The sequence below is a fragment of the Nonomuraea sp. NPDC050643 genome, from assembly GCF_040654715.1.
Classification (GTDB): Bacteria; Actinomycetota; Actinomycetes; order Streptosporangiales; family Streptosporangiaceae; genus Nonomuraea.
The window spans coordinates 2,140-116,672 of the sequence record NZ_JBFAIM010000039.1 but is presented as its reverse complement, the minus strand read 5'-3'; the positions used below and the strand labels follow the sequence as shown (position 1 = coordinate 116,672).

Below are 114,533 nucleotides of genomic sequence, written 5' to 3'. Positions count from 1 at the left end.
GCCGACGTCGTGGCTGATGATCACCAAGCCACCTTGATGAGAGCGCAAAAAATCGCGAAGCCACCCGATTGAGTCCGCATCTAGGTGGTTTGTCGGCTCGTCGAGAAGGAGAGTTTCCGCACCGCTGAAAAGAATTCGCGCCAATTCCACGCGTCTCCGCTGACCGCCGGAAAGCGTTTGCAACGGCTGTCCCAGCACTCTGTCCGGCAGACCGAGACTGGAGGCGATGGAGGCGGCCTCGGACTCGGCCGCGTATCCCCCGAGCACATGCATTTGATCTTCGAGGCGGCCGTACCGCCTGACGGCCTTCTCCCGGGTGCGGTCGTCGGCCGAGGACATGGCGAGCTCCGACTCGCGGAGCTTGCGGATCACCTCGTCGAGCCCGCGCGCGGACAGGATGCGGTCGCGCGCCAGCACCTGCAGGTCGCCGGTGCGCGGGTCCTGCGGCAGGTAGCCGACGTTGCCCGTGGTGGAGACGGTGCCCGCGGCGGGGATGCCCTCACCGGCCAGCACCTTGGTGAGCGTGGTCTTGCCGGCGCCGTTGCGGCCGACCAGGCCGATCTTGTCGCCGGGGTTGACACGGAAGGAGGCTTTCTCGATGAGCAGGCGCGCGCCCGCGCGCAGCTCGATATCATTGGCAATGATCATGGTGACCGGAACACTCCCGAGCTAGGAAACAGGATTGGGGCGTGCGACGCCGGTCAATCGGGAGTATGCATACCGATCAGTGTAGGGGCCCCCGCAGGGGCCCCACCTCTGGTTAACGCTGCCCCAGGTGCTTGCCGATCAGCGCCAGGTTGTGGATCGCGGCCAGGCCGTACTGCGCGGCGCCGTTGGTGCTGACGAACGGCGCCTCGTGCACGGGGTGCAGCACCCCCGGGCCGTCCACCACGGTCAGGTGCCAGTCCCGCTGCCGCTGCATCGGGTTCATGTTGAGCTGGTCGCCCTCGTCGTAGGTGAACTTGCGCCAGGCCCACGCGGCCAGCTCGGCGTCGCCGGCGCGGGCCGCCGCGTACGCCGTCAGCCGGCTGTGCGCCTGGATCAGCGAGATACCGCTCAGCCGCTGCCCCACCTCGGCCTCCTGCTGCTCGGGAGTGGCCAGGTAGAGCCGGCAGTAGTCCAGCCAGGCCCGCTCGAAGCCGGGCACGCCGAGGTCGAGCGCGATCAGCTCCGCGCACATCTCCGGCAGCCCGAACAGCGACGACAGGTGCGAGACCGAGATCTTGTCGCGCGAGGTGTCGAAGCGCCCGGTCGCCAGGTCCAGCCGGCCCTCGCCGGTCAGGAAGCCACGCGGCATGGCGCCGATGTCGGCCATCGTGCCCAGCAACCGGTCTCTGGCCCGCTCGTCCCCGTGCCGCTCCCACCGGGTCAGCCAGGCCGCGGCCAGCGAGCCCCAGTCGGTGCCGAGGCCGACCGACAGGGCCGAGGGGTCCGGGGTGTAGACGTCCTCGCGCACCTTGCGCGTGGGGTCGATCACCACGAACGTCTCCTCGGGCGTGCTGAGCTCGTCCATGAGGTCGCCGGTGCGCTCGTCGGCCGTGAGGTAGTAGTAGAAGCGCCGGTAGGCCGCGTTGGAGATGCGCAACTGCTTGCAGCTGCAGCCCCAGTGCTGCACGTTGTGCCGGCTGCCCAGGCCCTTCCACGTGCCGAGGTGGTAGACGTCGACCTCGCCGGTGTGACGGGTCATGGCCTCGGCGAAGCGGAAGACGTCGGCCCGGCCCGTGCGCAGATACTGCAGCCACAGCCACAGGTCCGGCGACAGCTCCGAGTTGTCCCAGGCGTAGCCGCCGATGTCGTAGCGCCAGGTGTGCCGGTCCCGGTCGTAGGTGTGCATGACGTCGCCGTAGTCCCAGAACCCGTACCAGCGGCGTTGCTCGCGCTCGCGGACGTACAGGTCGAACAGGAAGTCCAGGCGGTCCTCGATGGCGGCGTGGGCGGGCGTGGAGCGGTCGGGCAGCTCCCAGACACCGAACACGCCCGCCTCGCGCACCCGCTCGGGGGAGGCGGCCAGCAGGGCCGGCTCGTTCATGGCGGCGGCGTGGGCGGCCAGGTCGGCCGCGGAGGGCGTGGTGTCGCAGGCGCGCAGGGTCAGCTCGTGCGTACGGGCCACGCCGTGGGCGTCGCCGAAGCCGGGCTCGTAGTCCTCGTAGGTGATCTCGAGGCCCTCGAGCTGCTCGGCGAAGGTGTCCTGGCCCATGCCGTCGTGGTAGAAGCGCAGGTCCATGGCGGGAGCCGACGGTGACCAGAGCCAGATGGTGGCGGTGGCCAGGTCGCTCGCCGCGTTCCTGACGTCGAGGCGGGTGGGGTGCAGGCGCCAGAAGTCGCGCAGGCCGAAGCCGAGGCCGCCGCCGACGCCGCCGACGTAGCCGTAGCCGTCGGAGCGGGTGCCGGCGGGGATCGTCACCCAGGCGTGGCCGTCGGCGGTGCGCTTGCGCAGCGTGAAGCCGTCGGCGGAGCCCTGGTCGAGGGTGTAGTCGTTCCAGGCGGGGATGAGGTGCAGCCGGGTGGCCACCGCCGGGTCGAGCTCACCGGCCGGACGGCCCTCGACCTGGGCGCGGCGCGCGGACTCGCCGGGGTCGAGGCGCAGGCCGGTCAGGCCGCGTACGGCCTCGGTGAGGAAACCGCCGTCGCCGGCCAGGCGCACGTGCCGGTCGTGGAGCTCGTCGCGCATGACCACGTCGGCCCGCAGGCCGAGCCCGGCCAGGAAGTCGCGCTCGGGGTCGCCGTCCCAGACGAACGTGTGCATGATCCGCACGTTCTCGGCGCCGGCGTAGAAGTACAGCCGCACGGTGAACGGCAGCCAGTCGCCGTAGCGGCCCTCCAGGCGGACCACGGCGCGCAGGGGCCCGTCCTGCTCGACCGTGACGCTCTCGACGACGCCGGAGGTCTGCTCGCGGGGCACGCCGCCGCCCTCGTCGGGGGTGGGCTCGCTCTGGCGCAGGCCGACCAGGCGCACGTCCCTGGCGATCTCGCGGCTCCCGCGCGAGATCGACCGTGCCAGCGTGGCGCCCTGCTCCTCGATGGTCCACGTGACGACGCCGGTGCCGACGCGCAGCACGCCGTCCGCGCGCGCGACCGTGACGGCGCCGCCGGCCGCCGCCGGCTCACGCCCGGCCTCCAGCCGGTACGCCGTCGCCGCCGGCCCGGCCCCGATGGCGTGCGCCGACCACTTGACCGAGCCGTCGGGCCAGGTGGCGTTCACCCAGCTCTGCACGGGCACCTCGTGCCCGTCGTCGTCGGCCAGCGCGAACGGCGCGTCCCGCCCGACCGCGCCGCGCGGCCACGGGACCCCCCAGGTCACCCCCTGCTCGCCCGGTCCGTCCAGCCAGCGAAGTACGGTCATGCGATCTCCTTGAGTCGCTCGGCGACGATCGCGGCCACCTCGTCGGCGCCGCGGAAGCAGAAGTGGGTGTCGTCGGCCACGCCGTCGGGGTAGAGCGGGTGGACCCCGGGCGGGAAGTGCGTGAACAGGGCCTTCGACCCCTCGGGGCCGAGCCGCTCGTACAGCTCGGTGGTGGCCGAGGTCAGGTCGATCAGCGGGACGTCTTCGGCGGCGGCCAGGTCGCGCACGCGCTCGGGATAGTCGCCGTGGGTCGGCACCAGCCGCCCGTCCTCGAACCGGCGCCGCTGCACGGGCGTGCACAGCACCGCCGGCGCGCCCGCCCCGCGCGCCTCCTCGACGAAGGCGCGCAGGTTGTCGCGGTACGGCAGGCCGGGCTCCTTCTGGTCGTTGTGCCCGAACTGGATCACCACGACGTCGCCCGGCGTGATCTCGCGCAGCAGCGCCGCCCACAGCCCCTCGGCCCGGTGGCTCGCCGTGGTGGCGCCGCCCTTGGCGAAGTTGCGCACCGGGCCGCCGACGTACGGCCCGAGTTGCGCTCCCCACCCCGACATCGGCGCCTCGAAGGCCGGGCAGGACGCGACCGTCGAGTCCCCGGCCAGCAGCACGGTGCGGGTCACTCCTTGACGCCCCCGATCAGCACGCCCTTGGCGAAGTGCTTCTGCAGGAACGGGTAGAAGAGCAGGATCGGCAGCGTCGCGATGACGATGACCGCGAACTTCAGCCCCTGCTCCGGCGGCACCCAGGTCCGGTCCATCTGGGACAGGGCGGCCGCGGCGTCGGTGCTGGTGAGCTGGCGGACGAGGATCTGCAGCGTCCACTTGTCCGGCTCGGTGAGATACAGCAGCGGCGACATGTAGTCGTTCCAGATCGCCACCGCGTAGAACAGCGAGAACGTCGCGATGATCGGCTTGGACAGCGGCAGAACGATCTTGAAGAAGACGCCCATCTCGTTGCAGCCGTCGATCCGCGCCGCCTCCTCCAGGGCCTGCGGCAGCTCCTGGAAGAAGCTCTTCACGATGATCAGGTAGAACGGGTTGATCGCCAGCGGCAGGATCAGCGCCCAGTAGCTGTTGAGCAGCCCCAGGTCGCGCACCACCAGGAAGGTGGGGATCATGCCGCCGGTGAAGACCATCGTGAAGATGACCAGGTTCAGGATCAGGGTGCGGCCCGGCAGGTACCGCTTCGCCAGCGGATAGGCCATCGTGAAGGTCAGCGTCACCTGCACCACCATGCCGACCGCGGTCACGACGATGGTCGTGAGCAGGGAGCGGATGAAGGTGGGGGTGGCGAAGATGTACTCGTACGCCTCGGTGACGATCTTCTCGGGCCACAGGAAGAACGGCCGGGAGGCGATCTCCGGCTCGCTGGCGAACGACGCGGCCAGCACGTACAGCAGCGGCAGGATCGTGACCAGCCCCAGGCCGACGAGCGCGACGATGTTGAACGTGTCGAACGCGCGGCTGCCGACCGAGCTGTTGTTGTTGACCGCGAGCTTCTTGGGCTTGGTCTCTGTCATGGTGGTCATGGCGGGGCTCCCTAGAACAGTCCCCGCTGGCCGAGGCGCTTGGCCAGCCAGTTGGAGCCGAAGATCAGGATGACGCCGACCACGCCCTTGAACAGGCCGACGGCGGTGGAGTAGCTGTAGTTGCTGTTCTGGATGCCGGCGTAATAGACGTAGGTGTCGAACACCTCCGCCACTTCGCGGTTCAGCGAGGTGGTCATCAGCCAGATCTGCTCGAAACCGGTGTCCAGCAGGTTGCCGGAGGCGAGGATCGCCATGACCACGACCGTCGGGCGGATCGCGGGCAGCGTGACGTGCCAGAGCTGGCGGAAGCGGCCGGCGCCGTCCATGCGGGCGGCCTCGTACAGGTTGGGGTCCACGCCGGCCAGCGCGGCCAGGTAGATGATCGTGCCCCAGCCCGTCATCTTCCAGAGCTGCTGCAGGATGATGAGCTGCCGGAACCACTGCTCCTGCGCCATGTAGTCGATCTTCGCGGTGTCGCCCAGGAGGTCGCGCATCCAACTGGCGAGCACGCCGAAGTCGGCCGCGAACAACACGTAGGTCAGCGAGAAGACGATCGTCCACGACAGGAAGTGCGGGATGTAGATCAGCGACTGGATCGACCGCTTGAGGATGTTGATCCGCAGCTCGTTCAGCATCAGCGCGACGACGACCGGCGCGGTGAAGACGAAGACGATGTGCAGCACCGCCAGGATCAGCGTGTTGGCCATCAGCCGGCCGAAGTCGGGGCCGGAGAAGAGGGCCTCGAAGTGCTTGAGCCCGACCCAGGGGCTGCCCGAGTAGCCGAGGAACGGCAGGAAGTCCTGGAACGCGATCGTCACGCCGTACATCGGGACGTACTTGAAGATCACGAAGTAGGCGAGGCCCGGGAGGACCATCAGGTAGAGCCAGCGGTAGCGCAGCAGCGCGGTGCCCAGCGGCACCTTGTCGCGCCTGCGCCTCCTGGCCTTGGGCGCCGCCTTCGCGGGAGGCGTCGCCAGGTCGGTGGCCACAGCGGCCTCCTTTCCTATGAGGGGCCCGGAACGTGCCCGGGCCCCTCAGGCGGGGGGTCGTCGAGCTACTTGGGCAGCTTCGCGAGCAGGTCGTTGATCTCGGTGACGATCTGGGTGCCGCCGCCGTCGTGCCACTTCTGGATCTCGGCCTTGAAGCCCGCCTCGTCGATCGCGCCCGACAGGAACTTCACCCGGGCGTCAGAGACGATCTTGTCGATCTGCGGGCCCTTCTCGATCTGCGTGGGGGCGACCACGGGCAGCGCCACGTTGTGCACGGCCGTCTTGAGGTCCTCCTCCACCAGCTTCTTCTGCAGGTCGAGAATGTCCCGGTACGGCTGACCGGACGGGACGCGCTGGTAGGCGATGCCGCCGATGTCCATCGTTCCCTTGGTGCTGAGCTGCGTGAACGCGTCGTCCACGTTGTCCTGGACCGGCCGCACCGCGGCGTCCTCCTCGTTGATCAGCGCGGCGGTGTCGCCGTTCTCGACCTTGAAGTTGCGGCCCTCGATGCCGTTCTGCAGCAGGACCTGGCCTTCCTTGGTGGCCAGCTTGTCCAGCGTCTTCAGCACGTTGTCCAGGTCGGCGTCGGTCCGCACGCTCTGCTTGGAGATGGCCAGGGAGTCGGCGTAGCCGGTGAACGGGTAGGAGAACTTCTTGCCGTCCGACCGCGCCAGGTTGCCGACCATGGTGACCTTGTCACCGTAGTTCTGGTCGCCGTCCTCCCTGAACAGGTCGAGGACCTGGCGGGAGCGGATGTTGACGTCGATGATCATGCCGCCGCGGCCGTGGAAGAACGGCTCGTTCCACTTGGCGGAGTCGAGCGTAGCGAAGTCGGGGTTGACCAGGCCCTCGTCGACCATCTTCTTGAGCCACTTGTTGGCCTCGATGAACTCCGGCGTGTCGAACCCGGGCACGACCTTGCCGTCGCGCTCGCCGTAGCCGTTCGGGGCGCCGAACCAGGTCTCGATCACGTCGTACGGGCTGGCGCTGGCGTAGTTGCCCGGCCACTTCGGGATGATGAGGCCGTAGGTGTCCTTCTTGCCGTTGCCGTCGGGGTCCTTCTCCGTGAACGCCTTGGCGACCTCGTAGAACTCGTCGATCGTCTTCGGCTCCTCGAGACCGACCTTCTTCAGCCAGTCCTTGCGGATGACGACCGCCGAGCGGAGCAGGGGGCGCATCCGGTAGAGGCCGTAGATCTTGCCGTTGATGGAGGAGTTGAGCGAGGTCTGCGCGTCCGCCGGCTTCAGGTTCGGGTACTTGTCCAGCTTGTCGGTCAGATCCCAGAACGCCCCTGCCTGGGCGGCCTTCACGAACGCCGGCAGTTTCGGGTCCACGACCACGACCTGGGGAATGCTGTCCGAGGCCAGCGTGACGTTCATCTTCTCGGTGTACTCGGCGTTGGGGACCCAGGTGACCTTGAGCTTCTTGCCGAGGAACTTCTCGATGGCCTGCTGCAGTTCCCCGGTCGGCTCGGGCGCCGTGCCGAACAGCTTCGACATGAAGGTGATCGTGTTGGCGTCCGCCTGGGGCGCGCTGCCACCACCGGAGCAGGCCGAGGCGGTGAGAGCGGCCGTTAGCGTTAACACACCGGCAAGGAGCCGCCGGCGACGGGGTGCGCTCATGAGTTCCCTTTCGAATGCAGGCGCGCCTCGTTCTCCTGGAAGAAGCGCAGGCAGAGCCACGTGTTGAGATAGATCCAGGCGCCGAAGCTGATCATCGGCGCCAGGATGGGCGCCACCGAGGTCGCGAAGGCGATGGCTGAGAGCGCTAGCAACAGCACCACGGACGAGGCCGGGCGCAGGAACGCTAGCTGGGCTGCTTTGGGCCAGTACGCCCAGAGCGGCAGATCGTAGTGCGCGTAGAGCGGCCCTACGTTCGCCCCCACGCCCGCCAGTGCGATGAGGGCCACGAAAGTCGCGATCCGCAACGCTCCCATGCTGGGCCCGAGAGCGGAGAAATACAGGTAGTTGCCGATCAGCACGGTGGCGAGCAACGCCGCCGGCAGGACCAGCAACGAGGCCCGGACGAACTCCCGTCGGTAGACGGTCCAGAATTCGCTCCAAGCCTGAAACGTTTCATTCCGGGCATGCCGCCGAGCCAGGGTGTAGGCGGCGACGGTGGCGGGCCCGAGCCCGAGGATCACGCCTCCGGCAAGGGTGAACACGATCCACATCAGGTTCAGGCGGACCGCCCAGATGAGCTCTGAGCAGGCAGCTTGAATCCTGATCGACATGGCGGGATGGTTCATCCGGCACCACCTTCTCGTGGCATGTGCACGGATACGGGGGTGGAGTATTGCACCGTGGTTCCTGCCCAGTTACAAGCGAGTGAACGGCGGTTGGTGCGAAATTAGTGTTGAATCGACTCAAAGTCAATGACGAGATACCCGGAGATTTCCGTACTCTCCGATGAGCGGCGCCATCTGCCGAAAGCCGATCTTGCCTCCTGCCAGGGCCGGACCGCCGATCGAGCCGTCGTCCTCCCAGCGGAACGAGACCAAATCGTTGATTGAGAAGACGACCTCCCCGCCCCTGACGTCGAGCCGGACCGCGTAGGGCCCGTCGGCGTCCAGCACCGCCGGCAAGGGGTCCGCCCCCTGCGCGACCAGGTGGAAGCCGTGGCTCTTGCGCAGGTTGCAGGTGTGCAGGGCCCGCTCGGAGGCCCACATGCGGCGGAAGTAGGAGACGTGGTAGGCGTCGATGTCGCCGTGGTGATATTGCTCATAAGGGCCGTCACGCCGGGCCAGCGCCGGGTCGAACAGGTCCTCGCCGTTCCTGCCGCCGGCGTGGAAGAACATGATGGCCAGCCCCGGCTCCCTGATGGGCCAGAAGTCCCACTCGATGCGCACGTCGGCGGGGAATTCCTCCGGACACCAGAGCACCAGATTGGCCGCCTGCCCGTCAGCGGCCGGCCTGAGACTCTCCAACCGCATCCGCCCTTGGGGAAACGACATGGCCCCATCCCCCTCCATACGGAATCCGGCCAGGTCATCGGGGGTGGCCAGGGGGTTGCGATAAACCTCGCTCAACAAGACTCCTCCAGAATGCAGCGGAATGGACCCGAGCCGGCACGCCACCCCCGGACGCGAGGCTGGACATGGGGCTGGACACGGGGCTGGACACGGGGCTGGACGCCGCGCGGGCCCTCTGTGGGACACGCAATCACCCACCAGGCACCGACGCCGGGACACGGGTTCCTGGCCCACCACGCAGGCGCGCCGCGACATGACCATGCCCGGTGAGCGCGGGGCTGACGTGCACCGGGCCCCACCATGCCGTCAAGCGCCCGGCGCAATGGAGGTTCGGCGCCCAGCATGGGTCACGGCAGGTGGTCAGTGGGTTCTGCGGGGGGCGCTCGACTCGCGTATCACCAGGTCGGGCTGGAAGATGACCTGGCGGTGCCGATGTTGTTCAGGCTCGGCCACCTCCTCCAGCAGCAGGTCGATGGCCGTACGCCCCAGCAGTTCGCGAGGCTGCCGTATGGACGACAACGGCACGGCCGCCGCCGCCGCGAAGTCGATGTCGTCGTAGCCGATGATGGCCAGGTCGTCCGGCACCCGCAGCCCGTGCGACGCCATCGCCTGTAAGAATCCGAGCGCCATCATGTCGTTGGCGCAGAAGGCCGCCGTCGGGCGTTCGTCGGCGGGCAGGGCCGCCACCCGTTCCCCGATCGCGCGCCCTTCGGCCACGGTCAGCGTGGGAGCGGTGGAGGTGAGCAGTTCGACGGCGCCGTCGGCCGCCGCGACGGCGCTGGCGATGCCCGTGTGCCGGTCGGCCACCTGTTTGATGGACTGCGGCCCGCCGACGAACATGATCCGCCGGTGCCCCCGTTCAATGAGATGGGCGCCCGCGATCTGCCCGCCGAGCCGGTCGTCCACGGCCACCGAGCACTGCAGGCCGGTGGCCGGGCTGTCGACCAGCACCACCGGCGTGCCCCGGGCGGCGAGTTCCTCCAGCCAGGGGCTCTCCATCTCGACCGGGGTGATCAGTATTCCCATCACCCGCTGCTGTTCGAGCTGGTCGAGGTGGCGGCGCTCACGGCCGGCGTCACCGGCGCTGTTGCAGAGCACCACCATCGAGTCGTGGTCGTCGGCCACCGATTCGGCGCCCTGGGCCACGTCCACGAAGAACGGGTTGGACACGTCGAGCACGACGAGCCCGACCGTCCTGCTGCGCCCCATCCGCAGGTGGCGGGCCACCTCGTTGCGGACGAAGCCCAGCTTCTTGATCGCTTCGAAGACGCGTTCGCGTGTGGCGGGGGACACGATCTCCGGGCGGTTGAGCACATTGCTCACCGTGCCCACTGAGACGCGCGCCAGCTGCGCGACCTCCTTGATGTTCCTGGTCGCCATCGATCCTCACGAGGCCGTGCTCTGGACTGCGGTGAAGGTGGAACCCGCAACTTGAACGTGGAGCGCTGAACGCGGTTCCACTGAGAACTCGGCTCATCATAGCGGCATTCAAGATTCTTTTGAATCGTCTCAACGACGTGACGTGGTCACGCTCCGGCATCGGGTGGCGGCGTGGCGGCGCCGGCCTTCATGCCGTCCAGCATCAGCCGCAGGTATCGGCCCGGGTCCGCGGCCACCGGGGCGGGCAGGTCGTCGGGGTGGCAGGTGAAGACGTTCAGCAGGTGGATCAGATCCTCGACGCCGACGTCGGCCCGCATCGAGCCTTCGGCCTGCGCCCGGCGTACGAGCGCGTCGAACCGCTCCACCCACCCGGCCCGCATCCGCGCGAACTCCTCCCGGTCCACGATCGCCTCCTCCGGCACCACGGCCAGGGCGGTGGCCAGCGCGGCGCGGCCCGGCGCGGCGACCCAGGAGACGAAGTCCCAGATCGCGCTCCAGGCGTCGGCCCGGTCGCGGGCGGCGGTGTCCAGGGCGTTCGCCATGGTGTGGATGTACAGGTCGCCGACGGCGGCGATGAGGGCGTCGCGGTCGGGGAAGCGGCGGTAGAGCGTCCCGACCCCGACGCCGGCGCGCTTGGCGATGGCCTCCATGGGCGCGTTGACCCCGCGCTCGGAGACGACCTCGGCGGCCGCCTCGACGATCTTGTCCAGATTGCGCCTGGCATCCGCGCGCACGTACGACTCCCAAGTGGACGACGAGATTCCGCTTAGTGTACCGTCACGCTAACCGGAATCCGAGATTCCACTTACGGAGGTCACGATGATCGTGGTAACCGGTGCCACCGGCTCCATCGGCCGCGCGCTCGTCCGGCGACTGCAAGGACACGACGTCCTCGCCGTCGTACGGAGACAGCCCCCCGACGACCTCGGCGCCCCGTACGCCCTGGCCGACTTCGACCAGCCCGGGACGATCGGGCGGCTCCTGTCCCCCGGCGACCGCCTGTTCCTCAACAGCTCGCTCTGGCCCGGCTACATCGAGGCCCACCGCGCCGTCATCGACCTGGCCGCGAAGGCGGGGGTCGCGCAGATCGTCGCGGTGTCGGTACGCGGCGCCGCACCGGGCGCCAAACTCGGCATGGGCATGCACGGCGAGGTCGACGCCCACCTGCGGGCGTCGGGGGTGCCCTGGTCGATCCTCCAGCCGAGCGGCTTCATGCAGAACCTGCCACGCGACTTCCAGGACGGCGCCATGTACGGCGCGTACGGCTCCACCGAGGTCAACTACATCGACACCAGGGACATCGCCGACGTGGCCGCCGCCCTGCTCACCGGCCCGGTCGGCGGGGACCGCGACCACGTGCTCACCGGCCCCGAGTCCCTGTCGCACGAGCGGATCGCCGAGGAGATCGGCAAGGCCCTCGGCCGTCCGGCCCGCTACGTCGACCTGCCCGTCCCGGAGATGACCGCGCACCTCGAACGCCAGGGCATCCCTCAGCCGCACGCCGGGGACCTGGCCGCCCTCATGGCCGAGATGGGCGACGGCCGCTGGGCGGCGACCACCACGGCCGTACACGACCTCACCGGCCGCCCACCCCGCCCCCTGTCCACCTTCCTCACCGACCACAAACACACCTTCGCCTGAAGCCAAGGACCTCGGGAGCGCGGAGCAGGCGAAGCGCGGGCCGGGGCAGGCCGGGGGCGCGGGATGCGCGGGGGCGCAGGCCGGATGCTCAGACGGGAGACTCGGGCCGGAGACTCAGACCGGAGTGCAAGGCCGGAGGGACCGGTCGGAGCGCAAGGCCGGAGGGACGGGTGAATGGCGCGGGCGCGGGTGAAAGGCGGGGCTCAAAGGGCTCTGGTGCGGGGTCCTGGGGTCAGTCCGGGTCGAGGATGCGGACGCGTACCGCGCGGAACAGGGCGGGCGTGTCCCGCAGCACCGCCAGCCTCGGGTCGGGCACCACCAGGAACGGGTCCGTCTCCAGCGCCAGCAGCGGCGCCAGCCGCCGGTCCGGCCGCAGGGCGTCCACCGCCCTGCGGTCCCCGCCGAGCAGCACCCCGTCCAGCTCCTCCAGGTGCGGCCCCAGCACCCGCACCGCCGTCTCCACCGCGTCGTCGAACGCCCGCTCCGCCTGGTTGCGCCGCCGTCTGGCGAAGCGCTGCTGCGACCACCCGCCCGCCGCCGTACGCCCCTGCACCAGCCGCGACCCCACCTTGGACGCCACCAGCACCGACCCGTGGAAGACCCCCGCCGCGTATCCGCCGAGCCGCACCAGGAACACCCCCACCCGCCGCTCGGCCCCGGCGTGCGCGACGAGCCGGGTCACGTGCGGCGGCCCCGGCGGCGTCATGGGCGCGAAGGGCACGTGCAGTTCGGCCAGCGCCCCGTCGGCGGCGCGCAGCCGCACCACCCGCTCGTCGCCCGACGCGGAGAACGGCCCGTGACGGCCGGCGAAGCCGTCGATCCACGGATGCAGGCGCTCCGGCGGCACCGTGACCCACCGGCCGCCGCCCCTGGCCGGACGCGCGCTCATGCCCGAAGGCTAGCGGACCGCCGTGCCCGTCACGTGCGGCGGCGAACCCACGTCGGCGGGGAACCTAAGCGGAAATGTCGGTAAATTCTGTTTCGAGGCACTTCTGCTCCGCCGGTAGCTGGAGCACCATCTGTACGTGTCCTCCCTGCTCACCAGTCCCATGGTGGACCTCGACACGGGGTCCGTCATCGCGCACCCCGCCGTCGTGGACGCCACCGGCGCCCTGCGGGCCGCGCCGCTGCCCATGGCGCTGGAGCTGCCCGTCCGGGTGGTGCTGGCGGGCGCGGGCGCGCTGGCACCCTTGCACGAGGCGCTGCGGCGGGCGGGCCGGCATCCCCGCGAGGCGATCCTGCTGCTCACGGGCTCGTGCCAGGAGCAGGACCGGCCGCTGCTCAAGGTGGGGCTCGACGGGCTGCGCACCATCGGCTACCTGCTCGGCTTCGCCGGCGTGGGCGGCTCCGGCGCGGCGCTGGACCTGGTCACGGACGGGTCCCCGTACCTGCTGGCGCTGGACCCGGACGTGGTGGCGCGCATTCCGGGCGACCACCGGGCGGCCGCGGTGGCGCGGGCGGTGGTGACGCTGGCGCGCGGCATCGGCGCGCACGTCATGGCGCCCGGCGTGGAGCGCGAGGCGCAGGTGGCGGTGGCGCGCGGCCTCGGCGTACGCCTCGCGAACGGCCCGCTCCTCGCTCCGGGCCCCGACGGCAAGGTACGCGTCCCGCTCCCCGTCACCGACGAGTCCCCCACCTCGATCCTGCTCGGCCCCCGCGTGCAGGAGCTGCTGCTCCCGGCCGTGACGCTGCCCGCGGAGGCGAAGGCGGAGGAGGTCGTGGCGGCGTTCGGGCACGAGCCGACGATCACCAGCGTGATCCTGGTGGACGAGTTCCAGCGCCCCAAGGGCAGCCTGGACCGCAGCAGGTTCCTGCTGTCGTTCGCGGCCCGCTACGGACACGCCCTGCACGGCTCGAAACCGGCCCAGCGCCTGGCCGACCCGCCGCGCACGGTGCCCAGGACGACCCCCGCGATCGCGGCCATGCAGGCGGCGGGCAGGGACGCGGCCCGCGTCTACGACGACCTGGTGGTCACCGACGAGATGAACCGCTGCCTGGGAATCGTCCGGGTCTCGGACCTGATCAGGCAGGTAACCGCCCTCAGAAGCTGACAGCGCCCGCCCGCGAGGATAGGAAGGGAGCATGCTGAACAGACGGGCCCTGCTCGGCGCGGGCATGCTGGCCGGGGTGAGCGCCTGCACCGCCACCAGTCCCGCACCGCCAGAGGCCGCACGAGAAGCCGCCTTCGATCCCTCCGACTGGGCGTCGGTGCGGGCCCAGTTCGCGCTGGACCCCGCGTACGCGCAGTTCGCGGCGTTCGTGCTGGCGCCCGCGCCAGCCCCGGTCCGCGAGACGATCAGGGCGCACCGCGACGCGCTCGACGCCGACCCCGAGTACACCCCGCCGGGCACCCGCTCCCCCGACCAGACCATACGCGAGGCCGCCGCCCGCTACCTGGGCGGCGAGGCGTCCGGGATCGCGCTGACCGACAGCACCACGATGGGCCTGGGCCTGCTCTACTCCGGCATCGCCCTGCGCCCCGGCCAGGACGTGCTGACCTCCGAGCACGACTTCCTGGCCACCCACGAGGGGCTGCGCCTGCTGGCCGGGCGCACGGGCGCGAAGGTACGCCGGGTCCGCCTCTACGACGACCCGGCCACGGCCTCGGTCGACCGCATGGTGGCGGCCGTCAAGGAGGGGCTCGGCCCGCGCACCAGGGTGGTGGCGCTCACCTGGGTGCATTCGAGCACGGGCGTCCGCGTGCCGATCCGGGCCGTGGCCGACATGCTGGCCGAGGCGAACAAGGGCCGCGACGAGCGGGACCGGGCGCTGCTGTGCGTGGACGGGGTGCACGGGTTCGGCGCGATGGCCGACGGCGTGGCGGACCTGGGCTGCGACTTCCTGGCCAGCGGCACGCACAAGTGGCTGTTCGGGCCGCGCGGCACCGGCATCGTCTGGGGCCGCGCCTGGGACGCGGTCGTCCCGATCATCCCCAGCTTCAGCCAGGCCGCGTTCGACGCCTGGCAGTCGAACGCGGGCCCCGAAAGAAGCCCCAGGAAGAGCACGGCCGAACTGGTCACGCCGGGCGGTTACAAGGCGTTCGAGCACCGGTGGGCGATGACCCAGGCGTTCGGCTTCATGACGGCGATCGGCAAGGACCGCGTGCAGCAGCGCACGCAGGAGCTGGCCACCCGGCTCAAGGCGGGCCTGGCCGGGCTCCCGCACGTCACCCTGGCCACCCCGCGGGCGCCGGAGCTGTCGGCGGGGCTGGTGTGCTGCTCGGTGGCGGGCCTGCAGCCGTTCGAGGCGGTGCGGCGGCTGCACGGGCAGAAGGTGATCGCGAGCGTGACGCCGTACAACCCGTCGCTGCTGCGCTTCGGCACGAGCATCGTGACCGGCCCCGAGCAGGTGGACCTGGTGATCAAGGCGATGGAGGGGCTGCGCTGAGCCTAGACCCAGCCCTGTGTCCTGGACCGCTGCACGGCGCGGCCCGGCGCGGCCCGGCGCGGCGACGTCGAGCAAGCGGTCAGCTACGGTCGCCGGTCGCTGAAGGCATGTCGCAGTCCAAAGTTTCCAAGATCGAGCGGGGGTTCTTGCTGCCGTCCGTGAACGATGTTGATGCCCTCGGCACGGTCTACGGTCTTCCTCCTGAGGAGGTGAGCACCCTGAAATCTCTGGTGGCCGAGCTTCGTGATGAGTCACGAAGTCGGGTCGTCCTCGCCCGCGGGATGTCCGAGATGCAGCGCAAGATCGGCCAACTGGAGGCGTCGTCCGCCCTGCTCCGCAGTTTCCAGCCGACTTTGGTAATCGGGCTACTGCAAACTCCTGCGTACATGAGATGCGTGTTCAACCTGCCACAGGACGTCCCGCCCGATGAGGTAGGCGACGCTGTGAAAGCCCGAGAAGCCCGGCAAGCCGTCCTCGCTGACCAGCACAAGCAGTTCGTGCTCATCATGATCGAGGGAGCGCTCCGCTGGCAGGCAGCAAGCGCGAGCATCATGGCCCAGCAGATCGAGGCGCTCATCGAAGCGGCGATGCTGCCGAACGTCCGCGTCGGGATCATCCCGTGGACCACGCCGGTCAACGTGTTCCCGCGCCACGGATTCCACCTTTATGACACCGACGCCGTGATCGTTGCAACAGAGACCGCCACGGCCACACTCGCTGGCCCCGCGGACGTCGCGACGTACGTGGACATGTTCGAAGCACTTGAAAACCTTGCTGCGTTTGGCGATGACGCACGAAAGCACCTCGTGCGCATCGCCAACGATTACAGAAATCTTGACCCTGTGAGGTGCCCAGCAGATTCCGGACAGTTGGCTACATAAGCTGACGGAAGTCTGGAAGAGGTAGGTACGTGACGAGGCGTCGCAGGCAGTTCTCGCCGGAGTTCAAGGAAGAAGCCATCCGCATGGTGTTGGAGGGCGAGCGGACGGTCGCGTCGGTGGCGCGCGAATTCGACATCAACGCCGGCACCCTGGGCAGCTGGGCGAACCGGCATCGGATCGCGAGCGCCCAGGAGGAGCGGCAGCCGGTCTCTGCGCCGGACCGGGCCCGGATCCGGGAGCTGGAGCGGGAGAACGCCGAGCTGCGCAAGAAGTTGATCTTCCTGAAAAAAGCGGCCTTAGATTCAGACGATCAACACAACACTGCAAGTGGATGGGTGGATCGTGGCTCGGATGGGTCGGCCGGGAATGTCGGACGCGCTCCGTACCAGTGCATCGGGGTGTAGGGATTGATGTCGTTGGGGTGGGGGCTGCGCTGACCGCGCTGCTTGGCCTCACGCCGGGCGGCCGCGTAGGTGTCCTTGGCGTCCTGCCAGGCTGAGCGGCTGGTCTCCAGCATGGCCAGGGCCCGCAGCAGGGCGGTCTCATTTGTGCGGAACGGCCCGGCTTTGGCGTGCAGGTAACTCAGGGTCGCCTCGAAGCCGATCGGCCGGTAGAGCTGTACGCAGGAGCGAAGCGCAGATACCCGCCGCTGGTGGGGCAGGGCAGGGTCGCGCACCTGGCGGGCGAAGTTGCCGAAGCTCATCTGGTCGTGCTCCGCGTCCGCTCGAGCACTCGGTAGACGGTGGCGCGACCGACGGAGAAGACCTCCATGAGCTCGGCAATGGTGTACTCGCCGGTGCCGTGCATCCGGACGAGTTCGGCCTGTTGCCGGTGGGTGAGCTTGGGCTGGCGGCCCTTGAGCTTGCCGCGGGAGCGGGCGATGGCCATGCCCTCGCGGGTGCGCATCTTGAGCAGGTCGGCTTCGAACTCGGCGAACACCGCCAGCATGTTGAAGAACATCTTGGACATGGGGTCGCTGGGATCGTAGATGCTGCCGCCGAGGGAGAGACGGACGCCGCGGGTGACCAGCGTGTCGCCGATGTCTCGGGCATCGGGCACCGACCGGGCGAGCCGGTCGAGTTTCGGCACCACCAGGGTGTCGCCGGCGCGGACGGCCGCGAGGGCTTGGTCGAGGCGGGGCCGGGCCCGGTGGGTGCCGGTCAGGCCGCCCTTGTCGAGGTAGATCCGCTCGTCGGCGACGCCGAGGGAGACGAGGATTTCGCGCTGGGCGGTGAGATCTTGGGCGACGGTCGAGCATCTGGCGTAGCCGATGAGTTCTCCCACCCGACCACCGTACCGAATGGCCTCCCCTCACCGGACAGTTTAGCGGACCACCTATCTGAGACAGCGCTACGGGCGCTGGAACCGCGGGCCGGTGATCGCCGCGCGCAGCTGAATAGGTGTCCGGTTAGGGTTCCCTTAACGGACACCGGCCCCACCCCGCCACGTCACACGGGATGCCCCGCGACGCCGGGGGTGGGGCGCTGCTGGGGGGGACGCGTCGGTACGAATCACTTCATATGGCCCATACGGGCAGCATTCTGCAGATCATCTCCGCTACTGAAGCCTGCGGCGCCGGTCTTCGCGGTGCGACCAGCGAAGGCCCTCACCTTGGGAAGGGTACGTTCAGCCACACGCGCTTCATCCCGGCCGGGGCAACGGCCTACGTAGCCGTGCGGCCGTCGGTGAGGTGGAGGATGTCGGTCAGAAGCTCCGAGGCGCTCATCGCATCGAGGTCGGCGAAGGTCGCGGAATGCCAGACGCCGGGCCGCCGGGACGGGTCGTGGCCGGGGACGATATGGACCTCTTCGATCTGCTGCTCCGGCCAGTCTCCCGGAGCGACGACCGAAATGCCGGGGTCGAGGTCCAGCACGACCGTCCGGGCGCAGGGGAAGCGCCGAGAGATCCAGAAGATGATGCCGTTGTCCTGCGGGACGCCACGGTCCCAGCCACGCCGCTCCATGCCCTGCACCGCACCAGTCGTGACGGTCAGGCCACGGAACCGGTCGAGCGCGGCCCCGGCACGCTCGCCCTCGGTCAGCGCGTGGACCGGGCGGCCGATCTGGGGGAACGGCTGGATGAGCTCGTGGTCGGCGAAGACGTTGGACCACGCCGCCAACTCGTCCGCGGGCACGTGCAGGGGGTGGGCGAGCCCGACCTCGTCGGTGCCGGCCACGTCGAGCCGGGCGTCGTCGATGCCGGCGAGCGAGCGGTCCTCGGCGATCCGGAACGTACGGCCCCCGGCCGTCCACAGCAGCCGGCGGGCGATGTGCCAGATCAAGGGATGCCCGACGATGAGCTCGCGGAACTCGTCCGCGCTCCAGAGCCGCCCGGCGACCATCGCCCGCTCCAGCCGCTCCAGCTGTGCGGCCGCGGCGGCGCGCGCCTCCTTCTTCAATGCGGTGAACCGCTTGTGCGCCGCCGGGGCCAGCTCGGCGTCATCGCGCGCGCCAGGCTTGGGGAGGCTCGTCCGCCTTATGCCGTCCTCGTCGAGCACGAACGGCTTGAGCCGCTCGTCGAACCCGACTGTGAACCGGCGCGGGCCGTAGTCGAGGACGAGCGTGCCCGCCGCGTCCAGGCCCAGGTCGGGGACGAGCCGGTCGGCGAGCCGCTCGGCGGTCAGCCCGCGGTCGGTGGCGAGCTCGGCGATCCGGTCCCGCGCCTGGACCTGCAGGCCCTTGTACTTGATCCGTTCGGCGATGCCGTTGAGCTCGCTGAGCGCGGTGTCGGTGCCGATCGCGACGAGCGCGTCGAGCCCTGCGACGGCCATGCGGTTCCCGTTCATGCCCGGCCACTTGCGGATCAGCGGCGTCAGGTCGTGGGCCGTGGCGTCGTCCCCGAACAGGCCCAGCGCGGTCATGACCCAGCCCTCCTGTTCGAGGCCGCGGCCGCCGCCGCGCTCGCGCAGGCCGGACAGCTCGAAGATCTTCCAGGCGAACGCGGCGAGGGAGGCGGGGTCGCACGCCTCCCGCACCGCCTCCACGCCGGGGTGGACGTCGTCGAACCCGGACACGGTGAGGAGTGTGACCAGGTGGCCGGCCGCCGCGCCGGACAGTGCCCGCCCGTCCCGCAGCAGCACCTGGGGGATCAGGTGCGGGTCCAGCCAGTTGGGGGCATCGGGGATCTGCGCCGGGAGGGCGGCCGCCATCGGATCGAGCGTGACCAGCGCCTCGATCTCGGCGGCGGCCTTGGCGCCATGGTCTCGGCCGGCCGCTCGGACGTCGTCGCAGTGCCCATGCGAGGCGAGGTGGACCAGCGCCGTCTCCGCCTCGCGCCGCGCCCGCTGGTCGGCGGCCCTCTTCGCGGCGGCGAGCGCGGCGGGGACCAGCGCGCGTGCCGCAGCCGCCGCGTGCCGGGCGAACCAGCGTTCCGCGACGGCGCGCAGCGCCGGGCGCCGCAGCCGCCACTCCGCCATGTGCGCGGCGATCCCGGCGTCGCAGAACGGGAGCAGGAGCTCCGCGGTGGCGGCGGGCCGCACCTCGGCCATGTCCAGCGCCGCCGGGGCGGCGTCCGCGGCGAAGCGCGCCAGGATCGGCTCCAGCCGTTCGGGGGCGGCCCCGGTCAGGCTGGGCCTCCAGCGGGCGACCAGGGGGCGAACGTCCTCCTCCGGGCCGGACAGGAACAGGTCCCACTGCCGCTCGGCGGGTAGTCGGCCGTCGCGGAAGAGCTCGATCTCCTTCTCCCAGTCGACCTCTAAGCCGGTAAGGGGAGCGGCCCACCGCTCGCGTTCACCAAGCTCCCACACGGCCGTCCGCTCGGCCGGGGGTTCGAGGCCCTTGACAATGGCTCGCTTCCGGTCTGGCAGGCCCCTGGCCCAGGGCGGGTCGGCCAGCACGGACGGTAGGTCCTCCGGCGCGGCCTCGTCGGCCCACCCCGCCTCCCGCACGGCCGGGCCGCCCAGCAGGCGTGCGGCGTACCGGGCGATCTCTTCGGCGCCGGCGTCCACGGCGTCGCGGAAAGTCCGGCGCGCGCGTTCTGGGAAGCGCTTCGCGGCCTCGACGACGGCCGCGTGCACGCCCGGCCGGTCGAGGCGTTCCACCAGGGCCTTCAGCGCATCGTCGGACGGCAGAATGCCCATGACCTCCACCGCCAGAGGATCGGCCGTGCGATCGATGAGGTCGGCCAGGAGAGGGGTCAGTGCGGGACCGAGCCCGTCGGCCGCGGTGTACAGGACGTGGTCCTGGACCAGCCACTCCCACGGCTGCGGCGTCCTGCGGAACTTCGCGACCTGGTCCGTCGTGCCGAGCGAGCACATGACCCGCTGCGCCAGGCGGAACGGCAGATGGTCGGGCAGCTCGGCGCACAGGTCGTCCACCCAGCCGGTCTGCGACGGCGCCAGGAACGACGTGGCGATCCGCGTGATCAGGTCCTGGCGGCATTGTGCCAGGGCCGTGACGACGTCCCGGTACTCCTCGTCACCGGCCGCCGCGATGAGCGCGCGCACGCGGGGAGCGACTTCGTCGCCGCGGTCCCACAAGAGCGCGGGGTCGTCGTGGCGCACCAGCTGAAGACGCCAGCCTCCGCCTCCTCCGTCGCGCTCGACCCGGACGCGGGCGAGACCGGCCGTCGCCGCCGCCGCGAACGCCAGACCGTGCTCGACGACCCACGCGTCCGCGAGGTCCCGCGTCTCGATGGGCCCTTTCCTGGCGGCGGCCGCGAGGACGGCCGCGCCGGTGGGGTTCGCGGGGCCCTCCAGGTGGGCGCGGGCGGGTCCGACCAGTTCGGGGGCGCTCTCCCCGTGGCTGAGCAGCCGTGCGGCCTTCTCCTGCGACTCCGTCAGGGCCTGGCGCAGCCGTTCGGCGGCACCGAGGTCGATCGCGCCCGGCGCCGCGGGCGTGCCGCCGCCACGCCGGGGGTGGAGGCGCTTTCGCTGATGCTCGGGAATCACGAGCGCGTTCTCGGACATGGACGAGCACGCTAGCGCCCTCGACCGACAATACCCGCGCGGATCGTCACGGGGGGAGGAGGATCCGGTGCCCTCAACTCAAAAACTGTTGCTTAGAGGTCCTAACAGAAAGATCAGCGGACGAGGCGTCGCCAGCAGATGATCGCCGCAGCAAGCGTCATGAACGCTTCGTGGATGTCGTCGCGGACCAACCAGCGGATGCGCAGGCGGCGGAACCAGTGCGGAAGCGCGATCGTCCTCTCGACCACCCAGCGGTGGATGCCCAGGCCGGAGCCGTGCGGGGTGCCGCGCCGGGCGATGATGGGTTTGATGCCGGTGCGCCAGACCAGGCGGCGGTACTTGTCGTGGTCATAGCCGCGGTCGGCGTACAGGCAGTCCGGCCGCTTGCGCGGTCGGCCGACGCGGCCGCGGACCGGTGGGATGGCCTTGATGAGGGGCATGAGCCGGGTGACGTCGTTGCGGTGGCCGCCGGTCAGGGAGACGGCGAGGGGGATGCCTCCGCCTTCGGTGATGACGTGGTGTTTCGAGCCCGGCTTGACACGGTCGACCAGGCTCGGACCGGTTCTGGGCCGCCCTTGAGCGCCCGGACGTGCGAGCTGTCGACCACCGCCTTGGACCAGTCGAGCTGACCGGCGGCGTGCAACTCGGCGAGCAGGAGCTGGTGCAGCCGGTCCCACACCCCGGCCTGGTGCCAGTCACGCAGCCGCCGCCGGCAGGTCATTCCCGAGCCGAAGCCCAGCTCCTGAGGCAGGAACTCCCACGGGATCGCGGTGTAGAGCACGAACAAGATGCCCTGCAACGCCAGCCGGTCATCCAACCGCTTACGCCCCTCGTTTTTTCACGAAATGATCGACGGAGTCGCTCACTTCGGCGTTCACCGCGATCTCCTCGCCCTGCATGTTGAACCCGCGCAGACGGCGATCGCCACCTGGATCGCGATCCAACGCCCCGGTGGTCTGGAGGAACTAGTCGAGGAGGAAGCGACCGATGAAGCACTGGCCCAGTTCATCGCCGCTAACGAGCCGGTGTCCATGGCGGAGTTTCGCCGGCTCTGCCTGCGGGGCCGGCTGGCGGACCTGGGCGAGGTCATCGATGACGCGCTGAGCAAGTTCGGCATCGGGCTCCGCAGCCTGTCCGAGCGCTGGCCAACGGTGTACTCGGTGTCCTTCCTCCAGTTGTACAACCACCTGGTGGCGAAGGCCGAGTTCCGCAGCCGGGATGAGGGCGCCGTGCTGGAGCATGGCGCCCATCTCGCCGTCGCGGACCGCCTCGGCCGGGTGCGGCCGCGCACGGCGATCGTCCCCCGGGCGGGGGTGAGCAGGCCGAGGAGCAGGTTGATGGAGGTCGACTTGCCGGCGCCGTTGGCGCCGAGCAGGGCCACGGTCGTGCCGGGCTCGATGGTGAGCGAGAGGTCGTCCACGGCGAGCACGTCCCCATAGTGCTTGCTGACGTGGTCGAACACGATGCGGTTCATGTCAGGAACGCTATGACCGGTCCTGGGGCCGGGGTCAGTGTGTTCCCTCCGCCGTTGGCGGTGACATTTGTCAGGTCACGCGGCTCACCAGCCCCGTGTCGAGGCTGTAGTAGGCGCCGATCACGGTGGCGGAGCCGTACAGGAGGGGGTCGGCTCTCAGGCGGGAGACGGTACGCCGGATGTGGGCGTGGACCATGGGCTCGACGCGGCCGTCGGAGGTGGCGTAGGCGGGTTCGAGGGCGGCGACGAGGTGGGGCAGTTCGCCGGGCAGGGTGACCCGGCGGCGTAAGGCCCGGGCGGCGGCGGTGACCGCGCCGCAGCGCTGGTGACCCAGGACGACGACGAGGCAGGCGCGCAGGTCCTGCGGGCCGTACTGGACGGCGGCGGTGACCAGGGAGTCGAGGGTGTGCGCCGCGGTGCGGACGACCAGCAGGTCGCCGAGCCCGACGTCGAAGACCACTTCGGGCGGCACCCGGGAGTCGATGCACGACAGCACCACCGCGTGCGGCGCCTGGCCGGTGGCGAGCTGTTTCCTGCGGCGGGGATCCTGGTGCGGGCGGCGGGACTTGCCCGCCGCCCAGCGCCGGTTGCCTTGTTCGAGTAAGGACCACATCTGCCTGGCAGTGCCACGCCAGGCGACCGCTTCGTTACGCACGGTTCCGATATGCCCGCCCGGCTGATGGCCTAGCGGGCACATCTCACAAGCGGCAGGCGTAGATGTCGGTGACCAGGATGGCCCTTGCGCCGATGTCCCAGAGCTGGTCCATCACGTGCTGGTGGCCCTGCCGCCGGACCATGGCGCGCACGGCGACCCAGCCCTCGCGGTGCAGCGGGGAGACCGTGGGGCCCTCCATGCCGGGCGTGAGGGCGATGGCCTCCTCGATGCGCTCGGCGCGGATGTCGTAGTCCATCATGACGAAGTCGCGGGCGTGCACGACGCCCTGGATGCGGCGGACGAGCTGCTCGACGTTCGCCGTGTCGGCGGAGCTGTGCTGCTTGATCAGCACGGCCTCCGACCGCATGATCGGGTCGCCGAACACCTCCAGGCCCACGTTGCGCAGCGTGGTGCCGGTCTCCACGACGTCGGCCACGGCGTCGGCCACGCCGAGCCGGATGGCGGTCTCGACGGCGCCGTCGAGCTTGATGACGCGGGCGTCGACGCCCTGGTCGGAGAGGTATTTGTCGAGCAAGCCGGCGTAGGAGGTGGCGATGCGCCGGCCGTTGAGGTCTTCGACGCGGGTCATCGTGCCCGCCGCGGCGGCCAGGCGGAAGGTGGAGCCGCCGAAGCCGAGCGGCATGATCTCCTCGACGGGCGCGCCGGAGTCGACCAGCATGTCTCTTCCGGTGATGCCGACGTCGAGCGTGCCTTCGCCGACGTAGACCGCGATGTCGCGGGGGCGCAGGAAGAACAGCTCGCAGCCGCTGGCCTCGTCGACGACGACGAGCTCCTTGCTGTCTCTGCGCGGCCGGTAGCCGGCCTCTTTGAGCATGCTCTGGGCGGCTTCGCTGAGCGCGCCCTTGTTCGGTACTGCCAGACGCAGCATGTCAGGTCCTCGTTTTGTCTCGCTGTTGCTTCTCCAGGGCTTGCGGGTGGCGGGCGCGCGGCGCCCTAGAGATGCTTGTAGACCTGGTCGAGGCCGATGCCCTTGGCGATCATGAGCACCTGCACGTGGTAGAGGAGCTGCGAGATCTCCTCGGCTGCCCTGTCGTCTGACTCGTGCTCGGCCGCCATCCAGCTTTCGGCGGCCTCCTCGACGACCTTCTTGCCGATGGCATGGACGCCGGCGTCGAGCGCTGCCACGGTGCCCGAGCCCGCGGGCCGGGTCCTGGCCTTCTCTGACAGCTCGGCGAACAGCTCTTCGAAGGTCTTCATGGTCTCTCTCGTCGGTTGGCTGACGTGCCTGATAAGCCTAGTCTGCGTCAGAGGGTGGCGCCGCCCCGCGTCCGCCACGCGAGACGGCTCCTTTCCTCACCCCAGCGCCTCACGAGCTCGGGCGATCTTCTCCATGACGTGGGCGGACTCGCCGCCCTCATGCCCGTTGTACGGATAGACCCTGATGTCCTTCTCCCCCGCGTAGTGGTTGTAGGCGGCGAACACCGTGGACGGCGGCGTGATCCCGTCCTGCAGCCCCACCGAGAACAGCGCGGGCGTGGCGGCGCGGGCGGCGAAGTTGACCCCGTCGAAGTAGGCCAGCGTCTCGAAGACCCGCTCCACCTGGTCCTTGAACGCCCGGCAGTAGGCGGCCAGCTCGGCGTAGGGGTGCTCGGGCGTGATCTGGGTGGCGTGCCTGATGTGGCACATGAACGGCACGTCGAGGAAGGCGCAGGCCAGGCCGGGCACCAGGGCCGAGACGGCCAGGGCGATGGCCCCGCCCTGGCTGGCGCCCCCGACCGCGACCGTGCCGATCCCGGGGTGGGCCCTGGCGGCCTCGACCGCGCGTACGGCGTCGGTGTAGAGCCGCCGGTAGTAGTAGGCGTCGGGGTCGTGGACGCCGCTGGTCATGACGCCGGGCGTCTGCGGCCCAGTGCCGGGGAAGGGGTCGGCGGTGTCGCCGCGCCGCCAGCCGGCGGCGCCCTGGCCCCTGCTGTCCATGACGAACACCGCGTAGCCGACGCCGGGCCACAGCAGCCAGTCGATCGGCAGCCCGCGCCCGCCGCCGTAGCCCTGGTACTCGACCACGCACGGCACCGGACCGGCGGTGTGGCGCGGGAGCAGCAGCCAGCCCTTGATCGGATGGCCGCCGAACCCGGCGAAGGTGACGTCGAACACCTCGGCGACGGTCAGCTCGGAGGCCACGGCGGTGAACTCGGCGGCCAGGTCGTGGGCGCGCGCCTCGGCGAGCGTACGCCGCCAGAAGGCGTCGAAGTCGTCCGGCTCGGCCCGTTCGGGGCGGTATTCGCGCAGTTGCGGAAGTGGCATGTCGACGAACACGGGCGCTCCTGGGGTCGATGGAACACATCTGATGGATGCTCCCATATCGCCCTCCTGATGAACCGGGAAAGCATCTCGTCACGGCACTCCCCGAGGAGCCGGGCACGGGATCGTTCCAAGACGCCATTTCCGCAGTTCAAGGCCCTTATCTGACTGAAGGCATGAAACTTACATGACCTTCTATTGTCACTTACCCGTTTAAGTGATGAGATCCCTACACACGAGCGGCGACAGATCGGACGGCCTCCATGCGATCAACGATGGCAGCGTGCAGCACGGTCCTGCTCGCGGTCCTGAGCGCGGCCTGCGCCACGAGCGGCCAGACGCAGACCCGGCAGGCGGACAGGAACGCCCCCGCGACCCTGTCCTTCTGGTCCACGGGCGGAGACGACGAGACCGCGATCTTCCAGAAGGCGGCGGACCTCTACCACCAGAAACATCCCGCCGTCACGGTCAAGGTGCAGACCCTGTCCTGGGACGACGCCTACGCCAAGCTCCTGGCGGCGGCCACCAGCCGCAGCGGGCCCGACGTCATCTCCGGCGGCATGACGTGGACCATCCAGTTCGGCGCCCGGGGCGCCATGGTGGACCTGCGCGAACACGGCCTCGACGCGCTCAAGGCCCAGGCCCAGCCCGCCCAGTGGGAGTCGGCGACCTCCCCCGACGGCTCGGTGTACGGCGTGCCGCTCGACATGTCCACCCTCGCCCTCTACTACCGCACCGACCTGCTGAAGGAGGCCGGGCTCGACGCCCCGCCCAAGACGTGGGAGGAACTGGTCGGGCACATCGCCAAGCTGAAGGCCGCCGGGATCAAGAAGCCCTACAGCCAGGACTGGGGCAACCTCGACTGGATCGGCTACTTCAACTACCTCTACCAGGCGGGCGGCACGTTCTACACGCCCGACTGCAAGCCCTCGCTCAACACCCCGCAGGCCGAGCAGGCGCTGACGTACTGGGTGGACCTCTACCGCGAGCACGGCGCGCCGACCGCCAGCGTGGAGGCCTCCGACGCGCTGGACACCGGCACCGCGCTGGTGGTGGGCGGCAACTGGATCGCCAAGGGCATCGACGTCAACAAGCCGAAGCTGAAGGGCAGGTGGGCGATGGCCCCGCTGCCCGCCGGGCCGGCCGGGCCGACCACGTTCATCGGTGGGCGCGCGATCGGCGTGACCTCCTTCAGCAAGCACGCCCGGACCGGCGCCGACTTCGTCAAGTTCATGTACGGCGACGAGGCCATCGCCGCGATCGTGGAGGAGGCCAGAAAGCGGAACCTGCCCTACATCCCGCCGCGCCCCGACAAAGTGGTCAGCGCCTCGTCGTTCGCGCCGGAGCAGGCCCAGGTGTTCGAGGCGTCGATCAGGACGGGCAAGGCCGCCCCCGGCTGCCCCGGCTGGGACGAGAGCGCGCCGGACGTGTCCAAGCAGCTCCAGTCGGCCATCCTCGGCAAGGCGGACGTCAGGACGGCGTTAACGGAGGCCGCCAAGGTCATGGAGCGCAACGCCGGATAGCCGGGAGCCCGACATGGCGAGTCCCGTCCCCCTGCGCAGCAGGCTGCGCCGCTACGGCACCTCGTACGCGATGCTGCTGCCCTTCCTCGCGCTGTTCGCGGGGTTCCTGCTCTGGCCGCTGGCCAATTCGCTCTACCTGAGCTTCACCACGTTCGACGGGATCAACCCGGCCGCGTTCACGGGCCTGGAGAACTTCCGGCTGCTGCTCGACGACCGCCGCTTCCTGCACTCGCTGAGCAACACGGCCCTGTACGTGGTCGTGTCGGTCGTCCTCGGCACGCTGCTGTCGCTCGGGCTGGCGCTGGCCTTCAACGGCACCGGCTGGGCGCACCGGATCATGCGCACGCTGTTCTTCCTGCCCTCGGTGACCTCCTCCATCGCGCTCATGCTGATGTGGAAGTGGGTGCTGTTCCCCAGCGACGTGGGCCTGGCCAACACCATCGTGAGCTGGTTCGGCGGCCAGGCCGTCGCCTGGCTGGCCACGCCGGGCCTCACCATCCCGATCCTGGTGCTGATGGCGGTGTGGGGCGGCATGGGCTACGGCATGGTGCTGTACGTCGCCGGGCTCGGCTCCATCCCCGAGGAGTACCACGAGGCCGCCAAGATCGACGGCGCCTCGACCTGGCGGCGGTTCCGCCACATCACGCTGCCGCTGCTGCGGCCCGTCACCACGTACGTGGTCGTCACCGGCCTGATCGGCGCGTTCCAGGTGTTCGAGGCGGTCTACATCGTCTTCCGGGCCACCAACAACATCGGCGGCGTGCTCGACTCCGGCCTGATGATCGTGCCCTACCTCTACGACCAGGGATTCACCCACTTCAAGCTGGGCTACGCCTCGGCCATCGCCTGGGTGCTGTTCCTGATCATCTTCGTGCTCAGCCTCGCCAACCTGCGCCTGGGCCGCGCGATGAAGGAGCTGTGATGGCCGTCGCCCCGACGGAGACGATCGCCCCGTCGCCGCCGTCCCGGCCCAAGGGCGGCGACTCCCGCGGCGGGCGGTCCCGGCTCAACGGGCATCTGCTGCGCCTGCCGTTCTACCTGCTGTCGCTGACGATGATCGGGCCGTTCTACTGGCTGGTCATCACGGTGTTCAAGCCGCCGTCCGAGCTGGCCAGGACGCCTCCGTCGTTCGTGCCGCAGTCGCCCACCGTGGCCAACTTCTACGACGCGGAGTGGTCGCCGGAGCGGATCAACCCGGGGCATCTGCAGGGCATCTTCCAGCGCTTCCAGGTGGACTTCGGGTTCTGGCGGTTCCTGTTCAACAGCCTGTTCATCACGACCGCCATCACCGTGGGGTCGCTGCTGATCTGCTCGCTGGCCGCGTACGTGATAGCCAAGCACGACATCAAGGGCCGCCGGACGATCTTCCTGATGATCATCGCCTCGATGATGGTGCCCTGGCAGACCACGCTGATCCCGAACTATGTGATCATGCGGAACCTGGGCTGGCTGGACGGCTACGCCGCCTACGTCGTGCCGGCGCTGGCGAAGGCGTTCGTGCTGTTCTTCCTGGTGCAGTTCCTGCAGTCGGTGCCGAACGAGCTGATCCAGGCGGCCCGGGTGGACGGGGCCGGGGAGTGGCGGATCTGGTGGCGGATCGTGCTGCCGCTGCTGCGGCCGGCGCTCGCGGCGATGTCGATCTTCATCGTCCTCGCGGAGTGGAACAACTTCCTGTGGCCGCTCATCATCGTGCAGAGCGACGAGATGGCCAACCTGCCCGTCGCCCTGGCCAGGCTGAACTCGTACTATGCCGGGCCCGACCACCAGGGCGCGATCATGGCGGGCGGCCTGCTGGCGTCGATCCCGACGATCGTCTTCTTCCTGGTCTTCCAGCGGTACTTCACCCGCGGCATCGCCCTCAGCGGCCTGAAGGGCTGAGAAAACGGCGCTGCCCGCCGCGCCTCCCTAGGGGGAGGCACGGCGGGCAGTGCGGTTCGTGCAGGGGTCAGCGCTCGAAGCGGCGACCCGAGGAGTTGCGGCGGAAGCCGCCGTTGCCCCGCTCGTCGGTACGGCCGCCGCCGGAGCGCAGGCCCTCACCCGAGCGGTAGCCGTCACGCGGCGCGCGGTCGCGGTCGGCCGAGACGGGCCGGCCACGGTCGGCGGCGCCGACGCGCGGACCCCGGTCGTCGGAACGGAACCCACCGGCGCGCGGGGCGCGGTCGTCCTGACGCAGCGGGCGGTCGTCGGAGCGGTAGCCGCCGCGCGGCCCGCCGTCACGGCGGCGGTCGTCGCCGAACGTGCGCGGCTCCTGCGAACGCCCGGCCGGGCGCTCACCCTCATGACGGCGCGGGCGGCGGTCGTCACCGGCCGCGAACGGACGGTCGCCGTCCTCGTGACGACGCGGGCGACGGTCGTCGCCGGCCGCGGCCGGGCGGTCACCGTCCTCGTGACGCCTCGGACGACGGTCGCCGTCGAAGTCACGACGGCCGCCACGACGGCCACCACCGCGACGCTCCGACATGCCGCCACCGTCACGGCGCTGGCGCAGCGGCTTGCGGACGTCCGGCTCCCACACGGGGACGGCCTCGCCGCTCGGCGTGCGGGCGCCCGTCACCTCGGCCAGCCTGGAGTTGCCCGGGGTGGCCTTGAGACGGAACGGGTGGATCCCGGCGCGGCGGGTGAGCGCGTCGGTCGAGCGGCGCTCGTTGGGCAGCACCAGCGTGACGACGGTGCCCTTCTCGCCGGCGCGGGCGGTGCGGCCGCCCCGGTGCAGGTAGCTCTTGTGGTCCTGGGGCGGGTCGACGTGCAGCACCAGGCTGATGTTGTCCACGTGGATGCCGCGCGCCGCGACGTCGGTGCAGACGAGCACGTTGACCGCGCCCTCGCGGAACTCCGCCAGGATGCGGGTGCGCTGGTTCTGGCGCTTGCCGCCGTGCAGGCCGCCCGACTTCACGCCGACCCGGGCGAGCTGCTTGCACAGCCGGTCGACACCGTGCTGGGTGCGGACGAAGATGATCGTACGGCCCTCGCGGTTGGCGATCTCGGCCGTGACGTCGAACTTGTCGTCGCGCGTCACCTGCAGCACGTGGTGCTCCATGGTGTCGACCGGGGAGGTCGCCGGGGCCACGGAGTGCGTGATCGGGTCGTGCAGGAAGCGCCGCACCAGCTTGTCGACGTCGCCGTCGAGCGTGGCCGAGAACAGCAGCCGCTGGCCGTCGGCCGGGGTCTGCGCGAGCAGTTCGGTGACGACGGGGAAGAAGCCGAGGTCGCACATGTGGTCGGCCTCGTCGAGGACGCTCACCTGGACGTCGGACAGTGAGCACTCGCCCTGACGGATCAGGTCCCCGAGGCGGCCGGGGGTGGCGATGACGACGTCCACGCCGCGGCGCAGGGCCTCGATCTGCTTGCCCATGGACATGCCGCCGACGATGACCTTCATGCGCAGGCCGAGGCCGCGTCCGAGGGGCTCGAGGGCGTCGTGGACCTGGAGGGCGAGCTCGCGGGTGGGGACCAGGATCATGGCGCGGGGGCGGCCCGGGGAGGGCCTCACGCCGGCGATGCGGGCCATGGTGGGCAGGCCGAAGGCGAGCGTCTTGCCGGAGCCGGTCTGGCCGCGGCCGAGCACGTCATGGCCGGCGAGCACGTCGGGGATCGTCGCGCTCTGGATGGGGAACGGGCTGTCGAACCCCAGCTTGGCCAGTCCGTTGACGAGCGGCTTCGGCAGGCCGAGGAGCTCGAACTCGGACGGGCCCTGCTGCTCGGTGGAGGTTTCGCCGAGCGAGGGCATGACAGCGTCAAGCATGGTCACGAAAGTCGTGCCTTTCCGTCTGAAGTGGCGCGTCACTTCTGCGAAAGGACGAGCCGGGACGTACGGCTTCAGTGCCGTACACGTTCAGGGCACCCGCCGTCATGGGGGCGGGCTGAAGATTGAGGGGGATACACCGGGTGCACCGGCCGCAGGCGATGCGAAACGCGCGATGAGACGTCAGGTGTATTTAGTGCCAACGCCGGGATGTTATCGGATATTCCCCGGCCTTGGGTCCGGACCTTCCGAAATCCCGCTAGGGCACACTGAAACGGCCGACGATTTACGTCAGCCGTGACAGCGAAAAAGGTCAGACGTTAAAGCCTAGCATACGGAGCTGTTCGCGCCCCTCGTCGGTGATTTTGTCAGGACCCCACGGCGGCAGCCAGACCCAGTTGATCTTCACGTCGGAGACCATGCCCTCCAGCGCGGAGTGGGCCTGATCCTCGATGACGTCGGTCAGCGGGCAGGCCGCGCTGGTCAGCGTCATGTCGATGGTGGCCACTGGCCGCCCGCCGTCGGACGGGTCGAGGTTGAGCCCGTAGATGAGGCCGAGGTCCACGACGTTGATGCCGAGTTCGGGGTCGACGACGTCTTTGAGCGCCTCCATGACCTCGTCGACGGTCGCGTCGCCGTCGAAATCGGTCGGCGTTTCCGTGGGCTTACTCACTGACCAGCACTCCTCACAACAGCGTCCTTGTAGGCCATCCAAGAAAGCAACGCGCATTTAACGCGCGCCGGGAACTTGGCAACGCCCGCGAACGCGACCGCGTCGCCGAGGACCTCCTCATCGGCCTCCACCTGTCCCCTGCCCTGCATCAACCGGGTGAATTCGTCCACCACGGAGAGCGTCTCCTGGACCGTGGAGCCGGTGGTCAGCTCGTGCAGCACGGAGGCGGCGGCCTGGCTGATCGAACAACCCTGCCCGTCGTAGGAGACGTCGAGGATCTTGCCGGCGTCGCCCACCTTGACCCTGAGCGTGATCTCGTCGCCGCACGTCGGGTTCACGTGGTGAACCTCGGCGTCGTACGGCTCACGAAGCCCCCGCCCCTGCGGATGCTTGTAGTGCTCCAGGATCAGCTCCTGGTACATCGACTCGCCGATCATGGCTATGCGAACACCTTCTGAACGTGATGGAGGCCGCGCACCAGGGCATCGATCTCGGCCGTGGTGTTGTACAGGTAGAACGACGCCCGCGTGGTCGCCGGTATTCCGAACCGCAGGTGCAGCGGGCGTGCGCAGTGGTGCCCGACGCGTACGGCGACCCCGAACTGGTCGTCCAGGATCTGCCCCACGTCGTGCGGATGGATGCCCTCGAGCACGAACGACACCGTGCCCCCGCGCCGCTCGAGCGTCTCGGGCCCGATGACGCGCAGGGTGGGCACGTCGCGCAGGGCCTGCAGGGCGTAGGCCGTCAGCGTGCGCTCGTGCGCCTCGATGGCCTCCATGCCGACGTCGGTGAGGTAGTCGACCGCCGCGCCGAGCCCGATGGCCTCGACGATCGGCGGCGTGCCCGCCTCGAACTTGTGCGGGACCGGCGCGTAGGTCGAGTGGTCCATCCAGACCGCCTCGATCATCTCGCCGCCGCCCAGGAACGGAGGCATGGCCTCGAGCAGCTCCGCCCGCCCCCACAGCACGCCGATGCCCGAAGGGCCGACCATCTTGTGGCCGGTGAAGGCCACGAAGTCGGCGCCCAGCTCGGTGACGTCGACCGGGTGGTGCGGCACGGACTGGGACGCGTCCAGCATGATCAGCGCGCCGACCTCGTGCGCCCGCCTGGCGACCTCGGCGACCGGGTTGACGGTGCCGAGGACGTTGGACTGGTGGGCGATCGAGACGATCTTCGTGCGCTCGGTGATCAGGTCGGGCGTGTAGTCGAGCCGGCCGTCGTCGGTGACGCCGAACCACTTCAGCGTCGCCCCGGTGCGCTGCACGAGCAGTTGCCACGGCACGATGTTGGAGTGGTGCTCCATCTCGGAGATGACGATCTCGTCACCCGGGCCGAGCGTGAAGCGCGGGTCGGTGTTGATCGGGTTGCCGAAGGAGTAGGCGACCAGGTTGAGCGCCTCGGAGGCGTTCTTGGTGAAGATCACCTCGTCGCGCGACGGCGCCCCGACGAAGCGCGCGATCTTGTCGCGGGCGCCCTCGTAGGCGTCGGTCGACTCGGCGCCGAGCACGTGCATGGCGCGCCCGACGTTGCTGTAGTGCAGCGCCAGGTGCTCCCGCATGGTCTCGATGACCTGGTTGGGCTTCTGGGAGGAGTTGCCCGAGTCGAGATAGACGAGCGGTCGCCCGTCGGGCAGCTCGCGGGAGAAGACCGGGAAATCCTTCCTGATCTTCTCCACATCGAAGCTGTTCGAAGTCATGCAGACGCCTTCGTGTACTGCTCGTAGCCCTCGGCCTCGAGCTTGTCGGCCAGTTCGGGGCCGCCCTCCTCGACGATGCGGCCGGCCGCGAAGACGTGCACGAAGTCCGGCTTCACGTAACGCAGGATGCGGGTGTAGTGCGTGATCAGCAGCACGCCGGTCTCACCGGAGGCGCGGAAGCGGTTGATGCCCTCCGACACCACGCGCAGCGCGTCGACGTCGAGGCCGGAGTCGGTCTCGTCGAGCACCGCGATCTTCGGCTTGAGCAGCTCCATCTGGAGGATCTCGTGGCGCTTCTTCTCGCCGCCGGAGAAGCCCTCGTTCAGGTTGCGCTGGGCGAAGGCGGGGTCGATGGACAGCGCGTCCATGCCGCCCTTCAGGTCTTTGGCGAACTCGCGCAGCTTGGGCGCCTCGCCGCGGACGGCGGTGACGGCCGAGCGCAGGAAGTTGGACACCGACACGCCGGGGACCTCGACCGGGTACTGCATGGCCAGGAACAGGCCGGCGCGGGCCCGCTCGTCGACGGACAGCTCCAGCAGGTCCACGCCGTCGAGCAGCACCTGGCCGCCGGTGATCGTGTATTTGGGGTGACCGGCGATCGCGTAGGCGAGCGTCGACTTTCCCGAGCCGTTCGGGCCCATGATGGCGTGGGTCTGCCCGGCCTTCACGGTCAGGTTGACGCCGCGCAGGATCTCTTTGTCCTCGACGGCGACCTGCAGGTCACGGATCTCAAGGGTGGACATGTGCTTAGGACTCCTTCGAGAGCGAGACGAGGACGTCATCGCCGTCGATCTTCACTGTGTAGACGTTGACGGGCTTGATCGCGGGAGGTCCGGTGGGCTTACCCGAGCGGATGTCGAAGCACGAGCCGTGCAGCCAGCACTCCAGCGTGCCGTCGTAGACCTCGCCCTCGCTGAGCTTGACCTCGGCGTGGGAACAGATGTCGTGCAGGGCGTAGACGTCATCGCCCTTGCGCACGAGCGCGACCGGGGTCTCCCCCACCTCGACGCCGATGACCCCCTCGTCGGGGATGTCGTCGAGCTTGCAGACCTTCTCGAAACTCATCGGGCGAGCTCCGCCTCCACCGCGGAGAGCACGCGCTCGCGGATCTCCTCGATCTGGATCTTCTCGATGAGCTGGCCGAGGAAGCCCCTGATGACCAGGCGGCGGGCCTCGTCGTAGGGAATGCCGCGGGCCTGAAGGTAGAACAGGTGCTCGTCGTCGAGGCGGCCGGAGGCGGAGGCGTGCCCCGCTCCCGCGACCTCGCCGGTGAGGATCTCCAGGTTGGGCACCGAGTCGGCGCGGGCGCCGTCGGTGAGGATCAGGTTGCGGTTGAGCTCATAGGTGTCGGTGCCCTCGGCCTCGACCCTGATGATCACGTCGCCGATCCAGACGGCGTGCGCGTCCTGGCCCTGCAGGGCGCCGCGGTAGTCGACGTTGCTCTTGCAGTTGGGCTGCGAGTGGTCGACCAGCAGGCGGTGTTCCAGGTGCTGCCCGGCGTCCGCGAAGTAGACGCCCGACATGTCGGCGTCGCCGCCCGGGGCGGTGTAGGACACGCTGGGCGACAGGCGTACGACGTCACCGCCGAGCGTCACCACGAAGCTGCGGAACGTCGCGTCCTTGGCCAGCGAGGCGTGGTGGTGCGAGACGTGGACCGCGTCGTGGTCCCAGTCCTGGAGGCTGACGACCCTGAGGCTGGCGCCCTCGCCGACGACGAACTCGATGTTGTCGGCGTAGACGGCGCTGCCCTTGTGGTCGAGCACGAGCACGGCCTCGGCCAGCGGCTCCACCTTGACCACGATGTGGCCGTAGGCGGCGCCGTCGTTGCTGGCCGGCTCGCCGTGGAGCGTCAGCACGGTGTGCTTGGACGTGACGACCTCGCGCGGCACCGTGATCACGGTGGCCTTCTCGAAGCTGTTCCACGCCTGCGCGCTGACCCGGTCGGTGGGCACGAACGACTTGCCCACGCGGGCGTCGTCGCGGCCGACCGTCTCGACGATGACCTCGGGGGCCGCGTCCACCTCGACGCGGACGTGGCCCACGGCGTCGGCCTTGCCGTTGTGCAGGCCCTTCAGGCGCGAGAGCGGCGTGAAGCGCCACGCCTCCTCGCGCCCGTTCGGGACCTCGAAGTCGCCCAGGTCGTAGGACGCCTTCTCGTGCAGGGTCGACAGGGGCTTCTCGTTCAGGCCCATCAGCCGACGGCTCCTTCCATCTGCAGCTCGATCAGCCGGTTCAGCTCGAGCGCGTATTCCATGGGCAGCTCACGCGCGATCGGCTCCACGAAGCCGCGCACGATCATCGCCATCGCCTCGTCCTCGCCCAGCCCGCGGCTCATGAGGTAGAAGAGCTGGTCCTCGCTGACCTTGGAGACCGTGGCCTCGTGCCCCATCGAGACGTCGTCCTCGCGGACGTCGACGTAGGGGTAGGTGTCGGAGCGGCTGATCTGGTCGACCAGCAGGGCGTCGCACTTGACGGTGCTGGCGCTGCCGTGGGCGCCCTCCTCGATCTGCACGAGACCGCGGTAGGAGGTGCGGCCACCGCCGCGCGCCACCGACTTGGAGATGACGCTGGAGCTGGTGTTGGGCGCCAGGTGCACCATCTTCGAGCCGGCGTCCTGGTGCTGGCCCTCGCCCGCGAAGGCGACGCTCAGCGTCTCGCCCTTGGCGTGCTCGCCCATGAGGTAGACGGCCGGGTATTTCATCGTGACCTTGGAGCCGATGTTGCCGTCGATCCACTCCATGGTCGCGCCCTCGTAGGCGACGGCGCGCTTGGTGACCAGGTTGTAGACGTTGTTCGACCAGTTCTGGATGGTCGTGTAACGGCAGCGGGCGTTCTTCTTCACGATGATCTCGACGACGGCGCTGTGCAGCGAGTCGGACGAGTAGATCGGCGCGGTGCAGCCCTCGACGTAGTGGACGTAGCTGTTCTCGTCGACGATGATCAGCGTCCGCTCGAACTGACCCATGTTCTCGGTGTTGATCCGGAAGTAGGCCTGCAGCGGGATCTCGACCTGGACGTTCGGCGGCACGTAGATGAACGAGCCACCGGACCACACGGAGGTGTTGAGCGCGGCGAACTTGTTGTCGCCCACCGGGATCACCGAGCCGAAGTACTCCTTGAAGAGCTCCTCGTGCTCCTTGAGGCCCGTGTCGGTGTCGACGAAGATGACACCCTTCTCCTCGAGGTCCTCACGGATCTTGTGATAGACGACCTCGGATTCGTACTGGGCCGCGACACCGGCGATGAGGCGCTGCTTCTCCGCCTCGGGGATGCCGAGCTTGTCGTAGGTGTTCTTGATGTCCTCGGGCAGCTCGTCCCAGGAAGCGGCCTGCTTCTCGGTGGAGCGGACGAAGTATTTGATGTTGTCGAAGTCGATGCCCGTGAGGTCGGAGCCCCAGGTGGGCATGGGCTTCTTGCCGAACAGCCGGAGGCCCTTCAGGCGAAGGTCCAGCATCCATTCAGGCTCGTTCTTGAGCCCGGAGATGTTGCGTACGACCTCCTCGGACAGGCCGCGCTTCGCCGCCGACCCGGCGGCATCCGAGTCGGCCCAGCCGAACTTGTAATTCCCGAGGCCTTCCAGCTCCGGGCGGTCGGTGACAGTCACCTTCCGGTCTCCTTGCTCTTGTCTCTATGTGCGGAATCGCCCAGCGTCTGCGGGCTCACATGCGTCGTGCAGACCCCGTCGCCGTGCGCGATCGTGGCCAGGCGCTGCACCGGGGTGCCGAGCAGTTGCGCGAACGCCTCCGTCTCGGCCTCGCACAGCTGCGGGAACTCCGCGGCCGCGTGTGCCACCGGGCAGTGATGCTGGCAGAGCTGGTCGCCGCCCGACTTGGCCTTGCTGGCCGAGGCGGCGTATCCCTCCACCGACAGCGCCTGCGCCAGCACTTCTACGCGCTGGTCCGCCGGCACCGTCCGCATGACCGGCTCCAGCCGCCTGCGCAGGCTCGAGACCTGCGAGCGGGCGAAGTCGGCCACTGCATCCTGGCCCATGCGCTCGGCGATGTATCGCAGAGCGCTTTCGGCCAGGTCGTCATAGGCATGCTCGAAAGCACTGCGCCCCGCGTCGGTGATCGCGAACAGCTTGGCGGGCCGTCCGCGTCCGCGCTGTCCGCGTGGGCGGACCGTGCGAGGCTCGATCATCCCGTCGTCCACCAGCGCGTCGAGGTGACGCCGCACGGCGGCGGGCGTGAGCCCGAGCCGCTCGCCCAGGGCTGCGGCCGCGACGGGACCATGCTCAAGAATCAGCCTGGCGACACGCGCGCGGGTGCCGCGCTCGCTGCCTGGCTCCATCGTGGGCATGTTTTTCACAACATCAGTGTGCCGTAATTCCTTCCCGGTTCACAAATGGATCCGACCAGGGCCGGGAATGGAATTTGTCACGCAGGGTAGCCTTACCTAACTTTTGCTCGCCCTAGAATCAGGAAGGTCAAGGCCGAGCAGAAGATGAGCCCGAGCATGACACAGGCCATGGGTACGGCGGTCCCGGATCCGGCAAGTCCGACCAGCGGAGCCGAGGCGGCGCCCAGCGCGAACTGCAGCACGCCCGTCAGGGCCGAGGCGCTGCCGGCGATCTGGGCGGGCTGCGAGCCCAGGGCCAGCGCCCCGGTGCCGGGCAGGACCAGGCCCTGGCCGAGCATGATGACGACCAGGCCGCTCACGATGCCCCACAGGCCGAGCCCGGTGAGCGCGGCGGTCATCAGCAGCGCCCCGCCGACCAGGCCGATGACGAGCCCGACGCGGACCAGCAGGACGGGCGGCACGCGTCCCGACAGCCGGCCGCCGAGCTGGGCGGTGGCGGTCAGGGCGAGGGCGTTGAGGGCGAAGATGAGCGAGTACTGCTGGGGCGTGGCGCCGTAGACCTCCTGGAGGACGAACGGCGAGCCGGAGATGTAGCCGAACATGGCGCCGAACGCCAGGCCGCCGGTCAGCGCGAAGCCCATGAAGGTGCGGTTGCGCAGGAGCTGCCAGAACGTGCGCACGGTGTGCTTGAGACCGCCGCTCTCCCGCGCGCCGGCGGGCAGCGTCTCGCGCACGCCCGCCAGCACGGCCAGCAGCAGCACCAGGCCGGCGAGGCTGAGCGCCACGAACACGCCGCGCCACGACGTGAACGCCAGGAGCTGGGCCCCGGCGATGGGCGCCAGGATCGGCGCCAGGCCGCTGACGAGCATCAGCGTGGCGAAGATGCGGGCGATGGCGGCGCCGTCGTACAGGTCGCGGACGACGGCGCGCACGATGACCAGGGCAGCGCCGCCCAGGATGCCCTGCAGCAGGCGGAAGGCGATGAGCATCGGCACCGAGGGGGCGAACGCGCACAGCAGCGAGGCCAGCATGAACCCGGCCACGCCCACCATCAGCGGCACGCGCCGGCCGCGCACGTCGCTCACCGGGCCGGCGATGATCTGGCCGACGGAGACGCCGATGAGACAGGCCGTCAGCGTGAGCTGGACCTGGGCGGGGGCGCTCAGCATTTCGGAGGTGATGGCCGGCAACGCGGGGAGGTACATGTCGATGGAGAGCGGCCCGATCGCCGACAACGCGCCCAGGATCACCAGGAGTGTCCCGCGGCGGCTCTTCTGTTTCGGTTGGACGGCGTTCGTTCGGGCGGCTGCGGACGTGGCTTGTGCCACGGACATGCGTGATCCCCTTTCCCTCGCAGGCCGATGGCCCACGAGGGCCGAGAGATCAAACCAGGATCCGGTCCTCCTAATTCCCGGTTATCAGACTTTTCACGAAGTTTCGTGAAGCTGGATGATCGAGAGGGGCGCGCCGTGCGGGTCGATGAGCATCGTGAACGGACCGGGAGGCGCCTGCATCGTGCGGACGAGGATCTGGGCGCCCGCCTGCTCGGCCGTGTCCGTGGCGGCCTCGAGGTCGGCGACGGCGAAGTACGGCATCCAGAACGACGGCGTGCCCGCCGGGTAGTCGGAGGCCATCTCCATCATCCCCGCGACGCCCAGGCCCCCCGCCTGCCACTCGGTGTACTTCATGCCCTGCAGGTCCTGCAGGAGCGGCGTCCAGCCGAAGACCTCGGAGTAGAAGCGCTCGGCGGCCGGCACGTCGGTGCTGAGCAGCTCGTTCCAGCAGAACGAGCCGGGCTCGTTGACCAGCTCGGCGCCGCGGTGGCCGCGGGCCTGCCAGGCGGCGGCGTACGAGCCGTCGGGCGCGGTGAAGGCGGTCATGACGCCGTCCTCGAAGATCGGCATGGCCTCCATGAGCACGGTGCCGCCCGCGTTCGCGACACGCCCGGCGAGGGCGGCGGCGTCGTGTGTGGCGACGTAGGTGTTCCAGGACGAGGTGCGCCGCCCGTCCATGACCGGCCCCAGCCCGGCGACCCGCCGGCCGTCGAGGACGAACATGCCGTAGCCGCCGGCGGCGGGGTCGTCGCTCATGTCCGCCCGCCAGCCGAAGATCTCCCCGTAGAAGCGGGCCGAGGCCTCGACGTCGGTGCTGGAGATGTCCACCCAGCACGGGACCCCGGGGTCGTATCCACTGCGTTGCGACATTGCACCCTCCTGTCACGTGCTCACCGGACTCATCGGGCTCACCTTCGGTGAGCTCACCGCCAGGGTTTCACCGGACGGAGGTGCTTTCAGCCAAACTCCGGCGTCAAATGTGTCCTGATGCGGTCATACTTACCTGCGGCCCGGACCGCCTGGCGGAGTCCCTAAACTCGTGGCCATGGATTCTCCAGCCGTCGAGATCGTCGACCTGGTCAAACGTTACGGCGGCAGCACCGCCCTCGACGGCCTCACCCTGCGCGCCGAGCGCGGCGCGGTCACCGCGGTCCTCGGTCCCAACGGCGCGGGCAAGACGTCCACGGTGGAGATCTGCGAGGGGTTCCGCACGGCCGACGCGGGCACCGTGCGGGTGCTCGGGCTGGCGCCCACGCTGCCCGAGCTGCGACCCCGGGTGGGCGTCATGCTGCAGGCGGGCGGCGTGCCGCCGGCGATGCGCTGCGCCGAGTGGCTGCGGCTGGTCTCGCGCTTCCACGCCCGGCCCCTCGACCCGCCGGCGTTGCTGGCGCGGCTGGGGCTGACGGAGCACGCGCGCACCCCCTACCGGCGGCTGTCGGGCGGGCAGCAGCAGCGGCTGTCGCTGGCCGCGGCCGTCGTCGGGCGGCCCGAGCTGGTCTTCCTCGACGAGCCGACGGCCGGGCTCGACCCGCAGGCCAGGCACGCCTGCTGGGAGCTGGTGGGCGAGCTGCGCTCGGCGGGCGTGTCGGTGGTGCTGACCACGCACCACATGGACGAGGCCGAGCGGCTGGCCGACCACGTCGTCATCATCGACAGGGGCCGCGTGGTGGCCGAGGGCAGCCCGGCCTCGCTGACGGGGGCAGAGCGGCAGCTCAGGTTCAGGGCGCGCCCGGGGCTGGAGCTGGAGGAGCTGCTCAACGCGCTGCCGACGGGCAGCGCGGCCAAGGAGTCGCCCGCCGGGCACTACATCATCGAGGGCCAGGTGGGGCCCGAGCTGCTGGCCACGGTGACGGCCTGGTGCGCGGCCGAGGGCGTCACGGCCGACGACCTGCGGATCGAGCGCCGCACCCTCGAAGACGTCTTCCTCGAGCTGACCGGCAGGGAGCTGCGATGACCGCGCCCGTTCTCGACTTCACCCCCGCGCCCGGGGCGGCGCCGTTCCCGCGCATGGTGCTCGCGCAGGCGGGGGCGGAGATCCGCGCGATGCTGCGCAACGGCGAGCAACTGCTGCTCACCCTGATCATCCCGGTGCTGCTGCTGACCGGATTCTCGCTGGCGCCGCTGATCGACGTCGGCGGCGGCAGCCGGGTCGACTTCCTGGCGCCCGGCGTGCTGGCGCTGGCGGTCATGTCCACGGCCTTCACCGGCCAGGCCATCGCGACGGGGTTCGAGCGGCGCTACGGCGTGCTCAAGCGGCTGGGCGCGACGCCGCTGTCCAGGGCCGGCCTCATGCTCGCCAAGACGACGGCGGTCGTGGGCGTGGAGGCCATCCAGGCCGTGATCATCGTGGTCGTGGGCCTGGCGCTGGGGTGGCGGCCGCAGGGGTCGTTCCTGAGCGCGGCGCTGCTGGTGGTGCTGGGCACCGCGGCCTTCAGCGGGCTCGGGCTGCTCATGGCGGGCACCCTGCGCGCCGAGGCCACGCTGGCCGGGGCCAACCTGGTCTATCTGGTGCTGCTGGGGGCGGGCGGGGTGGTGTTCCCGCTGTCGAAATACCCCCAAGGGGCGCAGCCGGTCCTGGAGGCACTGCCGATCTCGGCGCTGAGCAGCGGGTTGCGCTCGGTGCTCGCCCAGGGGGCGGGGCTGCCCCTGGTGCCGGTGGTCGTGCTGACGCTGTGGGCGGTGGTGTCGCTGGGGCTGGTGTCACGGACGTTCCGCTGGGAATAGCCCGTCACTCCGGTTGGGGCTGTGGGTCAGGACGTTCGGCGTGCAGGGCGGCGTAGCGGCGTCTCGCGACGACGGCCACCACGGTCAGCGGGAGCACGGCGCCGGCGGCCAGGCCGAACAGCAGCCCGTAGCGGCCCTGGTCGGCCAGCGGGCCCGCCGCCCAGGAGGCGACCGCGCTGCCCACGAACAGGGCGCAGGCGAAGAAGGCGATCGTGGTGCCCCGCGCCTCGGGCACGACCGAGGTGGCCCAGGTCTGCAGCGAGGAGTGCAGGAACGACCAGCCGCCGCCGAGCAGCAGCGCCGTGACGGCCACGGTGGGCACGCCGACGTGCACGGCCACGATGGCGAACCCGGCGCAGAGCTGCGCGCCGCCCACCGCCATCAGCAGGGGCGGGGGCCAGGTCCCCGACAGCCGCTTGACGAGCTTGGCGACCGCCCACAAGCCCAGCCCGTACGCGGTGACGGCCAGACCGGCGACGGCGGCGGCCACCCCGGCGTGCTGCAGCGCGGTCGGCAGGAAGGGCAGGGCGCCGAGCATGATCGCCCCCTCCGTGAACGCCAGCGCGAACACCAGCAGCGCCCACCGCTGCCCGAGCACCGCCCGCAGATACCGGCCCGCGCCGTGCCCCGCGCCGCCGGGGCGGGGCGGCTCCGGCAGCGAGCGCAGCGACAGCGCGCAGGCCAGGGCGCAGACCGCGGGCACGGTGAAGGCCACCCGCCAGTCGAACCGGCCCGCGACCACCCCGCCCAGCCCGGTGGCCAGCGCCGTGCCGAGGGCGGCGGCGGCCATGAGGTCCGTGAGGGCGCGCTGGCGTACGGACTGCTCGACGGTGTCGCCCACGTACGTCAGGCTGGTCGGGATGATCGCGCCGAAGCAGGCCCCCGTCACCACCCTGGCCAGCACGAGCGCCCCCAGGACCGGCATCAGCGCGGACACCAGCCCCGCCAGCGCCGCGCCGAGCAGCGCCCCGCGCATCACCCGGACGCGCCCGAACCGGTCGGACAGCAGTCCCCACAGCGGCTGGGTCAGCCCGTACGCCAGGTAGTAGCCGCTGGCGGCGGCGACCGAGGCCGACAGCGAGACGTTCAGGTCGGTCGCGATCAGCACGAGCATGGGGCTCACCGCGAAGCGGTCGAAGCTGCTGACGAAACCGGCCACGGACAGGGCCAGCGGCGGCCGGGCAAGACTTACGGGGGATTTCATACGTCCATGGCTCTTTTATCCGAATTAATGATCCAGTCAGCAGTAGTACCACCTTAAAGGCGGAGATGTCGGCCGAGGTGAGTAGGCTCTGACGGTTGCCCTCGTCACCTCAGAGGAGTCCCGTGACCGCCTTCGCCCTCGACGAACCGCTCGACCGCGGCCCCGGCCTGCCCAGGCCGGGCAACCTGCTGCGCACCGCGGCCGACTCGATCCCGCCCTCCGGGCTGGTGCTGCTGGCGATCTTCTCGGTGCAGCTCGGCGCGGGGTTCGCCAAGGAGTTGTTCGCGACGCTGCCGCCGAGCGCGGTGGTGTTCCTGCGCATCGCGGCCGGGGCGCTGATCATGGGGGCGTTCGTCCGGCCCAGGCTGAAGGGGCTGACCTGGCGCGACTGGGCGGTGGCGGTCGGCTTCGGCGCGACGCTCGCCGTCATGAACCTGGTCTTCTACGAGGCCCTGGCGCGGTTGCCGATGGGAATCGCGGTCGCCATCGAGTTCCTCGGGCCGCTGGGCGTGGCGGTGGCGGCCTCGCGGCGCCGGCTCGACCTGCTGTGGGTGGGGCTGGCGGCGGCGGGCGTGGTGCTGCTGGCGCCCTGGGGCGACTCGGCGTCGGTGAGCTGGGCGGGCATCGGGTTCGCGATGCTGGCCGCGGCGGGGTGGGCGGCGTACATCCTGCTGTCGGCCGCGGCCGGGCGGCGGTTTCCGGGGACGACGGGGTTGTCGATCGCGATGATCGTGTCGGCCGTGGTGATCGCGCCCATCGGGGTGACGACCGGCGGGGCCGACCTGCTGCAGCCGGAGTTGCTGCTGATCGGGCTGGGGGTCGGGCTGCTGTCGTCGGTGATCCCGTACTCGCTGGAGCTGAAGGCGCTGCGGCGGATGCCCAAGCACGTGTTCGGGATCCTGATGAGCCTGGAGCCGGCGGCGGCGGCGATGGTCGGGCTGGTGGTGCTGAGCGAGTTCCTGCAGGTGCAGCAGTGGGCGGCGATCATCTGCATCGTGGCCGCCAGCCTGGGCTCGACCAGGGCGGCCCGGCGCCGCTCGTGACCCGGGCGGGCTTGAGGAGGTCGCGGCGTGGAGGGCCGCCGCGCGCCCGTGGGATGGGGTCTCGGGCGCGCGGCGGGGGCTCGGCCTCGGTGGGCGGGGTGTGCCGAGCCCGTGAAGGTCAGCGGAGTGCGGGTGTCCGCGTGACCTGGCGGGTGTGGCCACCCGCCTCGAACGGGGGTGGCCGATCCACTGGGGATCAGGAGGGTGGGTCCGCCGGCGCTCGCGTGAGGCGTCGCTCGGGTGGCCCACATCGAGATTACCGCCATCGAGGCGGGCACGATCCCCGAATGTCAGAACTTGTGCCGTATGTTCGGCTGCCAGGTGCTCAGTGCTCGGCCCAGATGCCGCGGACGTGGCCGATGTGCTCTTCCATGATCTGCCCGACCGTCGCGGCGTCGCCGCTCTTGAGCGCGTCGAGCAGCGCCAGGTGCTCCCTGGCCGAGTCGCCCAGCGTGCCGCGCTCGGAGAGCTGGGACAGCCCGTAGAGCCTGGCCCTGTTGCGCAGGTCGCGGACGACGGAGACCAGGTGGGCGTTGCCGCACAGGGTCAGCAGCTCGACGTGGAAGCGCAGGTCGGCGTCCACGTACGCCAGCAGGTCGCCCCGCTCGCTGGCCGCGACGATCTCCTGGGCGATGGGCCGCAGCCGCTCGAACTCCTCCGCCCGCGAGCTGTCGGCCAGCCGGGACACGGTCGGCACCTCGATGAGCTGGCGGATCTCGGTGAGCTCGTCGAGGTCGCGGTCGGACAGCTCGGTCACCCGGAAGCCCTTGTTGCGCACCGCCTCGACCAGGCCCTCCTTGGCCAGGTCGAGCATGGCCTCGCGGACGGGTGTGGCCGAGACGCCGAACTGGGCGGCCAGCACCGGCGCGGAGTAGACCACCCCCGGCCGCATCTCCCCGGTGATCAGCGCGGCGCGCAGCGCGTGCGCGACCTGCTCGCGCAGGCTCTGCCGCTCCCCCACCATCGGCAGGTCGAGCCGGTCATCGGCAGTCATCCCGCCATCCTCTCTATGTCCACGCCTCGTACGCGGCGGCCGCGACCACGAGGTCCTCCCACGCCATGCCCGTGCTCTTGAACACGCGCGGCCCCGGACCGGCGACCACCCTCCCGGCGACGAGGTCGGCGAGGTTACCGGCGAGATGACCAGTGGTGATCGTACCTTGGCTGATCGGGACGATGATGTCTCCGGCCTCCTCCAGGGCGGCCGCCCTGGCCTCGACGACCACGGTGGCGCGGGCGACGAGGTCGCCGTCGAGCTCACGGGCGCCGGGTTCGTGCGACCCGACCGCGACGACGGTGACGCCGTCGCGGGCGAGCTTACCGGGGAACAGGGGCTCCCTGGCGGTGGTGCAGCAGGCGATGAGATCCGCCGCCCCCACGGCCCGCGCGACCGCCTCCGCCTGGTCGGGGCCAGGCGAGGACGGGGTCGGGGGTGGGGTCAGGGCGCGGGCGGTCAGGCCGAGGTCGCGGCAGCGGGCGGCGAGGGACTCGGCGCGGCCGGCGTCGCGGGCGACGACGGTGACGTCCTCGACGGGGCGCACCTCCCGCAGCGCCAGCACGTGCCCCCAGGCCTGGGGGCCGCTCCCGTACACGACGAGCCGCCGGGCCCCCGTATCGGCCAGGTGGCGGACGGCGAGGGCGGAGACGGCGGGGGTGCGCAGCGAGGTGAGCGCGATCCCGTCCATGGCCGCCAGCGGGGTGAGGGTGTCGCCGTCCAGCAGCAGGTACGTCCCCTGGATCCGGGGCAGCCCGCGCCCGGGGTTGCCGGGGGCGATGCTGACCGCCTTCACGCCCACGTAACGGCCGGTCGAGGCGGGCATGAGCAGGAGCTGCCCGGCGGGCACGTCGACGACCGGGCGCTGCGGCGTGGCCTCCGGGTCGAGGCCGGCCCGGAGCGCGTCCTCCAGGACCGTCACCGCCCGGCCCATCGGCACCAGCCGCTCCAGCGTGGCGGCGTCCAGGTACGGGAGCCCGCTCATCGGAGCGTGAACCCGGTCGGGAAGGGATCGTCCGGATCGAGCTCGAAGACGTGCCTGCCGGTCCGGTACGCCTTGCCGTCGATCTCCACGATCACGCCCTCGGGGGTCTCGTCCATCACGGTGGCGGCGAAGAAGCTGCCCACGATGCTCTGGTGGATGAGGCGCCGGGTCCTGTCCCGGTCGTGCAGGAGCGCCATCCTGGCCGCGGTGCCGGAGCCGCACGGTGAGCGGTCCACCTCGCCGTCGGCGAACACCGTGACGTTGCGCTGCCGCGTGATGCCCTCCACGTCGGGCAGCTCGTCGTGGAAGATCACGCCGTAGATCCCCGACAGCCGCTCGTCCGCCGGATGCCTGGAGGCCGGATGGTCGGCCAGCTCGGCCTTGATCCGGCGGCTGTGCGCGACGAGGGCGTCCAGGTGCCGGGGCTCGACCGACAGCCCGAAGGCCGCGGCCGGCACCGACGCGTAGATCGCTCCCCCGTAGGCGACGTCCACGCTCACGCCGGCCACGCGCAGGTCGCGGGCGATGACGAAGGAGGGGACGTTGACGAAGGTCAGGGACTGCACCCGCCTCTCGGACGCGCGTACCTGGGCCGTGACGCGCCCCGACGGCACGTCCACCACCACGTTCGCGAGCCCGTCCGGGCCCGGCTCGACCAGCCCTTCGTGCACCGCGTACGCGCCCAGCGCCAGGGTGCCGTGCCCGCAGGCGGTGGAGAAGCCGTCCTTGTGCCAGAACAGCGCTCCCAGGTGCGCGCCGGGGTCGTTCGGCGGGACCAGGAAGCAGCCGTACATGTCGGCGTGGCCGCGCGGCTCGTGGCACAGCAGCCGCCGGACGTCGTCGAGCTCGGCCATGGCGGTGGTGCGGCGGGCGAGCACGTCCTCGCCCGCGATCTCCGGCACGCCGCCGGTCACGATCCGGAACGGCTCGCCGGCCGTGTGGTAGTCGACGGTGGTGATCACAGCTCGAACCCCGCGGGGAACGGGTCGCGCGGGTCGAGGAAGTACTGGGCGGTGCCGGTGATCCAGGCCCGGCCGGTGATCGACGGCACGATCGCCGGCTCCCCGCCCACGGTCGTCTCCTCGGTGATCCGGCCGATGAACCGGGTGCCGATGAACGACTCGTTGACGAAGTCCCGGCCGGCCGGCAGTTCGCCGCGGGCGTGCAGTTGCGCCATCCGGGCGCTGGTGCCGGTGCCGCAGGGCGAACGGTCGAACCAGCCGGGGTGGATGGCCATGGCGTGCCGCGAGTGGTGGGCGTCGGAGCCGGGGGCGGCGAAGTAGACGTGGTGACAGCCGCGGATGCGGTCGTCCTCGCGGTGCACGGGCTCGCCGGCGGCGTTGATGGCCTCCATGGTGGCCAGACCGGCCGCGATGATCTCGTCCTTGGCCTTGCGGTCGAAGGGCAGGCCGTAGTGGTCGAGGTCGACGATGGCGTAGAAGTTGCCGCCGTACGCCAGGTCGTACGGGATCCTCCCGAAGCCGGGCACGGTCACCGCGGCGTCGAGCCGGTCGCTGTAGGAGGGCACGTTGCGCAGCGTCACCGACATGGCCATGCCGTCCTCCACGGCCACGTCCACCTCGACGAGCCCGGCGGGCACCTCCAGGCGCACGGTCGTGACCGGCTCGACGACCTCCACCATGCCGGTCTCCACCAGCACGGTCGCCACGCCGATGGTGCCGTGCCCGCACATCGGCAGCAGCCCGGACACCTCGATGAACAGCACGCCGAAGTCCGCGTCGGGCCTGGTCGGCGGCTGGAGGATGGCGCCGCTCATGGCCGAGTGGCCGCGCGGCTCGGTCATCAGCAGCGTGCGGACGTGGTCGAGGTTGTCGCGGAAGTAGACGCGCCGCTCGGCCATGCTCGCGCCCGGGATCACGCCGATGCCGCCCGTGATGACGCGGGTCGGCATGCCCTCGGTGTGGGAGTCGACGGCGTGGAAAACGCGTTTGGTCCTCATCGCAGCCCTTCTGCCAGTGCCTTCTCGGTCGCCGCCCGCACGATAGCGGCCTGCTCCCCGGTCAGCGGCTGCCGGGGCTGCCTGCACGGGCCCCCGTGGCGGCCCGCGAGGTCCATGGACAGCTTGATGGCCTGGACGAACTCGGTCTTGGAGTCCCAGCGCAGCAGCGGGTGCAGCGTCTTGTAAAGGGGCAGCGCGGTGTCCAGGTCACCGGCCACGGCCGCCCGGTAGAGCGCGACATTGGAGGCGGGCAGCGCGTTGGGGTAGCCGGCGATCCAGCCGACCGCCCCGGCGACGGCCAGTTCGAGCAGCACGTCGTCGGAGCCGACCAGCAGGTCCAGCTCGGGCGCCAGCTCGGCGATCTCGTACGCCCTGCGCACGTCCCCGCTGAACTCCTTGATCGCCACGATCAGCCCCTCCTCGTGCAGCCTGGCCAGCAGCGCGGGGGTCAAGTCCACCTTGGTGTCGTAGGGGTTGTTGTAGGCCACGATCGGCACGCCCGCCTTGGCGACCTCGCGGTAGTGCTCGACGACGGCCCGCTCGTCGGCCCGGTAGGCGTTCGGGGGCAGCAGGAGCACCGAGCCGCAGCCCGCCTCGCCCGCCTGCTCGGCCCAGCGCCGCGACTCGGCGGCGCCGTACGCGCCCACCCCGGCCATCACGTTGCCGCCGCCGGCGGCCTCGACGGCGGTCTCGATCACCTGGGCCCGCTCCTGCGGGGTGAGGGTCTGGTACTCGCCCAGCGATCCGTTCGGCACGACGCCGTCACAGCCGTTGGCGAGCAGCCAGCGGCAGTGCTCGGCGAAACCGTCGTAGTCGACCGCCAGGTCGTCGCGCAGGGGCAGCGCGGTGGCGACCATGACGCCCTGCCAGGGCTTGCTGCGGTGGTCCATCGGGAGGTCCTCCATGTCGGGGTCATCGAGCGGGGTGGTCGTCGGGGCCGGGCGTGTCGTCGGTCTCGGCCAGGGCGCCCAGGGTGACGGGCTGGGCGATGGGGCGGCGCGGCGGCGTGTGCGGCCCTCCGGCCAGGCAGGAGATCGCGTAGCCGCAGATGCGGCCCTGGCACCAGCCCATGCCGGGGCGGGCCAGGAGCTTGATGGAGCGCGCGTCGGTGGCGCCCAGCTCCTGCGCCTCGCGTACGCGGGCCAGCGGCACCTCCTCGCACCGGCACACCAGCGTGTCCGCCCGCAGCCATCCCTGCCATCCCGGTTCGACCAGGTAGGCCCGCTGCAGCGCCGTACCGAACGCCCGCCACCGCTCCCGCCGCCGCAGGAGCACCCCGGCGACCCCTTCGAGCAGTCCCTGCGCGCCCGCGACCGGCGCGGGCCTGGCGGAAGGGGCGCCGCGAACGCCGTCGCGGGCGTCGGCGGCGATGGTCTGGCCCGCGATGCGGCCCTCCAGCTCGGCCAGGCGCCAGCCGCCCACGCCGGTGGGCTCGCCCGCCGCCCACACGCCGGGCACGGTGGTGCGCTGGGCGGCGTCGACGCTCAGCACCGGGCCGCCGTCGGCGTCGGGGCGGGTCTGGCACCCGAGCTGCGTCCCCAGCTCGATCTGCGGCACGAATCCGTAGCCGGTGGCCAGGGTGTCGCACGCGACGACGCGGGTGGCCAGAACGTTCCACTCCTTGTCGAGGCGGGCCACGGTCACGGCCTCCACCTCGCGGTCCCCGTGGGCCGCCACCACCGCCTGGCGCGTGTGGTACGGCACCCGGTGCCGGGCCAGCGTGGCCGCGTACCCCGCCGCCTCCCCGGCCTTGCCCAGGGCCAGCAGCGGATGCCTGGCCAGCCCGAGCCCGCCGCCGGCCTCGAACACTCCCAGCACCCGCGCCCCCGCCCCGGCCAGCCCCGTGGCCACCGGCAGCAGGAACGGCCCGGTGCCCGAGACGACGATCCGCCGGCCCGCCACGACGCCGTTGCCCTTGAGCAGCGCCTGCGCGCCACCGGCGGTGAGCACGCCGGGCAGGTCCCACCCGGGGAAGGGCAGCGGCCGGTCATAGGCGCCGGTGGCGATCAGCAGCCGCCGCGCCCGCACGGCCACCGGCCGCTCACCAAGCGAACCACGCGAACCGGTCGAGCCGGTCGAGCCGGTCGAAGCGGTCGTGTCCGCCGGGCCGGGAGCCGGGTCGCGGGTCAGGCAGTGGACGGTCAGTTCGCCGCCGTCCGGATCGCGGGACACGTTCCACACCTGATGCCGCAGCAGCAGGTCGGCCCGCTCGCCGAGCGCCCGCGCCTGCCGCAGGAACCGGTCGAGGCCGGGCGCAGAACCCGGGACGGCGGGATGGCGGAAGTACTGGCCGCCGAGCCGCGCGCCCGTGTCCACGAGCGCCACCCGCAGCCCCGCCCGTGCCGCCGTGAGCGCGCCCGCCACCCCCGCGGGCCCGCCACCGATCACCACCAGGTCGTACGTCACGACGCCGTCACCTCGTCACCGGGCGCCGCCTCCAGCAGGCAGGCCCGCTCGGGCGCCCGCCCGTTGACGGACACCAGGCAGTCGAAGCAGACCCCGATCCCGCAGAACAGCCCGCGAGGCCGCCCGCCGAACCGGGTGGCCCGCCACGACCGCACGCCCGCCGCGTGCAGGGCCGCGCCGATCGTCTGTCCCGGCACGACCGGCACCGGCCGGCCGTCGAAGGTGATGTGGAACGTCACAGAGCCTCCTGGGCGAAGCGGTCGGGGCGGAAGGGGCTCAGGTCCAGGTCGGGCCGCTCGCCGGACAGGACCTGCGCGAGCAGGTGGCCGGTCGCCGGGGCCAGCCCGATGCCGGCGCCCTCGTGCCCGCACGCGTGGTGGAGCCCCGGCGCGCGCGGGTCGGCGCCGATGACGGGCAGGTGGTCGGGGCAGTACGGCCGGAACCCGCAGTAGGACCGGATGGCCCGGACCTCGCGCAGCGCGGGGAAGAGCGCGACGGCCTGGGCGGCCAGGCGGGCGAGGACCGGCACCGACGTCGTCCGGTCGAACCCGACCCGCTCCCTGCTGGCCCCGATGAGCACGGTCCCCGCGGGCGTGCCCTCCACCACGGCCGAGGTCTCCAGGCCGGCGGAGTCGCTGGCCACGTTCGTCACGTAGGCGGCGGTGTAGACCTTGTGCCTGACGAGCGGCTCGCGCAGCGGCTCGGTGACGAGGATGAACCCGCGCCGGGGCAGGACCGGCAGGTCCACGCCCGCCAGCGCGGCCACCTCGCCGCCCCAGGTGCCCGCCGCGTTGACGACCGCCCCGCCGAGCACGTCGCCCTGTGAGGTGCGTACGCCCGTCACCCGCTCGCCCGACCGGAGGAACCCGGTCACCGTGGCGCCCAGCCGCAGCCGCAGCGTGCCGTGGCCGAAGCGCTCGGCGCCGTGCTTGAGCAGGGCGGCGGCGGCCAGCATGGGCTGCACCTGCGCGTCCTGCGGATAGAACACGCCTCCGGCGAGCCCCTCGGCGAGGTGCGGCTCGTAGTCGCGCAGCTCGCCGGCCGGGACGAGGGCGTGCTCCACGCCCTGTTTGGCGGCCAGCTCGCCGAGCCGCCGCCGCACGTCGTCGGTCTCGGCGACGACCAGGCCGCCCTTGGGCTCGAACTCGAACCCGCCGTGCGGGGCCAGCGAGCGCCACAGCCGGTTCGACAGCACGGCCAGGTCCAGCTCGGGTCCCGGCTCCTTGTCGGACACCAGCACGTTGCCCTCACCGGAGCCCGTCGTGCCGCCCGCCACGGGTCCCCGGTCGATCACGGTCACGTCGAGCCCGGCGCGCGCGCAGTAGTAGGCGCAGGCCGCCCCCACCACTCCGGCGCCGACGACGATGACGTCGGACATAACCACCTCCCCCAGTAATATGTCACATACCTTGGTGGCTTGAGAAGCCCGTTCCCGGTGGCGGGACCGACCGACCAGGCCCTTACCATCGATGACGTGAAGCTACCCACGGACCATCCCCACCCCTACGTGCGCCGGCTGTTCTCCTTCTGGGCCCCGACCCGGTCGGCGATGCGCGGCTGGGCGATGGCGTCGGTGGTGGTCAACGCGGGCATCACGGTGACCGGCGCGGGGGTGCGCGTGACGGCTTCCGGGCTCGGCTGCCCGACCTGGCCGCAGTGCACGCCCGACAGCTTCATCCCGGTCGCGCATCCCGAGGTCGACCCGCTCAACATGGCCGTCGAGTTCGGCAACCGGCTGCTGACGTTCCTGGTGCTGGCGGTCGGGGTGGCGTGCGTGCTGGCGGCCTGGCGGATGGCGCCGCGCCGCCGTTCGCTGACGCGCCTGGCCCTGCTCCAGCCGGTCGGGATCGTCGCCCAGGCCCTGTGGGGCGGGCTGGTGGTCAACACCATGCTCAACCCGATGACGGTGGGCGTGCACTACCTGATCTCCAGCGGCCTGATCGCCGCCTGCTGGCTGCTCTACGCCCGCGCGGGCGAGGGCGACGCCCCCGCGCGGCGGGTGGCCCACCGCGACGTCCGCCGGCTCGGCTACGTGCTGCTCGCGGCGGTGTTCGCGCTGCTGGTGGCCGGCGTCGTGGTCAGCGGCACGGGACCGCACTCGGGCGACGCGATGGCCTCCCGCTTCGACCTCGACATCGAGGCCGTGGCACGGCTGCACGCCGACCTCGCCTACGTCGTGGTGGGGCTGACGTTCGCGCTGCTGTTCGCCCTGCACGTGAGCAACGCGCCGCGGCCCGCCCGGCGGGCGGCGCTGGGGTTGTTCGGGGTGGAGCTGCTCCAGGGCGTGATCGGCTACACGCAGTGGTTCCTGGCCGTGCCGGCCACGCTGGTCCTGCTGCACGTGCTCGGCTCGACGCTGGTCTGGATCGCCGCCCTCAGGGTGGTCACCTCGCTGCGCACCCGCGACCCCGAACCCCTCTCCGCCGACCGCTCCCCCACCGAAGCCACCGCCGCCGTCTGAGGTGGTATGCCAGGCTATGGAGTGTTAAGTCCGCCACTCCCCCGGCCTGGAAGCGGTGCGATTTGCTGGGAAAAGTCCGCCCCACTCGCCAGACGCTCCGACGGGCGTACCAGGCTCTGGTCCTGGTCAGCGTGCTCGCGCTGGCGCCCATGACGTGGGCCTGGCTCGGCAGCTCCCCCCACCGGGTGGCGGCCGAGGGCGACGGCTGGCTGGGGCACGTACCCGAGACGCAGGCCGCGCTGGTGCTCGGAGCGGGCCTGTACAGCGGTCGGCCCACCCCCATGCTGGCCCGGCGGCTCGACATCGCCGCCGAGCTCTACCACGCGGGCAAGATACGGGCGCTGCTGCTGTCGGGCGACAACAGCCGCAAGGAGTACGACGAGCCGACGGCCATGCGCGACTACCTGCGCGCCAAGGGCGTGCCGGGTGAGGTGATGGTGCTCGACTACGCCGGGTTCGACACGTGGGACTCGTGCGTGCGGGCGCGCAAGGTGTTCGGGGCCGAGCGGGTGACGGTGGTCACCCAGGAGTTCCACCTGCCCAGGGCCGTGACGCTGTGCAGGACGGCGGGGCTGGAGGCGTTCGGGGTGGGCGACGACTCCTCCCGGCGCTGGGCCTCCACCACCTACGTCTACGCCGCCCGCGAGCTCTTCGCCACCGCCAAGGCCTTCGCCGACGCCATGGTCCTGCACTCCGACCCCGTCTACCCCGGGCCGCGCGAGGTCTCGCTCACCCGGATCCTGGATCAGGTCGGGGCGCCGGGGGCGTAGCCGGGCGGCGGAGAGCCCCTCGCCACCGACCTGGCGTGCATCTCCGGCACGGGGAAGTCGGCGCGGGCGGTGCTCATGCACTCCAGCAGGGCCCGCTGCTCCTCGTGGAAGGTGTGCTCGTCGACCATGTGGCGGGCCGCCCGCTCGTGCAGCAGCCCCAGCTCGGTGGCGGCGAGCTGGTAGTCGCGCATCGCGCGCAGCCCTCGTTTGCCGCCGTGCACCCTGGCCCACTGCCGGGCCTGCCGCCGCCGGGAGAAGGCCGACAGCATGTAGACGTCGGCCTGGCTGACCAGCTTGGTCGGCTCGTAGGGCGGCAGGTAACGCTGGATGAGCGCCACGATGCGCCGCCGGTCGCCGAACACCACGCCGATGAGCACCACCAGCACGACCAACAGCGCCAGGTAGGCCACCACGAGCCCGGGGAACCCGCCGTAGGAGGCCAGCCCGTTCCACAATCCGTGCAGGATCATCGCCCCGGCCCACCCGGCCAGCACGTAGCTCACCCGCTCGGGCCCGCGGCGCTGGGCCGCGTACGCGACGCCGATTCCGATCATCGAGGTGAACAGCGGGTGCGCCATCGGCGACAGGATGCCGCGCAGCACCACCGTGACCGCCAGCCCCTTGACGCCCGAGGTGGACAGCGCGGCCAGGTAGTAGCTGACGTTCTCGCTCATGGCGAAGCCGAGGCCGACCATGCTGGCGTAGATGATGCCGTCGGTCGGCCCGTCGAGCTCGGCCCTGCGGAACTTGAGCAGGCCCAGCAGCACCAGGCCCTTCATCGTCTCCTCCACCACGGGCGCCCCGAAGGTGGCCGCGAGGCTGCGGGCCGTCGCCTCCGACAGCTTGGCGGTGTCGATGATGTAGTGCAGGTTGAGCGAGTTGATCAGCCCGGCGACCAGCACCGCGACGCCGGCGCCCCAGGCGAAGGCGAAGATCAGGTTGCTGCGCGGCTCCGGCTCCATCCGGTCGAGCGCCAGCACCGCCGCCAGCAGCAGCGGCACGGGCGCCAGGGCGAGCATGAGAGCGATGAAGAACTGCACCGGCGCGCCGTTGAGCACGTCGAAGGAGAAGGAGACGAGGGCGCAGATGCCGGTGACGACCAGCCCGATGATCAACGCGAACGACGGGCGGTCCTTCAACACCCAGCGTGGATCACGGGTCGCCATAGGGTGACTTTAACGGATCAGAGTGTCGGGGTCCGTGTGGGTCCGCGCCGTGCGGTTCGAGGCCCGGCACGCCATGATCGACCTGGAGCGTCGTGTCGCCGATCTCGAACCTCTCGTGCAGCAGGTCGGCGAGGCGCGTGCGCGCACGGTGACAATCCGGCCCCCGCGCCACGACCACATGGGCCGACAGCGTGGGGTACCCACTCGTCACCGTCCAGACATGAAGGTCGTGCACCTTCTCGGGCGTCACGAGCCGGTCCCGGTCGGCGACCTTGGCCGTGTCCGGCTCCCGCCCCACGCATCCGTCCAGCCCCGCGACAACACCTGAAGAGCTATTCATATGTGCATCAAAAGAACAGGAAAAGCCCGGCGCGACGGCCGGGCGGAGGACCTCAAGCCAGCAGCGGATCGATCGCCACGGCCAGGAACAGCAGTGCCAGATAGGCGTTGGACCAGTGGAAGAAGCGCATCGGCCGCAGGTCGACACCGGTCTTGCCCGAGTTGAGGCGGGCCAGCAGGCGGTGCACCTCCCACAGGCACATCACGCCGAGCACGGCCGCGACGACCGGGTAGAACAGCGTGGTGCCGGCCACCGGCCACAGGGCCAGCGAGCAGATCACGGTCGCCCAGGTGTAGGCGATGGACTCCATGATGACCCGCCGTTCGGTGGCCACCACGGGCAGCATCGGCACCTTGGCCGCCGCGTAGTCCTCCTTGTAGCGCATGGCCAGCGTCCAGGTGTGCGGCGGAGTCCAGAAGAACACCACCCCGAACAGCACCAGCGGCGCCCAGTCGAGCCGCTCGGTGATGCCCGCCCAGCCGATCATCACCGGCATGCAGCCCGCGATGCCACCCCAGACGATGTTCTGGGCCGTGCGCCGCTTGAGGATCATCGAGTAGACCAGCACGTAGAACAGGATCGCCGCCAGGGACAGCACCGCGGCGAGCCAGTTGGTGGTGGCCCACAGACCAATGGTGGACAAAATCCCGAGCACGATTCCGAAGATGAGCGCGCCGCGCGGCGACACCTGGTGCCTGGCCAGGGGCCTGCGGCGGGTGCGGCGCATCTTCTGGTCGATGTCGCGATCCACATAGCAGTTGAGCGCGTTGGCGCTGCCCGCCGATAGGGTGCCGAACACCATGACCCAGATGGACGTCCACAGCGGCGGCAGGCCGCCGGCCGCGAGGAACATCACCGGCAGTGTCGTGATCAGCAGCAGCTCGATGATCCGCGGCTTGGTGAGCGCGATGTAGGCCTTCACGACCGTACGGATCGAGCGCGGCGCCTCCACCTGCGGGGATGGGGCCGTCGCCTGCCTGTTGGTCAGCACCGTCAAGGCGCTTCCAGCCTGTGCGGAGTCAACGCGTAACCTCTGATTAGAGCGGATCCATGGGTGGGCGCCGTGGCGCCCCTGCGAACAAACAAACTGTAGTCGCAGGGTCGGCCGGTCCGGCCAATGGGGGGCTTGCGCCGTACATGGACACGCGAGGGCGGAATGGGAATCGATCGCCAGCCGCCCTCGGTTAGGGTCCCGTATGGGCGGGATAGCCAACCACCGATGACAACTAGATTCCGGAGATCGAGCACTTGAGCACCGAACTCGTGCCAGCCCTTGAATGGACCGACCGCGACAAGCAGGCGGTCGACGTCGTTCGAGCCCTGGCGATGGACGCAGTGGAGAAGGCGGGCTCGGGTCACCCCGGCACCGCCATGAGCCTGGCCCCCGCCGCCTACCTGCTGTTCCAGCGCGTGATGCGCCACGACCCGACCGACCCGAACTGGGCCGGGCGTGACCGGTTCGTCCTGTCGTGCGGCCACTCGAGCCTGACGCTCTACATCCAGCTCTACCTTTCCGGCTACGGCCTGACGCTCGACGACCTCAGGCGGCTGCGCCAGTGGGACAGCCTCACCCCCGGCCATCCCGAGCACGGCCACACCGCGGGCGTGGAGACCACGACGGGCCCGCTGGGCCAGGGCCTGGGCAACGCGGTCGGCATGGCGGTGGCGGCCCGCCGCGAGCGCGGCCTGTTCGACCCCGACGCCGAGCGCGGCGCCTCGCCGTTCGACCACCACATCTGGTGCTTCGTCAGCGACGGCGACATCGAGGAGGGCATCAGCCACGAGGCCAGCGCGATCGGCGGCCACCAGAAGCTGGGCAACCTCATCGTCGTGTGGGACGACAACCACATCTCCATCGAGGACGACACGCTGATCGCGAAGTCCGAGGACGTCCTCAAGCGCTACGAGGCCTACGGCTGGCACACCGAGAGCGTCGACTGGACCGCCTCCGGCGACTACGTCGAAGACGTCCAGGCGCTCTACGAGGCGCTGATGGCGGCCAAGGCGGAGACCGACCGGCCGTCGTTCATCCGGCTGCGCACGATCATCGGCTGGCCGGCCCCGAACAAGCAGAACACCGGCAAGATCCACGGCTCGGCCCTGGGCGAGGCCGAGGTCGCCGCCACCAAGCAGGTCCTCGGCATGGACCCGGCCAAGACCTTCGACGTGCCGGCCGAGCTGCTCCAGCACGCCCGCGAGATCGCCCAGCGCGGCCGCGCCGAGCACGCCGAGTGGGAGAAGGGCTACGCCGAATGGCGCCTGGCCAACCCCGAGCGCGCCGCCGAGTTCGACCGCATCTCCCACCGCGAGCTGCCCGCGGGCTGGGCGTCGGCGCTGCCGTCGTTCGAGAAGGGCGCCTCGATGGCCACCCGCAAGGCCTCCGGCGAGGTCCTCAACGCCCTCGCGCCGGTGCTGCCCGAGCTGTGGGGCGGCTCGGCCGACCTGGCCGAGTCCAACAACACCACGATGAAGGGTGAGCCGTCCTTCATCCCGGAGGAGTTCCAGACCAAGGAGTTCCCCGGCAACCGCTACGGCCGCACGCTGCACTTCGGCATCCGCGAGCACGCCATGGGCGCGATACTCAACGGCATCGCGCTGCACGGCGGCACCCGCCCCTACGGCGGCACGTTCCTGGTCTTCTCCGACTACATGCGGCCGGCCGTGCGCCTGGCGGCGCTGATGAAGCTGCCGGTCACCTACGTGTGGACGCACGACTCCATCGGCCTGGGCGAGGACGGCCCGACCCACCAGCCGATCGAGCACCTGTGGGCGCTGCGCGCGATCCCGGGCCTCGACGTGGTGCGGCCGGCCGACGCCAACGAGACCGCCTACGCCTGGAAGACCGTGCTCGAGCACACCGACAGGCCCGCCGCCCTGGCGCTGACCCGGCAGAACCTGCCGGTCTACGAGGGCACCAGCGCCGACGGCGTGGCCCGCGGCGGCTACGTGCTGCGCGATGCGTCCGACGGCCAGCCCAGGGTGATCCTCATCGCCACGGGCAGCGAGGTGCAGATCGCGGTGGACGGCCGCGAGCTGCTCGAGGCGCAGGGCATCCCCACACGGGTGGTGTCCATGCCGTGTGTCGAGTGGTTCAACGGGCAGGACTCCGCATACAGGCAGACGGTGCTGCCGTCCTCGATCCGGGCTCGCGTCGCGGTCGAGGCGGGCATCGCGCTCGGCTGGCACCAGTACGTCGGCGAGTGCGGCGAAGTGGTCAGCCTCGAACACTTCGGTGCGTCTGCCCCGTACAAGACTTTGTACGAGCAGTTCGGGCTGACGGCCGAGCGGGTGGCGGCGGCGGCCAAGGCGAGCCTGGCCAAGCTGGGTCAGGACAAGGGCGAGACGACGGGAAACTGAAGAAGAGATGAGCGAGAACCTCAAGAAGCTGTCCGAGCAGGGCGTTGCCATCTGGCTCGACGACATCAGTCGTGAGCGTCTGCGCAGCGGCAACCTGGAGCAGCTGATCCGCGAGAAGCACGTCGTCGGCGTCACCTCCAACCCGACGATCTTCGCCGGCGCGCTCAGCAAGGGCGACGCCTACGACGCCCAGCTCCACGACCTCGCCGTCCGCGGCGTGGACGTGGGCGAGGCCGTACGCTCGATCACCACCTACGACATCCGCTGGGCCGCCGACGTGCTGCGCCCGGTCTACGACGCCACGGGCGGCGTGGACGGCCGCGTGTCGCTCGAGGTGGACCCGCGGCTGGCCCGCGAGAGCGAGAAGACGGTCGCCGAGGCCAGGGCGCTGTGGTGGCTGGTCGACCGGCCCAACCTGTTCATCAAGATCCCGGCGACGGTCGAGGGCCTGCCCGCGATCACGCAGGCGCTGTCGGAGGGCATCAGCGTCAACGTCACGCTGATCTTCTCGCTCGAGCGCTACCGCGCGGTCATGGACGCCTGGCTGGCCGGCCTGGAGGCCGCGCAGGCCAAGGGCCTCGACCTCGCGACGATCGAGTCGGTGGCCTCGTTCTTCGTCAGTCGCGTCGACAGCGAGATCGACAAGCGGCTCGACAAGCTCGGCAAGCCGGAGCTGAAGGGCAAGGCGGGCATCGCCAACGCGCGCCTGGCGTACGCGGCGTTCGAGGACGTCATGAACTCCGAGCGCTGGCAGCGCCTGCGCGCCGCGGGCGCCCGCCCGCAGCGGCCGCTGTGGGCCTCGACCGGCGTGAAGAACCCGGAATACTCCGACACGATGTACGTCGACCAGCTCGTCGCCCCCGGCACCGTCAACACGATGCCGGAGAAGACGCTCGACGCGGTCGCCGACCACGCCAACGTCACCGGCGACACCGTCCGCCCCTTCTACGAGCAGGCCTGGAACACCATGGCCGCCCTCAAGGAGGCCGGCGTCGACTACGACGACGTGGTGAAGGTGCTGGAGGACGAGGGCGTGCAGAAGTTCGAGGCGTCCTGGAACGAGCTGCTCGAGAGCGTCAAGAAGAACCTGGTTCCGTGATGGAGGTGTCCTACCGCGAGGAGGGGGTGGCCGCGGCCGCCTCCTCCGCCGCGGGGCGCCTCGTCGCCGACGGCGTGCCCGCGCGGCTCGCCGGCGGCGACCCCACGCTGTGGGGTGAGGACGCCGAGGCGGAGGCGGCGGTCAGGCTCGGCTGGCTGACGCTGCCCCGCTCCTCTCGCGAGCTGCTGCCCGAGCTGGGCAAGCTCGCCGAGCGGGCCCGCGCGGAGGGCCTGACGAACGTGGTGCTGGCCGGCATGGGCGGCTCGTCGCTGGCGGCGGAGGTCATCTGCAACACCGCCGACGTGCCGCTCACCGTGCTCGACACCACCGACCCCGGGCAGGTCCGCCGCGCACTGACGGACCGGCTCGAGGCCACGATCGTGGTCGTGGCCAGCAAGAGCGGCTCCACCGTGGAGCCCGACTGCCATCTGCGGATCTACGAGCGGCTGTTCGCCGACGCGGGCCTCGCGCCCGCGGGCCGCGTCGTGGTCGTCACCGATCCGGGCTCGCCGCTGGAGCAGCGCGCCCTCGACGGCGGCCACCACGTGGTCCTGGCCCCTCCCGACGTGGGCGGGCGCTACTCGGCGCTGTCGGCGTTCGGGCTGGTGCCGGCCGCGCTGGCGGGGGCCGACGTCGGGCGGCTGCTCGACGAGGCCGACGAGGTGCTGCCGCTGCTGTCGCGCGACACCGGCAACCCCGGGCTCGACCTGGGGGCCGCGATCGGCGGCGCGGCGCTGGCCGGGCGCGACAAGCTGCTGCTGGAGGACCAGCTCTCGCCGATCAACGGGCTGCCCGACTGGATCGAGCAGCTCGTCGCCGAGTCCACCGGCAAGCAGGGCAGGGGGATCCTGCCGGTCGTGGGCGCCGACCTCAACCGGACGAGCGACGAGCTGGTCATCGCGATCGAGTCGGACGTCGGCGACGTACGCGTCGACGGGCCCCTGGGCGCGCAGTTCCTGGTCTGGGAATACGCCACCGCGATCGCCGGCATGCTGCTCGGGATCGACCCCTTCGACCAGCCGAACGTGGCCGAGTCGAAGGAGAACACCGCGACCCTGCTGGCGCTGCCCGACCTGCCGACCGGCGCGCCCGCGTTCGTCGACGGCCCCGTCGAGGTCTACGGGTCGGCGACGGCCAAGAACCTGCCCGGGCTGTTCAGCGAGCTGTTGCACGCGATCCCGGGCGACGGTTACCTGGCGATCATGGCCTACCTCGACCGGTTGTCGGCGTTCGACGCCCCGATGCCCGAGAGGGCCGACTTCGAGCAGATGACCGACGCGTGGCTGATGGCCGATCCGGCGACGCTGCGGGCGCTGCTCGCCCTGCGTACCGACCGGCCCGTGACGTTCGGGTGGGGGCCTCGGTTCCTGCACTCGACCGGGCAATATCACAAGGGCGGGCCGCAGAACGGGGTGTTCCTGCAGATCACCGGGGTGGTGTCCGAGGACGTGGCGGTCCCCGGCAGGCCGTACACGCTGGGCCGGCTTCAGCTCGCCCAGGCGCTCGGCGACCTGGGGGCGCTGGAGACCCGCGGGCGGCCCGCCGTACGCCTGCATTTGACCGACCGCGCGGCCGGAGTCGCGCGCTTGCTCGCAGCCGCACAGGAGGCTTGAGATGACAGACCCGGCAGCACCCGCGGAGGAGGCCGCCACCGTGGCGGCCGCCGTCGCGGGCACCTCCACCACAGAGGAGGTGGCAGCCGCGAACCCGCTGCGCGACCCGCGCGACAAACGGCTGCCCAGGGTGGCGGGACCGTGCGTGATGGTGTTGTTCGGCGTGACGGGTGACCTGGCCAAGCGCAAGCTGTTGCCGGCGATTTACGACCTGGGGAACCGAGGGCTGCTACCGCCCGGCTTCTCACTGGTCGGTTTCGCCCGGCGCGATTGGAAAGACCAGGATTTCGCCCAGTTGACGCACGACGCCGTCAAGGCGCACGCCCGGACCCCTTTCCGTGAGGAGGTCTGGAAGCAGCTCCGTGAGGGCATTCATTTCGTCCCGGGTGAGTTCAACGACGACGGGGCGTTCGACGCGCTGGCCATGGCCCTGGCGGAGATCGACGAGACGCGCGGCACGGGCGGAAACTACGCGTTCTACCTGTCGGTGCCGCCGAAGTTCTTCCCGACGGTGGTGGAGCAGCTCAAGCGGACGGGCCTGTCCGACGCGCCCGAGGGCTCGTGGCGGCGGGTGGTCATCGAGAAGCCGTTCGGGCACGACCTCAAGTCGGCGCACGAGCTCAACGAGATCACCAACTCGGCCTTCCCGGAGAGCTCGATCTTCCGGATCGACCACTACCTGGGCAAGGAGACCGTCCAGAACATCATGGCGCTGAGGTTCGCCAACAACCTCTACGAGCCGATCTGGAACCGCAGCTTCGTCGACCACGTGCAGATCACGATGGCCGAGGACATCGGCATCGGTGGCCGCGCGGGCTACTACGACGGCATCGGCGCGGCCCGCGACGTGATCCAGAACCACCTGCTCCAGCTTCTCGCGCTGGTCGCGATGGAGGATCCGACCTCCTTCGACGCCTCCGCGCTGCGGCGGGAGAAGGAGAAGGTGCTCAAGGCGGTGCAGCTCCCGTCCGACCTGGCGGTCTACACCGCGCGCGGACAGTACGCGGCGGGCTGGCAGGGCGGCGAGAAGGTGGTCGGCTACCTGGAGGAGGAGGGCATCTCGCCCGAGTCCACGACCGAGACCTACGCCGCCATCAAGCTCGAGATCGCCAACCGGCGCTGGGCCGGGGTTCCGTTCTACCTGCGCACCGGCAAGCGCCTGGGCCGCCGCGTCACCGAGGTGGCCGTGGTGTTCCAGCGGGCGCCGCACCTGCCCTTCAGCAAGGACGACGTCGAGATCCTCGGCCAGAACGCTCTGGTGGTCAGGGTCCAGCCGGACGAGGGCATCACCGTGCGCTTCGGGTCCAAGGTGCCGGGGACGCAGATGGAGGTGCGTGACGTCTCCATGGACTTCGCCTACGGGGAGTCGTTCCTGGAGTCGTCGCCGGAGGCGTACGAACGGCTGCTGCTGGACGTCATGATCGGCGACCCGCCCCTCTTCCCGCACCAGCGGGAGGTGGAGGTGTCGTGGAAGATCCTCGACCCGATCGAGGAGTTCTGGACCACGCAGGGGCAGCCCGAGCCGTACGAGTCGGGCTCCTGGGGCCCGCCGTCGGCCGACGCGATGATGGCCCGCGACGGCCGCGTGTGGAGGAGACTGTGAGCGAGCCGACCATCAGACGTGGCTTGACCGTCGCGAGGCCGGCGAAGGAGGGCTCGTGACGACCTTCATGTTGTCGGACACCACGGCCGGGAAGATCTCGGCCCAGTTCACCCATCTGCGCCACCAGATGGGCGCCCCGGCCATCGGCATGGTGCTGACGCTGGTCGTGGTGTGCGAGGAGGCCCACCAGTACGACGCGCTGCGCGCCGCCGCCGAGGCGGCCCGCGAGCACCCCTCGCGCATCATCGTGGTGATCAACCGTGAGGTGGACGAGCCCATCAGGCTCGACGCCGAGCTGCGCATCGGCGAGTCGACGCCCGGCGAGGTCGTGGTGCTGCGCCTGTACGGCGAGCTGACCGAGCACGCCGACTCCGTGGTCAGCCCGCTGCTGCTGCCCGACACGCCGGTCGTGGCGTGGTGGCCGGGCGAGGCCCCCGACGTGCCCTCGAAGGACGCGATCGGGAAGCTGGCCCAGCGGCGCATCACCGACGCCAAGGGCTTCAACGGCGGCGGCGCCAAGTCGCTGGTGCTCCGGGCCAAGGGCTACGCCAAGGGCGACACCGACCTGTCCTGGGCCCGGCTGACGCCGTGGCGCAGCCTGCTGGCCGCCGCCTTCGACCAGCCGGTGGGCAAGGTCCGCAAGGGCGTGGTGGAGGCCGCTCCCGGCCACCCGAGCGCACCGCTGCTGGCCGCCTGGCTGTCCGAGCGGCTCGGGGCGCCGATCAAGGTGTCCGACTCCACCGGTCCCGGCCTGACGACCGTGCAACTGCAGCTCGCCGACGGCGGCACGCTGTCGGTGTCGAGGAGCGACGCCCGCCTGGCCAAGCTGTCGCGGCCGGGCCAGCCCGACCGGAACGTGGCCCTGGCCCGGCGGCACACCTCGGAGCTGATGGCCGAGGAGCTGCGCAGGCTCGACAGCGACGAGATCTACGAGGCCGCGGTCAAGCGGTTCGCGAGGACGTACAAGGGATGACCGTGAGCGTTCCCACCATCGTCGTACACCGCGACGGCGACGTCCTGGCCAAGGCCGTCGCCGCGCGGATCATCACCCGGCTGGTCGACGTGCAGTCGGCCAAGGGGTCGGCGTCGATCGTGCTGACGGGCGGCACGGTCGGCATCGCCACGCTGGCGGCCATCGCCGCCACGCCCGCGCGGGACGCCGTCGACTGGCGGCGCCTCGACGTCTGGTGGGGCGACGAGCGGTTCCTGTCCAGCGGCGACAAGGAGCGCAACGAGACCGGCGCCCGCGAGGCCCTGCTGGACCACGTGGAGGTGAACCCGTCGCGGGTGCACGTCATGAAGGGGCCGGACTCGGGGATGACGGCGGAGGAGTCGGCGGAGTCGTACGCCGCCGCGCTCAAGGCCGCCTCCCGGCCCGAGGACCACGGCCCGGTGCCCAGCTTCGACGTGATGCTGCTGGGCATGGGCCCGGACGCGCACGTGGCGTCGCTGTTCCCGGGCATGCCCGCGTTGTACGACACCCGCCCGGTGGTCGCCGTCCACGGCGCCCCGAAGCCGCCGCCCACGCGCATCTCGCTGACCCTGCCGGCCATCCGGGCCTCGCGTGAGGTCTGGGTGGTGGCGGCCGGGGAGGAGAAGTCGGGCGCGGTCCGGCTGGCCCTGTCGGACTCCGGTCCCGTACAGGTGCCGTCCGCCGGGGCCCGGGGGCGGGGGCGGACGTTGTTCCTGCTGGACCGGGCCGCCGCGAGCAAGATCCCGCCGGGGCTCGGCCGCCTGGCCTCTCCCTGATCGCGGGCGAATCGGGCGGCGTCCGTGAAAGGGCGCCGCCCTGCGCCGGGCCCCTACGACCTGGCCGGGCTCAACCGGCGCCGACCAGCGCGTCGATCTCCGCCTCCAGCTCCCGCTTGCGCCCCTCCCCCAGGTACGAGGCCCGCACCCCGTTCCGCGCGAACCGCGCCAGCTCCGCCTTCCCGAATCCGAACGCCCGGGCCGCCACCCGATACTCCTCGGCCAGCGTCGTGGCGAACATGGGCGGATCGTCGCTGTTCAGCGTGACGTACAGCCCTTCCTCCAGCATTCGGGGCAACGGATGCTCCTCGATGCGGCCGACCTGACCCGTGCACACGTTGGAGGTCGGGCACACGTCCAGCGGAAGCTGCGTCTCGCGCAGATGGGCCACCAGCCGGGGGTCGGACAGGCAGTTGATGCCGTGGCCGATGCGTTCGGCGCCGTAGCCCTCGATGACCTCCCACACCGTCTCCGGCCCGGACATCTCCCCGCCGTGCGGGACGCTGTGCAGGCCGGCCGCGCGGGCGGCGGAGAACGCGGAGCGGTAGGCGTCCCGATATTTGGGGCGTTCCTGTTCAATACCGCCGATGCCGAAACCTACCAGCGCGGCGGGAGGTTCCTGGAGGGCGTGCTCCAGGGTCACCTTGGCGGCCTCCTCGCCGAACTCGCCGGGGATGTCGAAGATGTAGGCCATCTCCACCCCGTGCTCCTCCAGCGAGCGGCGGGCGGCCAGGTCCAGGGCCTCGGTGACCTCGCGCATCGGCATGCCGACCAGGCGGTGGGCGTACGGGGTGACCTGCAGCTCCACGTAGCGGGCGCCCTGCGGGGCGAGGTCGCGGGCCAGGCCGAGCACGAGGGTGGCCACGTCCTCGGGCTCGCGTACGAGGTCGTTGACGGCCCGGTACACCTGCGCGAAATGGGGGAAGTCGCGGAAGGTGTAGAAGCGTCGCACCTCCTCCTCGACGGTGGGCACGCCGCTGCCGGGGTGACGGCGCGACAGTTCCAGCACGGTGGTGATCGAGGCCGAGCCGATCAGGTGGACGTGCAGCTCGACCTTGGGGAGGGCCTGGATGAAGGCGTCGATGCTCGTGGTCATGGCGACGACCTTAAGGGCCACATTTCACGAAAAAATAGGGTTTTTGGTGAAATCTCACACTAGAATGTTAGGTTATCCCGTTGGGTTAAGGTTAAGTCCGTGACCAACGCCGAAGCGTACGATCGCGGCTTCGCCCACCTCAGCTCCCACACCGTCGCCCCCCTCCTCGCCGTGGCCCGTGACAACCTCGCCCCACGCCTGCTGGACGTCGGCTGCGGCACCGGCGTGGTGACGGCGGCGGCGCTGGCGCTGGGCGCCGAGGTCACCGCCGTCGACGCCGACCCCGTCATGCTGGAACTGACCGCCCGCCGCCATCCGTACGCGACCATCCGGCAGGCCACGCTCCCCGAGCTGCCGTTCGACACCGGGCACTTCGACGCCATAGCCGGAAATTTCGTCATCAACCACGTCCCCGACACCGCCGCCGCGCTGGCGGAGCTGCACCGCGTGCTGCGCCCTGGCGGCACGCTCGCCCTGACCTGGTGGAAGTCCGACGAGATGACCGCCACGAGCGTCTTCACCGAGGCCATCGCCGCCGCCGAGATCCCCTACGAGCCGCCGCCCCGCCCGTTCACCGCCCACGACACGCCGCAGCGCTTCACCGAGCTGCTCACGCGGGCGGGGTTCAGCGACGCGGCCGTCGACACCGTCAGGTGGCGCCACCAGGTGGACCTGGAGAGCTGGTGGACGAACATCGTGCAGTCGGGCGGCGCCCGGTTCGGGATGATCGGCTGCCTGCCGCCGGAGACCGCCGCGCGCGTCAGGGCCCACTACCTCCGCCTGGCCACACCGTACGCGCGGGAGGGCTTCCCCGTCTGCGCGTATCTGGCGCGGGCGACCCGTTGACCCGTCGGCTCCCGGCCCGTCATGTCAACTGCCCGCCACGTCAACCGCCCGTCGCGTCGTCGGCCGTCACGTCATCGGCCCGTCGCGTCATCGAGCATCGGCCCGTCCTGCTGCCCGGCACAGGCCCGTCAGGGCGCCGACGACCAGGCCGGCAGCACCGGCAGCAGCACCCCGTCCACCGACTCCTCGACGAACGCCTCCTCGAACGGCGGCCCGGCGAAGATCATGCGGTGCCACACGAGCGCCTCGGCGAGCCCGTAGAGCCGCGCCGCGTCCACCGGCCCGGCCAGCTCGCCCCGCGCGACGGCCCGCTCCAGCAGCGCGCTCACGTCGCCGAGGTCCTTGACCGGCATGTGCTCCCGCAGCGTGCGCGCCAGCTCCTCGTTGGACACCAGCGTCGAGGACAGCCCGATGACGAGCGTGTACTTGCGCTCCACCGACCGGCACAGGCCGCGGAAGATGCCCGCCAGATCGCCCCGCAGGGAGCCGGTGTCCTCCCCCCGTGGCGCGTCCATGTCGAACCGCCGGCAGATGACGTCCACCACCAGCTCGGGCTTGCCCGCCCAGCGCCGGTAGATGGTGGCCTTGCTGGCCCTGGCCCGTTTGGCGATCTGGTCGACCGACATCCTGTCGTAGCCGACCTCCGACAGCAGCTCCAATGTGGCGTCGAGGATGGCCCTGTCACGCTCAGGGTCGAGTGGGGCCACGTGGACGTCCTTCGGTTCAGCTATGGGCCAGCGCCTCGAATCGTACGCCCGTCAGCTCGGCGGACACCTCCCAAAGCCGTTCGGCGACCTCCTCCGAGCGGACGCTCCGCGAGGAGGGGGTGATCAGTTTGAGCTTGGGGCCGACGAACTCGCCGCCGCGCAGGGCGGGTGAGGTGGCGGCGTACAGGGAGGACAGGGCGCCACGCGCCGGGCTCTTCAGGACCAGCCGGACGAGGGGCTGCAGCGGCCCGAGCTTGACGATGCCGGTGGCGGTCATGCCGGGATGGGTGGCGACGCCGATCAGGTCGGCACCGGCCCGCTGGGCGCGCCGCTGCAGCTCCAGCGTGAAGAGCAGGTTGGCGAGCTTGGAGCGCCCGTACGCGGCCATCGCGCCGTACCCGCGTTCCATGCCGAGGTCGTCGAAGTCGATCCGGCCCGCGGCGTACGCGTCGCTGGAGACGTTCACCACGCGCGCCCCGGGCGCGGCCAGCAGCAGTGGCAGCAGCAGCCCTGTCAGCGCGAAGTGTCCCAGGTGGTTGGTGCCGAACTGCAGCTCGAAGCCGTCCTTGGTCTCCTGCCGGGAGACCATGGCGATGCCGGCGTTGTTGATCAGCAGGTCCACCCTGTCGACGTCCTCGGCGAACCGCCTGACGGAGGCCAGGTCCGCCAGGTCCAGCCGCCCGTACGCGACGTGCGCGCCGGGCACCTCCCGCCGGATCAGCTCCACCGCGGCGCCGCCCTTGGCGGCGTCACGGGCCGCGACGACGACGCGGGCGCCGTGCCTGGCCAGCTCGAGCGCGGTCGCCAGGCCGATGCCGCCACTGGCGCCGGTCACGATGGCCGCCCTGCCCGTGAGGTCGGGCATGGACGCGGGGCTCCAGTTCGTCATCGCCGCTCCCTGGCTGAACTGACCGGTGTACGAAACCGTTTCGTACACCACGGTAGCTCACCGATCCAGCCGCTGCCGCGCGTGCCGCTCCTCGCGCCGCGTCACCTCCAGCCGCTGCTGACTGTCGGCGAGCCTCTTGCGCGCCTTGGCCAGCTTCGTCTCCAGCCGCGCCACCTTCTCGGCGCGCTCACCGTGCTCCCTTTCGGCCACCTCCAGCGCCTCGCGCCACTCCCGGTGCGCGGCCTCGGCCTCCTGGCGCTCCCTGGCCTTCCTGGCCGCGGTCTCCTCCCGCTTCGCGGCCTCGGCGGCGGCGGCGGCCGCCCCGGTCTCGGTGTCAGCCTCGGTGTCGGCGCTCTTGCGCCTTCTCGTCGCGGGGCGCCCGCGCGGGATGGGGGCCGGGGCGAAGCCGCTGTAGTGCAGCGGCTTGGCGAGGTGGCCGCGGCGTACCTGGTCGGCCGCGTCGGCGTCCACGACGGCGGCGTCCAGGGTCTGGTCCACCTCGGTCCCGGCCGCGGCCGACAGGCCGCCCGCCCGCCTGGCCAGCCGGCCCACCTTGCCGGTCACGTCGCCGCGTCGCTGGGTCAGCTCGGCCAGCGCGTCGGCGTCCTGCTCCTGCCAGGCCGCGCGCAGCCGCTCTCCGACGTCGAGGAGTTCGGCCAGCGCGTCTGGATGCTCGCGGGCGAGCCGGTTCACCGCGTAGGCGGACACCGTCGGCCTGCGGAGTTTCGCGATGTCACGCGACAGGCGTACGTCGCCCGCGTCCTTGGCCGCGCGCGCCTCGGCCTCGCGCGCGGCGGTGAACTCGGACGGCGGCAGCGCGTACAGGCGGTCCGCCACCTCGTCAAGATCCACACAGGTCAAATACCCCACATCGCCGAGTTTCTAGCGCATAGTGGAGGCAGCCCCAGTCGAACGGAGGCCCCCGGTGTTCGAACGCTTCACCGACCGTGCGCGCAGGGTCGTCGTCCTCGCTCAGGAGGAGGCGCGGATGATGGACCACAACTACATCGGCACGGAGCACATATTGCTCGGCCTCATCCACGAGGGTGAGGGACTGGCCTCTCAGGTGCTCGACGGCTGTGGCGTCGAGCTGGAGCGTGTACGTGTGTTCGTCGAGCAGGAGGTGGGCCGCGGCGCCAAGTCCCCGGGCGGGCACATCCCGTTCACGCCGAGGGCCAAGAAGGTCCTGGAGCTGTCGCTGCGCGAGGCGCTGCAACTGCGCCACAACTACATCGGCACCGAGCACATCCTGCTCGGGCTGATCAGGGAGGGAGAGGGGCTGGCCGCCCAGGCGCTCACCCACGCGGGAGCGGACCTGGGGGACGTACGCCAGCAGTTGCTCGACCGGGTGCGCCGCGAGTCCAAGGAGCCGCGTCCCAGCGAGATGTTCTTCGCCGGCGGCTCCATGCTGAGCGACCGGATCACGCAGATCCAGGAGAGCCTCGAGCGCATCGAACGCCACCTGGGCATCCAGCGGCCGTCCGAGGCCCCCAGAGATGAGCCCAGAGATGAGCCCAGAAATGAGCCCAGGAACGAGCCCCGAAATGAGCCTCGCAACGAGCCGAGGGACGAGGAGGGCCTAGGCTGACACCATCGCGCCGACCGGCAGCCGGGCCTCCATCACGCCGGGGTCCTCGGTGTAGCCGAGCGTGGCGCCCAGGGAGATCAGCAGGCTGCGCATCCTGGCGTTGTCGGACAGCAGGGTCGCCCTGACCTCGGCGTACCCGAGATCGCGGGCCGCCCGTACGAGCGTCCTGGCCATCGCCGTGCCCAGACCGCGCCCCTGCCAGCGGTCCTCGACCAGGAAGGCCATCTCCGCGATGCCCGGGTCGGGGGTGAACAGGAGGTTCGCCATCGCGACGACCTGCCCGTCGTGCCCGGCGACCAGCGAGTAGCCCCGGCTCCTGTCGCACAGCCGGTCGAACACGTGCGGCGGCAGCGCGGGCATCGAGGTGAAGTAGCGGAACCTGCGGGATTCGGGCGAGCACCTGTCGTGCAGGTCGCGCACGGCCTCGCGGTAGATGGAGGTCAGGGGGCGCACGGTGACCTCGACCCCGTCGGAGAGCTTGACCGCGGGCTCGGTGGCGCCCTGCTCGGTGGCCGGCTGGGCGAGCCGGGCGAACGCGGCCGCCCTGGCCGCCTCGGTCAGCGTGAACGGCAGCTCGGAGCGGCGCAGCCGGACCGCGCGCCTGGGCGCGACCGGGATGATGAGCTGGGTGGGGTCGGGAAGATCACTCACCGGCTCACCATAGATCCACCGGGCGTCGTCCGCGCGCAGCAGCTCGGCCAGGAGCTCGGGCAGGCGCCAGGGCATCGTGCGCAGCCGGGAGGCCAACAGCAGCGCCCGGGTGGGCTCGTCGGTCAGCTCGTGCGCGGTGGCGGGCACCACCTGGACGCGCCGGCCGCCGGCGGCCTCCAGGGCCTCGCGGACGGTCTCGGGGTTGGCGGGGATGTCGGCGACGAACTCGTCAACGGTTCCGTCGGCGTCGGACTGTACGCTCAGGCCGAGAATGTTGCCGCCCCTGGCGGCCAGGGCCGCGGCCAGCGAGGCCAGCCGGCCGGGTCGCTCGTCCACCGTGGTTCGGATGCGCAAGAATCCCATGGCCACGAGCATGCCGGGTCGCTGTTACACGGCCGCTAACGACGTGTTTCATGACGTAATTCGTCGCGAGATGCGCCGACTTATCCGATATAGGAGGATATGTCGCCATGAGCGTGCGTGTGCCCCTGTCGTCCGGGTTTGTAAACGGCGACGTGTCCTTCTGGTACCGGTCTTCCGGCGTCCCCGCCCCCGGTCCCCGGCTCGACGGCGACCTCCAGGCGGACGTGGCGATCGTCGGGGCCGGCTACACGGGCCTGTGGACCGCGTACTACCTCAAGCGCGCCCGCCCGTCCCTGCGCGTGGTGCTGCTGGAGCAGGAGTTCGCCGGGTTCGGCGCGTCCGGCCGCAACGGCGGCTGGCTGACCGGCGACCTGGCCGGCTCACACGAGCGCTACGGCCCGGACGCGCGCCGCCTGCAGCGGGAGATGTACGCCACCATCGACGAGGTCATCACGGTCTGCGAGAAGGAGTCCATCGACTGCGACCTGGTCAAGGGCGGCGTGGTGAACATGGCCCGCACCCCCTCCCAGGTCGTCCGGCTGCGCGAGAGTGTGGCCTCGGCGCGCTCCTGGGGCATCGAGGAGCCCGACCTGCGCCTGGTGGGCCCCTCGGACCACATCCAGGTCGCGGGCGCGCTGGCGGCCTCCTGGAGCCCCCACTGCGCGCGCATCCAGCCGGCCAAGCTGGCCCAGGGCCTGGCCAGGGTCGTCCGCGACCTCGGCGTGCCCATCTACGAGCGCACGCCGGTGACCGAGATCGCCCCGCACCGCGCGGTGACCCCGTACGGCACGGTGTCGGCCGGCCACGTCATCCGCGCCACGGAGGGCTTCACGGCCGGCCTGCGCGGCCTGCGCAGGCAGTGGCTCCCCATGAACAGCTCCATGATCGTCACCGAGCCCCTCCCCCCGTCCTTCTGGGACGAGGTCGGCTGGCGCGACGCCGAGCTGCTCGGCGACATGGCCCACTACTACATGTACGCCCAGCGCACCGCCGACGACCGCATCGCCTTCGGCGGGCGCGGCCGCCCCTACCTGTACGGCTCGCGCATCGACGCCCGGGGCCACACCCATGAGTGGACGGTCGAGGCCCTGTGGGCGCTGCTGACCGAGTTCTTCCCCGGCGCCCGCTCCTCCTCGATCGCGCACGCCTGGTCGGGGGTGCTCGGCGTGCCCCGCGACTGGTGCTCGACCGTCCACGTCGACCGTGCCACGGGGCTGGGCTGGGCGGGCGGCTACACCGGCCACGGCGTCACCACCACGAACCTGGCCGGCCGCACGCTCCGCGACCTGATCCTGGGCGAGGAGACCGAGCTCACCACGCTGCCCTGGGTCGGCCGCAAGGTGCGTTCCTGGGAGCCCGAGCCGCTGCGCTGGCTCGGCGTGCACGCGATGTACCGGCTGTACCGGGTGGCCGACCACCGCGAGCGCACACTACCGCGCACCTCGATCCTGGCCCGCTTCGCCGACCTCATCACCGGCCACTGACCCGATCCCCCAACCTTCCCCTGCGCCCGCCTCCGGACCTGCCTCGGGACCCGCCTCGGGACCCGCCTCGGAACCCGTCTCAGGACCCGCCTCAGGACCCGTCCCAGAACCCGTCCCAGAACCCGCGACAGGCCGGCCCTGAGGCCCCGGCCACCGGTCGGCCCTGTAATCGGCCGCCGAGCCCTCCACCGAGCCCTCCACCGGGCCCTCAACTGGGCCCTCAACTGGGCTCGCCAAAAGGGCCCGCCACCAGGCCGGGCTCGGGATCGATCGCAGGACCGGTCGCCGGGCGGGAAAATGTAGTGATCGAGAAAGGGAGATCCCCCATGAACATCCTCTTCCGAGGGGGCCGCGCCTTCACCCCGGGGGGCGTCCTGGCCGAGGCCGTGCTGGTGCGGGACGGTGTGATCGCCGCCGTGGGACCGGAGAGGGACCTGGCGCGACAGGCCCACGAGACGGTCGATCTCGACGGCGGCCTGCTGGTGCCCGGATTCACGGACGCGCACCTGCATCCGGTCCAGGCGGGACTGGAACGCGCTAAGTGCGATTTGTCAGAGGTTTTCGGACTGGACGCGTATATCGCAATGATCGCCGACTATGCCGCGAACAATCCCGATAAAGAGTGGATTGATGGCGGTGGCTGGGACATGTCGGCATTCCCCGGCGGACTTCCCCACCGCGATCATCTCGACTTCCTCGACCGCCCCGCCTACCTGATCCAGCGCGACCACCACGCCGCCTGGGTCAACGCCCGCGCCCTCGAACGCGCCGGCGTCACCCGCGACACCCCCGACCCCGCCGACGGCCGGATCGAGCGCGACGCCACCGGCGAGCCGACCGGCGTCCTGCACGAGGGCGCGATGGACCTCGTCGGCCTGCTCACCCCCCGCCCGACCGCCCAGGACCTGGACGACGCGCTGGCGGACGCGCAGCGGCACCTGTTCTCGCTGGGCATCACGGGCTGGCAGGACGCCATCGTGGGCTCGTACGCGGGCTCGCAGGACCAGTTGCCCACCTACGTGGCCGCCGCCCGCGCGGGGCGCCTGCGGGCACGCGTGGTGGGCGCCCTGTGGTGGGACCGCACGCGGGGCCTGGAGCAGATCGACGACCTGGTGGCGCGCCGGGCCTCGGCCGAGGGCCTCGACCGGTTCAGGGCCACCTCGGTCAAGATCATGCAGGACGGCATCACGGAGAACTTCACGGCCGCCACACTGGAGCCGTACTGCCTGTGCGGGGGCACGGGGTTGTCGTACGTGGACCCGTACAAGCTGCGGGAATACGTCGCCGAGCTGGACCGGCGCGGCTTCCAGGTGCACTTCCACGCCATCGGCGAACGGGCCGTGCGCGAGGCCCTGGACAGCTTCGAGGGCACCGACCCGGGCAACCGGCACCACGTGGCGCACCTGCAGATCATCGAGCCCTCCGACGTGCCCCGCTTCGCCGCCCTGGGCGTCACGGCCAACCTGCAGCCGCTGTGGGCCACGCACCACGCGCAGATGGACGAGTTGACGCTGCCGTACCTGGGCGAGCCGCGCTCGTCGTGGCAGTACCCGTTCAAGGACCTGCTCGCGCACGGCACCCGGCTCTGCGCGGGCAGCGACTGGCCGGTCTCGAGCGCCGACCCGCTGCAGGGCATGCACGTGGCGGTCAACCGCACCGAACCCGGCAGTTCGGTGCACGCCGGCTACCCGACCGCGCAGACCCCGTTCCTGCCCGGCCAGCGCATCGACCTGGCCACCGCCATGACCGCGTACACGGCGGGCTCGGCCTGGATCAACCGCTCCCCGGCGGGCGTCATCGAGCCGGGCCGCCCGGCCGACCTGGTGGTGCTGGACCGCGACCCGTTCGAGCTGCCGTCCGAGGAGATCTGGACGGCGCGGGTGCGGATGACGTTCGTGGACGGCGAGGCGGTCCACGAGAGCCGCTGACGGAACGCAGAAGGGGCCCCGGGCAGTGCCCGGGGCCCCTTCGCGTTGACTACCAGGGGGACTTGTTGTTACGCAGGCGCTCCAGTGCCTCCTCGAGGATCGCCTTGCCGTCCTTGTCGCTCCTGCGCTCCTTCACGTAAGCCAGGTGCGTCTTGTACGGCTCGTTCTTCGGCGGGGCAGGCGGGGCCTCCTCGTCCTGCCCGGCTGGGAGGCCGCACCGTGGGCAGTCCCACAGCTCGGGGACCGCCGCGTCGCTGGCGAAACTGGGGCGCGTCTCGTGCATGTTGGCGCACCAGAACGAGACCCGCACTCTCGGAGCCGCCTCGCCGCGCTCGGCCTCCCCCATCGGGCCGGCGCCAACTCGGCTGCCACGGATCGCGTTGCCACTACCCACGGATGAACTCCTCGCTCGATCGCCCCGCGTACAGACACGGGGGGAGAATCACTGTCACGCGTTAACTTGTTGCTCAGGGCCTCATGAGCAGGCCGAGAGCGATGATGCAGACGAACCAGACCGTGCCCGTGATGACGGTCAGCCGGTCGAGGTTGCGCTCCACCACCGAGGAACCACCGAAGTTCGACGAGAAGCCGCCGCCGAACATGTCAGACAGGCCACCACCCTTGCCCTTGTGGAGCAGGACGAGCAGGATCATGAGAAGGCTCGCCAGGATGAGGGCGATGGAGATTCCGATTTCCACGGTATGCCTGTTCCTTCAATGCTCTGTTACGCGTGACGATTCAAACTTGCTTCTTGAGGGTACGGCCTGCTGTCAAGTCGCACCCCCAGAACGACTCAGTTAGCCCGGCATATCGGAGAAACGGCAGATCTTCGCGAACTCCCCGGCGTCGATGCTGGCGCCACCCACGAGCGCGCCGTCGACATCGGGCTGAGCCATGATCCCTGCGATATTGCCTGACTTGACCGAGCCACCGTAAAGGATACGGACCCCAGAGGCCACTTCGGAGTCATAGAGCTCAGCGAGTCTGACTCGCAACGCTCCGCAGACCTCCTGCGCGTCCTCCGGGGTGGCCACCTCGCCGGTGCCGATCGCCCACACCGGTTCGTAGGCCACCACTATCGATTTTGCCTGCTCGGCGCTGATTTTGCGCAGTGCGCCGTCAAGTTGGCCAAGAGTGTGCGCGATATGGCCGCCCTCTTGACGCACCGCCAGGCCCTCTCCCACGCACAGGATGGGGGTCAGCGAGTGCCGGTAGGCGGCCTGCACCTTGGCGTTGACCAGGTCGTCGTCCTCATCGTGGTATTGCCGCCGCTCCGAGTGGCCGATCACGATGTAGGTGCAGCCGAGCTTGCTCAGCATGGCGCCGGAGATCTCGCCGGTGTAGGCGCCGGCGTCGTGCTGGGACAGGTCCTGGGCGCCGTACACGATCCTGAGCTTGTCGCCGTCGATCAGGGTCTGGACGCTGCGCAGGTCGGTGAAGGGCGGCAGGACGGCGACCTCGACCTTGTCGAAGTCTTTGTCGTTGAGTGCGAAGGCCAGCTTCTGGACCAGCGCGATGGCCTCGAAATGGTTGAGGTTCATCTTCCAGTTGCCGGCGATGAGCGGCTTCCGCTGCGTCAACTCAGTCCTCCAGGGCGGCGAGTCCGGGAAGGGTTTTCCCTTCAAGGTATTCGAGACTGGCCCCGCCACCGGTGGAGATGTGCGAGAAGCCGTCCTCAGGGAGCCCCAGCTTTCGCACGGCCGCGGCGGAGTCGCCGCCGCCCACCACGGTGAAGGCCTCGGAGGCGATCAACGCCTCGGCCACCGCCCTGGTGCCGCCGGAGAACGCGTCGAACTCGAACACGCCCATCGGGCCGTTCCAGAACACCGTCCTGGCGTCGGCCAGCTTGGAGGCGAACAGGTCGCGGGTCTTGGGCCCGATGTCGAGCCCCTCCCGGTCGGCCGGGATGGCGGTGGCCTCGACCACGTCGTGCTCGGCGTCGGCGCCGAAGGTGACGGCCGCCAGCACGTCGACGGGCAGCACGAGCTCGACACCGCGCTCGGCGGCCTGGTCGAGGAAGCCGCGCACCTGGTCGAGCTGGTCTTCCTGGAGCAGCGACCGGCCCACCTCGTGGCCCTGGGCCTTGAGGAAGGTGTAGGCCATCCCGCCGCCGATCAGCAGCCGGTCGACCTTGGCCAGCAGGTTGGCGATGACGCCGAGCTTGTCGGAGACCTTGGCACCGCCCAGCACCACGACGTAGGGCCGCTCGGTGTCCTCGGTCAGCTTCCTCAGCACCTCGACCTCGGCCACGATGAGCCCGCCGGCCGCGTGCGGCAGCAGCTTGGGCACGTCGTAGACGCTGGCGTGCTTGCGGTGCACCGCGCCGAACCCGTCGCCCACGTAGAGCTCGGCCAGCCCGGCCAGCTCCCGCGCGAACTCCTCACGCCGGGCGTCGTCCTTGGACTCCTCGCCCGGCTCGTAGCGCAGGTTCTCCAGCAGGGCCACCTGGCCGTCCTGGAGCGACTCGACCGTGCTCCTGGCGTTGTCGCCGACCACGTCGGTCGCGAACGCCACGTCCTGGCCGAGCAGCTCGCCGAGGCGCGTGGCCACCGGCCTGAGCGAGTATTCCGGGTTGACCTGGCCCTTCGGCCTGCCCAGGTGGGCGCAGACGACGACCTTGGCACCCCGTTCGAGCAGGGTCCTGATCGTCGGCACCGACGCCCGGATGCGGCCGTCGTCGGTGATCGTCTCCCCGTCGAGGGGGACGTTGAGGTCGGTGCGCACGAGCACGCGCCGCCCCTTAACGTCGAGATCGTCGAGCGTGCGCATGCTCATGCTCCTGTTCCGGCGGGGCGCGCGTGGTGCGCGCCCCGGTGTGTACGCCTACGCCCCGGCATCAGAGGTCGCGGCCCACCAGCTCGATCAGGTCGGCGAGGCGGTTGGAGTAGCCCCACTCGTTGTCGTACCAGCCGACGACCTTGACCTGGTTGCCGATGACCTTGGTGAGGCCGGCGTCGAAGACGCAGGAGGCCGGGTCGGTGACGATGTCGGAGGAGACGATCTCGTCCTCGGTGTAGGTGAGGATGCCCTTGAGCGGGCCCTCGGCGGCGGCCTTCACCGCGGCGTTGACCTCGTCGACGGTGACGTCGCGGCTGACGTCGACGGTGAGGTCGGTGGCCGAGCCGGTGGGGATCGGCACCCGCATGGCGAACCCGTCGAGCTTGCCCTTGAGCTCGGGCAGGACCAGGCCGATGGCCTTGGCGGCGCCGGTGGAGGTGGGCACCACGTTGAGGGCGGCGGCGCGGGCGCGGCGCAGGTCCTTGTGCGGGCCGTCCTGCAGGTTCTGGTCCTGCGTGTAAGCGTGGATGGTGGTCATCAGCCCCTTCTCGATCGTGAAGGAGTCGTGCAGGACCTTGGCCATCGGCGCCAGGCAGTTGGTGGTGCAGGAGGCGTTGGAGATGATCGTGTGCTTGGCCGGGTCGTAGCCGCCGTCGTTGACGCCCATGACGACGGTGAAGTCTTCGTTCTTGGCCGGGGCGGAGATGATGACCTTCTTGGCCCCGTTGTCGGCGTGCACCTTGGCCTTGGTGGCGTCGGTGAACAGGCCGGTGGACTCCAGGACCACGTCGACACCGAGGTCGCCCCACGGCAGCTTGGCCGGGTCGCGCTCGGCGAAGACCTTGATCGCCTTACCGTCGACGGTGATCTCGTCGCTCGTGGCCTTCACCTCGTAGGGCAGCCGGCCCAGGATGCTGTCGTACTTCAGCAGGTGCGCGAGCGTCGCGGTGTCGGTCAGGTCGTTGACCGCGACGATCTCGATGTCCTTGCCGCTGGCGGCGACAGCGCGCCAGAAGTTGCGACCGATGCGGCCGAAGCCGTTGACGCCTACGCGGATGCTCACGGGAACCGATCTCCTCGAACAGATGGCGGGCTGGAACCTCAACCACGAACCCTATCGGACCTAAATTGGTTTAGACCACTGCAGGTACCGCCCTGCGAATCACCGTTCTGGGGGCACGTTTTGCGAGGTTCGAGTAAAGTGCCCGACTCGTCGATGTAAATTCGTGCATTCTCTGGGGGCTGAGATGTCACATAAGCGGTCCGGCCTGGTCGCCGGGCTCATCACCGGTCTGTTCGCCGCGCTCATCTGCGCGGCGGGTCTGGGGACGGCCGTTCTCTTTCAGCAGAGCCTGCCGAGCGAGGTCATGGCCTTCGGCAACGGCCAGCCGGTCTCTCTCGCACTGTCGCTCCTCATCGCCTTGGTCGTCGCCGTGGCGATCGGCGCCGTACGCCCGCGCAGCCTCGTCCTGCTCCCCTTCGCGGCCCTGTACGCGGGCGGCGCCGTGGTCGCCGGGCAGATCACGGGCTCGTCCATCATGATCGGCGCCACCCTGCGCGCGCAGGCCAGCGAACAGGCCCCTGCGGACCTGGGCGACGTCACCCTGCCGAACCTCACCGAGGGCCTGCCCGACGCCCTGATGCTCTATCAGGCCCCGCTGGCGGAGACCTGGGCGGCCTGGCTGTACATCGCGGTGGCGGCCCTGACCGCGCTCGCCCTGGTCACCCTGCGGGTCACCCGCGTACGCCGCGCGCAGCGCGCCGAGACGGCCGCGGAGGAGGTGGCGGCGGAGGAGCCGGAGTACCGGGCCCCGTTCGAGCCGGCCCAGCAGCCGGCCGCCAAGCCCACCCCGGACCTCTTCGCCCCCCGCAACCCCGCCCGCGACTGACCCACCCAGGAGCCCACAAGAACACCCACCACCCCACCACCACGAACAACACGGAACCCACAAACGGCCACACCAGGCCACACCGGCGCACCGAGGCCCACCGGGCCGCACCGGCACATCAGGGCGCCGCTACCCAAGGGGCACACCCACCCCGGCTCACCCACCCACCGCTACCCGCGGGCACACCCACCCGGCCCGCCCGCCCACGACCGCCCAAAGGGACGCCCACCCGGCGCACCCGCCTACCACTGCCCAAAGGAAACTCACCCGGCGCCACCCGCCGACGCACGGCCCGCCTCCACCCAAATGGCGCGCTCCGGCCCGCCACAACGCGCGACGCGCCCACCCGCCGTCACCCGGGCACACCCCGCCACCCTGGCGCACCGGCCCACCATCACCTCCACGGCGCACCCGCTGCCCATCACCTCCATGGCTCACCTCCATGGCGCACCCGCTGCCCATCACCTGCACAACGCACCGACCCACGGTGACCCCGTGACCAAGCGTGGCCCCACGACCCACCGTGGCCCCGTGCCCTACAAGGGTTCGTCGGCCCAGGACGCAGCGCACAGACCGCGACGTCACGGTCAGCGGCGAAACCGTCCGCGCGTCGGCCCACGACGCAAATGCCCAGACCGCGATGTCACGGCCGGCAGCGGAACCGCCGGCGCGTGGGCTCACCGTGGCACCGGTCACCACGATGAGCCCACGGCACGACAGACCCCCAGCCCGGCGAACGAACCGCCGTGCCGTGCCGTGGGCAGGATCACCATGGAAACCGGTAAAGAAAACGCTCCGTCACGGCGAGCACCCCGTGAGCCTTCACGACCGGCCATGACGGACGGCCACCCACGTCGGCGCGTGCGGCCCAGCCCGCCCGCCGTAAAATATGGGGTTAAAAGCCCACCAACCCCAACGCTCCCCTACGGGGCGAGCATTTCGACGGTGAGGTTGGCTTCGGTGTTGGGGATGCCCAGGTCGGAGGCGCGTTTGTCGGCCATCGCCAGCAGCCGCCGGATGCGCCCGGCGATCGCGTCCTTGGTCAGCGGTGGATCGGCGATCTGCCCCAGTTCCTCCAGCGACGCCTGCTTGTGCTCCACCCGCAGCCGCCCCGCCACCACCAGATGATCGGGCGCCTCGTCCCCCAGGATCTCCAGCGCCCGCTGCACCCGCGCCCCCGCCGCGACGGCCGCGCGGGCGGAACGCCGCAGGTTGGCGTCGTCGAAGTTGGCGAGCCGGTTCGCGGTGGCCCGCACCTCGCGGCGCATCCGCCGCTCCTCCCAGGCCAGCACGCTGTCATGCGCGCCCAGCCGGGTGAGCAGCGCGCTGATCGCGTCGCCGTCGCGCACCACCACGCGATCCACGCCGCGCACCTCACGCGCCTTGGCGTGGATCTTCAGCCGCCGCGCCGAGCCCACCAGCGCCAACGCCGCCTCCGGCCCCGGGCAGGTGACCTCGAGCGACATCGAGCGCCCCGGCTCGGTCAGCGAGCCGTGCGCCAGGAACGCGCCGCGCCAGGCCGCCTCGGCGTCGCAGGCGGCCCCCGCCACCACCTGGCGGGGCAGCCCCCGCACCGGACGCCCGTGATTGTCGATCAGGCCCGTCTGCCGGGCCAGCGCCTCACCGTCGCGATAGACCCGCACCATGTAGCGCGAGCCCTTGCGCAGCCCGGCGGGCGCGAGCACGAGCACCTCCGCCTTGTGCCCGAACACCTCGCCGATGTCCTTGATCAGTCGCCGTGCGGTGGCGTTGGTGTCGAGTTCGGCTTCGATCACGATCCGCCCGCCCACGAGGTGCAGGCCGCTGGCGAACCGCAGCAGCGTGGAAACCTCCGCCTTTCGGCAGCACGGCTTCAGCACCGGCAGGCGGCTCAGTTCGTCTTTCACCACACCTGTCATCGCCATGCGTTAGTCCTCTCCCCCATTCAGACCGGATCCCTTGAGTCTCTCGCACCTTCGCGCAACGCCGACCAGGATCAACGCTTCGAGAGGAAAATCTCGTCCAGGACGGAGGCAAGACGTCGTGGGTCATGCTTCGGGGAGCCGTCTCCGGAGGCGACGTCGGCCATGACAAGCCGGGCGCCGAGGGCCGCCGCGCCCTTCTCGAGGGCGTCGGGGTCGTCCACGACTCCGGTGTCGGCGAGCACGACGTCGATCGACAGGTCCGGGGCGTGCTGTCTGAGCACCTCCAAATGTTGCTGAGGGGAGAAGTCGTCGGTCTCACCCGGCTGGGGCGCCAGGTTGAGCGTGACCAGCCGTTTGGCCTTGGTGGCGTGCAGCGCCCTGGCCAGTTCGGGGACCTTGAGATGCGGCAGGACGCTGGTGAACCACGACCCGGGCCCGAACACGACCCAGTCGGCCTCCTGCACCGCCGCCACCGCCTCGGGGCGCGCCGGCGGATCCTCGGGGACCAGGGAGATCGCCTGTACGCGGCCGGGCGTCAGGGCGCAGGCCACCTGCCCGCGTACGGTCGAGATGACGCCGTCGAGCTCCACCTCGGCCACGATGTCGAGCGGCACCGACGCCATGGGCAGCACGCGGCCGTGCGCGCCCAGCAGCCGCCCGACCCAGTCGAGCCCGGCCACGGGGTCGCCGAGCAGCTCCCACAGCGCCACGATCAGCAGGTTGCCGACGGCGTGCCCGTGCAGCTCACCCTCGCTGCGGAAGCGGTGCTGCACCACCTCGCTCCAGGTGCTGCCCCACTCGTCGTCGCCGCACAGGGCGGCCAGCGCCATGCGCAGGTCGCCGGGCGGCAGCACACCGAGTTCCCGGCGGAGCCGTCCGCTGGACCCGCCGTCGTCGGCGACGGTCACCACGGCGGTCAGCCGGTCGGTGACCATCCGTAAGGCGGACAGGGACGCGTAGAGCCCATGCCCACCGCCCAGCGCCACGACGGGCGGCCCGAAGCCCACGGCCCCGAGCTCACCTCCGCCCCCGCTCAGCACGCCACGAGCCACACCCGCGTACCCACTCTCCCGCCCAGACGCTCCAGCACCCACACCACCGCTCTCCGAAGCACGCGCCCCGCCGTCCTGGCCGGCGCCTACACCACCACTACCCGGCCCACCCGCCCGGCCATCCCGCTGACCCCTCACATCATTCACCGCCGAACCACACTCGGCGACACCGCTCTCAGCCCCATAAAACCCGGCATCCCGCCAAGCACCCACGCCACCACCCTCGGTGACAAACAACCCGACCTCCCGAGCACCCACGCCCTGAGAAGCACACGCCCCGGCACCCGACCGAACATCCGCGCCCCACTCAGGACCACGCGACCCGACACCGTGCCACCCGCCCAGATCACCGTTCCCGGCCTCCACCGGCCGAAGCCGGTCATCGAGCCGCAGCCGCCCATCCGACCAAAGCCGGTCATCAGGCCTGAACCGCTCATCGGGTCGGAGGCGATCATCCGTCCGGAGCCGCTCATCCAGCCAAAGTCGATCATCGCATCCGGACGAGCCCACCCCCACCCCTACCGGCACATACGGAACAGGAGCTTCGAAACTCGCATCCGTCACTCCCGCCCCACATCCCGGTGACCCACCTGGACCTCCATCCCGCGGTCACGCAGGCGGGCCGCGACCTGCTCGGCCATGGCCACACTCCGGTGCTTACCACCCGTGCAACCCACCGCGAGCGTCGCGTAGCTCTTGCCCTCGCGCGCATACCCCGCCGCCACCACCTGCAGGACCTCCTCGTACGCGTCGAGGAACTCCTTGGCCCCCGGCTGCCCGAGCACATAGTCGGCGACGGCCGGGTCGAGCCCGTTCATCGGCCGCAGCTCGGGCACCCAGTGCGGGTTGGGCAGGAACCGGCAGTCGACCACGAGGTCGGCGTCGACCGGCAGCCCGTACTTGAACCCGAACGACACGACGTTGAGCCGCAGCCCGGGCCGGTCATCCTCGCCGAAGTAGGCGACGATCTTGTTACGCAGCTCGTGCACGTTGTGCGCGGAGGTGTCGATCACCAGGTCGGCGTTGGCGCGCACCTCGCGCAGGATCCCCCGCTCCCGGGCGATCCCGTCGACCAGCCGCCCCTCGCCCTGGAGAGGGTGGGGCCTGCGGACGTTCTCGAACCTGCGCACCAGCTCCTCGTCGCTGGCCTCCAGGAACACCACCCGCACGCGTACGCCGCGCCCTTCGAGTTCTTCGATGGCCGCGTTGAGGTCGGTCGTGAAGGCGAGGCTGCGCACGTCGACGACGGCCGCCACCTTGTCGGTGGCCAGCTTGACCTTGCCCGCCTCCTCGGCCATGGCGAACAGCAGCCCGGGCGGCAGGTTGTCGATCACGAACCAGCCGAGGTCCTCCAGCGCCTTGGCCGCGGTGCTGCGCCCCGCCCCGGACATGCCGGTGACGATGACGAATGCCGGCTCGGTGCTCATCGCCTCACTCCGTCCGCCGGCCCGGCATCACGGACCCGAGCCCGCGAACGCGTCGATGTCGCCGCGTCACGGACCTGAGCCCGCGAACGCGTCGATGGCCCCGCATCGCGGGCCTGTCCCCATAGGCGGGCCGATGGCCCGCGGCCTCCTCCGGCGGGACCGCACGCCCCTCCGGCCTGGACACCTTGGCATCCTGACGAGATCAAGGTGACTCTCCCTTCAACGTCGACACGATGACCTCGGCGATGGACGGGCCGATGCCGGGAACCTCGCAGATTTCGGCGGCAGTGGCCTCGCGCAGCTTTTTCACGGAGCCGAAGTGTCTGAGCAACGCCTGCCTGCGTGCCGGCCCGAGGCCGGGCACGCTGTCGAGCGCGCTCTCCTTCACCGTCTTGGACCTCTTGGAACGATGGTAGGTGATGGCGAACCTGTGCGCTTCGTCTCGCACTCGTTGCAGCAGGTAGAGACCTTCACTTGAACGAGGCATGATCACCGGCTGGTCGTCGCCCGGCAGCCACACCTCTTCGAGCCGCTTGGCCAGACCGCACACGGAGACGTCGTCGATGCCGAGCTCGTCGAGCGCCCGCTGCGCGGCGGCCGCCTGGGGACCCGCGCCGTCGACCACGACCAGGTTGGGCGGGTAGGCGAACTTGCGCGGCTTGCCCGTTTCGGGGTCGATGGGGCCGTGGCCGTCCTCGTCGTCGGCGGCCAGCTCGCCGGTGGCCGAGCGTTCCTCGAGGTAGCGGCGGAAGCGGCGGGTGATCACCTCGTGGATCGAGGCGACGTCGCCCTCCTTGCTCTTCACCGCGAAGCGGCGGTATTCGCTCTTGCGGGCCAGGCCGTCCTCGAACACGACCATGGAGGCCACGACGTTCTCGCCCTGCAGGTGGGAGACGTCGTAGCACTCCATGCGCAGCGGCGCCTGGTCGAGGTCGAGCGCGTCGGCGATCTCCTGCAGGGCCTTGCTGCGGGTGGTCAGGTCACTGGCGCGGCGGACCTTGTGCTGTGCCAGCGACTCCTTGGCGTTGCGCTCGACGGTCTCCATGAGCGACTTCTTGTCGCCGCGCTGCGGCACGCGCACCTCGACGCGGGCGCGGCGCTGCTCGGTGAGCAGCTCGGCGACCGCCTCGCTGTCGGGCGGCAACGCGGGCACGAGCACCTCGCGGGGCATCGACTCGGGGCTCGCCTCGGCGTACATCTGCAGCAGGAACTGCTCCACCAGCTCGCCGGGCGAGTTCTCCTCGACCTTGTCGACCACCCAGCCGCGCTGGCCGCGGATGCGGCCGCCACGGACGTAGAACACCTGTACGGCGGCTTCGAGCGGATCCTCGGCCAGCGCGATCACGTCGGCGTCGGTGCCTTCGCCGAGCACGACCGCCTGCTTCTCCAGCGCCCGCTGCAGCGCCTGGATGTCGTCACGCAGCCGGGCCGCCCGCTCGTATTCCTGCTCGGACGCCGCGTCGCGCATCTCCTTCTCCAGCCGCTTGATGAAGCGGCCGGTGTTACCCGCCATGAAGTCGCAGAAGTCCTCGGCCAGCGCGCGGTGCTCCTCGGGCGTCACCCGGCTCACGCACGGCGCGGAGCACTTGTCGATGTAGCCGAGCAGGCACGGCCGCCCGATCTGCCCGGCCCGCTTGAACACGCCCGCGCTGCACGTGCGCACGGGGAAGACCCGCAGCAGCAGGTCGACGGTCTCGCGGATGGCCCAGGCGTGGGAATAGGGCCCGAAGTAGCGGGTGCCCTTACGCTTGGCGCCGCGCATGACCTGCACGCGCGGGAAGTCTTCGAACATCGTGACCGCGAGGTAGGGGTAGGACTTGTCGTCGCGGTATTTCACGTTGAAGCGCGGGTCGAACTCCTTGATCCAGGAGTATTCGAGCTGCAGCGCCTCGACCTCGGTGCCGACGACGGTCCAGTCGACACCCGCCGCCGTGGTCAGCATCGTCTGCGTGCGCGGATGCAGCGCGGAGAAGTCGGCGAAGTACGAGTTGAGCCGCTGCCGCAGGCTCTTGGCCTTGCCGACATAGATCACCCGGTCGTGCGCGTCCCTGAACCGGTAGACCCCAGGGGAATCGGGGATCGAACCCGGCTTGGGCCGGAAACTCAAGGTGCTGCCCGCTGATCTAGCCACGTTTTAAGCCTAGTAGCCCCCACCGACAAGGTTGCCCGCCGTGCGTGAGCACGGCGGGCGGCTCCGGAGTCGTCTCGCTACGCGAGCATGATCTGGTCGCCCTCGACCTTGATCTCCTGCGCGGGCAGCGGCTTCTCCGCCGGCCCGGCCGAGACCGCGCCGTCGGCGATGCCGAACTTGCTGTTGTGACACGGGCAGACGATCGCGTCACCCTCGACGCTGCCGACCACGCATCCCTTGTGCGTGCAGACCGCGCTGAAGGCCTTGAACTCGCCCTCGGTCGGCTGCGTCACCACGACCTTCTGATCCTTGAAGACCGTGCCTCCGCCGACGGGGATGTCGGCGGTCTTGGCCAGCGCACCACCGGCTTGCGGTGCGCCGGACTCCGGAGCACTGGACTGTGGTGCGCTCGACTCACCGGCGGTGCCGGCCGTCGTCGTGTCGGTGCCACTGCCACACGCGGTGATCGCCAGCGCCAGGCCACCCGCTCCGACGCTTGCGAACACCGCTCTGCGGCTCTGATGAAGGTCTTCTCCCATGCGCACACCCAAACGCACGCAGGTGAGAAAATGATGAGACGCGGCTTAAGCGAGCCGGATTTTGTCGCCGTCCACCGTGATCTGCTTCTCCTCCAGCGGATCGCTCGCAGGACCGTTCGACACCGAACCGTCCTCGATGCTGAATTTACTCCCGTGGCAGGGGCAGTTGATCGTCTTGTTCGAGACGGTGGCGACCGTGCATCCCGCGTGGGTGCAGACCGCGCTGAACGCCTTGAACTCACCCGCCGTCGGCTGCGTCACCACGATCTTCTGGCCCTCGAAGACCTTGCCGCCGCCTTCAGGGATGTCACTGGTGTCGGCCAGTGCCTTTCCGCCCTTGGCTTCGGCCTTTTTCTTCTTCGGCGCCTCCGACGACGACTCTTCCTCCGTCGGCGGCTCGGCGCTCGCCTCGGTCGTCGGCGAGCCGTAGCTCGCGCACGCCGTCAGGACCGCCGCAAGCCCGGCGCCTCCGGCACCGAACACAACCGTCCGGCGCGTCGTTTCCGTCATGGTGCGTCCTCCCAGATTGGTTCTCTCTTCAGTTACGGCCAGCGCCCTAACGCCGGTTCAGCGTGACTGAGCCCAATCGTGGTGACCACGCACATTTACCCGTTCAGACGACGATGATCCCGTCGCCTTGGAGCTTCACCTGGAACGAGGCCAGCGGCGCGGTGGCGGGCCCCTTGGTGGCCTTGCCGCTGTCGGTGGCGAACTCACTGCCGTGGCAGGCGCAGCGGATGACGTTGTCCTTCGGCGCGCTGACGGCGCAGCCCTTGTGCGTGCACGACGCGCTGAAGGCCTTGTAGACGCCCTCGGTGGGCTGCGTCACCACGACCTTCAGGTCCTCGATCAATGTGCCGCCGCCCACGGGCACGTCGGCGGCCTTGGCGATGACCTTCCCCTTCAGGCTCGGACGGCTCTCCGCTCCCCCGGTCCCGCAGGCCGCCAACGCCATGCCACAGGCGGCCACGCCCAGTACCTCACGTCGTCCCAACCCGTTTTCGGACATGGCTCCGCCCCCGACTTCCGTGCACATGACTTTCGGCCGACCACGCACGCCCCTGGGGCCAGGCCGTTTCCAGAGCTCAACTGTATTGGCGCCACCCCACGGTCCGGTCAGCGGGTGGTGGGCGCACGGTCAACCGCCCGGCTCGAGCAGCCATGCAACCCCGACGTCCCGGCCGGATCACCGACGCGGCGGCCCGCTCCCCCAGGGAAGCGGGCCGCCGGACGCGGGCCGCAAAGGCTCAGACCTCGAGAATCTTCCGCAGGAACCGCGCCGTGTGGCTCTCCTCCACCAGCGCGACCTCCTCCGGAGTGCCGCTGGCCACCAGGGTGCCGCCACGCGAGCCGCCCTCGGGCCCCATGTCGATGATCCAGTCAGCGGTCTTGATCACATCGAGGTTGTGCTCGATGACGATCACCGTGTTGCCGCCGTCGACCAGCCGCCCCAGCACCCCGAGCAGCCGCCGGATGTCCTCGAAGTGCAACCCGGTGGTCGGCTCGTCCAGCACGTAGATGGTCCGCCCGGTCTGGCGCCGCTGCAGCTCGGAGGCCAGCTTCACCCGCTGCGCCTCACCACCGGACAGCGTCGTGGCCGGCTGCCCGAGCCGTACGTAGCCCAGGCCCACGTCGTTGAGCGTCTGCAGGTGCCGTTTGATCGCCGGGATCGCGTCGAAGAAGCCCAGAGCCTCCTCGATCGGCATGTCGAGCACCTCGGCGATCGTCCTGCCCTTGTAGTGGACCTCCAGCGTCTCCCGGTTGTAGCGGGCGCCGTGGCAGACCTCGCAGGGGACGTAGACGTCGGGCAGGAAGTTCATCTCGATCTTGATCGTGCCGTCGCCCGAGCACGCCTCGCAGCGCCCGCCCTTGACGTTGAAGCTGAAGCGCCCCGGCTGGTAGCCGCGCACCTTCGCCTCCGTCGTGGCCGCGAACAACTTGCGCACGTGGTCGAACACGCCGGTGTAGGTGGCCGGGTTGGAGCGCGGTGTCCGCCCGATGGGCGACTGGTCGACGTGGACGACCTTGTCCACCTGGTCCATGCCGTTGATCCGCGAGTGCCGCCCCGGCACCGTGCGCGCCCCGTTGAGCTCCTTGGCCAGCGCGCTGTAGAGGATGTCGTTGACCAGCGTCGACTTGCCCGACCCCGACACGCCGGTGACCGCCGTGAACACGCCCAGCGGGAAGTCGATGTCGACGCCCTTGAGGTTGTGCTCGCGCGCCCCCTTGACCGTGATCTGCCGCTTCTTGTCGCGCTTGCGGCGCTTGGCGGGGATGGGGATGCTCCTGCGCCCGGACAGGTAGGCGCCGGTCATCGACTCCTCACTCGCGAGGAGTTCCTGCACGGTGCCGGAGACGACGACCTGGCCGCCGTGCTCACCGGCCCCGGGCCCGATGTCGACCACCCAGTCGGCCGCCGCGATCGTGTCCTCGTCGTGCTCGACCACGATCAGCGTGTTGCCCATGTCGCGCAGCCTGATCAGGGTGTCGAGCAGGCGCATGTTGTCGCGCTGGTGCAGGCCGATGGACGGCTCGTCGAGCACGTAGAGGACGCCGACGAGGCCGGAGCCGATCTGCGTGGCCAGCCTGATGCGCTGCGCCTCACCGCCCGCGAGGGTGGCGGCGGCGCGGTCCATGGTCAGGTAGTCGAGGCCGACGTCGAGCAGGAAGCCCATGCGGGCGTTGATCTCCTTGACCACCCGCTCGGCGATCTGCATGTCACGGTCGGACAGCTTGAGCCCGGCCAGGAACTGCGCGCACTCGCCGATCGACAGGGCCGCCACCTCGGCGATCGACTTCCCGGACACCGTCACCGCCAGGGTGACCGGCTTGAGCCTGGCCCCCTTGCACGCGGGACACGGGATCTCGCGCATGTAGCCCTCGAACCGCTCACGGGCCGAGTCGCTCTCGGCCTCGGCGTGCCGGCGCTGCACCCACGGGATGACGGCGTTGAAGGTGGTGTAGTAGGCGCGCTTACGGCCGAAGCGGTTGCTGTAGCTGACATGGACCTGCTCGTCGTGACCGTAGAGCAGGGCCTTCTGGGCCTTCTTCGGCAGCTTCTCCCACGACGTGTCGAGGGTGAAGCCCATCGAATGGCCGAGCGCCTCGATCAGCCTGACGAAGTATTCGCTGGTGTGGCCGCCGGACCAGGGGTGGATCGCGCCGTCGCCGAGCGTCCGCTCAGGGTCGGGCACCACCAGGTCGGGGTCCACCTCCATCTTGGTGCCCAGGCCCGTGCACTCCGGGCAGGCGCCGAACGGGGAGTTGAACGAGAACGAGCGCGGCTCCATCTCCTCGAACGACAGGTCGTCGTAGGGGCAGTAGAGGTGCTCGGAGTAGAAGCGCTCGCGGTTGGGATCGCCCTCGGGCAGGTCGACGAACTCGAGTGTGATCGTGCCGCCGGACAGTTGCAGCGCCGTCTCGACCGAGTCGGTGAGCCTGCGCCGCGCCGAATCCTTGACCGACAGGCGGTCGACGATGACCTCGATGTCGTGCTTCTCGTACTTCTTCAGCGTCGGCGGCTCCTCCAGCCGCACGACCGTGCCATCGACCCTGGCCCTGGCGAAGCCCTTGGTCTGCAGCTCGCGGAACAGCTCCGCGTATTCACCCTTACGCCCCCGTACGACCGGTGCGAGCACCTGGAAGCGGGTGCCCTCTTCGAGGTCCATCACCCGGTCGACGATCTGCTGCGGCGTCTGCCTGGCGATCGGGCGCGCGCACACCGGGCAGTGGGGCTTGCCGATGCGCGCCCACAGCAGCCTCAGGTAGTCGTAGACCTCGGTGATCGTGCCCACGGTCGAGCGCGGGTTCTTGCTGGTGGCCTTCTGGTCGATGGACACCGCCGGGGACAGGCCCTCGATGAAGTCCACGTCGGGCTTGTCCATCTGGCCGAGGAACTGGCGGGCGTACGCCGACAACGACTCGACGTAGCGCCGCTGCCCCTCAGCGAAGATCGTGTCGAAGGCCAGGCTCGACTTGCCAGAGCCGGACAGGCCGGTGAAGACGATCAGAGAGTCTCGCGGCAGGTCGAGCGAGACGTCCTTGAGGTTATGTTCACGTGCACCACGCACGATCAGGCGGTCTGCCACGGCGATCCCGGAGGTCGAAAGGCGGATAGGTCCACGGGGGATGGTAGACGGGGACTCCGACAATTTCGGCGGTGCGATCCCCGGCCGCCGAAAATCCGTCTCTCACAGGTTACGGCCATCACCCGCCGCGCCAGGAGCCCTTCAACATTCAACCTCCTGACCTGCTGGTTTATGCCCCGCCCGGCTCAGACACACTAAAGGATGAAATATTCAGATATGACCGTCCTACCTGCGCTGCGGGCCGAGCTGGCCTCGGCGACCAACCAGTTGCTGGCCACGGCCGCGTCCCTGTCCGACGCCGACATCGGCGCCCCCTCCCTCCTGCCCGGCTGGACCCGGGGTCATGTCCTCACCCACCTGGCCGGCAACGCGCGCTCTCATATCAACCTCCTGACCTGGGCCAGGACCGGCAGCCGAACCCCCCAGTACGCCTCCCACGAGGCCAGGGCCGCCGAGATCGAGGCCACCGCCGCCCGACCGGCGAGCAGGCTCCTGGCCGACCTCGAGGAGGAGTCCGCCCGCCTGTCGGCGGCCATCCGCGACCTGCCCGAGGACCGCTGGTCCGCCCAGGTCGAGGGCATGCGCCCACCACCCCACCCCGCCTGGTACGCCCTGGTACGCCGCCTGCGCGAAGTCGGCCTCCACCATGTTGACCTCGACGCCGGCCACACCCCGGCGGACTGGCCGGCCCCGTTCGTACACCGCGAACTCCACGACTGCTTCGCCTGCTGGCCGCACGACCGCTCCACAATCGGCGGGGTCGTGCTCAAGGACGGCGAACGAACCATCGACAGCCGGCACGATCTGGGACAGGGCCCCACTGTCGAAGGCGCCCCCGCGGACCTGCTGGCCTGGCTCACCGGCAGGTCGGACGGCGAGGGCGTTAGTCTGTTGCCCGTGGGGCAGTCGTTGACGCCACGCCCCGGACGAGCGGGTCTCCCAGATCCGCCACCGTGGCAGACGATGCCGGCCCCCGCTGGTCTGCCCATGACGCCTCCGAAGGACTACCCATGACCTACACAGGTGACGTCCAGGTCGGCGGTCCCGCCGACGTGCGCGAGCTGCCCGCCCTGACCATCTGCAAGCTCGCCGTCGGCCCGTACGACAACAACGCCTACCTGCTGCGCTGCACCGAGACGGGCGAGGGCCTGCTCATCGACGCGGCCGCCGACTCCGACCGACTCCTGGCCCTGATGGACGAGCAGGGGGTCGGCACCGTCGTCACGACCCACCAGCACGGCGACCACTGGCAGGCCCTGGAGCAGATCGTCAAGGTCACGGGCGCTCAGGTGATCGCCCACCCCCTCGACGCGTCCGCCCTGCCGGTGCCCGTGGACCGCACGGTCGAGCACGGCGACACGATCACGTTCGGCGCGGTCACCCTGGAGGTCATCCACCTGCGGGGGCACACGCCGGGCTCGATCGCCCTGCTGTACGACGGCGGCCCCGCCGGTCACCACCTGTTCACCGGCGACTCCCTGTTCCCGGGCGGCGTCGGCAACACCTGGAAGGACCCGGAGCGCTTCACCCAGCTCTACACCGACGTGGCCGAGCGCCTCTTCGGCCGCCTGCCCGACGAGACCTGGGTCTACCCGGGCCACGGCAAGGACACGACCCTGGGCGTGGAGCGCCCCTCCCTGCCGGAGTGGGAGGCACGGGGCTGGTAGGAGAGGATCACCGCCGGGCGGCCAGCACGTGCACGATGCGGTCGGCCGCCAGGGCGGGATCGTCGGCCAGCCCGACCAGCTCGCCCCATGACCACCGGTAGAACCACCCCTCGGAGAGCGGCACGCAGTCAACGGTCTCGGCCAGGATCACCGCGTCGGGATCGCTGATGCGCAGCGCGGGCGGATAGGGCCGCAGTGTGGCCGTCAGCCCGCGCTGTTCGAGCTCCGTGGCCAGCTTGCCGAGATAGTACGTGCGCGTGTGCTCGCGCGGCGTGGCCGACATGGCTCCATCAAAGCGGAAGTAAGGCGAAAAATCCCGCTAGTTGTGGATGCGCTCGGCTCCCTTGCGCTGCTCGCGCTTGTAGAACAGCATTCGCAGCGGAATCGCCGCCACAAGGGCGATCTGCATGCTCGCCCCGATCTTGATCGGCAGGTCGCCGCCCTCGGGCCAGGCGACCCAGACGGTGAGGAACGCCACGTTCACCATGATCCACCCGAGCACGACGGCCGCGAGCTGGCCCTTCGGCTTGGGATATTCGATGCGGCTGACCATCAGCCAGGCCACGGCGAGCACGCCGAGCAGGGTCCAGAAGCTCGGCTGGAAGAGCAGCACGATGGAGATCACGGTCATGGCGCCCATCGGGATGGGCAGGCCCATGAAGTCGCCGCTCGTGGTCTTGACGCAGGCGAACCTGGCCAGCCGCACGACCCCGGCGACCAGCACGGCCGCGGCCGTGGCGAGCACGGCGGTGAACGGCACCTGATCGGTGAACCCGCCCCAGATCACGACCATGAACGCGGGCGCGAAACCGAAGCTGATGACGTCGGCCAGGTTGTCGAGCTCGGCCCCCATGGCGGAGGCGCGGAAGCGGCGCGCGACGAGCCCGTCGAACAGGTCGCACGTGGCGCCGATGAGCAGCAGCACGATCGCCGTGGCGAAGTAGCTGGGCTCGGGCGTGAACCGGCCGCCGCCCACCTGAAGCTGCTGGATGGCGGAGTAGGCCAGCACGCACACCGCGAGGAAGCCGCAGACGGCGTTGCCCAGTGACAGCGAGTCCGCGGCCGACAGGCGGAACGCCTTTCCGACGGGACCTCGAGGTTCTTCCTCATCCGCCTGCCAGCTGCCGGCGTCAGCCGCGGTCAATTCTGGTCACCCCCGCAACCGTCTTCTCCCCCACGGAGACCGCGGGAGATATCCCTTCGGGCAGGTAGAGGTCGACCCGCGAGCCGAACCGGATCAACCCGATCCGCTCTGCCTGCGTGACCTTCGCACCGGCACTCAGGTATGGCACGATCCTGCGCGCCACCGCGCCCGCGATCTGCACCATCTCGATGTCGCCCAGCGTGGTCTCGAAATGCCACACCACGCGCTCGTTCTGGTCGCTGTCCTTGTTGAACGCCGGCAGGAACCCACCTGCCACATGCTGCACGGATGCGACATTTCCCGCAAGGGGGGCACGGTTGACGTGCACGTTCAGCGGACTCATGAAGATCGCGACCCGGGTGCGGCCGTCGGGCCAGGGATCGATGCTCTGCACCACGCCGTCGGCGGGTGACAGGATGCGCCCCCCGCCCGGCGTGCGGTCGGGGTCGCGGAAGAACCAGAGCATCCCGCCGGTGAGCGCGCTCAGCGGAACCGCCGCGAGCGCCCATCGCCGGTCTCGGCGCGTCAGCAGCACGGTGGCGGCCGCCGCGGCCGCCGTCGGGAGGAGCCACGGGGAGACCCCGCGTGCGAGCCTTACGCGGCTCGACTTAGCAGAATCGTCTGACACGTACAACCTTTGGTGGTGATAGGACTGGGCGCTTTGCCGTGATGTTACAGAACGAGCAACTATGACACGGCACAACTACACAAGCAAAGCGCCTCGAAGCCCTTTTCGCTAGACCTGCTCCGGGTGCGTTTCCTCGCCCTTGCGCGTGTCCATGCGGGCCTTGATCAGGCTGGCCACGGTGGTGATGACCATGGTGGCTCCGATGACCGAGAGCGACACCCAGATGGGAATTTGAGGCGCCCAGGAGACATGGCTGGAGTGCAACGCCTCCAATACCAGCTTAACCCCGATGAACCCCAGGATGAACGCCAAACCGTAGCTGATGTACACGAGCCGCTGCAGCAGGCCGCCCAGCAGGAAGTAGAGCTGACGTAGCCCCATCAGGGCGAACGCGTTGGCCGTGAAGACGATGAAGGGGTCTTTGGTGAGGCCGAAGATCGCCGGAATCGAGTCGAGGGCGAACAACAGGTCGGTGCTCCCGATGGCGACCATCACGATGAGCATCGGCGTGACCATGCGCTTGCCGTCGATCTTGACGGTGACCTTGGAGCCGACGTAGCCCTCGGTGGTGGGGAAGGCCCTGCGCACCCAGCGCAGCATGGCGTTCTCCTTGAACTCCTCTTCGTCGCCCTTGAGGTGCTGACGGACGATGTTGATCGCCGTGTAGACCAGGAAGGCGCCGAAGACGTAGAACAGCCAGCTGAACCGCTCGAGCGCGGCGGCGCCCAGCGCGATGAAGATGCCGCGCATGACGAGCGCGAGCAGGATGCCGACCAGCAGCACCTTGTGCTGGTAGGCCTTCGGCACGGCGAACCGGCTCATGATGATGAAGAAGATGAACAGGTTGTCGACGCTGAGGCTGTATTCGGTGATGTAGCCGGCGAAGAACTCCCCGGCCGCGCTCCCGCCCGCGGTGGCCCACATGAGCGCTCCGAAGGCGACGGCGAGGGCGACATAGAATGTCACCCAGTATCCGGCCTGCCGCATGGAGAACTCTCGGGCTTCCCCGCGGTCGACGATCCACAAGTCAACGGCCAGAACAACAAGAAGACCGCCGATCACGGCGATCCAGGCCCACACGGGTACGCTCACTCAAACCCTCCGGCATGCACGCATCATCGCCGGAGGTCTCTCCCGCCCGCGTGAATCTGCGGACCGGCAGCCCCGGGGGCCCCGTGGAGCGGGGCTACACCGTGATGACGAGGCTGTCGCGAAGGGATACTCCCCTCCCTAACCCAGGCAGTATATGAGAACGCCCCGACCTCACCTAATCATCCCTTCGATCTTCCCTTCGGTATACGGCCAGCACGCTCTCCACGGCATCGTCACCATCAGGCATCTCCCGCCCCCGCCGCACGGCCGCCTCGGCCAGCCTCAGTGCAGTTCCCGGGCTCGCCAGCAACTCCCGTACGGCCTCACGGAACCTGCCGGCGTCGCGGTACGGCACCAGGATCCCCGCGTCGGCCAGGATCTCCGGGATCCCGCCGACCTCGGAGGCGATGGCCGGAGTGCCGGCCATGAGCGCCTCCCTGAGCGTGAGCGGCTGCCCCTCCCACCGGCTCGGCATCACCAGGGCGACGGCCGCGCCGAGCAGGTCGGCCACGTCGTCCCGGTTGCCCAGCAGCAGCACGGGCAGGGCCTCGGCGTCGATCCTGCGCCGCAGTTCCCCCCGCAGCGGTCCTTCCCCGGCGACCACGAACAGCGGCCTTTCCCGCTCCGCGCCCGTCCACGGCCCGGCGGCGACGTCGAGCAGCGTGTCCAGCCCCTTCTGCTGGGCCAGCCTCGCGACCGTCAGCAGAAGGGGCCGCTCTCCCGCCCCCAGCTCCGCCCGGACCTCCTCAGGCGTCCGTTTGGCGGGCGGCAGCGCGGCAGCCGGCACCATGGCGGCCCGCACGTCACGGGCGCCGAGCCGGGTCATGCGCTCGCCGAGGTCGGGCGAGACGACCAGCACCTTGCCGGCCCGCCGCGCCACGATCCGCTCCAGCACGCCGTACACCAGGCCCACGAAGCCGCCCGCGGTCAGCGCGTTGTGCAGCGTCACCACCGGCCCGCGCCGTCCCAGCGCGGCCAGCGCCCCGGCCCGCATCCCGTGAGCGTGCACGATGTCGGCGTCCCGGGTCAGCCGCCTGAGAGCGAGCACCGCCCGCAGGTCGTTGACGGGATGCGGCCGATCGGAGACGGGCACCTCGACGAACCGCGCTCCCGCCGAGGAGAAGGCGAACTGCTCCTCGACACTGCGCGGCCCCGCCACGACCACCCGATGCCCCCGCCGCACCAGCCCTCGGACCAGCATCAGCACATACCGCCCGGTGCCCCCGGACGTGGTCCCCAGCACAAAAGCCACCCGCACGACCCACTCCCTCCTCAACCCGGCCACTGACCCCTCCTCAACCCCAACTCTCATCTCTCCGCAACCCCGCCGCTGATCCCTCCCCAATCCCACCACCCGTCCCTTCACAACCCCAACTCTCATCTCTCCACCACCCCGCCACTCATCCCTCCCCAACCCCAGTGCCCGTCCCTTCACAACCCCGCCACTCATCCCTCCCCAACCCCAGTGCCCATCTCTTCACAACCCCGCCGCTGATCGCTCCCCAATCCACCGCCCGTCTCTTCACAACCCCGGCGCTCATCTCTTCTCAATGCAGCTTGGCTCACCGGCAGCCTGAGCAGGCGCGGCTGGGACTACGCCGTCCCCGTCGCTGGCGCTGGCCGTGCTGCCGCTCATCCCTCCTCAGCCCCGCTACTCTTCGCTCCTCGACCCGGGCCACCAGCCGCCCTCATTCGGACGACCACCCGACATCTCCCCACAAGCTTCTCGACCCCTGTCACCTTCAACCACAGACCACGCGGGCGTCATCGCCCCGCTCCACAGCCCACACGGGCGCCGTAACCGCCTCGCGGCAGACCTCATGGCCGCCATGACCCTTCTCCACCGACCACAAGACCGCCATCACCGCTTTCACAGGCCGCACGGCCGTCATCGCCCCGGCTCCACCGACCACGACACCACTAGCGCCATGCGCCCGCCAAGCGCCTACTGCCCATCCCACGCCCTCAAGTCACGCCCCCAAATCACGTCGGCACCGCTACCCGTCCCAACGGCCAAACGATCCACTACGAGCGCCCCCGGCGGAGCAACCCGGCCACGGCGCCCGCGTCCTCGCGATCCGTCAGCGCCACGACCGCCGCCCCCACCACCAGCGCCACTACGGCGGCCACCACGGTCGCCCCCACGTTCGGCCACATCCCGCTCGCCCCGAGCCACCCGGCCACCGCCGCCCCCGCCAGGTACCCCAGCACCCCGCCGGCCACCGCCGCACCTCCGGCCCGGAGCAGCCCGGCCACGGCGGCCCTGCCCCGCGCCCGCACCACGGACCCGAGCAGCAGCGCCCCGCCCACGCTCATGCCCACGCTCATCCCGAGCGCCATCCCCCCGATCTCCCACTCATCGGGCAGCACCAGTACGAACACGGTCTGGGCGACCATCACCACCCCCCACCCGATCACGGTCCCGGTGGCGGCCGCCCGCCCGCGCCCGGCCGAGTAGAGCACCCGGCTCAGATGCGCGACGAGCCCATAGCCCACCAGCCCGGGCGCGAACATGGCGATCGCCGCGGCGAGCTGCGCCGGAGGCACGTCGCTCTTGCCCGCGAGGAACACCACCGCCCCCGGCCCGGACGCCGCCGCCAGCACCCCGGCGGCCAGCCCCGACACCAGCACCACCGCCCGGGTCGTGCGCGCCGTGAGCGCCGAGAAGGCCACCGGATCGCCGGCCTGCGCGGCCAGCCGGGGGAACGCGGCGGTGGCGATGGGCACGGCCAGCACCGCGTACGGCACCAGATAGATCGCCCACGCGTAGTTGTAGATGGCGATGGCCCCGTTGCCGATCGCGTGGTTCGACAGCACCAGCACCACGATCATGGCGGCCTGCTGGGCGAGCAGTGCCGCGATGCCCGCCAGGGCGAGCCTGCGCACCTGCCCGGCCACGCCGTCAGGGAACCGTAAGGTCGGCCGCCACCGCAGCCGCAGCCGCCCCACCGGCCAGAGCACGGCCAGCACCAGGGAGAGCACGCCCAGGCTCGTCCCCACGGACAACGCCAGCTCGGCGGGCTCCGGCACCCTGGCGGGGTCGCTCGTCCCACCACTGAGCGGCACGAACAGCAGGTACGCCACGATCACCACGATGCTCGACACCAGGGGCGCGACCGCGGGAGCGGCGAACCGCTTGTGCGACTGCAGCACGCCGTAGAGCACCACGGCCACGCCGTACAGCGGGATCTGGGGGGCGAAGACGACCAGCATCCGGGTGGCCACGGCGGTCAGCGCGCCGAGGTCGTCGCACCGGTCGACGCCGTCACCGAACAGCAACCCGATGATCGGCCCCGCGAACACCGCGGTGAGCACCGCCAGCGGCACGAGCACGACGACCACCCAGGTGAGCAGCGCCGAGCCGATCCGCCCCGCCCGCTCCCGCGCGCCGGGCCCGGCGTCGCCGGCGAGCACGGGGACCACCATGCCGGCCAGCGCGCCCCCGACGACGACCTCGAAGACGATGTTGGGGATCTGGTTGGCCGTCATGTAGGCGGTGGCCAGGCAGTTGGTGCCGACGGTCTGGGCGAAGGCGTACTGCTTGGCGAAGCCGGCGACGCGCGCCAGCACGGTGATCGCCCCGATGAGCATCGCGCCGCCCGCGACGCCCCGCGCCGTCACCACACCCACCCGACCTCCCCGGCCCCGCAACGCTTACGCAGACATCCTGGCAGGCCGGGCCGACAATCGTGACTCTCGGGTCACGCGTGGGTCACACTGTGGCGACCGGGCGGCGGCCGAGCATGTCGATGCGGTTGAGCACCGGGTTCGCGGCGATGACCTTGGTGAAGCTGACCTTCTCCGAGGCCGCGGTCAGCGCCGCGACGGTGCCGAGCAGCGCGTACCGGCCGGGCCTGCCGATCGTGGTGACGGCGGCGAGGCCGAGCAGGGCGCCCAGGGAGTTGGCCCCGGCGTCGCCGAGCATGGCGCGCTCACCGAGGTCGTCGGGCAGCAGCGCGGCGGCGGCGCCGAGCGGGACGGCGACCAGGGCGGCCGCGGCGGGCGAGCCGCGGAAGACGGAGGCGGCCAGCAGCGGGCCGCCGGTCAGCAGGCCCACCTTGATGGCCCGGCCGGGGCGCAGGTCGAAGAGGTTGGCGAGGTTCGCGGCGCCGGCGATGGTGGCGCCGTTGACCAGGGTGTCGACGGGGCCGTCGGAGACGAGGGCGGCGGCGCCGAGCCCGGTGGCGCCAATGCCGAGGATCTTGACGGCGCCGCTGGTGACCTCGCCGCGGGCGAGCGCGGTCAGGTGGCCCTTGAAGCCTTTGGAGGACGTGGTGCCATAGAGGTCGTCGTAGGCGCCCAGCGTCCCGCTGCCGACGCCCGCGAGCAGCGCCGCCGCGCGTACGCGGCCGGGCAGCCCCGGTGTGAGCGCGGCGGCGGCTCCTGAGCCGGCCACGAACGCGGGGCCTTCGAGCAGGGTGATCGGCTCGCCGCGGTGGTTCTTCCTGGTCCAGCGGCCCGACAGGTCGGCCGGGCGGTTGCGGGTGAAGGCCGTGTAGGCGGCGCGGGCGGCCGCGGCGCCGATGGCGGCTCCGGCGAGGGCGTACAGCAGGGCCCGGCGGGCAGGCATGTCAGCTCCCTGACTCGGTGGGGGTCGGAGTGGCGGACGTGTCGACGGGGATGGGGGCCGAGGCTCCCTTGCCGATGCCGTACTGGCCGGCCCGCCCGCTCAGCTGTTCGCGGAGAGAGTAGACGATCGCGACGCGCCCCACCGGCGTATCGGCGGTATCGACGGTGGAAACGCGCTTGGAGATCTCGCCCTCGTCGCGCAGGAGCGCGACCGGGTCGCCGAGCGAGGCGGCGCCGGCGGCGCCTCCGGCCAGCACCGTGCCCTTGCTGCCGAGGTCGAACCCGCCGGCCACGGAGACGAGCGCGCCCGCCTGGATCTCGCCGTTCTCGCCTTCGTACGGCTTCTCCGGCGCGAACATCACCGCCAGTGTGGCCCGCTTGGCCGGGTCGCCTTCGGTGCTGATCAGCCCGCCCGCCTCGAACGTGCTGATCACGTCGGCGGTGGCCGGGTTGGGGGTGGCGCTCTGGGCCTGGTCGGTGGTGACGAAGGTGGCGGAGAGCAGCGCGGCCGCCCGGTCCCAGCTCGTGGCCGTGGCGGGGAAGATCATGTTGACCGGCTTGAGCTGGTTGACCAGCCCGTCGAGCACGCCCTTGCCCTTGGGGTCGAGGAACTTCTCCGTCAGCGTGACGCGCCCGGAGACCTCGGCGCCCGCCTGGTCGAGCACCTGCTGGACGGCCTCGCGCACGGCGGTGCTGGAGCCCGGCGCGTCGATGAGCAGCACCCGCTGGCCGGTCAGGTCGCCGGCCACCATCTCGGGCGTCATCCCGGCGATGAACGTGTCGTTGCCCGCCTCTCTGCCGCGCAGGGCGTCGAGGTCGGCGCGCAGGCCGTTGTTGGCGTTGTAGAGCTCGTCGCTGGTCTTCTTGGCCAGATCGAGCGCCGGGTCCTGCAGCAGGGTGGTGCCCAGCACGATCCCCACCGCCAGAGCCAGGAAGATGGCGACGGTGGAGACGAGGTGATAGCGGAAATCGATCACGAGAAGAGTCCGACCAGCCAGAAGATGAACGCGTTCCAGAAGTCTTGCAGGCCGTTCAGCCAGGTCTTGCCGAGCGGCGAGGAGACGAGCGCGACCCCCATGGTGATCAACGCGGTGATCACCAGCAGGAGTAGCTGGGAGGTGGTGATGCGGCTGCGGTAGAGCCTGCTGACGCCCTTGGCGTCGATGAGCTTGCTGCCGATGATCAGCCGGGTGAGGAAGGTGCTGGCCATGCCGGAGCGCCCCTTGTCGAGGAACTCCTCCAGCGTGCCGTGCGTGCCGACGGCGACGATCAGCTCGGCGCCCTTGTCGTCGGCCAGGATCATCGCGATGTCCTCGCTGGTGCCGGTGGCGGGGAAGATCACCGCTTCGCGGCCGAGCTGGTGGACGCGCTCCAGGCCGGGCGCCCTGCCGTCGCGGTAGGCGTGTACGACGAGCTCGGCTCCGCAGGTCAGCGCCTTGGTGGAGACCGAGTCGAAGTCGCCGACGATCACGTCGGGCAGGTAGCCGGCCTCCAGCAGCGCGTCGGCGCCGCCGTCGACGCCGATCAGGACGGGCCGGTATTCGCGGATGTAGGGCCGCAGGGTCGCGATGTCTTCCTTATAGTGATATCCGCGCACCACGATGAGGACATGTCTGCCCTCCATGGGGGTGCGGATCTCAGGCACGCCGACTCCGTCGATGAGAAGCTTGCCCTCACCACGAACGTACTCCATCGTGTTGACGGCGAAAGCCTCGATCTGCACGGCCAGCCCGGCGCGCGCCTCGGCCATGGCGGCCTCGACGGCCTCGGTGGTCTGCTCCTCGCCCTTGCCGACCACGTCTTCGTCGAGATAGACGACCCCTTCGCAGACCCGGACGACGTCGCCGTCCTTGACCCGCTCGAACAGCTCCGCGTTGGCGTTGTCGACGAACGGCACGCCGGCTTCCAGCAGAATCTGTGGCCCCAGGTTGGGATAGCGCCCGCTGATGCCGCAGGCCACGTTGACCACGGCCGCCGCACCGCACGCGACGAGTGCCTCCGCGCTGACCCGGTCAACGTCAACATGGTCGATAATCGCTACTTCTCCAGGCTGGAGGCGTTTTGTAAGCCTCTTAGTACGCCGGTCGATTCTCGCCACTGCCGTTACACCGGGAAGGTCTCCGACCTTCCTCCCGCGGAGGCCCGGCATTCTGCTTCCCGGAACCTTCATCATGACCATCCTGCCAGAGCGAAACAGCGCAGAGGCCACGCATGACGCGGCGTGTCCGCTATGTCACCCAGGATCACCTGTCGGCGGCCGCGAGTCCCAGCAGTTCCTCGGCGTGCGCGCGGCCCAGTTCGGAGTCTTCCAGTCCGGCCAGCATGCGCGAGAGTTCGCGCACGCGGCCTTCATGATTGAGCGTGACGACGCCGCTGCGGACGACGCTGCCGTCGCTCGCCTTCTCGACCACGAGATGCTGGTCGGCGAACGCCGCGACCTGCGGCAAATGTGTGACCACTATCACCTGCGCCGTGCGGGCCAGCCTGGCCAGCCTGCGCCCGATCTCGACCGCGGCCTTGCCGCCGACCCCCGCGTCGACCTCGTCGAACACGAACGTCGGCACCGGATCGGCGCCGGCGAAGACCACCTCGATCGCGAGCATCACCCGGCTCAGCTCACCGCCGGAGGCGCCCTTGTTGAGCGGCAGGGGCGGCGCGGCGGGATGTGCCGCCATCCGCAGCTCCACCTCGTCGCGTCCCTCGGGGCCGAAGTCCTCGCTCTGGGTGAGCTGGACGACGACCCTGGCGTGCGGCATGGCCAGCGCCGTCAGCTCGTCGGTCACGGCCTTGCCGAACCGCTCGGCGGCGGCCTCGCGCACGCCGGTGAGCTCGGCGGCCAGCTCGGTGAGCCGGACGGTCAGCTCCTCCTGCTCGCGGGTCAGCTCGTCGATGCGCTCGTCGTCGCCCTCGAGCTCGCCCAGGCGGGCGGCCGACTGCTGCGCCCACTCCAGCACCCCGGCGCTGTCCTGGGCATATTTCCGGATGAGGCCGGACAGCAGCGACCGGCGTTCCTGCACTGCCGCCAGCCGCGCCGGATCGGCCTCGATCGACTCCGCGTACGCCGCCAGGTCGGTGGCCACGTCGGAGATCAGGTATCCGGCCTCGGCCAGCCGGTCGGCCACGCCGGAGAGCTCGCTGTCGAAGTCGCGCACGGTCTCCACGGCCGCCCGCGCCTCGCCGAGCAGGGAGATCACGTCGTGGGGGCCGCCCGTGGCCTCCATCGGGTCGCCCAGGAGCGCGGTGTGCGCGGTCGTCGCCGCGCTGCGCAGGGCGTCGGCGTGCGAGAGCCGCTCCTCCTCGGAGCGCAGCTCGACGTCCTCGCCCGCCTTGGGGTCGACCTTCTCGATCTCCTCCAGGCCGAAGCGCAGCCTGTCGGCCTCCTGCGCCCGCTCCCTGGCCCTGGTGGTGAGCTCGTCGAGCAGCGCGGCGACCTGCTTGTGCCGTTTGTACGCCTGCGAGTAGGCCCGCAGCGGCTTGACCAGCTTGTTGCCGGCATAGCGGTCGAGCGCCGCCCGCTGCCTGGCCGGCTGCAGCAGCCGCTGCTGGTCCATCTGCCCGTGCACCGCCACCAGGTCGTCGGCGAGGTAGGTCAGCGTGCCCACGGGAACCGTGCGCCCGCCGAGCCATGCCCTGGACCTGCCCTCGGCCGAGACGGCCCGCGAGATGATCAGCTCGCCGTCCTCGGCCGCGCCACCGATGTCCTCGACCTGCTGGGCGACGCGCCCGCCAGGCTCGATGATCAGCGTGCCCTCGACGGTCGCCCGGTCGGCGCCGGGACGGATGCGCGATGGATCGGCCCGGCCACCGAACAGCAGCCCGAGCCCGGTGACCACCATCGTCTTACCCGCGCCGGTCTCGCCGGTGACGACGTTGAAGCCCGGCGAAAGCTCGAGCACGGCCTCGTCGATGACGCCGAGCCCCTGGATGCGGACCTCCTCGACCCTGGGTCGCACTGCCCACTCCCGTTCACTGCCATGTCCGATGGTCACACCTCTGAGCGCAGACCTCGCGGCCTGCCACGGACCGCTGGGGACGGTCCGTCATGCCCACGTGATCCTACGCGCTATCCCCTCCATTCACTCAGGGTCGCACCCTTCCGCGCCATCCCTGAACAGGTAGCTCGAACTTGGCGACCAGCCTGTCGGTGAAGGGCGCGCCGGTGCTCTCGACGCCGTGCAGGCGCGCCAGGCGTACGGGCTCGGAGCCTCTGCGCACCTCGACGCGTGTCCCCGACGGAAGCTCGAACCTGCGGCGCCCGTCGCACCACAGGACCCCGCCGGGCGTGTCCGGCAGGATCTCGACGGCCAGCGTGGAGCGCGGGGAGACCACCAGCGGCCTGGCGAACAGCGCGTGGGCGCTGATGGGCACCATGAGCAGCGCCTCGACCTCGGGCCACACGACGGGGCCGCCGGCGGAGAACGCGTACGCGGTCGAGCCCGTCGGGGTGGCGCAGATCACGCCGTCGCACCCCCACCTGGACAGCGGCCGGCCGTCGATCTCGGCGACCACTTCGAGCATGCGCTCCTGCTTCTCGACGGTGGCCTCGTTGAGCGCCCACGTGTGGGCGAGCACCTTGCCGTTCTGCCGGGCGAGAACATCGATCGTCATGCGCTCCTCGACGTCGTAGCGCCCGGCCACGACGCTGTCGACCGCCGCCGCGAGGTCGGCGACCTCGGCCTCGGCCAGGAACCCGACATGCCCGAGATTGACCCCCAGCAGCGGCGTGCCGGCGGGCTTGGCCAGCTCGGCCGCGCGCAGCAGCGACCCGTCGCCGCCGAGCACGATCATGACCTCGGCGTCCTTAGCGGCGCTCGGGTCGGCGGCGACGGCCTCGGCCCCGCCGCACCCGAGTTCTTCGCTCTCGGAGTCGAGCACCCTGACATTGATGCCGGCGCCCACCAACCGGTCGATGACCAGCCTGGCGGTCTCGACGGCGACATCACGCCCGGTGTGTACGGCGACCAGGACGGTCCGTTTCATTGCGGCCCTTCCACGACGGCGCGCTGGATCTCGACTTCGAGGTCGGAGACCGGCGGCTCGCCCTCTCCCTTGCCCAGCCAGAGCAGATATTCCACATTTCCCGACGGTCCGGGCAGCGGGCTGGCGGTCACACCGCGCACCGTCAGCCCGAGCTCCTGGGCCTTGGCGGCGGCGTCGGCCACCGAACACGCCCGCAACCCCGGGTCGCGGACGACCCCGCCCGCGCCCACGAGGTCTTTGCCCACTTCGAACTGCGGTTTCACCAGCATCACGAAATCCGCGCGCGGCGCGGCGACCCCGACCAGGGCGGGCAGCACGAGCCGCAGCGAGATGAACGACAGGTCGCCCACGATCAGCGTGGGCGGCTCGCCGACCATCTCGGGGGTGAGGTCGCGTACGTTGACGCGCTCCATCACCGTCACCTTCTCGTCGGTCCGCAGCGACCAGGCGAGCTGGCCGTAGCCGACGTCGACGGCGAGCACGTGGGCGGCGCCGCGGCGCAGCAGGACGTCGGTGAACCCGCCGGTGGAGGCGCCCGCGTCGAGGCAGCGGCGGCCCTCCACCGACAGGCCCGTGAACGCCTCCAGCGCGCCGAGCAGCTTGTGCGCTCCGCGCGAAACGTAGTCGGGCCCGTCGTCGGAGGCCGCCACGACGATCGCCGAGGCGGTGTCGACCTGGGTGGCGGGCTTGCGGGCCTGCTGGCCGCCGACGCTGACCCGGCCGTCCTCGATGAGCTGGGCGGCCTGCTCACGCGATCGGGCCATCCCCCGGCGGACGAGCTCGCTGTCCAGACGGATCTTGCGGCTCACCGGCGTCCCATGGTCTCGTCGGCGGTGGTGTCGCCGGGCTCACCGGCGGCGTCGACGACGGTGGCGAGCGCGCCCTCCAGCCCGGCGAACGCCTCGTCGAAGACCGCGACGTGCTCGCTCACGGGCAGCTCGCCCAGCCCGCCGAGACCGGCCACGATGGCGTCGACCCGCTCATCGCCGGTCTCCTCCGGCACCTCAGTCATGACTCGACCGTAACGCCTCGCGCGAGCGCCCGGGACCTTGGCAGGCGTGTCACACGTTGAAGCTCATACGGGGGTGCTAGTGATGTGGAACGCTACCGTCCGCAAAGGGAAGAAAGGATGCGCATCATGGCAAGCGTCGAGGAGTGCCGGTCGGCACTCGCCAAGCTCGTCGCCCAGTTCGATGAGATCGACGAGGAGGACCGCGCCAAGCACGTGGTCGAGCGCACGGTCAGCGCTCGGGTGTCCGACCTCGACGTGATCTTCTACGGCCGGCTGCACCATGGGGGGCTCGACCCGTTCACGCAGGAGTCGCCACCGGACGGCAAGTCCGCGGACGTCAAGCTCACGATCGCGAGCGACGACCTGGTCGCGCTGGTGGACGGGGAGCTGGACCTGGCGCGGGCGCTGCTCGGAGGGCGGGTGAAGATCGACGCGAGCTTTGGTGACCTGCTCCGGCTGCGCCGGCTGATCTAGAGGGCCGTTGACCCGTCCCGTCGCCCAGTTATTTAATGGCATCGTTAACTATTTGGCGATGGGCGAACAAATGGGTCTGATCATCGAGACGGACCGCCTGAGCCGCGCCTTCGGCGATCATCCCGCCGTCGACGGCCTGGCCCTGGCGATCGCGCCCGGGGAGATCTTCGGTCTGCTCGGCCCCAACGGCGCGGGCAAGACCACCACCATCAGAATGCTGTCCACCCTGCTGCCGCCGAGCGGGGGCACGGCGCGGGTGTGCGGGTTCGACGTGGTACGGGCGGCCGGAGAGGTACGCCGCCGTATCGGATACGTGCCGCAGCAGGTTTCCCCCATGGGCCACTACCTGCTGACCGGCAGGGAGAAGGCCGAGATAGAGGCGGCGCTGTACCACGTACCGAGGCGGCGGCTGAAGGCCCGGGTCGGCGAGGTGCTGGAGCTCGTGGGGTTGACGGAGAGCGCCGGACGGCTCGTCCAGGAGTACTCCGGCGGCATGCAGAAGCGCCTCGAACTGGCCTGCGGGCTGCTGCACGAACCCGAGCTGCTCATCCTCGACGAGCCGACGCTGGGCCTGGACGTGTGGTCGCGCCACCACATGTGGGACCACATCCGCTCGCTGTGCGACGAGGGCATGACCGTGCTGCTGGCGACCAACTACATGGACGAGGCCGACCGCCTGTGCGACCGGCTGGCGATCATCGACCACGGGCGGCAGGTGGCCGGCGGCACGCCCGCCGGGCTCAAGGCCGCGCTGCTCGCCATCCTGGTGGCGGCCGGGCTGCTCACGCTGGCGCTCACGGCCACGGCGATGGCGCTGGCGTGCGCGGTGCCGTCACACGGGACGTTCTTCGCGATCACGGGGTTCGCGTCGCTGCCGCTGCTGTTCATGAGCAACGCGTTCGTTCCGCTCTCGGCGATGCTGGGATGGATGGAGGCGGTGGCGCGGCTCAACCCGCTGACGTACGCCATCGAGGCGATGCGCCTGCTGGTGCTCCAGGGGTGGAGCGGAGGGGTGCCCGTGTCACTGGCGGCGCTGGTGCTCGCCTCGGCCCTGCTCCTGACCGTGGGCGCCTGGCAGTTCGCCCGCCAGACCAGCCACCGCGTGACCTGACCGGCCAACCCACGTAAGGCTCGCCCACGTCCCCCTCAAGCCGCGGTGTACCCGTTCCGCTCTAGAACCGGCATGACCCGCATCCCTTCGGACCATCCTTCACCCGAACGCGCTCGAGCATCGGCTTGACCGCGTCCCGCCCCAATCGCCCTTCACCCGACCGGCTCGAGCATCGGCTTGACCGCGTCCCGCCCCAATCGCCCTTCACCTGACCCGCTCAAGAACCAACGTGACCACGTCCCGCCCCAATCGCCCTTCACCCGATCCGCTCGAAGACCAACGAGACCCACATCCCGCCCCAACCACCCCTCACCCGATCCGCTCGAGGACCGGCTTGACCGCGTCCTCCTCGAGCCGTCCCTCACCGGCCGCCGCCCAGGCGGCGTCGCAGGCCGCACGCAGCCCGTCGATCCGGCTGCCGTCGCCGTCAAGGTGCAGCACTCCGTCCTGCCACCGCGCCCGCCAGCCCCCGCACGCGCCGTCCCGGACCTCGGGATAGGGCTGGAGCAGCGCCCCCAGGTCCTCCCCGATGTACGTGGGCCGATGCCGGGGCTCGGCGGTCAGCGCGTCGACCGGCGTGGCGACCCCGGTGAGCACCAGCAGGCTGTCGACCTTGGCGTTCGAGGCCCCCTCGATGTCGGTGTCCAGCCGATCTCCCACGACCAGCGGCCGGCGGGCACCCGTACGGATCATCGACTCCCGGTGCAGCGGCGGGTCCGGCTTGCCCGCGTACACGGGCTCGACCCCGGTGGCGGTGGCGATCACCCGCACCATGGACCCGTTGCCCGGCAGCTCCCCCCGCCCGGTCGGCATCGTGCTGTCACCGTTGGAGGCCACGAACAACGCCCCCTGCCGCACCGCCAGCGCCCCTTCGGACAGCAGCCCGTACGACAGCCCGGGCGCGATCCCCTGCACCACCGCCACAGGCGACTCGGCCGCCGTCGAGACCGGCCGCAGCCCTCGGGCCCGCACCGCCAGCCGCAACCCGGACCCACCCACCACCAGCACGTTCGACCCCGCCGGAACCCGCTCCGCGACCAGCCGCGCGGCTGCCTGCGCCGAGGTCACGACATCGGCGGCACCCGCGGGGGCGCCGAGCGCGCGCAGATGGGCGGCGATGGCGGCCGGCGTCCGAGAGGCGTTGTTGGTCACGTACGCGAGCCGCGCACCTTGTCCCTGCGCCCGCTCCAGCGCCTCCGGAGCCCCGGGCACCGCCTGGTCACCCAGGTAGACCACGCCGTCGAGGTCGAGCAGCAGGGTGTCATAGCCGTCGATCAGCACAGCGCCTCTTCCTGTTTGACTCTCACGCCGCGTGAGACTTTAGCGTCGCCTTCGTACCTGCCTACAGGAAGGATGGCCATGACCGCGAACCTCAAGCTCACCGCCAACGACCGCGCGGAGCTGTTCGGCGACTTCGACCCGGACGAGCACGCGGCCGAAGCCGAGCGGCGCTGGGGCGATTCACCGGCCTGGGCCGAGGCGACGCGCCCCACGTCGTCGTTCACGAAGGAGGACTGGAAGTGTTTCATGGCGGAGGCGGGCGACATCTCGGCCCGCATGGAGGAGGCGATGCGCTCGGGCGCCCCGGCGGACGGCGACCAGGCCATGGACCTGGCGGAGGAGCACCGGGCGCACATCACCCGGTGGTGCTACACCTGCACGTACGAGATCCACCGCGGCCTCGGCGACATGTACGTCTCCGACGCCCGCTTCACCACCGCCATCGACCGGACAGCCCCCGGCCTGGCCGCGTACTACCAGGCCGCCATATCCGCCAACGCCACCCGCAACAACCCCTGACATACCTTCGAACCACGCTGACGGGGCAACGGAAGCTCCGTCAGCGCGCCCCTCCCACACCCCCTCACCCCACCGCACTCACTGCATTGCACCGCACCGCACCGCACCGCACCGCACCGCACCGCACCGCACCCACCACGCCGTACCCCACCCGCTGCACCGCACCACAAGCCGCACTCACCGCGCCACACCGCAAGCCCGCACTCGCCGCACCACACTCATCGCACCCCACCCCACTCACCCCACTGCACCCCACCCCACTCACCCCACTGCACCCCACCCCACTCACCCCACTGCACCCCACCCCACTCACCCCACTGCGCCGCGCCCCACTCACCGCGCCGCGCCGCAAGCCCGCACTCGCTGCACCGCATCCCACTCACGGCACTCATCGCGCCGCAGCCCACTCGCTGCACCGCACCACACCGCGCCGCAAGTCGCACTCCCTGACACCGCACCCCACTCGCTGCACTGCACCTCAGCGCACGGCACTCACCACACTGAATTTCGACCGACCGGCCATTACATTTCGCGGCGAGCCCGCAACGTAGCGCGCACACTCTTCAACGCCGACACATAATGGCGCTCGTCCGGTCGCATGGCCACGGCGATGGCCAGCGGTTCCTGGGCGCCCTCCACATCCCCGGTCCGCCACAATGCCAATCCCAGCCCGAAGTAGGCATAATCCTCGGCCGGATTCGCGTCCACGATCTGCCGGAAACTGGCCGCAGCCTCGGCATACTGCCGCGAGTTGAACTGCGCCCGCGCCAGCGCCTCCAGGATGCTGCGCGATTCGGGTTCGGCCGCTGCGGCCCGCTCGAGCAAAGCCGCCGCGGCAGCGGGACTTCCCTCTTTCAGCAACTTCACCCCACGCTGGTACCAGTCGTAAACGCCGCCTCGGGGAGTGCCCTCGCTCTCGTCATGAACATTTCCGTCGTGGGACATGCGTGAGGACTCCTTCATAGCTAAAGGCGACCCCGCCCCGCCCTGCTGCGGAACGGGCGCGACTACAACCGTGGGGCGTCTCCCGGAAGGCGCGGGCATTTATGACACCATGCCCGGTATGGGGACTCCTGAACTGCCGGCACCGGATGGTCTGGTGCTACGGCCCTTCCGAGGCGTACGTTTCGCTGTCGAAGATCCCGCCAAGGTGACCTCCCCACCGTACGACCTGATCTCGGACGCCGACGTGCAGGTCCTCCTGGACTCTCACCCGAACAACGTCGTACGCCTCATCCTTCCCTGCTCTTCCCCCAGCGATTCCTCATCCCCCCAACCCCATCACCCGACCATTTCTCCCGATCACCTCACCGGCCCTTCCGACCTGGCCGGTCTTCCCCGTCGCCCCGCCGGCCCTCCTGACCTAACCAGCTCTCCAGATCACCCTGCCGCTCTTCCCGACCCGGACGGTCCTCCCGATCATCTCGTTGACCCTCCCGGCCCCGCCGCTCTTCCCGAGTTGGCCGATCCCCCCGATCACCCCACCGGCCCTCCCAACCTGACCGATCTTCCCCATCACCCCGCCGACCTCCCCGACCTCCCCGACCATCCCGCCGGCTCCTCCGATCACCCCGCTGACCTCTCCGACCTGGCCAGCCTTCCCGGCCATCCTGCCGATCCCTCCGCCCATCACGCGGGTCCTCCCGACCCGGCCGGCGAGGTCCCTGGTCAGGCTCGTTACGCGGAAGCCCGCGACACACTGCGGGCCTGGCTGGACGCGGGCGTGCTGGTGCCGGACGAGGTGCCGGCCCTGTACGTCTACGAGCAGAGCGGCCCCGAGATCCTCCAGCGCGGCCTGATCGGCGACGTGGGCCTGACCGACCCCGGGCAGCGCATCATCCTGCCCCACGAGGACGTCCTGCCGGGTCCCGTCGCGGACCGGCTCGCCCTCATGAGCACCACCCGGGCCAACCTCGAACCGATCTTCCTCCTGTACGAGGGCGGCGACGGCACCGCTACTGGCCTGGTGGACGAGGTGGCCACGAAACGACACCCCCTCATCTCCACCCACACCGAAGACGGCCTGACCCATCGCCTCTGGGCGATCACCGACACCGCCGAGATCCACGCGATCAACGCCGACCTCCACCACCGGCAGGCACTGATCGCCGACGGCCACCACAGGTACGCGACCTACCGCATCCTCCAACGCCAGGAACACGCCACCCACCAGCCCTCATCGGAGCGGGGACACGCGGACGGGCCGTGGGACTTCGGGCTGGCCCTGCTCGTGGACTCCACCGCCTACCCTCCCGACCTCAAGGCCATCCACCGGGTGATCCCCGGCCTCCCCCTGGCCGAGGCGGTCGCCAGAGCTCGGGACGCGTGGCACGTAGACGACTTCGACGACCTGGTCCAGGGCCAGTCCGCGCTGGAGGCGGCCCCCGAGCCCGCTCTCCTGCTCGCCGACGCGAAGGGCGCGCACCTGCTCACCGCCCCCGACCCCGTACAACTGGCCCGCGCCATGCCGGCCGACCACTCCGACCGCTGGAACTCCCTGAACACCTCGATACTCAGCGAGTTCGTCCTGCCGGTGCTGTGGGGCAGGCACGACAGCGAGCAAACGGTACGCATCGTCCACCACCACGCGTCCGCCGCCGTACAACTGGCTGCCCGAACCGGCGGCACCGCCGTCATCCTCAAGCCGCTCGCCGTCGAAGACGTGGTGGCCGTAGCCGCCGGAGGCGAACGAGTCCCCCGCAAATCCACCTCCTTCGGCCCAAAACCAAGAACCGGCCTTGTCCTACGCACATTCGCCACCGACTAAAGGCCATGCCGAGCCGAGATGGCCCGCGCACCTGACAGCGATGATCGCCATCGGGTGAGAACCGACGACCTGTCGCCGTGAATCGTCTCGGACGATCTGTGGCAGCGAATCGATCAATCGCCACCGAGGCGCGACGGAAAGCGTCTTGCCGGGCCATCCGGGCAATTGGCACCGAAGCCGCTGGATGGCCGCATGGCACCGTATGGAATCTTGTGGGTGCAATCACAGGTCCCCTTCGCGAACTCCTCACGCGCCCAGGCTCCTGGCGCCCAACCAAGGGCCCTCGACGAACTCCCTACGCGGCCAGGCCGGGCGCTTGCCCAGATGAGCCTTCTCCGTGAGGGCCCGGCCCTCTGCGGGCCGCCGGAGCCAGGCCGCGCAGAGGGCTGGCACCTCGCGGGCCCCATTTCACGCCAAAACAAACGACAACAGCCGTCCTCGGCCGACGCCCTCAGTCAGCCGGTAGGTGCCAGATAGCGAACCTGCCGAGGGACCAGTGCTGCGACGTTCCCGTTGGTATGGCCCTCAGAAGCGGCAGGTCGCGGAGGATCCTCCGCAGGGTCGTCGGGTGCCGACAGGTCCACCTCGTACGGCCTGGCGGTGTCGACCTCCACCTCGTACCTCCAGATCTTGGCGGCCGACGGGCCGAAGACGCGACAGCGGAACGCGCCCGTCACCTCGACGTAGTCGCGAGGCTTAAGGCCGCGGACCACAGCCGCCGTCTCCGGGTTGAACGTGATGCACGGGATGCTGTCGGTCAGCGCCGCGCCACGTCTGTGACGGCGACGGCGCACGATGATGCGCCATTTCGTCACGGTGTCGCCGCTCGGCAGAGGGTGCTCCTCGACCTGCGCGGACAGCCTCCCCACCAGCAAGACTTCGTTTCGATCCACCGTCGTCCTCCTATCGGTGCTCTGGTGGAGATCACTCTCTACGATGAGGGGAAGGCCGGATCGGCTAGAACGCCGTTCTGGGGATAACGGCTAAACGCTTGGGAGTGCCTGTGGACAACATCACCGCGTTAGGCGGCGACGTCTATGAGATCGACACCAAGATGGCCGGATACTCGGGCATAACGGCTGGTTACCTGATTCTGGGCGACCGGCCGTGCCTGGTGGAGACGGGTACGTCGACCTCGGCGCCCGTGGTGCGTGACGCGATCGCCTCGCTCGGTGTCGGCCCGGACGACCTGGCCACGGTCGTCGTGACGCACATTCATCTGGATCACGCCGGCGGCGTGGGCGACATCGCCAAGTTCTTCCCGTCCGCCCAGGTCGTCGTACACGAGAAAGGCGCCCGCCACCTGGCCGAGCCGTCGCGGCTGATGGCCAGCGCCAGGATGGTGTGGGGCGACAAGCTCGACACCCTTTTCGGCGAACTGTCCCCGACCGAGGCGGAGCGCATCGTCGCCCTCGGCGACACCGGCGCCATCAACCTCGGCAACGGGCGTACGCTGAACAGCCACTACTCGCCCGGCCACGCCAAGCATCACGTGGGCCTGGTCGACTCCGCCACCGGCGATCTGTACGTCGGCGACGCGGCCGGCGTCTACCTGCCCGAAACGGGCGATCTGCGCCCCGCGACCCCTCCACCGGACTTCGATCTGCGGACCGCGCTCGACTCGATCGCGTTATTCGAGGCGCTTGGACCGCAGCGGTTGCTGTTCAGCCACTATGGGCCGGTTGACGCCGTCCGGGAGACCCTGGAGCGGTCTGCGGAAGAGCTACGGGTCTGGGTGGATCTCACGCGGCAGGCGCGGGCGGAGGGGATGGACCTGGACCACGCCGTCGCCATGGTCAGAGACCGTACGAAGGAGCGCTACGCCGCGCTGACGCCCGACGAGGCCGTGAATGAGCAGGTCGAGCTGCTCAGCGGCGCCCAGTCGAACGTCGCGGGGATCCTGCACTGGCTCGACCGCGTCTCCCCGTGATCACCACTCGGCGATCACGGGGAGACGCGGCACTTCCACGCCGTCCATGCGGCGCGCGAACGCACACAAATGGTGCCGACCCGTGGAATCCAAATGCGGCCGCCGCCGGGCCGTGACAGCCCGCCGTACCCGAGAATTCACCGGGTACGGCGGGGCGCCGGGCCTGCACCCGACTCATGCCCTGACCGGCGGCGGCAGACCGCACTGCCTGAACCTCAACGACGTCAGTCGTCGGTCTTCGGCTGCCGGTCCTTGGCGGTCGGGCCGTCGCCTTCGTCGAGCACGTCACCGAAGTGAGGCTCGATGAACGCCGGGGTGATCCCCGGTGTCCCGGCCTGCCGCTGCTCTACCGGCTTCTCGGCGTTCTCCGACCCGCCGGGTTCCGCGTCATCGGACTCCGACTCGCCGGATTCCGCGTCATCGGACTCCGACTCGCCGGATTCCGCATCCACGGACACCGCATCCTCGGACACCACCGCATCCTCGGACTCCGCGCCATCGGACTCCGGTCGACTGGATTCCGTGTCGTCGGACTCCGCCTGGCCGGGTGCCGCGTCATTGAGGTCGGCCTCAGTCGCGTCCGACGGGTCATCGAGTTCGTCGTCGTCCGGCTCGACCTCGGCGGCGTCCTCCGAGTCATCAACCTCGACATCGTCGGAGTCGGAGTCATCCTCCAGAACGTCGCCGGCCACGGCGGCAGGCTCCGTACCACTGTCGAGAAGGTCGCCCGCCTCGGCGATGGCCTCGGCTTCGTCCACGTCGTCCCCGGGCGTGTCCCCGGCCTCCGCCGCCACACCGGCGTCGTCGAAGTCGTCCTCGTAGTCGAACTCCTCCTCGACGTCCTCGATGACGGATCCGGTGAGCTCGGCGTACCGCTCCGCGGCCTCCGTCTCCCCCTCCTCGTCGAACGCCATGGCCCGGCCGAACCAGTCGGTGGCCGCCTCCTGGTGCCCGGCTTCGGCCAGCGCGTCCGCGTACGCGAACGCCAGCCGCGCCGACCAGGGCTTGGGCTGCGGGTCGCGCAGCTCCGGCAGGCGCTGCAGGGTGATCACGGCCGCGTCGTGCTGACCGAGGTCACGGCGGGCGCCGGACTCGACGATGGTCAGCTCGATGCGCCCGGCCCGGTCGAGACGTTCGGCTTCCGGCGAGCGTACGAGGTCGATCGCCCGCTCCGGACGACCAAGCCCGCGCTCGCAGTCGGCCATGACCGGCAGGTACGCGTCCGATCCGGTCATCCTCCTGGCCGCCCGCAGGTCGCTCAGCGCCTCGGAGAAGTGACCGGCACGGTAGGCGACGATGCCCGCGGCCTCACGTACGACACCGATGCGGGCCGCGAACCGGCGCGCCACCTTGGTGTGCTCGTGCGCCTGGTCCGCGTCGTCGTCCTCGAGCGCCCGCTCGGCGGCGACCAGGTGCCGGCCGACAAGGTCGGCGAGGTCGCCGGGCAGGGAGCGCAGCTCCTCCAGGACTTCCTTGTCGAGCTCGTCCGCGGCGATGTCGGGCGCCACCTCGGGCAGCTTCTCACGCTGAGGAGCCTCGTCCGTCCCCTCACGATCAGACCGCCCGAACCGAGCGCGGGCCCCTCCACCGGGACGCTCATCGCGACCGTCCCGCGAGAACGGGCGTGCGTCCCGAGAGTCGCGACCGCCACCACCCTCACGCCGGTCACCGTACCCACCTTCACGACGGGGGCCACGGTCATCCCGGAACCCACCCTCACGACGCGGACCACGATCCCCTTGGTACCCACCCTCGCGACGCGGGCCACGGTCGCCCTGGAACCCGCCCTCACGGCGCGGACCCCGATCGTCCCGATCACGGAACGGCCGACGCTCCTCACCCTC

At 70.5% G+C, this 114,533-nt stretch carries 106 protein-coding genes and 3 pseudogenes (1 of these 109 running past the window's edge); 32 read left to right on the top strand and 77 right to left on the bottom strand.

Going from position 1 to position 114,533, the window contains the following annotated elements; translation table 11 throughout:
- From AB0I15_RS39640 to AB0I15_RS39595, 10 genes are all read right to left on the bottom strand, one after another.
- Positions 1-648, bottom strand: partial view of an ABC-F family ATP-binding cassette domain-containing protein gene (locus AB0I15_RS39640; protein ID WP_358107708.1) — the 5' portion only. 951 nt of this gene lie to the left of the window's left edge; only the first 648 of its 1,599 coding nucleotides appear in the window; the start codon lies at positions 646-648; its stop codon lies off the left edge, out of view.
- Positions 649-760: 112 nt separating this feature from the next.
- Positions 761-3,343: a Tat pathway signal sequence domain protein gene (locus AB0I15_RS39635; RefSeq protein ID WP_358107705.1), complete on the bottom strand. Its 2,583-nt coding sequence runs from the start codon at positions 3,341-3,343 to the stop codon at positions 761-763.
- Positions 3,340-3,960 carry a rhamnogalacturonan acetylesterase gene (locus tag AB0I15_RS39630; protein WP_358107702.1) on the bottom strand — a complete coding sequence of 207 codons (621 nt, stop codon included), beginning with the start codon at positions 3,958-3,960 and terminating at the stop codon, positions 3,340-3,342. Before AB0I15_RS39630 ends, AB0I15_RS39635 begins: the two co-directional genes overlap by 4 nt.
- Positions 3,957-4,868, bottom strand: coding sequence for a carbohydrate ABC transporter permease (locus tag AB0I15_RS39625; protein ID WP_358107699.1), 912 nt, complete (start codon positions 4,866-4,868; stop codon positions 3,957-3,959). The genes AB0I15_RS39630 and AB0I15_RS39625 overlap by 4 nt, the downstream gene beginning before the upstream one ends.
- Positions 4,869-4,879: 11 nt before the next feature.
- A complete protein-coding gene (locus tag AB0I15_RS39620; RefSeq protein WP_358107696.1) occupies positions 4,880-5,857 on the bottom strand; it encodes an ABC transporter permease subunit in 978 nt (325 codons plus the stop codon).
- Positions 5,858-5,922: 65 nt separating this feature from the next.
- Positions 5,923-7,356, bottom strand: a complete 1,434-nt coding sequence (locus tag AB0I15_RS39615) for an extracellular solute-binding protein (RefSeq protein WP_358107693.1) — start codon at positions 7,354-7,356, stop codon at positions 5,923-5,925.
- A gap of 119 nt (positions 7,357-7,475) precedes the next feature.
- Entirely contained in the window at positions 7,476-8,105 is a 630-nt protein-coding gene (locus tag AB0I15_RS39610; protein WP_358107690.1) for a DUF624 domain-containing protein, read from the bottom strand.
- Positions 8,106-8,228: 123 nt separating this feature from the next.
- A complete protein-coding gene (locus AB0I15_RS39605; protein WP_358107688.1) occupies positions 8,229-8,885 on the bottom strand; it encodes a DUF1961 family protein in 657 nt (218 codons plus the stop codon).
- A gap of 303 nt (positions 8,886-9,188) precedes the next feature.
- Positions 9,189-10,208 carry a LacI family DNA-binding transcriptional regulator gene (locus AB0I15_RS39600; protein WP_358107686.1) on the bottom strand — a complete coding sequence of 340 codons (1,020 nt, stop codon included), beginning with the start codon at positions 10,206-10,208 and terminating at the stop codon, positions 9,189-9,191.
- A gap of 146 nt (positions 10,209-10,354) precedes the next feature.
- Positions 10,355-10,942, bottom strand: coding sequence for a helix-turn-helix domain-containing protein (locus tag AB0I15_RS39595; protein WP_358107683.1), 588 nt, complete (start codon positions 10,940-10,942; stop codon positions 10,355-10,357).
- Positions 10,943-11,027: 85 nt separating this feature from the next.
- Between AB0I15_RS39595 and AB0I15_RS39590 the strand changes: the two genes are divergently transcribed.
- On the top strand, positions 11,028-11,849 hold the full coding sequence (locus AB0I15_RS39590; protein ID WP_358107680.1) for an NAD(P)H-binding protein: 822 nt from the start codon (positions 11,028-11,030) through the stop codon (positions 11,847-11,849).
- Between the two features lie 232 nt (positions 11,850-12,081).
- Here the strand turns inward: AB0I15_RS39590 and AB0I15_RS39585 are convergent, their stop codons facing one another.
- Positions 12,082-12,738 (bottom strand): acVLRF1 family peptidyl-tRNA hydrolase, encoded by a 657-nt coding sequence (locus AB0I15_RS39585; protein ID WP_358107677.1) that lies wholly within the window; start codon positions 12,736-12,738, stop codon positions 12,082-12,084.
- A 136-nt stretch (positions 12,739-12,874) separates the two neighbouring features.
- Here AB0I15_RS39585 and AB0I15_RS39580 point away from each other — a divergent pair, with 136 nt between their 5' ends.
- From AB0I15_RS39580 to AB0I15_RS39565, 4 genes are all read left to right on the top strand, one after another.
- Positions 12,875-13,900, top strand: a complete 1,026-nt coding sequence (locus AB0I15_RS39580) for an EAL domain-containing protein (protein WP_358107674.1) — start codon at positions 12,875-12,877, stop codon at positions 13,898-13,900.
- Between the two features lie 31 nt (positions 13,901-13,931).
- Positions 13,932-15,236 carry an aminotransferase class V-fold PLP-dependent enzyme gene (locus tag AB0I15_RS39575; protein ID WP_358107671.1) on the top strand — a complete coding sequence of 435 codons (1,305 nt, stop codon included), beginning with the start codon at positions 13,932-13,934 and terminating at the stop codon, positions 15,234-15,236.
- A 107-nt stretch (positions 15,237-15,343) separates the two neighbouring features.
- Positions 15,344-16,117 (top strand): helix-turn-helix transcriptional regulator, encoded by a 774-nt coding sequence (locus AB0I15_RS39570; protein WP_358107668.1) that lies wholly within the window; start codon positions 15,344-15,346, stop codon positions 16,115-16,117.
- Between the two features lie 29 nt (positions 16,118-16,146).
- On the top strand, positions 16,147-16,521 hold the full coding sequence (locus AB0I15_RS39565) for a transposase (RefSeq protein WP_358107665.1): 375 nt from the start codon (positions 16,147-16,149) through the stop codon (positions 16,519-16,521).
- Between the two features lie 295 nt (positions 16,522-16,816).
- Here AB0I15_RS39565 and AB0I15_RS39560 read toward each other — a convergent pair whose 3' ends face one another.
- From AB0I15_RS39560 to AB0I15_RS39525, 8 genes and pseudogenes are all read right to left on the bottom strand, one after another.
- Entirely contained in the window at positions 16,817-17,401 is a 585-nt protein-coding gene (locus tag AB0I15_RS39560; protein WP_358107662.1) for a recombinase family protein, read from the bottom strand.
- A 379-nt stretch (positions 17,402-17,780) separates the two neighbouring features.
- Positions 17,781-21,023, bottom strand: a complete 3,243-nt coding sequence (locus AB0I15_RS39555; RefSeq protein ID WP_358107659.1) for a DUF4132 domain-containing protein — start codon at positions 21,021-21,023, stop codon at positions 17,781-17,783.
- A gap of 113 nt (positions 21,024-21,136) precedes the next feature.
- Positions 21,137-21,852: pseudogene (locus AB0I15_RS39550) on the bottom strand (IS5 family transposase); the annotation flags it as partial.
- Positions 21,853-21,897: 45 nt separating this feature from the next.
- Positions 21,898-22,497 (bottom strand): ATP-binding cassette domain-containing protein, encoded by a 600-nt coding sequence (locus AB0I15_RS39545; RefSeq protein WP_358107655.1) that lies wholly within the window; start codon positions 22,495-22,497, stop codon positions 21,898-21,900.
- A gap of 70 nt (positions 22,498-22,567) precedes the next feature.
- Complete coding sequence (locus AB0I15_RS39540; RefSeq protein WP_358107652.1) at positions 22,568-23,152, bottom strand: carbonic anhydrase; 585 nt, start codon at positions 23,150-23,152, stop codon at positions 22,568-22,570.
- A 43-nt stretch (positions 23,153-23,195) separates the two neighbouring features.
- Positions 23,196-24,041, bottom strand: coding sequence for an ATP phosphoribosyltransferase (gene hisG, locus AB0I15_RS39535; RefSeq protein ID WP_358107649.1), 846 nt, complete (start codon positions 24,039-24,041; stop codon positions 23,196-23,198).
- Positions 24,042-24,106: 65 nt separating this feature from the next.
- Complete coding sequence (locus AB0I15_RS39530; RefSeq protein WP_020547470.1) at positions 24,107-24,370, bottom strand: phosphoribosyl-ATP diphosphatase; 264 nt, start codon at positions 24,368-24,370, stop codon at positions 24,107-24,109.
- A 96-nt stretch (positions 24,371-24,466) separates the two neighbouring features.
- Entirely contained in the window at positions 24,467-25,429 is a 963-nt protein-coding gene (locus tag AB0I15_RS39525; protein ID WP_358107645.1) for an acetylxylan esterase, read from the bottom strand.
- Between the two features lie 260 nt (positions 25,430-25,689).
- Between AB0I15_RS39525 and AB0I15_RS39520 the strand changes: the two genes are divergently transcribed.
- The 3 genes from AB0I15_RS39520 to AB0I15_RS39510 are packed head-to-tail and all read left to right on the top strand — an operon-like array spanning position 25,690 to position 28,815.
- Positions 25,690-26,937: an extracellular solute-binding protein gene (locus AB0I15_RS39520; RefSeq protein WP_358107642.1), complete on the top strand. Its 1,248-nt coding sequence runs from the start codon at positions 25,690-25,692 to the stop codon at positions 26,935-26,937.
- A gap of 13 nt (positions 26,938-26,950) precedes the next feature.
- Positions 26,951-27,859 (top strand): sugar ABC transporter permease, encoded by a 909-nt coding sequence (locus AB0I15_RS39515; RefSeq protein WP_358107639.1) that lies wholly within the window; start codon positions 26,951-26,953, stop codon positions 27,857-27,859.
- A complete protein-coding gene (locus AB0I15_RS39510) occupies positions 27,859-28,815 on the top strand; it encodes a carbohydrate ABC transporter permease (protein ID WP_358107635.1) in 957 nt (318 codons plus the stop codon). The genes AB0I15_RS39515 and AB0I15_RS39510 overlap by 1 nt, the downstream gene beginning before the upstream one ends.
- Before the next feature lie 67 nt (positions 28,816-28,882).
- Here AB0I15_RS39510 and AB0I15_RS39505 read toward each other — a convergent pair whose 3' ends face one another.
- From AB0I15_RS39505 to AB0I15_RS39455, 11 genes are all read right to left on the bottom strand, one after another.
- The gene (locus AB0I15_RS39505; protein WP_358107631.1) at positions 28,883-30,679 is read right to left on the bottom strand and encodes a DEAD/DEAH box helicase; all 1,797 of its coding nucleotides are present in this window, start codon (positions 30,677-30,679) and stop codon (positions 28,883-28,885) included.
- A gap of 313 nt (positions 30,680-30,992) precedes the next feature.
- The gene (locus AB0I15_RS39500) at positions 30,993-31,292 is read right to left on the bottom strand and encodes a metal-sulfur cluster assembly factor (RefSeq protein ID WP_358107733.1); all 300 of its coding nucleotides are present in this window, start codon (positions 31,290-31,292) and stop codon (positions 30,993-30,995) included.
- A 56-nt stretch (positions 31,293-31,348) separates the two neighbouring features.
- Complete coding sequence (sufU, locus tag AB0I15_RS39495) at positions 31,349-31,789, bottom strand: Fe-S cluster assembly sulfur transfer protein SufU (protein WP_358107628.1); 441 nt, start codon at positions 31,787-31,789, stop codon at positions 31,349-31,351.
- A 2-nt stretch (positions 31,790-31,791) separates the two neighbouring features.
- Positions 31,792-33,048, bottom strand: a complete 1,257-nt coding sequence (locus AB0I15_RS39490; protein WP_358107625.1) for a cysteine desulfurase — start codon at positions 33,046-33,048, stop codon at positions 31,792-31,794.
- A complete protein-coding gene (gene sufC / locus AB0I15_RS39485) occupies positions 33,045-33,791 on the bottom strand; it encodes a Fe-S cluster assembly ATPase SufC (protein WP_358107622.1) in 747 nt (248 codons plus the stop codon). The genes AB0I15_RS39490 and sufC overlap by 4 nt, the downstream gene beginning before the upstream one ends.
- A gap of 4 nt (positions 33,792-33,795) precedes the next feature.
- Positions 33,796-34,113: a non-heme iron oxygenase ferredoxin subunit gene (locus AB0I15_RS39480; RefSeq protein WP_358107619.1), complete on the bottom strand. Its 318-nt coding sequence runs from the start codon at positions 34,111-34,113 to the stop codon at positions 33,796-33,798.
- Positions 34,110-35,240: a Fe-S cluster assembly protein SufD gene (sufD, locus tag AB0I15_RS39475; RefSeq protein ID WP_358107616.1), complete on the bottom strand. Its 1,131-nt coding sequence runs from the start codon at positions 35,238-35,240 to the stop codon at positions 34,110-34,112. Before sufD ends, AB0I15_RS39480 begins: the two co-directional genes overlap by 4 nt.
- The gene (gene sufB, locus AB0I15_RS39470; RefSeq protein WP_358107613.1) at positions 35,240-36,652 is read right to left on the bottom strand and encodes a Fe-S cluster assembly protein SufB; all 1,413 of its coding nucleotides are present in this window, start codon (positions 36,650-36,652) and stop codon (positions 35,240-35,242) included. The genes sufD and sufB overlap by 1 nt, the downstream gene beginning before the upstream one ends.
- Positions 36,649-37,347 (bottom strand): metalloregulator ArsR/SmtB family transcription factor, encoded by a 699-nt coding sequence (locus AB0I15_RS39465; RefSeq protein ID WP_358107730.1) that lies wholly within the window; start codon positions 37,345-37,347, stop codon positions 36,649-36,651. Before AB0I15_RS39465 ends, sufB begins: the two co-directional genes overlap by 4 nt.
- Positions 37,348-37,439: 92 nt before the next feature.
- The gene (locus tag AB0I15_RS39460; RefSeq protein WP_358107610.1) at positions 37,440-38,681 is read right to left on the bottom strand and encodes a multidrug effflux MFS transporter; all 1,242 of its coding nucleotides are present in this window, start codon (positions 38,679-38,681) and stop codon (positions 37,440-37,442) included.
- Positions 38,682-38,774: 93 nt separating this feature from the next.
- Positions 38,775-39,551, bottom strand: a complete 777-nt coding sequence (locus AB0I15_RS39455) for a VOC family protein (RefSeq protein ID WP_358107607.1) — start codon at positions 39,549-39,551, stop codon at positions 38,775-38,777.
- Between the two features lie 175 nt (positions 39,552-39,726).
- On the opposite strand from AB0I15_RS39455, the gene AB0I15_RS39450 reads away from it, so the two are divergent.
- Together AB0I15_RS39450 and AB0I15_RS39445 are read left to right on the top strand one after the other, a co-directional pair.
- Positions 39,727-40,635: an ABC transporter ATP-binding protein gene (locus tag AB0I15_RS39450; RefSeq protein ID WP_358107605.1), complete on the top strand. Its 909-nt coding sequence runs from the start codon at positions 39,727-39,729 to the stop codon at positions 40,633-40,635.
- Entirely contained in the window at positions 40,632-41,405 is a 774-nt protein-coding gene (locus AB0I15_RS39445) for an ABC transporter permease (RefSeq protein ID WP_358107603.1), read from the top strand. The genes AB0I15_RS39450 and AB0I15_RS39445 overlap by 4 nt, the downstream gene beginning before the upstream one ends.
- A gap of 4 nt (positions 41,406-41,409) precedes the next feature.
- Here AB0I15_RS39445 and AB0I15_RS39440 read toward each other — a convergent pair whose 3' ends face one another.
- Entirely contained in the window at positions 41,410-42,609 is a 1,200-nt protein-coding gene (locus AB0I15_RS39440) for an MFS transporter (protein WP_358107600.1), read from the bottom strand.
- 122 nt (positions 42,610-42,731) lie between these two features.
- Between AB0I15_RS39440 and AB0I15_RS39435 the strand changes: the two genes are divergently transcribed.
- Complete coding sequence (locus tag AB0I15_RS39435) at positions 42,732-43,652, top strand: EamA family transporter (protein ID WP_358107597.1); 921 nt, start codon at positions 42,732-42,734, stop codon at positions 43,650-43,652.
- Between the two features lie 325 nt (positions 43,653-43,977).
- Here the strand turns inward: AB0I15_RS39435 and AB0I15_RS39430 are convergent, their stop codons facing one another.
- The 8 genes from AB0I15_RS39430 to AB0I15_RS39395 are packed head-to-tail and all read right to left on the bottom strand — an operon-like array spanning position 43,978 to position 51,375.
- Entirely contained in the window at positions 43,978-44,646 is a 669-nt protein-coding gene (locus AB0I15_RS39430) for a GntR family transcriptional regulator (protein WP_358107594.1), read from the bottom strand.
- 13 nt (positions 44,647-44,659) lie between these two features.
- Positions 44,660-45,631 carry an ornithine cyclodeaminase family protein gene (locus tag AB0I15_RS39425; protein ID WP_358107591.1) on the bottom strand — a complete coding sequence of 324 codons (972 nt, stop codon included), beginning with the start codon at positions 45,629-45,631 and terminating at the stop codon, positions 44,660-44,662.
- Positions 45,628-46,593, bottom strand: coding sequence for a proline racemase family protein (locus AB0I15_RS39420; protein WP_358107588.1), 966 nt, complete (start codon positions 46,591-46,593; stop codon positions 45,628-45,630). The genes AB0I15_RS39425 and AB0I15_RS39420 overlap by 4 nt, the downstream gene beginning before the upstream one ends.
- Entirely contained in the window at positions 46,590-47,591 is a 1,002-nt protein-coding gene (locus AB0I15_RS39415) for a proline racemase family protein (protein ID WP_358107585.1), read from the bottom strand. Before AB0I15_RS39415 ends, AB0I15_RS39420 begins: the two co-directional genes overlap by 4 nt.
- The gene (locus tag AB0I15_RS39410; protein WP_358107582.1) at positions 47,588-48,496 is read right to left on the bottom strand and encodes a dihydrodipicolinate synthase family protein; all 909 of its coding nucleotides are present in this window, start codon (positions 48,494-48,496) and stop codon (positions 47,588-47,590) included. Before AB0I15_RS39410 ends, AB0I15_RS39415 begins: the two co-directional genes overlap by 4 nt.
- 7 nt (positions 48,497-48,503) lie before the next feature.
- Positions 48,504-49,997 (bottom strand): NAD(P)/FAD-dependent oxidoreductase, encoded by a 1,494-nt coding sequence (locus AB0I15_RS39405; protein WP_358107579.1) that lies wholly within the window; start codon positions 49,995-49,997, stop codon positions 48,504-48,506.
- On the bottom strand, positions 49,994-50,236 hold the full coding sequence (locus AB0I15_RS39400) for a (2Fe-2S)-binding protein (RefSeq protein WP_358107576.1): 243 nt from the start codon (positions 50,234-50,236) through the stop codon (positions 49,994-49,996). Before AB0I15_RS39400 ends, AB0I15_RS39405 begins: the two co-directional genes overlap by 4 nt.
- The gene (locus tag AB0I15_RS39395) at positions 50,233-51,375 is read right to left on the bottom strand and encodes an FAD-binding oxidoreductase (RefSeq protein ID WP_358107573.1); all 1,143 of its coding nucleotides are present in this window, start codon (positions 51,373-51,375) and stop codon (positions 50,233-50,235) included. Before AB0I15_RS39395 ends, AB0I15_RS39400 begins: the two co-directional genes overlap by 4 nt.
- Before the next feature lie 96 nt (positions 51,376-51,471).
- On the opposite strand from AB0I15_RS39395, the gene AB0I15_RS39390 reads away from it, so the two are divergent.
- Positions 51,472-52,458 carry a COX15/CtaA family protein gene (locus AB0I15_RS39390; RefSeq protein WP_358107570.1) on the top strand — a complete coding sequence of 329 codons (987 nt, stop codon included), beginning with the start codon at positions 51,472-51,474 and terminating at the stop codon, positions 52,456-52,458.
- Positions 52,459-52,520: 62 nt separating this feature from the next.
- On the top strand, positions 52,521-53,228 hold the full coding sequence (locus AB0I15_RS39385) for an ElyC/SanA/YdcF family protein (protein ID WP_358107567.1): 708 nt from the start codon (positions 52,521-52,523) through the stop codon (positions 53,226-53,228).
- On the opposite strand, the gene AB0I15_RS39380 is transcribed toward AB0I15_RS39385, so the two are convergent.
- From AB0I15_RS39380 to AB0I15_RS39370, 3 genes are all read right to left on the bottom strand, one after another.
- The gene (locus AB0I15_RS39380) at positions 53,204-54,394 is read right to left on the bottom strand and encodes a PrsW family intramembrane metalloprotease (protein WP_358107564.1); all 1,191 of its coding nucleotides are present in this window, start codon (positions 54,392-54,394) and stop codon (positions 53,204-53,206) included. The two genes, AB0I15_RS39385 and AB0I15_RS39380, sit on opposite strands and share 25 nt — an antisense overlap.
- Positions 54,381-54,692, bottom strand: coding sequence for a hypothetical protein (locus AB0I15_RS39375; RefSeq protein WP_358107561.1), 312 nt, complete (start codon positions 54,690-54,692; stop codon positions 54,381-54,383). The genes AB0I15_RS39380 and AB0I15_RS39375 overlap by 14 nt, the downstream gene beginning before the upstream one ends.
- 94 nt (positions 54,693-54,786) lie before the next feature.
- On the bottom strand, positions 54,787-55,731 hold the full coding sequence (locus AB0I15_RS39370) for a heme o synthase (protein WP_358107558.1): 945 nt from the start codon (positions 55,729-55,731) through the stop codon (positions 54,787-54,789).
- 266 nt (positions 55,732-55,997) lie between these two features.
- On the opposite strand from AB0I15_RS39370, the gene tkt reads away from it, so the two are divergent.
- From tkt to pgl, 6 genes are read left to right on the top strand one after another with little or no spacing between them, the layout of a single operon-like run.
- The gene (gene tkt, locus AB0I15_RS39365; RefSeq protein WP_358107555.1) at positions 55,998-58,091 is read left to right on the top strand and encodes a transketolase; all 2,094 of its coding nucleotides are present in this window, start codon (positions 55,998-56,000) and stop codon (positions 58,089-58,091) included.
- 7 nt (positions 58,092-58,098) lie between these two features.
- A complete protein-coding gene (tal, locus tag AB0I15_RS39360; RefSeq protein ID WP_358107552.1) occupies positions 58,099-59,190 on the top strand; it encodes a transaldolase in 1,092 nt (363 codons plus the stop codon).
- Positions 59,190-60,803: a glucose-6-phosphate isomerase gene (locus tag AB0I15_RS39355; RefSeq protein WP_358107727.1), complete on the top strand. Its 1,614-nt coding sequence runs from the start codon at positions 59,190-59,192 to the stop codon at positions 60,801-60,803. Before tal ends, AB0I15_RS39355 begins: the two co-directional genes overlap by 1 nt.
- A 1-nt stretch (position 60,804) precedes the next feature.
- Positions 60,805-62,406 carry a glucose-6-phosphate dehydrogenase gene (zwf, locus tag AB0I15_RS39350; RefSeq protein ID WP_358107549.1) on the top strand — a complete coding sequence of 534 codons (1,602 nt, stop codon included), beginning with the start codon at positions 60,805-60,807 and terminating at the stop codon, positions 62,404-62,406.
- A gap of 55 nt (positions 62,407-62,461) precedes the next feature.
- Positions 62,462-63,379 carry a glucose-6-phosphate dehydrogenase assembly protein OpcA gene (locus tag AB0I15_RS39345; protein WP_358107546.1) on the top strand — a complete coding sequence of 306 codons (918 nt, stop codon included), beginning with the start codon at positions 62,462-62,464 and terminating at the stop codon, positions 63,377-63,379.
- Between the two features lie 2 nt (positions 63,380-63,381).
- Positions 63,382-64,155, top strand: a complete 774-nt coding sequence (gene pgl, locus AB0I15_RS39340; RefSeq protein WP_358107543.1) for a 6-phosphogluconolactonase — start codon at positions 63,382-63,384, stop codon at positions 64,153-64,155.
- A 70-nt stretch (positions 64,156-64,225) separates the two neighbouring features.
- Here pgl and add read toward each other — a convergent pair whose 3' ends face one another.
- Positions 64,226-65,251, bottom strand: a complete 1,026-nt coding sequence (gene add, locus AB0I15_RS39335) for an adenosine deaminase (protein WP_358107540.1) — start codon at positions 65,249-65,251, stop codon at positions 64,226-64,228.
- A 99-nt stretch (positions 65,252-65,350) separates the two neighbouring features.
- Here add and AB0I15_RS39330 point away from each other — a divergent pair, with 99 nt between their 5' ends.
- Positions 65,351-66,097, top strand: a complete 747-nt coding sequence (locus AB0I15_RS39330) for a class I SAM-dependent methyltransferase (protein WP_358107537.1) — start codon at positions 65,351-65,353, stop codon at positions 66,095-66,097.
- Between the two features lie 128 nt (positions 66,098-66,225).
- Here the strand turns inward: AB0I15_RS39330 and AB0I15_RS39325 are convergent, their stop codons facing one another.
- From AB0I15_RS39325 to AB0I15_RS39315, 3 genes are read right to left on the bottom strand one after another with little or no spacing between them, the layout of a single operon-like run.
- Complete coding sequence (locus tag AB0I15_RS39325) at positions 66,226-66,804, bottom strand: TetR/AcrR family transcriptional regulator (protein ID WP_358107534.1); 579 nt, start codon at positions 66,802-66,804, stop codon at positions 66,226-66,228.
- 16 nt (positions 66,805-66,820) lie between these two features.
- Positions 66,821-67,693 carry an oxidoreductase gene (locus AB0I15_RS39320; RefSeq protein ID WP_358107531.1) on the bottom strand — a complete coding sequence of 291 codons (873 nt, stop codon included), beginning with the start codon at positions 67,691-67,693 and terminating at the stop codon, positions 66,821-66,823.
- A gap of 57 nt (positions 67,694-67,750) precedes the next feature.
- On the bottom strand, positions 67,751-68,545 hold the full coding sequence (locus AB0I15_RS39315) for a hypothetical protein (protein WP_358107528.1): 795 nt from the start codon (positions 68,543-68,545) through the stop codon (positions 67,751-67,753).
- Between the two features lie 73 nt (positions 68,546-68,618).
- Here AB0I15_RS39315 and AB0I15_RS39310 point away from each other — a divergent pair.
- Positions 68,619-69,074: pseudogene (locus AB0I15_RS39310) on the top strand (Clp protease N-terminal domain-containing protein); the annotation flags it as partial.
- A gap of 198 nt (positions 69,075-69,272) precedes the next feature.
- Here AB0I15_RS39310 and AB0I15_RS39305 read toward each other — a convergent pair.
- The gene (locus tag AB0I15_RS39305; RefSeq protein ID WP_358107525.1) at positions 69,273-70,295 is read right to left on the bottom strand and encodes a GNAT family N-acetyltransferase; all 1,023 of its coding nucleotides are present in this window, start codon (positions 70,293-70,295) and stop codon (positions 69,273-69,275) included.
- 107 nt (positions 70,296-70,402) lie between these two features.
- Between AB0I15_RS39305 and AB0I15_RS39300 the strand changes: the two genes are divergently transcribed.
- Entirely contained in the window at positions 70,403-71,779 is a 1,377-nt protein-coding gene (locus AB0I15_RS39300; protein WP_358107522.1) for an FAD-dependent oxidoreductase, read from the top strand.
- A 326-nt stretch (positions 71,780-72,105) separates the two neighbouring features.
- Positions 72,106-73,707 (top strand): amidohydrolase, encoded by a 1,602-nt coding sequence (locus tag AB0I15_RS39295; RefSeq protein ID WP_358107519.1) that lies wholly within the window; start codon positions 72,106-72,108, stop codon positions 73,705-73,707.
- 49 nt (positions 73,708-73,756) lie between these two features.
- Here AB0I15_RS39295 and AB0I15_RS39290 read toward each other — a convergent pair whose 3' ends face one another.
- The 5 genes from AB0I15_RS39290 to gap form a co-directional block, all read right to left on the bottom strand.
- The gene (locus AB0I15_RS39290) at positions 73,757-74,101 is read right to left on the bottom strand and encodes an RNA polymerase-binding protein RbpA (RefSeq protein WP_090942943.1); all 345 of its coding nucleotides are present in this window, start codon (positions 74,099-74,101) and stop codon (positions 73,757-73,759) included.
- Between the two features lie 73 nt (positions 74,102-74,174).
- Complete coding sequence (gene secG / locus AB0I15_RS39285; RefSeq protein ID WP_103961759.1) at positions 74,175-74,405, bottom strand: preprotein translocase subunit SecG; 231 nt, start codon at positions 74,403-74,405, stop codon at positions 74,175-74,177.
- A 99-nt stretch (positions 74,406-74,504) separates the two neighbouring features.
- Positions 74,505-75,287: a triose-phosphate isomerase gene (gene tpiA, locus AB0I15_RS39280; RefSeq protein ID WP_358107515.1), complete on the bottom strand. Its 783-nt coding sequence runs from the start codon at positions 75,285-75,287 to the stop codon at positions 74,505-74,507.
- Position 75,288: 1 nt separating this feature from the next.
- Positions 75,289-76,476, bottom strand: coding sequence for a phosphoglycerate kinase (locus tag AB0I15_RS39275; RefSeq protein WP_358107512.1), 1,188 nt, complete (start codon positions 76,474-76,476; stop codon positions 75,289-75,291).
- A 67-nt stretch (positions 76,477-76,543) separates the two neighbouring features.
- Positions 76,544-77,548 (bottom strand): type I glyceraldehyde-3-phosphate dehydrogenase, encoded by a 1,005-nt coding sequence (gene gap, locus AB0I15_RS39270; protein WP_358107509.1) that lies wholly within the window; start codon positions 77,546-77,548, stop codon positions 76,544-76,546.
- A gap of 184 nt (positions 77,549-77,732) precedes the next feature.
- Between gap and AB0I15_RS39265 the strand changes: the two genes are divergently transcribed.
- Entirely contained in the window at positions 77,733-78,374 is a 642-nt protein-coding gene (locus AB0I15_RS39265) for a hypothetical protein (RefSeq protein WP_358107506.1), read from the top strand.
- A 923-nt stretch (positions 78,375-79,297) separates the two neighbouring features.
- Here the strand turns inward: AB0I15_RS39265 and whiA are convergent.
- The 8 genes from whiA to uvrA all read right to left on the bottom strand — a co-directional run bounded on the left by whiA (position 79,298) and on the right by uvrA (position 89,515).
- Positions 79,298-80,278 carry a DNA-binding protein WhiA gene (gene whiA, locus AB0I15_RS39260; protein ID WP_358107503.1) on the bottom strand — a complete coding sequence of 327 codons (981 nt, stop codon included), beginning with the start codon at positions 80,276-80,278 and terminating at the stop codon, positions 79,298-79,300.
- A gap of 71 nt (positions 80,279-80,349) precedes the next feature.
- A complete protein-coding gene (yvcK, locus tag AB0I15_RS39255; protein WP_358107724.1) occupies positions 80,350-81,285 on the bottom strand; it encodes a uridine diphosphate-N-acetylglucosamine-binding protein YvcK in 936 nt (311 codons plus the stop codon).
- A gap of 605 nt (positions 81,286-81,890) precedes the next feature.
- Positions 81,891-82,757 carry an RNase adapter RapZ gene (gene rapZ / locus AB0I15_RS39250; protein ID WP_358107500.1) on the bottom strand — a complete coding sequence of 289 codons (867 nt, stop codon included), beginning with the start codon at positions 82,755-82,757 and terminating at the stop codon, positions 81,891-81,893.
- A 202-nt stretch (positions 82,758-82,959) separates the two neighbouring features.
- Positions 82,960-84,888, bottom strand: a complete 1,929-nt coding sequence (uvrC, locus tag AB0I15_RS39245) for an excinuclease ABC subunit UvrC (protein ID WP_358107497.1) — start codon at positions 84,886-84,888, stop codon at positions 82,960-82,962.
- Positions 84,889-84,965: 77 nt separating this feature from the next.
- Entirely contained in the window at positions 84,966-85,427 is a 462-nt protein-coding gene (locus AB0I15_RS39240) for a Rieske (2Fe-2S) protein (protein WP_358107495.1), read from the bottom strand.
- Between the two features lie 45 nt (positions 85,428-85,472).
- Positions 85,473-85,937: a Rieske (2Fe-2S) protein gene (locus tag AB0I15_RS39235; RefSeq protein ID WP_358107492.1), complete on the bottom strand. Its 465-nt coding sequence runs from the start codon at positions 85,935-85,937 to the stop codon at positions 85,473-85,475.
- 103 nt (positions 85,938-86,040) lie between these two features.
- Entirely contained in the window at positions 86,041-86,421 is a 381-nt protein-coding gene (locus AB0I15_RS39230) for a Rieske (2Fe-2S) protein (RefSeq protein ID WP_358107489.1), read from the bottom strand.
- Between the two features lie 253 nt (positions 86,422-86,674).
- A complete protein-coding gene (gene uvrA / locus AB0I15_RS39225; protein WP_358107486.1) occupies positions 86,675-89,515 on the bottom strand; it encodes an excinuclease ABC subunit UvrA in 2,841 nt (946 codons plus the stop codon).
- 216 nt (positions 89,516-89,731) lie between these two features.
- Here uvrA and AB0I15_RS39220 point away from each other — a divergent pair, with 216 nt between their 5' ends.
- Both AB0I15_RS39220 and AB0I15_RS39215 read left to right on the top strand, forming a co-directional pair.
- Complete coding sequence (locus AB0I15_RS39220) at positions 89,732-90,529, top strand: maleylpyruvate isomerase family mycothiol-dependent enzyme (RefSeq protein ID WP_358107482.1); 798 nt, start codon at positions 89,732-89,734, stop codon at positions 90,527-90,529.
- Complete coding sequence (locus AB0I15_RS39215) at positions 90,526-91,182, top strand: MBL fold metallo-hydrolase (RefSeq protein WP_358107479.1); 657 nt, start codon at positions 90,526-90,528, stop codon at positions 91,180-91,182. The genes AB0I15_RS39220 and AB0I15_RS39215 overlap by 4 nt, the downstream gene beginning before the upstream one ends.
- 7 nt (positions 91,183-91,189) lie before the next feature.
- Here the strand turns inward: AB0I15_RS39215 and AB0I15_RS39210 are convergent, their stop codons facing one another.
- From AB0I15_RS39210 to AB0I15_RS39150, 13 genes are all read right to left on the bottom strand, one after another.
- Entirely contained in the window at positions 91,190-91,465 is a 276-nt protein-coding gene (locus AB0I15_RS39210; protein ID WP_358107476.1) for a hypothetical protein, read from the bottom strand.
- 36 nt (positions 91,466-91,501) lie between these two features.
- Positions 91,502-92,326: a CDP-diacylglycerol--serine O-phosphatidyltransferase gene (gene pssA / locus AB0I15_RS39205; protein ID WP_358107472.1), complete on the bottom strand. Its 825-nt coding sequence runs from the start codon at positions 92,324-92,326 to the stop codon at positions 91,502-91,504.
- Positions 92,313-92,954: a phosphatidylserine decarboxylase gene (locus AB0I15_RS39200; RefSeq protein WP_358107721.1), complete on the bottom strand. Its 642-nt coding sequence runs from the start codon at positions 92,952-92,954 to the stop codon at positions 92,313-92,315. The genes pssA and AB0I15_RS39200 overlap by 14 nt, the downstream gene beginning before the upstream one ends.
- A 108-nt stretch (positions 92,955-93,062) precedes the next feature.
- Positions 93,063-94,046: a TerC family protein gene (locus AB0I15_RS39195; RefSeq protein ID WP_358107470.1), complete on the bottom strand. Its 984-nt coding sequence runs from the start codon at positions 94,044-94,046 to the stop codon at positions 93,063-93,065.
- A 175-nt stretch (positions 94,047-94,221) separates the two neighbouring features.
- Positions 94,222-95,304, bottom strand: coding sequence for a glycosyltransferase (locus AB0I15_RS39190; protein WP_358107467.1), 1,083 nt, complete (start codon positions 95,302-95,304; stop codon positions 94,222-94,224).
- 767 nt (positions 95,305-96,071) lie between these two features.
- Positions 96,072-97,676, bottom strand: a complete 1,605-nt coding sequence (locus tag AB0I15_RS39185; RefSeq protein ID WP_358107464.1) for a lipid II flippase MurJ — start codon at positions 97,674-97,676, stop codon at positions 96,072-96,074.
- An 82-nt stretch (positions 97,677-97,758) separates the two neighbouring features.
- The gene (locus AB0I15_RS39180; protein ID WP_358107461.1) at positions 97,759-98,616 is read right to left on the bottom strand and encodes a hypothetical protein; all 858 of its coding nucleotides are present in this window, start codon (positions 98,614-98,616) and stop codon (positions 97,759-97,761) included.
- A gap of 1 nt (position 98,617) precedes the next feature.
- Positions 98,618-99,592, bottom strand: coding sequence for a copper transporter (locus AB0I15_RS39175; RefSeq protein ID WP_358107458.1), 975 nt, complete (start codon positions 99,590-99,592; stop codon positions 98,618-98,620).
- Positions 99,589-100,785, bottom strand: a complete 1,197-nt coding sequence (gene steA, locus AB0I15_RS39170; protein WP_358107718.1) for a putative cytokinetic ring protein SteA — start codon at positions 100,783-100,785, stop codon at positions 99,589-99,591. Before steA ends, AB0I15_RS39175 begins: the two co-directional genes overlap by 4 nt.
- Positions 100,786-100,858: 73 nt before the next feature.
- Entirely contained in the window at positions 100,859-102,568 is a 1,710-nt protein-coding gene (gene recN / locus AB0I15_RS39165) for a DNA repair protein RecN (protein WP_358107455.1), read from the bottom strand.
- Positions 102,569-102,695: 127 nt separating this feature from the next.
- Entirely contained in the window at positions 102,696-103,595 is a 900-nt protein-coding gene (locus AB0I15_RS39160) for an NAD kinase (protein WP_358107452.1), read from the bottom strand.
- The gene (locus AB0I15_RS39155; RefSeq protein WP_358107449.1) at positions 103,592-104,404 is read right to left on the bottom strand and encodes a TlyA family RNA methyltransferase; all 813 of its coding nucleotides are present in this window, start codon (positions 104,402-104,404) and stop codon (positions 103,592-103,594) included. Before AB0I15_RS39155 ends, AB0I15_RS39160 begins: the two co-directional genes overlap by 4 nt.
- Complete coding sequence (locus tag AB0I15_RS39150) at positions 104,401-104,607, bottom strand: hypothetical protein (protein WP_358107446.1); 207 nt, start codon at positions 104,605-104,607, stop codon at positions 104,401-104,403. The genes AB0I15_RS39155 and AB0I15_RS39150 overlap by 4 nt, the downstream gene beginning before the upstream one ends.
- Positions 104,608-104,733: 126 nt before the next feature.
- On the opposite strand from AB0I15_RS39150, the gene AB0I15_RS39145 reads away from it, so the two are divergent.
- Positions 104,734-105,081: an SCP2 sterol-binding domain-containing protein gene (locus AB0I15_RS39145; RefSeq protein ID WP_358107443.1), complete on the top strand. Its 348-nt coding sequence runs from the start codon at positions 104,734-104,736 to the stop codon at positions 105,079-105,081.
- Positions 105,082-105,139: 58 nt separating this feature from the next.
- Positions 105,140-106,192, top strand: a complete 1,053-nt coding sequence (locus AB0I15_RS39140) for an ATP-binding cassette domain-containing protein (protein ID WP_358107440.1) — start codon at positions 105,140-105,142, stop codon at positions 106,190-106,192.
- A gap of 309 nt (positions 106,193-106,501) precedes the next feature.
- Here the strand turns inward: AB0I15_RS39140 and AB0I15_RS39135 are convergent, their stop codons facing one another.
- Entirely contained in the window at positions 106,502-107,473 is a 972-nt protein-coding gene (locus tag AB0I15_RS39135; RefSeq protein WP_358107437.1) for an HAD-IIA family hydrolase, read from the bottom strand.
- 78 nt (positions 107,474-107,551) lie between these two features.
- On the opposite strand from AB0I15_RS39135, the gene AB0I15_RS39130 reads away from it, so the two are divergent.
- Positions 107,552-107,992 carry a TipAS antibiotic-recognition domain-containing protein gene (locus AB0I15_RS39130; RefSeq protein ID WP_358107434.1) on the top strand — a complete coding sequence of 147 codons (441 nt, stop codon included), beginning with the start codon at positions 107,552-107,554 and terminating at the stop codon, positions 107,990-107,992.
- 522 nt (positions 107,993-108,514) lie between these two features.
- Here the strand turns inward: AB0I15_RS39130 and AB0I15_RS39125 are convergent.
- On the bottom strand, positions 108,515-108,937 hold the full coding sequence (locus AB0I15_RS39125; RefSeq protein WP_358107431.1) for a tetratricopeptide repeat protein: 423 nt from the start codon (positions 108,935-108,937) through the stop codon (positions 108,515-108,517).
- On the opposite strand from AB0I15_RS39125, the pseudogene AB0I15_RS39120 reads away from it, so the two are divergent.
- Positions 108,936-109,250: pseudogene (locus tag AB0I15_RS39120) on the top strand (DUF1015 family protein); the annotation flags it as partial. The gene AB0I15_RS39125 and the pseudogene AB0I15_RS39120 overlap by 2 nt on opposite strands.
- A gap of 201 nt (positions 109,251-109,451) precedes the next feature.
- A complete protein-coding gene (locus AB0I15_RS39115) occupies positions 109,452-110,759 on the top strand; it encodes a DUF1015 domain-containing protein (protein ID WP_358107714.1) in 1,308 nt (435 codons plus the stop codon).
- A gap of 455 nt (positions 110,760-111,214) precedes the next feature.
- Here the strand turns inward: AB0I15_RS39115 and AB0I15_RS39110 are convergent, their stop codons facing one another.
- Positions 111,215-111,652, bottom strand: a complete 438-nt coding sequence (locus tag AB0I15_RS39110) for a single-stranded DNA-binding protein (RefSeq protein WP_358107428.1) — start codon at positions 111,650-111,652, stop codon at positions 111,215-111,217.
- Between the two features lie 110 nt (positions 111,653-111,762).
- Here AB0I15_RS39110 and AB0I15_RS39105 point away from each other — a divergent pair, with 110 nt between their 5' ends.
- Complete coding sequence (locus AB0I15_RS39105; RefSeq protein WP_358107425.1) at positions 111,763-112,689, top strand: MBL fold metallo-hydrolase; 927 nt, start codon at positions 111,763-111,765, stop codon at positions 112,687-112,689.
- A 224-nt stretch (positions 112,690-112,913) separates the two neighbouring features.
- Here the strand turns inward: AB0I15_RS39105 and AB0I15_RS39100 are convergent, their stop codons facing one another.
- Positions 112,914-114,197 carry a hypothetical protein gene (locus AB0I15_RS39100; RefSeq protein WP_358107422.1) on the bottom strand — a complete coding sequence of 428 codons (1,284 nt, stop codon included), beginning with the start codon at positions 114,195-114,197 and terminating at the stop codon, positions 112,914-112,916.
- Between the last annotated feature and the right edge of the window lie 336 nt (positions 114,198-114,533).

What these genes read in the sequence shown, in the direction of transcription:
- AB0I15_RS39415 (WP_358107585.1), bottom strand. Translation starts at nt 47,591, where the DNA reads ATGAGGACCAAACGCGTTTTCCACGCCGTCGACTCCCACACCGAGGGC.
- AB0I15_RS39130 (WP_358107434.1), top strand. Translation starts at nt 107,552, where the DNA reads ATGACCGCGAACCTCAAGCTCACCGCCAACGACCGCGCGGAGCTGTTC.
- rapZ (WP_358107500.1), bottom strand. Translation starts at nt 82,757, where the DNA reads ATGAGCACCGAGCCGGCATTCGTCATCGTCACCGGCATGTCCGGGGCG.
- AB0I15_RS39445 (WP_358107603.1), top strand. Translation starts at nt 40,632, where the DNA reads ATGACCGCGCCCGTTCTCGACTTCACCCCCGCGCCCGGGGCGGCGCCG.
- AB0I15_RS39570 (WP_358107668.1), top strand. Translation starts at nt 15,344, where the DNA reads ATGTCGCAGTCCAAAGTTTCCAAGATCGAGCGGGGGTTCTTGCTGCCG.
- AB0I15_RS39490 (WP_358107625.1), bottom strand. Translation starts at nt 33,048, where the DNA reads ATGACTTCGAACAGCTTCGATGTGGAGAAGATCAGGAAGGATTTCCCG.
- steA (WP_358107718.1), bottom strand. Translation starts at nt 100,785, where the DNA reads ATGAAGGTTCCGGGAAGCAGAATGCCGGGCCTCCGCGGGAGGAAGGTC.
- AB0I15_RS39410 (WP_358107582.1), bottom strand. Translation starts at nt 48,496, where the DNA reads ATGGAGGACCTCCCGATGGACCACCGCAGCAAGCCCTGGCAGGGCGTC.
- AB0I15_RS39505 (WP_358107631.1), bottom strand. Translation starts at nt 30,679, where the DNA reads ATGCTTGACGCTGTCATGCCCTCGCTCGGCGAAACCTCCACCGAGCAG.
- AB0I15_RS39520 (WP_358107642.1), top strand. Translation starts at nt 25,690, where the DNA reads ATGGCAGCGTGCAGCACGGTCCTGCTCGCGGTCCTGAGCGCGGCCTGC.
- AB0I15_RS39395 (WP_358107573.1), bottom strand. Translation starts at nt 51,375, where the DNA reads ATGTCCGACGTCATCGTCGTCGGCGCCGGAGTGGTGGGGGCGGCCTGC.
- AB0I15_RS39145 (WP_358107443.1), top strand. Translation starts at nt 104,734, where the DNA reads ATGGCAAGCGTCGAGGAGTGCCGGTCGGCACTCGCCAAGCTCGTCGCC.
- AB0I15_RS39215 (WP_358107479.1), top strand. Translation starts at nt 90,526, where the DNA reads ATGACCTACACAGGTGACGTCCAGGTCGGCGGTCCCGCCGACGTGCGC.
- AB0I15_RS39220 (WP_358107482.1), top strand. Translation starts at nt 89,732, where the DNA reads ATGACCGTCCTACCTGCGCTGCGGGCCGAGCTGGCCTCGGCGACCAAC.
- AB0I15_RS39160 (WP_358107452.1), bottom strand. Translation starts at nt 103,595, where the DNA reads ATGAAACGGACCGTCCTGGTCGCCGTACACACCGGGCGTGATGTCGCC.
- add (WP_358107540.1), bottom strand. Translation starts at nt 65,251, where the DNA reads ATGACCACGAGCATCGACGCCTTCATCCAGGCCCTCCCCAAGGTCGAG.
- AB0I15_RS39450 (WP_358107605.1), top strand. Translation starts at nt 39,727, where the DNA reads ATGGATTCTCCAGCCGTCGAGATCGTCGACCTGGTCAAACGTTACGGC.
- AB0I15_RS39180 (WP_358107461.1), bottom strand. Translation starts at nt 98,616, where the DNA reads ATGCCTGCCCGCCGGGCCCTGCTGTACGCCCTCGCCGGAGCCGCCATC.
- whiA (WP_358107503.1), bottom strand. Translation starts at nt 80,278, where the DNA reads ATGGCGATGACAGGTGTGGTGAAAGACGAACTGAGCCGCCTGCCGGTG.
- AB0I15_RS39455 (WP_358107607.1), bottom strand. Translation starts at nt 39,551, where the DNA reads ATGTCGCAACGCAGTGGATACGACCCCGGGGTCCCGTGCTGGGTGGAC.
- AB0I15_RS39635 (WP_358107705.1), bottom strand. Translation starts at nt 3,343, where the DNA reads ATGACCGTACTTCGCTGGCTGGACGGACCGGGCGAGCAGGGGGTGACC.
- sufD (WP_358107616.1), bottom strand. Translation starts at nt 35,240, where the DNA reads ATGGGCCTGAACGAGAAGCCCCTGTCGACCCTGCACGAGAAGGCGTCC.
- AB0I15_RS39610 (WP_358107690.1), bottom strand. Translation starts at nt 8,105, where the DNA reads ATGAACCATCCCGCCATGTCGATCAGGATTCAAGCTGCCTGCTCAGAG.
- tal (WP_358107552.1), top strand. Translation starts at nt 58,099, where the DNA reads ATGAGCGAGAACCTCAAGAAGCTGTCCGAGCAGGGCGTTGCCATCTGG.
- AB0I15_RS39500 (WP_358107733.1), bottom strand. Translation starts at nt 31,292, where the DNA reads ATGGAGGCGCTCAAAGACGTCGTCGACCCCGAACTCGGCATCAACGTC.
- AB0I15_RS39480 (WP_358107619.1), bottom strand. Translation starts at nt 34,113, where the DNA reads ATGAGTTTCGAGAAGGTCTGCAAGCTCGACGACATCCCCGACGAGGGG.
- AB0I15_RS39545 (WP_358107655.1), bottom strand. Translation starts at nt 22,497, where the DNA reads ATGAACCGCATCGTGTTCGACCACGTCAGCAAGCACTATGGGGACGTG.
- zwf (WP_358107549.1), top strand. Translation starts at nt 60,805, where the DNA reads ATGACAGACCCGGCAGCACCCGCGGAGGAGGCCGCCACCGTGGCGGCC.
- AB0I15_RS39300 (WP_358107522.1), top strand. Translation starts at nt 70,403, where the DNA reads ATGAGCGTGCGTGTGCCCCTGTCGTCCGGGTTTGTAAACGGCGACGTG.
- AB0I15_RS39460 (WP_358107610.1), bottom strand. Translation starts at nt 38,681, where the DNA reads ATGTCCGTGGCACAAGCCACGTCCGCAGCCGCCCGAACGAACGCCGTC.
- AB0I15_RS39425 (WP_358107591.1), bottom strand. Translation starts at nt 45,631, where the DNA reads ATGAGCGGGCTCCCGTACCTGGACGCCGCCACGCTGGAGCGGCTGGTG.
- AB0I15_RS39615 (WP_358107693.1), bottom strand. Translation starts at nt 7,356, where the DNA reads ATGTCGAAGCTGTTCGGCACGGCGCCCGAGCCGACCGGGGAACTGCAG.
- AB0I15_RS39625 (WP_358107699.1), bottom strand. Translation starts at nt 4,868, where the DNA reads ATGACCACCATGACAGAGACCAAGCCCAAGAAGCTCGCGGTCAACAAC.
- AB0I15_RS39240 (WP_358107495.1), bottom strand. Translation starts at nt 85,427, where the DNA reads ATGGGAGAAGACCTTCATCAGAGCCGCAGAGCGGTGTTCGCAAGCGTC.
- AB0I15_RS39150 (WP_358107446.1), bottom strand. Translation starts at nt 104,607, where the DNA reads ATGACTGAGGTGCCGGAGGAGACCGGCGATGAGCGGGTCGACGCCATC.
- AB0I15_RS39530 (WP_020547470.1), bottom strand. Translation starts at nt 24,370, where the DNA reads ATGAAGACCTTCGAAGAGCTGTTCGCCGAGCTGTCAGAGAAGGCCAGG.
- AB0I15_RS39440 (WP_358107600.1), bottom strand. Translation starts at nt 42,609, where the DNA reads ATGAAATCCCCCGTAAGTCTTGCCCGGCCGCCGCTGGCCCTGTCCGTG.
- AB0I15_RS39380 (WP_358107564.1), bottom strand. Translation starts at nt 54,394, where the DNA reads ATGGCGACCCGTGATCCACGCTGGGTGTTGAAGGACCGCCCGTCGTTC.
- AB0I15_RS39125 (WP_358107431.1), bottom strand. Translation starts at nt 108,937, where the DNA reads ATGTCCCACGACGGAAATGTTCATGACGAGAGCGAGGGCACTCCCCGA.
- AB0I15_RS39140 (WP_358107440.1), top strand. Translation starts at nt 105,140, where the DNA reads ATGGGCGAACAAATGGGTCTGATCATCGAGACGGACCGCCTGAGCCGC.
- AB0I15_RS39585 (WP_358107677.1), bottom strand. Translation starts at nt 12,738, where the DNA reads ATGAGCGCGCGTCCGGCCAGGGGCGGCGGCCGGTGGGTCACGGTGCCG.
- AB0I15_RS39275 (WP_358107512.1), bottom strand. Translation starts at nt 76,476, where the DNA reads ATGCGCACGCTCGACGATCTCGACGTTAAGGGGCGGCGCGTGCTCGTG.
- AB0I15_RS39515 (WP_358107639.1), top strand. Translation starts at nt 26,951, where the DNA reads ATGGCGAGTCCCGTCCCCCTGCGCAGCAGGCTGCGCCGCTACGGCACC.
- sufU (WP_358107628.1), bottom strand. Translation starts at nt 31,789, where the DNA reads ATGATCGGCGAGTCGATGTACCAGGAGCTGATCCTGGAGCACTACAAG.
- AB0I15_RS39600 (WP_358107686.1), bottom strand. Translation starts at nt 10,208, where the DNA reads ATGGCGACCAGGAACATCAAGGAGGTCGCGCAGCTGGCGCGCGTCTCA.
- AB0I15_RS39295 (WP_358107519.1), top strand. Translation starts at nt 72,106, where the DNA reads ATGAACATCCTCTTCCGAGGGGGCCGCGCCTTCACCCCGGGGGGCGTC.
- AB0I15_RS39355 (WP_358107727.1), top strand. Translation starts at nt 59,190, where the DNA reads ATGGAGGTGTCCTACCGCGAGGAGGGGGTGGCCGCGGCCGCCTCCTCC.
- AB0I15_RS39430 (WP_358107594.1), bottom strand. Translation starts at nt 44,646, where the DNA reads ATGACTGCCGATGACCGGCTCGACCTGCCGATGGTGGGGGAGCGGCAG.
- AB0I15_RS39265 (WP_358107506.1), top strand. Translation starts at nt 77,733, where the DNA reads ATGTCACATAAGCGGTCCGGCCTGGTCGCCGGGCTCATCACCGGTCTG.
- AB0I15_RS39305 (WP_358107525.1), bottom strand. Translation starts at nt 70,295, where the DNA reads ATGGGATTCTTGCGCATCCGAACCACGGTGGACGAGCGACCCGGCCGG.
- AB0I15_RS39575 (WP_358107671.1), top strand. Translation starts at nt 13,932, where the DNA reads ATGCTGAACAGACGGGCCCTGCTCGGCGCGGGCATGCTGGCCGGGGTG.
- AB0I15_RS39590 (WP_358107680.1), top strand. Translation starts at nt 11,028, where the DNA reads ATGATCGTGGTAACCGGTGCCACCGGCTCCATCGGCCGCGCGCTCGTC.
- AB0I15_RS39210 (WP_358107476.1), bottom strand. Translation starts at nt 91,465, where the DNA reads ATGTCGGCCACGCCGCGCGAGCACACGCGCACGTACTATCTCGGCAAG.
- AB0I15_RS39555 (WP_358107659.1), bottom strand. Translation starts at nt 21,023, where the DNA reads ATGTCCGAGAACGCGCTCGTGATTCCCGAGCATCAGCGAAAGCGCCTC.
- hisG (WP_358107649.1), bottom strand. Translation starts at nt 24,041, where the DNA reads ATGCTGCGTCTGGCAGTACCGAACAAGGGCGCGCTCAGCGAAGCCGCC.
- AB0I15_RS39320 (WP_358107531.1), bottom strand. Translation starts at nt 67,693, where the DNA reads ATGACGAACTGGAGCCCCGCGTCCATGCCCGACCTCACGGGCAGGGCG.
- AB0I15_RS39510 (WP_358107635.1), top strand. Translation starts at nt 27,859, where the DNA reads ATGGCCGTCGCCCCGACGGAGACGATCGCCCCGTCGCCGCCGTCCCGG.
- sufC (WP_358107622.1), bottom strand. Translation starts at nt 33,791, where the DNA reads ATGTCCACCCTTGAGATCCGTGACCTGCAGGTCGCCGTCGAGGACAAA.
- AB0I15_RS39235 (WP_358107492.1), bottom strand. Translation starts at nt 85,937, where the DNA reads ATGACGGAAACGACGCGCCGGACGGTTGTGTTCGGTGCCGGAGGCGCC.
- AB0I15_RS39465 (WP_358107730.1), bottom strand. Translation starts at nt 37,347, where the DNA reads ATGCCCACGATGGAGCCAGGCAGCGAGCGCGGCACCCGCGCGCGTGTC.